Annotated in this window: 104 protein-coding genes, 1 pseudogene and 3 riboswitches; of the genes and pseudogenes, 20 read left to right on the top strand and 85 right to left on the bottom strand. The window is 38.5% G+C overall.

The window, feature by feature from the left end; translation table 11 throughout:
- Positions 1 to 247: 247 nt before the first annotated feature.
- The 43 genes from BN6559_RS12815 to BN6559_RS12595 all read right to left on the bottom strand — a co-directional run bounded on the left by BN6559_RS12815 (position 248) and on the right by BN6559_RS12595 (position 55,040).
- Complete coding sequence (locus BN6559_RS12815) at positions 248 to 2,638, bottom strand: glycoside hydrolase family 3 protein (protein WP_110955083.1); 2,391 nt, start codon at positions 2,636 to 2,638, stop codon at positions 248 to 250.
- Between the two features lie 138 nt (positions 2,639 to 2,776).
- Positions 2,777 to 4,132 (bottom strand): prolyl oligopeptidase family serine peptidase, encoded by a 1,356-nt coding sequence (locus tag BN6559_RS12810; protein ID WP_199883986.1) that lies wholly within the window; start codon positions 4,130 to 4,132, stop codon positions 2,777 to 2,779.
- A gap of 69 nt (positions 4,133 to 4,201) precedes the next feature.
- On the bottom strand, positions 4,202 to 6,103 hold the full coding sequence (locus tag BN6559_RS12805) for a beta-glucoside-specific PTS transporter subunit IIABC (protein WP_110956401.1): 1,902 nt from the start codon (positions 6,101 to 6,103) through the stop codon (positions 4,202 to 4,204).
- Between the two features lie 73 nt (positions 6,104 to 6,176).
- Positions 6,177 to 7,703, bottom strand: coding sequence for a DUF1593 domain-containing protein (locus BN6559_RS12800; protein WP_110955082.1), 1,527 nt, complete (start codon positions 7,701 to 7,703; stop codon positions 6,177 to 6,179).
- A gap of 39 nt (positions 7,704 to 7,742) precedes the next feature.
- Entirely contained in the window at positions 7,743 to 9,116 is a 1,374-nt protein-coding gene (locus BN6559_RS12795) for a hypothetical protein (protein ID WP_110955081.1), read from the bottom strand.
- 330 nt (positions 9,117 to 9,446) lie between these two features.
- Positions 9,447 to 10,283 carry a BglG family transcription antiterminator LicT gene (licT, locus tag BN6559_RS12790; protein ID WP_110955080.1) on the bottom strand — a complete coding sequence of 279 codons (837 nt, stop codon included), beginning with the start codon at positions 10,281 to 10,283 and terminating at the stop codon, positions 9,447 to 9,449.
- A 76-nt stretch (positions 10,284 to 10,359) separates the two neighbouring features.
- On the bottom strand, positions 10,360 to 11,781 hold the full coding sequence (locus tag BN6559_RS12785; protein WP_110955079.1) for a 6-phospho-beta-glucosidase: 1,422 nt from the start codon (positions 11,779 to 11,781) through the stop codon (positions 10,360 to 10,362).
- 301 nt (positions 11,782 to 12,082) lie between these two features.
- Positions 12,083 to 13,033 (bottom strand): MBL fold metallo-hydrolase, encoded by a 951-nt coding sequence (locus tag BN6559_RS12780; RefSeq protein WP_199883985.1) that lies wholly within the window; start codon positions 13,031 to 13,033, stop codon positions 12,083 to 12,085.
- Between the two features lie 595 nt (positions 13,034 to 13,628).
- On the bottom strand, positions 13,629 to 15,050 hold the full coding sequence (locus tag BN6559_RS12775) for an amino acid permease (protein ID WP_110955077.1): 1,422 nt from the start codon (positions 15,048 to 15,050) through the stop codon (positions 13,629 to 13,631).
- Between the two features lie 419 nt (positions 15,051 to 15,469).
- Complete coding sequence (locus BN6559_RS12770) at positions 15,470 to 16,237, bottom strand: energy transducer TonB (RefSeq protein WP_110955076.1); 768 nt, start codon at positions 16,235 to 16,237, stop codon at positions 15,470 to 15,472.
- Between the two features lie 62 nt (positions 16,238 to 16,299).
- The gene (locus tag BN6559_RS12765; protein ID WP_110955075.1) at positions 16,300 to 17,196 is read right to left on the bottom strand and encodes a C1 family peptidase; all 897 of its coding nucleotides are present in this window, start codon (positions 17,194 to 17,196) and stop codon (positions 16,300 to 16,302) included.
- Between the two features lie 123 nt (positions 17,197 to 17,319).
- Entirely contained in the window at positions 17,320 to 21,564 is a 4,245-nt protein-coding gene (locus BN6559_RS12760) for a TonB-dependent receptor domain-containing protein (RefSeq protein ID WP_110955074.1), read from the bottom strand.
- A gap of 95 nt (positions 21,565 to 21,659) precedes the next feature.
- Positions 21,660 to 23,069, bottom strand: a complete 1,410-nt coding sequence (locus BN6559_RS12755; protein ID WP_110955073.1) for a hypothetical protein — start codon at positions 23,067 to 23,069, stop codon at positions 21,660 to 21,662.
- Positions 23,070 to 23,340: 271 nt separating this feature from the next.
- A riboswitch (cobalamin riboswitch) is annotated at positions 23,341 to 23,522 on the bottom strand.
- A gap of 120 nt (positions 23,523 to 23,642) precedes the next feature.
- A riboswitch (cobalamin riboswitch) is annotated at positions 23,643 to 23,823 on the bottom strand.
- Positions 23,824 to 24,082: 259 nt separating this feature from the next.
- Entirely contained in the window at positions 24,083 to 25,570 is a 1,488-nt protein-coding gene (argH, locus tag BN6559_RS12750; protein ID WP_110955072.1) for an argininosuccinate lyase, read from the bottom strand.
- A gap of 80 nt (positions 25,571 to 25,650) precedes the next feature.
- Positions 25,651 to 27,078 carry an aspartate ammonia-lyase gene (locus BN6559_RS12745; protein ID WP_110955071.1) on the bottom strand — a complete coding sequence of 476 codons (1,428 nt, stop codon included), beginning with the start codon at positions 27,076 to 27,078 and terminating at the stop codon, positions 25,651 to 25,653.
- Positions 27,079 to 27,093: 15 nt separating this feature from the next.
- Positions 27,094 to 28,419 carry an anaerobic C4-dicarboxylate transporter family protein gene (locus tag BN6559_RS12740; RefSeq protein ID WP_110955070.1) on the bottom strand — a complete coding sequence of 442 codons (1,326 nt, stop codon included), beginning with the start codon at positions 28,417 to 28,419 and terminating at the stop codon, positions 27,094 to 27,096.
- A 485-nt stretch (positions 28,420 to 28,904) separates the two neighbouring features.
- On the bottom strand, positions 28,905 to 29,795 hold the full coding sequence (locus tag BN6559_RS12735; RefSeq protein WP_110955069.1) for a MurR/RpiR family transcriptional regulator: 891 nt from the start codon (positions 29,793 to 29,795) through the stop codon (positions 28,905 to 28,907).
- Between the two features lie 120 nt (positions 29,796 to 29,915).
- Positions 29,916 to 30,821 (bottom strand): phosphatase domain-containing putative toxin, encoded by a 906-nt coding sequence (locus BN6559_RS12725; RefSeq protein ID WP_199883984.1) that lies wholly within the window; start codon positions 30,819 to 30,821, stop codon positions 29,916 to 29,918.
- 98 nt (positions 30,822 to 30,919) lie between these two features.
- The gene (locus BN6559_RS12720) at positions 30,920 to 31,555 is read right to left on the bottom strand and encodes a pentapeptide repeat-containing protein (RefSeq protein ID WP_199883983.1); all 636 of its coding nucleotides are present in this window, start codon (positions 31,553 to 31,555) and stop codon (positions 30,920 to 30,922) included.
- 98 nt (positions 31,556 to 31,653) lie between these two features.
- Positions 31,654 to 32,499 carry an aldo/keto reductase gene (locus BN6559_RS12715; RefSeq protein WP_199883982.1) on the bottom strand — a complete coding sequence of 282 codons (846 nt, stop codon included), beginning with the start codon at positions 32,497 to 32,499 and terminating at the stop codon, positions 31,654 to 31,656.
- A 397-nt stretch (positions 32,500 to 32,896) separates the two neighbouring features.
- Positions 32,897 to 33,244 carry a hypothetical protein gene (locus BN6559_RS12710; protein WP_110955067.1) on the bottom strand — a complete coding sequence of 116 codons (348 nt, stop codon included), beginning with the start codon at positions 33,242 to 33,244 and terminating at the stop codon, positions 32,897 to 32,899.
- 141 nt (positions 33,245 to 33,385) lie between these two features.
- Positions 33,386 to 34,423 carry a sensor histidine kinase gene (locus tag BN6559_RS12705; protein ID WP_110955066.1) on the bottom strand — a complete coding sequence of 346 codons (1,038 nt, stop codon included), beginning with the start codon at positions 34,421 to 34,423 and terminating at the stop codon, positions 33,386 to 33,388.
- A complete protein-coding gene (locus tag BN6559_RS12700) occupies positions 34,420 to 35,094 on the bottom strand; it encodes a response regulator transcription factor (protein WP_110955065.1) in 675 nt (224 codons plus the stop codon). Before BN6559_RS12700 ends, BN6559_RS12705 begins: the two co-directional genes overlap by 4 nt.
- Positions 35,095 to 35,606: 512 nt before the next feature.
- Complete coding sequence (locus BN6559_RS12690; protein ID WP_110955064.1) at positions 35,607 to 36,362, bottom strand: NADPH-dependent oxidoreductase; 756 nt, start codon at positions 36,360 to 36,362, stop codon at positions 35,607 to 35,609.
- Between the two features lie 341 nt (positions 36,363 to 36,703).
- On the bottom strand, positions 36,704 to 38,119 hold the full coding sequence (gene lpdA, locus BN6559_RS12685) for a dihydrolipoyl dehydrogenase (protein WP_110955063.1): 1,416 nt from the start codon (positions 38,117 to 38,119) through the stop codon (positions 36,704 to 36,706).
- Between the two features lie 26 nt (positions 38,120 to 38,145).
- Positions 38,146 to 38,970 (bottom strand): lipoate--protein ligase family protein, encoded by an 825-nt coding sequence (locus tag BN6559_RS12680; RefSeq protein WP_110955062.1) that lies wholly within the window; start codon positions 38,968 to 38,970, stop codon positions 38,146 to 38,148.
- Positions 38,948 to 39,934, bottom strand: a complete 987-nt coding sequence (locus BN6559_RS12675) for a radical SAM protein (protein WP_110955061.1) — start codon at positions 39,932 to 39,934, stop codon at positions 38,948 to 38,950. The genes BN6559_RS12680 and BN6559_RS12675 overlap by 23 nt, the downstream gene beginning before the upstream one ends.
- A complete protein-coding gene (locus BN6559_RS12670) occupies positions 39,931 to 40,731 on the bottom strand; it encodes a radical SAM protein (protein WP_110955060.1) in 801 nt (266 codons plus the stop codon). The genes BN6559_RS12675 and BN6559_RS12670 overlap by 4 nt, the downstream gene beginning before the upstream one ends.
- On the bottom strand, positions 40,719 to 42,170 hold the full coding sequence (gcvPB, locus tag BN6559_RS12665; protein ID WP_110955059.1) for an aminomethyl-transferring glycine dehydrogenase subunit GcvPB: 1,452 nt from the start codon (positions 42,168 to 42,170) through the stop codon (positions 40,719 to 40,721). Before gcvPB ends, BN6559_RS12670 begins: the two co-directional genes overlap by 13 nt.
- Positions 42,167 to 43,513 (bottom strand): aminomethyl-transferring glycine dehydrogenase subunit GcvPA, encoded by a 1,347-nt coding sequence (gcvPA, locus tag BN6559_RS12660; protein ID WP_110955058.1) that lies wholly within the window; start codon positions 43,511 to 43,513, stop codon positions 42,167 to 42,169. The genes gcvPB and gcvPA overlap by 4 nt, the downstream gene beginning before the upstream one ends.
- Position 43,514: 1 nt before the next feature.
- Positions 43,515 to 43,901 carry a glycine cleavage system protein GcvH gene (gene gcvH, locus BN6559_RS12655; RefSeq protein WP_110955057.1) on the bottom strand — a complete coding sequence of 129 codons (387 nt, stop codon included), beginning with the start codon at positions 43,899 to 43,901 and terminating at the stop codon, positions 43,515 to 43,517.
- 2 nt (positions 43,902 to 43,903) lie between these two features.
- Positions 43,904 to 45,007 (bottom strand): glycine cleavage system aminomethyltransferase GcvT, encoded by a 1,104-nt coding sequence (gene gcvT / locus BN6559_RS12650; protein ID WP_110955056.1) that lies wholly within the window; start codon positions 45,005 to 45,007, stop codon positions 43,904 to 43,906.
- Between the two features lie 162 nt (positions 45,008 to 45,169).
- A riboswitch (glycine riboswitch) is annotated at positions 45,170 to 45,257 on the bottom strand.
- Between the two features lie 145 nt (positions 45,258 to 45,402).
- Complete coding sequence (locus BN6559_RS12645; RefSeq protein WP_110955055.1) at positions 45,403 to 46,344, bottom strand: DMT family transporter; 942 nt, start codon at positions 46,342 to 46,344, stop codon at positions 45,403 to 45,405.
- Between the two features lie 448 nt (positions 46,345 to 46,792).
- The gene (locus tag BN6559_RS12640; RefSeq protein WP_110955054.1) at positions 46,793 to 47,773 is read right to left on the bottom strand and encodes a ketoacyl-ACP synthase III; all 981 of its coding nucleotides are present in this window, start codon (positions 47,771 to 47,773) and stop codon (positions 46,793 to 46,795) included.
- A gap of 283 nt (positions 47,774 to 48,056) precedes the next feature.
- On the bottom strand, positions 48,057 to 49,178 hold the full coding sequence (locus BN6559_RS12635) for a DUF362 domain-containing protein (RefSeq protein WP_110955053.1): 1,122 nt from the start codon (positions 49,176 to 49,178) through the stop codon (positions 48,057 to 48,059).
- 207 nt (positions 49,179 to 49,385) lie between these two features.
- Positions 49,386 to 49,733: a DUF2019 domain-containing protein gene (locus tag BN6559_RS12630; protein ID WP_110955052.1), complete on the bottom strand. Its 348-nt coding sequence runs from the start codon at positions 49,731 to 49,733 to the stop codon at positions 49,386 to 49,388.
- A 144-nt stretch (positions 49,734 to 49,877) separates the two neighbouring features.
- Positions 49,878 to 50,054 (bottom strand): DUF1737 domain-containing protein, encoded by a 177-nt coding sequence (locus BN6559_RS12625; RefSeq protein WP_110955051.1) that lies wholly within the window; start codon positions 50,052 to 50,054, stop codon positions 49,878 to 49,880.
- 567 nt (positions 50,055 to 50,621) lie between these two features.
- Complete coding sequence (locus tag BN6559_RS12615; RefSeq protein WP_110955050.1) at positions 50,622 to 51,920, bottom strand: hypothetical protein; 1,299 nt, start codon at positions 51,918 to 51,920, stop codon at positions 50,622 to 50,624.
- Positions 51,921 to 52,235: 315 nt separating this feature from the next.
- Complete coding sequence (locus tag BN6559_RS12610; RefSeq protein WP_267886732.1) at positions 52,236 to 52,682, bottom strand: hypothetical protein; 447 nt, start codon at positions 52,680 to 52,682, stop codon at positions 52,236 to 52,238.
- Between the two features lie 250 nt (positions 52,683 to 52,932).
- Positions 52,933 to 53,508, bottom strand: coding sequence for a hypothetical protein (locus BN6559_RS12605; RefSeq protein WP_110955048.1), 576 nt, complete (start codon positions 53,506 to 53,508; stop codon positions 52,933 to 52,935).
- Positions 53,501 to 53,635 (bottom strand): hypothetical protein, encoded by a 135-nt coding sequence (locus BN6559_RS19670; protein WP_267886708.1) that lies wholly within the window; start codon positions 53,633 to 53,635, stop codon positions 53,501 to 53,503. The genes BN6559_RS12605 and BN6559_RS19670 overlap by 8 nt, the downstream gene beginning before the upstream one ends.
- Before the next feature lie 47 nt (positions 53,636 to 53,682).
- Complete coding sequence (locus tag BN6559_RS12600; protein WP_110955047.1) at positions 53,683 to 54,420, bottom strand: class I SAM-dependent methyltransferase; 738 nt, start codon at positions 54,418 to 54,420, stop codon at positions 53,683 to 53,685.
- 233 nt (positions 54,421 to 54,653) lie between these two features.
- A complete protein-coding gene (locus tag BN6559_RS12595) occupies positions 54,654 to 55,040 on the bottom strand; it encodes a winged helix-turn-helix transcriptional regulator (protein WP_110955046.1) in 387 nt (128 codons plus the stop codon).
- Between the two features lie 159 nt (positions 55,041 to 55,199).
- On the opposite strand from BN6559_RS12595, the gene BN6559_RS12590 reads away from it, so the two are divergent.
- Together BN6559_RS12590 and BN6559_RS12585 are read left to right on the top strand one after the other, a co-directional pair.
- On the top strand, positions 55,200 to 55,724 hold the full coding sequence (locus tag BN6559_RS12590) for a nitroreductase family protein (RefSeq protein WP_110955045.1): 525 nt from the start codon (positions 55,200 to 55,202) through the stop codon (positions 55,722 to 55,724).
- Between the two features lie 207 nt (positions 55,725 to 55,931).
- Positions 55,932 to 57,119, top strand: a complete 1,188-nt coding sequence (locus tag BN6559_RS12585; RefSeq protein ID WP_110955044.1) for an MFS transporter — start codon at positions 55,932 to 55,934, stop codon at positions 57,117 to 57,119.
- Between the two features lie 179 nt (positions 57,120 to 57,298).
- Here BN6559_RS12585 and BN6559_RS12580 read toward each other — a convergent pair whose 3' ends face one another.
- Together BN6559_RS12580 and BN6559_RS12575 are read right to left on the bottom strand one after the other, a co-directional pair.
- Positions 57,299 to 58,159, bottom strand: coding sequence for a 4Fe-4S dicluster domain-containing protein (locus BN6559_RS12580; RefSeq protein WP_110955043.1), 861 nt, complete (start codon positions 58,157 to 58,159; stop codon positions 57,299 to 57,301).
- 115 nt (positions 58,160 to 58,274) lie between these two features.
- Entirely contained in the window at positions 58,275 to 58,619 is a 345-nt protein-coding gene (locus BN6559_RS12575; protein WP_110955042.1) for an antibiotic biosynthesis monooxygenase family protein, read from the bottom strand.
- Between the two features lie 109 nt (positions 58,620 to 58,728).
- Between BN6559_RS12575 and BN6559_RS12570 the strand changes: the two genes are divergently transcribed.
- The gene (locus BN6559_RS12570) at positions 58,729 to 59,424 is read left to right on the top strand and encodes an ArsR/SmtB family transcription factor (RefSeq protein ID WP_110955041.1); all 696 of its coding nucleotides are present in this window, start codon (positions 58,729 to 58,731) and stop codon (positions 59,422 to 59,424) included.
- Positions 59,425 to 59,502: 78 nt separating this feature from the next.
- On the opposite strand, the gene BN6559_RS12565 is transcribed toward BN6559_RS12570, so the two are convergent.
- From BN6559_RS12565 to BN6559_RS12540, 6 genes are all read right to left on the bottom strand, one after another.
- Positions 59,503 to 60,129: a lactate utilization protein gene (locus BN6559_RS12565; protein ID WP_110955040.1), complete on the bottom strand. Its 627-nt coding sequence runs from the start codon at positions 60,127 to 60,129 to the stop codon at positions 59,503 to 59,505.
- 248 nt (positions 60,130 to 60,377) lie between these two features.
- On the bottom strand, positions 60,378 to 61,568 hold the full coding sequence (locus BN6559_RS12560) for a serine hydrolase (RefSeq protein WP_110955039.1): 1,191 nt from the start codon (positions 61,566 to 61,568) through the stop codon (positions 60,378 to 60,380).
- A 225-nt stretch (positions 61,569 to 61,793) separates the two neighbouring features.
- Complete coding sequence (locus BN6559_RS12555; protein WP_110955038.1) at positions 61,794 to 63,593, bottom strand: BlaR1 family beta-lactam sensor/signal transducer; 1,800 nt, start codon at positions 63,591 to 63,593, stop codon at positions 61,794 to 61,796.
- A gap of 11 nt (positions 63,594 to 63,604) precedes the next feature.
- Positions 63,605 to 63,979, bottom strand: a complete 375-nt coding sequence (locus BN6559_RS12550; protein ID WP_110955037.1) for a BlaI/MecI/CopY family transcriptional regulator — start codon at positions 63,977 to 63,979, stop codon at positions 63,605 to 63,607.
- 244 nt (positions 63,980 to 64,223) lie between these two features.
- On the bottom strand, positions 64,224 to 65,027 hold the full coding sequence (zupT, locus tag BN6559_RS12545) for a zinc transporter ZupT (RefSeq protein WP_110955036.1): 804 nt from the start codon (positions 65,025 to 65,027) through the stop codon (positions 64,224 to 64,226).
- A gap of 216 nt (positions 65,028 to 65,243) precedes the next feature.
- Positions 65,244 to 66,692, bottom strand: a complete 1,449-nt coding sequence (locus tag BN6559_RS12540) for an MDR family MFS transporter (protein ID WP_110955035.1) — start codon at positions 66,690 to 66,692, stop codon at positions 65,244 to 65,246.
- A gap of 260 nt (positions 66,693 to 66,952) precedes the next feature.
- On the opposite strand from BN6559_RS12540, the gene BN6559_RS12535 reads away from it, so the two are divergent.
- Positions 66,953 to 67,303, top strand: a complete 351-nt coding sequence (locus BN6559_RS12535) for a DUF4870 domain-containing protein (RefSeq protein WP_110955034.1) — start codon at positions 66,953 to 66,955, stop codon at positions 67,301 to 67,303.
- Between the two features lie 449 nt (positions 67,304 to 67,752).
- On the top strand, positions 67,753 to 69,093 hold the full coding sequence (locus tag BN6559_RS12530) for a threonine/serine exporter family protein (RefSeq protein WP_110955033.1): 1,341 nt from the start codon (positions 67,753 to 67,755) through the stop codon (positions 69,091 to 69,093).
- Between the two features lie 4 nt (positions 69,094 to 69,097).
- Here BN6559_RS12530 and BN6559_RS12525 read toward each other — a convergent pair whose 3' ends face one another.
- The gene (locus BN6559_RS12525; protein WP_110955032.1) at positions 69,098 to 70,018 is read right to left on the bottom strand and encodes a PhzF family isomerase; all 921 of its coding nucleotides are present in this window, start codon (positions 70,016 to 70,018) and stop codon (positions 69,098 to 69,100) included.
- A 264-nt stretch (positions 70,019 to 70,282) separates the two neighbouring features.
- Between BN6559_RS12525 and BN6559_RS12520 the strand changes: the two genes are divergently transcribed.
- Entirely contained in the window at positions 70,283 to 70,624 is a 342-nt protein-coding gene (locus BN6559_RS12520) for a winged helix-turn-helix transcriptional regulator (RefSeq protein WP_110955031.1), read from the top strand.
- Between the two features lie 36 nt (positions 70,625 to 70,660).
- On the opposite strand, the gene BN6559_RS12515 is transcribed toward BN6559_RS12520, so the two are convergent.
- The 6 genes from BN6559_RS12515 to BN6559_RS12490 all read right to left on the bottom strand — a co-directional run bounded on the left by BN6559_RS12515 (position 70,661) and on the right by BN6559_RS12490 (position 76,947).
- Entirely contained in the window at positions 70,661 to 71,287 is a 627-nt protein-coding gene (locus BN6559_RS12515; RefSeq protein WP_110955030.1) for an NAD(P)-dependent oxidoreductase, read from the bottom strand.
- Between the two features lie 32 nt (positions 71,288 to 71,319).
- Complete coding sequence (locus tag BN6559_RS12510) at positions 71,320 to 71,787, bottom strand: nuclear transport factor 2 family protein (RefSeq protein ID WP_110955029.1); 468 nt, start codon at positions 71,785 to 71,787, stop codon at positions 71,320 to 71,322.
- Positions 71,788 to 72,020: 233 nt separating this feature from the next.
- Complete coding sequence (locus BN6559_RS12505) at positions 72,021 to 73,988, bottom strand: methyl-accepting chemotaxis protein (RefSeq protein WP_110955028.1); 1,968 nt, start codon at positions 73,986 to 73,988, stop codon at positions 72,021 to 72,023.
- Positions 73,989 to 74,316: 328 nt separating this feature from the next.
- The gene (locus BN6559_RS12500; protein ID WP_110955027.1) at positions 74,317 to 75,411 is read right to left on the bottom strand and encodes a threonine synthase; all 1,095 of its coding nucleotides are present in this window, start codon (positions 75,409 to 75,411) and stop codon (positions 74,317 to 74,319) included.
- Complete coding sequence (locus tag BN6559_RS12495; protein WP_110955026.1) at positions 75,408 to 75,794, bottom strand: RidA family protein; 387 nt, start codon at positions 75,792 to 75,794, stop codon at positions 75,408 to 75,410. The genes BN6559_RS12500 and BN6559_RS12495 overlap by 4 nt, the downstream gene beginning before the upstream one ends.
- Before the next feature lie 40 nt (positions 75,795 to 75,834).
- Positions 75,835 to 76,947 (bottom strand): alanine racemase, encoded by a 1,113-nt coding sequence (locus tag BN6559_RS12490; RefSeq protein ID WP_110955025.1) that lies wholly within the window; start codon positions 76,945 to 76,947, stop codon positions 75,835 to 75,837.
- A gap of 169 nt (positions 76,948 to 77,116) precedes the next feature.
- Here BN6559_RS12490 and BN6559_RS12485 point away from each other — a divergent pair, with 169 nt between their 5' ends.
- The gene (locus tag BN6559_RS12485) at positions 77,117 to 77,764 is read left to right on the top strand and encodes a helix-turn-helix transcriptional regulator (protein WP_110955024.1); all 648 of its coding nucleotides are present in this window, start codon (positions 77,117 to 77,119) and stop codon (positions 77,762 to 77,764) included.
- Between the two features lie 135 nt (positions 77,765 to 77,899).
- Here BN6559_RS12485 and BN6559_RS12480 read toward each other — a convergent pair whose 3' ends face one another.
- The 4 genes from BN6559_RS12480 to BN6559_RS12465 all read right to left on the bottom strand — a co-directional run bounded on the left by BN6559_RS12480 (position 77,900) and on the right by BN6559_RS12465 (position 82,011).
- Positions 77,900 to 78,688: a histidinol-phosphatase HisJ family protein gene (locus tag BN6559_RS12480; protein WP_110955023.1), complete on the bottom strand. Its 789-nt coding sequence runs from the start codon at positions 78,686 to 78,688 to the stop codon at positions 77,900 to 77,902.
- Positions 78,689 to 78,894: 206 nt separating this feature from the next.
- Positions 78,895 to 80,094: an MFS transporter gene (locus BN6559_RS12475; protein ID WP_110955022.1), complete on the bottom strand. Its 1,200-nt coding sequence runs from the start codon at positions 80,092 to 80,094 to the stop codon at positions 78,895 to 78,897.
- A gap of 60 nt (positions 80,095 to 80,154) precedes the next feature.
- On the bottom strand, positions 80,155 to 81,186 hold the full coding sequence (locus BN6559_RS12470) for an ROK family protein (protein WP_110955021.1): 1,032 nt from the start codon (positions 81,184 to 81,186) through the stop codon (positions 80,155 to 80,157).
- Positions 81,187 to 81,465: 279 nt separating this feature from the next.
- A complete protein-coding gene (locus BN6559_RS12465; protein WP_110955020.1) occupies positions 81,466 to 82,011 on the bottom strand; it encodes a flavodoxin family protein in 546 nt (181 codons plus the stop codon).
- A 116-nt stretch (positions 82,012 to 82,127) separates the two neighbouring features.
- Here BN6559_RS12465 and BN6559_RS12460 point away from each other — a divergent pair, with 116 nt between their 5' ends.
- Positions 82,128 to 82,475 carry a winged helix-turn-helix transcriptional regulator gene (locus BN6559_RS12460; RefSeq protein ID WP_199883981.1) on the top strand — a complete coding sequence of 116 codons (348 nt, stop codon included), beginning with the start codon at positions 82,128 to 82,130 and terminating at the stop codon, positions 82,473 to 82,475.
- Positions 82,476 to 82,792: 317 nt separating this feature from the next.
- Positions 82,793 to 83,413, top strand: a complete 621-nt coding sequence (locus BN6559_RS12455; protein WP_110955019.1) for a flavodoxin family protein — start codon at positions 82,793 to 82,795, stop codon at positions 83,411 to 83,413.
- A 174-nt stretch (positions 83,414 to 83,587) separates the two neighbouring features.
- Here the strand turns inward: BN6559_RS12455 and larE are convergent, their stop codons facing one another.
- The 4 genes from larE to BN6559_RS12435 all read right to left on the bottom strand — a co-directional run bounded on the left by larE (position 83,588) and on the right by BN6559_RS12435 (position 89,135).
- The gene (larE, locus tag BN6559_RS12450; RefSeq protein ID WP_110955018.1) at positions 83,588 to 84,406 is read right to left on the bottom strand and encodes an ATP-dependent sacrificial sulfur transferase LarE; all 819 of its coding nucleotides are present in this window, start codon (positions 84,404 to 84,406) and stop codon (positions 83,588 to 83,590) included.
- Positions 84,407 to 84,459: 53 nt separating this feature from the next.
- The gene (locus tag BN6559_RS12445; RefSeq protein WP_110956395.1) at positions 84,460 to 85,566 is read right to left on the bottom strand and encodes a DUF362 domain-containing protein; all 1,107 of its coding nucleotides are present in this window, start codon (positions 85,564 to 85,566) and stop codon (positions 84,460 to 84,462) included.
- A 318-nt stretch (positions 85,567 to 85,884) separates the two neighbouring features.
- Positions 85,885 to 87,252, bottom strand: coding sequence for an MATE family efflux transporter (locus BN6559_RS12440; protein ID WP_110955017.1), 1,368 nt, complete (start codon positions 87,250 to 87,252; stop codon positions 85,885 to 85,887).
- A gap of 188 nt (positions 87,253 to 87,440) precedes the next feature.
- Entirely contained in the window at positions 87,441 to 89,135 is a 1,695-nt protein-coding gene (locus BN6559_RS12435; protein ID WP_199883980.1) for a WG repeat-containing protein, read from the bottom strand.
- Positions 89,136 to 89,422: 287 nt separating this feature from the next.
- Between BN6559_RS12435 and BN6559_RS12430 the strand changes: the two genes are divergently transcribed.
- On the top strand, positions 89,423 to 90,004 hold the full coding sequence (locus BN6559_RS12430) for a DJ-1/PfpI family protein (RefSeq protein ID WP_110955015.1): 582 nt from the start codon (positions 89,423 to 89,425) through the stop codon (positions 90,002 to 90,004).
- A gap of 146 nt (positions 90,005 to 90,150) precedes the next feature.
- On the opposite strand, the gene BN6559_RS12425 is transcribed toward BN6559_RS12430, so the two are convergent.
- Positions 90,151 to 90,615: a PTS sugar transporter subunit IIA gene (locus tag BN6559_RS12425; RefSeq protein WP_110955014.1), complete on the bottom strand. Its 465-nt coding sequence runs from the start codon at positions 90,613 to 90,615 to the stop codon at positions 90,151 to 90,153.
- A gap of 178 nt (positions 90,616 to 90,793) precedes the next feature.
- Here BN6559_RS12425 and BN6559_RS12420 point away from each other — a divergent pair, with 178 nt between their 5' ends.
- The gene (locus tag BN6559_RS12420; RefSeq protein WP_110955013.1) at positions 90,794 to 91,090 is read left to right on the top strand and encodes a helix-turn-helix domain-containing protein; all 297 of its coding nucleotides are present in this window, start codon (positions 90,794 to 90,796) and stop codon (positions 91,088 to 91,090) included.
- A gap of 236 nt (positions 91,091 to 91,326) precedes the next feature.
- Here the strand turns inward: BN6559_RS12420 and BN6559_RS12415 are convergent.
- Positions 91,327 to 92,453 (bottom strand): IS3 family transposase gene (locus tag BN6559_RS12415; RefSeq protein WP_110952830.1). Its coding sequence is split into 2 segments (ribosomal slippage): positions 91,327 to 92,198 and positions 92,198 to 92,453, totalling 1,128 coding nucleotides; the frame shifts between segments, so codons are not numbered across the junction.
- 157 nt (positions 92,454 to 92,610) lie between these two features.
- On the opposite strand from BN6559_RS12415, the gene BN6559_RS12410 reads away from it, so the two are divergent.
- Positions 92,611 to 93,462 (top strand): YitT family protein, encoded by an 852-nt coding sequence (locus BN6559_RS12410; protein WP_110955012.1) that lies wholly within the window; start codon positions 92,611 to 92,613, stop codon positions 93,460 to 93,462.
- 112 nt (positions 93,463 to 93,574) lie between these two features.
- Here the strand turns inward: BN6559_RS12410 and BN6559_RS12405 are convergent, their stop codons facing one another.
- The 6 genes from BN6559_RS12405 to BN6559_RS12380 all read right to left on the bottom strand — a co-directional run bounded on the left by BN6559_RS12405 (position 93,575) and on the right by BN6559_RS12380 (position 97,361).
- Positions 93,575 to 94,105: a D-lyxose/D-mannose family sugar isomerase gene (locus BN6559_RS12405; protein WP_110955011.1), complete on the bottom strand. Its 531-nt coding sequence runs from the start codon at positions 94,103 to 94,105 to the stop codon at positions 93,575 to 93,577.
- 13 nt (positions 94,106 to 94,118) lie between these two features.
- On the bottom strand, positions 94,119 to 94,979 hold the full coding sequence (locus BN6559_RS12400) for a ketose-bisphosphate aldolase (RefSeq protein ID WP_110955010.1): 861 nt from the start codon (positions 94,977 to 94,979) through the stop codon (positions 94,119 to 94,121).
- A gap of 44 nt (positions 94,980 to 95,023) precedes the next feature.
- Complete coding sequence (locus tag BN6559_RS12395; protein WP_234407841.1) at positions 95,024 to 96,121, bottom strand: PTS fructose transporter subunit IIC; 1,098 nt, start codon at positions 96,119 to 96,121, stop codon at positions 95,024 to 95,026.
- Positions 96,122 to 96,141: 20 nt separating this feature from the next.
- Positions 96,142 to 96,462 (bottom strand): PTS fructose transporter subunit IIB, encoded by a 321-nt coding sequence (locus BN6559_RS12390; RefSeq protein ID WP_110955009.1) that lies wholly within the window; start codon positions 96,460 to 96,462, stop codon positions 96,142 to 96,144.
- An 18-nt stretch (positions 96,463 to 96,480) separates the two neighbouring features.
- On the bottom strand, positions 96,481 to 96,936 hold the full coding sequence (locus BN6559_RS12385; protein ID WP_110955008.1) for a PTS sugar transporter subunit IIA: 456 nt from the start codon (positions 96,934 to 96,936) through the stop codon (positions 96,481 to 96,483).
- A 170-nt stretch (positions 96,937 to 97,106) separates the two neighbouring features.
- Positions 97,107 to 97,361 carry a helix-turn-helix transcriptional regulator gene (locus BN6559_RS12380; protein ID WP_110955007.1) on the bottom strand — a complete coding sequence of 85 codons (255 nt, stop codon included), beginning with the start codon at positions 97,359 to 97,361 and terminating at the stop codon, positions 97,107 to 97,109.
- A 148-nt stretch (positions 97,362 to 97,509) separates the two neighbouring features.
- On the opposite strand from BN6559_RS12380, the gene BN6559_RS12375 reads away from it, so the two are divergent.
- Together BN6559_RS12375 and BN6559_RS12370 are read left to right on the top strand one after the other, a co-directional pair.
- A complete protein-coding gene (locus BN6559_RS12375) occupies positions 97,510 to 97,872 on the top strand; it encodes a helix-turn-helix domain-containing protein (RefSeq protein WP_110955006.1) in 363 nt (120 codons plus the stop codon).
- A 95-nt stretch (positions 97,873 to 97,967) separates the two neighbouring features.
- Positions 97,968 to 98,300 carry a helix-turn-helix domain-containing protein gene (locus tag BN6559_RS12370; protein ID WP_110955005.1) on the top strand — a complete coding sequence of 111 codons (333 nt, stop codon included), beginning with the start codon at positions 97,968 to 97,970 and terminating at the stop codon, positions 98,298 to 98,300.
- Between the two features lie 390 nt (positions 98,301 to 98,690).
- Here the strand turns inward: BN6559_RS12370 and BN6559_RS12365 are convergent, their stop codons facing one another.
- Positions 98,691 to 99,677: an ATP-dependent nuclease gene (locus BN6559_RS12365; RefSeq protein ID WP_234407925.1), complete on the bottom strand. Its 987-nt coding sequence runs from the start codon at positions 99,675 to 99,677 to the stop codon at positions 98,691 to 98,693.
- Between the two features lie 106 nt (positions 99,678 to 99,783).
- Between BN6559_RS12365 and BN6559_RS12360 the strand changes: the two genes are divergently transcribed.
- Positions 99,784 to 101,022 carry an IS256 family transposase gene (locus BN6559_RS12360; protein WP_110952991.1) on the top strand — a complete coding sequence of 413 codons (1,239 nt, stop codon included), beginning with the start codon at positions 99,784 to 99,786 and terminating at the stop codon, positions 101,020 to 101,022.
- Here the strand turns inward: BN6559_RS12360 and BN6559_RS12355 are convergent.
- From BN6559_RS12355 to BN6559_RS12335, 5 genes are all read right to left on the bottom strand, one after another.
- Positions 100,969 to 101,979 carry an AAA family ATPase gene (locus BN6559_RS12355; RefSeq protein WP_199883979.1) on the bottom strand — a complete coding sequence of 337 codons (1,011 nt, stop codon included), beginning with the start codon at positions 101,977 to 101,979 and terminating at the stop codon, positions 100,969 to 100,971. The genes BN6559_RS12360 and BN6559_RS12355 overlap by 54 nt on opposite strands.
- A gap of 311 nt (positions 101,980 to 102,290) precedes the next feature.
- Positions 102,291 to 102,977 (bottom strand): hypothetical protein, encoded by a 687-nt coding sequence (locus BN6559_RS12350; RefSeq protein WP_110955002.1) that lies wholly within the window; start codon positions 102,975 to 102,977, stop codon positions 102,291 to 102,293.
- Between the two features lie 12 nt (positions 102,978 to 102,989).
- Positions 102,990 to 104,387: a dGTP triphosphohydrolase gene (gene dgt / locus BN6559_RS12345; RefSeq protein WP_199883978.1), complete on the bottom strand. Its 1,398-nt coding sequence runs from the start codon at positions 104,385 to 104,387 to the stop codon at positions 102,990 to 102,992.
- A gap of 23 nt (positions 104,388 to 104,410) precedes the next feature.
- Entirely contained in the window at positions 104,411 to 105,121 is a 711-nt protein-coding gene (locus tag BN6559_RS12340; protein ID WP_110955000.1) for a hypothetical protein, read from the bottom strand.
- Positions 105,122 to 105,443: 322 nt separating this feature from the next.
- Positions 105,444 to 106,013 carry a hypothetical protein gene (locus BN6559_RS12335; RefSeq protein WP_199883977.1) on the bottom strand — a complete coding sequence of 190 codons (570 nt, stop codon included), beginning with the start codon at positions 106,011 to 106,013 and terminating at the stop codon, positions 105,444 to 105,446.
- A 146-nt stretch (positions 106,014 to 106,159) separates the two neighbouring features.
- On the opposite strand from BN6559_RS12335, the gene BN6559_RS12330 reads away from it, so the two are divergent.
- From BN6559_RS12330 to BN6559_RS12320, 3 genes are all read left to right on the top strand, one after another.
- A complete protein-coding gene (locus tag BN6559_RS12330) occupies positions 106,160 to 106,573 on the top strand; it encodes a hypothetical protein (protein ID WP_199883976.1) in 414 nt (137 codons plus the stop codon).
- A gap of 222 nt (positions 106,574 to 106,795) precedes the next feature.
- On the top strand, positions 106,796 to 107,392 hold the full coding sequence (locus BN6559_RS12325; RefSeq protein WP_110954997.1) for an amidase domain-containing protein: 597 nt from the start codon (positions 106,796 to 106,798) through the stop codon (positions 107,390 to 107,392).
- 106 nt (positions 107,393 to 107,498) lie between these two features.
- Positions 107,499 to 107,924, top strand: coding sequence for a hypothetical protein (locus BN6559_RS12320; RefSeq protein WP_199883975.1), 426 nt, complete (start codon positions 107,499 to 107,501; stop codon positions 107,922 to 107,924).
- 265 nt (positions 107,925 to 108,189) lie between these two features.
- On the opposite strand, the gene BN6559_RS12315 is transcribed toward BN6559_RS12320, so the two are convergent.
- The 5 genes from BN6559_RS12315 to BN6559_RS12290 form a co-directional block, all read right to left on the bottom strand.
- Positions 108,190 to 109,662 carry a hypothetical protein gene (locus tag BN6559_RS12315; protein WP_110954995.1) on the bottom strand — a complete coding sequence of 491 codons (1,473 nt, stop codon included), beginning with the start codon at positions 109,660 to 109,662 and terminating at the stop codon, positions 108,190 to 108,192.
- A 245-nt stretch (positions 109,663 to 109,907) separates the two neighbouring features.
- Positions 109,908 to 111,107, bottom strand: a complete 1,200-nt coding sequence (locus BN6559_RS12310) for a tetratricopeptide repeat protein (RefSeq protein ID WP_110954994.1) — start codon at positions 111,105 to 111,107, stop codon at positions 109,908 to 109,910.
- Between the two features lie 163 nt (positions 111,108 to 111,270).
- The gene (locus BN6559_RS12305; RefSeq protein ID WP_110954993.1) at positions 111,271 to 112,053 is read right to left on the bottom strand and encodes a YdcF family protein; all 783 of its coding nucleotides are present in this window, start codon (positions 112,051 to 112,053) and stop codon (positions 111,271 to 111,273) included.
- 622 nt (positions 112,054 to 112,675) lie between these two features.
- Complete coding sequence (locus BN6559_RS12295) at positions 112,676 to 113,413, bottom strand: DUF169 domain-containing protein (RefSeq protein ID WP_110954991.1); 738 nt, start codon at positions 113,411 to 113,413, stop codon at positions 112,676 to 112,678.
- A 215-nt stretch (positions 113,414 to 113,628) separates the two neighbouring features.
- A complete protein-coding gene (locus tag BN6559_RS12290) occupies positions 113,629 to 114,054 on the bottom strand; it encodes a MarR family winged helix-turn-helix transcriptional regulator (RefSeq protein WP_110954990.1) in 426 nt (141 codons plus the stop codon).
- 162 nt (positions 114,055 to 114,216) lie between these two features.
- Here BN6559_RS12290 and BN6559_RS12285 point away from each other — a divergent pair, with 162 nt between their 5' ends.
- Complete coding sequence (locus BN6559_RS12285; protein WP_199883974.1) at positions 114,217 to 114,660, top strand: GNAT family N-acetyltransferase; 444 nt, start codon at positions 114,217 to 114,219, stop codon at positions 114,658 to 114,660.
- Positions 114,661 to 114,829: 169 nt separating this feature from the next.
- A pseudogene (locus tag BN6559_RS12280) lies at positions 114,830 to 115,168 on the top strand (transposase); the annotation flags it as partial.
- Between the last annotated feature and the right edge of the window lie 175 nt (positions 115,169 to 115,343).

Genomic DNA, 115,343 nt, shown 5'->3' with positions numbered 1-115,343 from the left:
ATCATTAAGACTTAACTTGCTTGGATATAATACTACGACCATCTCTAAACAATTCCCTGCTTTTTTCCTTGCTCAAATGATAAATATAAAATAAATTTAACTTTTACACCCAAACAACGCATCATATAGTTCATCGGCTTCTTTCAACCAGAACACTTTGAACATAGACTAATTCTGCTCCCGTATCCAATGAGTCTTCACGATGTCACGTACATGAGCGAGGAAACTACCTACCAGAAATCAAATTTTATTTTGCTTTAAGCACCGGCACGTCATATTTTGCAGTTCTTTCATCATGTATGACTCCCTTCCAATCCATACCGTAAGCAAAGTCATAGCTGTGACCTTCACTGTCTTTATAGCACACCATATCCCGCGGTACATCTTCCTGTTGTGTTTCTACGGTAATCATATCCTTCGGCTGCTGCATTGGCAAAAGACCCTGCGGCTCGGCTTTTCCGGTAAGGATATCAAAATACGCTTGATCACTAACACTGAATCCCATAAGAATGGCATCCGAAAGAGGCTCAATCTCACTGAAGATCATCGGCTTCATCGCTTTGACCAACGTAATGACCGGCATATTTTTGCCAGCTTCTGCAACACAAGCACGACCATAAACTACACCATCAAGATCATGTGCATTAATAGTACGTGCCATTTTTCCATAATAAGACCTATTTTCACCCGTATCTCCAGCAATCGAAGTCTTGCGCACAGCAGCGGAGTCTGCCGTGTATTTAGCATATTGCAAAGAAATTGGAATATAGCCCTCATCATCAGCATAACCAAGACCATCAAAATTGTTGCCCTCCGGCGTCGGCGTATCAACTATAGCCAGTACGGCATCACATTTTGCAACTTCCGCCGGATTGAGACGCACAATATCCTGCACAGCCGCCATCGGGTTGCCATCCTTATCCTTGGCACTAAGTGAAGGAATATCGTCCGTCACAACATTGAAATACTGCTGCGCAACGGCAAGATTCACTGGCAGACTCCAATTCGCCGCGCTATAAGTTCCAAAACGTTTATTAACAATCACCGGGCGATACACCATCGGAATGTACACTGTTGCTTTCTTTACTTCTTGATCAGCTGTTGCGTGAATCACCCCCTCCTTATTCTTGAGCATGACAATGGATTTGAGCTGCGCATCATAGCCTGCCGCCGAATCTGCTGCATTGCCGACAGTCTCTACACTCTGCTGTATATCAAGATACGGATTTTCAAACAAACCAATTTGGAAAATATTGCGCAAGAGCCGCGTAGCGGATGTGCGGAAACGCTTCTGCATAAAGGCTTCACCATATTCTTTTACCCCCATCGCATAGGCATCGAGCACTGGCTGCTTTGCATTGTTACCACCGAATTGATCGACGCCAGCTATAAGAGCTTTATAGTGACGCTGCGCTTCCGTATCCCCATCTTCAACGCCCCATGCCGTAGAAAGACCAGTTAACCCCTCACCCGGTGAATGCGTGACAGCCCAATCCGTACAGATAACACCATCATACTTATATGTATTGCGCAAAAGATCCAATTTATATTTGCTATACGCACTGCCGACTTTTTCCCCCAATGAACCATCATCGGACCAGGCAATCGAGTACGATGACATTACGGCACTTGGCACTTTTGTCTTGCCATCGAGTTTTAGTCCCCCTTCAACAAACGGGATCAGCTGTGTCTGAAAATCATTGCCTGGATAAACCGCATATTTTCCATACTTCGAATGTGCTTCGCGGCCGCCTTCACCGACACCATCACCTGGCCAATGCTTCATCATAACATTGATGCTATTCTTGCCCCAGCCAAGGTCTTTCCCTACTGTGTTCAGTGTAGACTGTGCACCATCAATCGAGGCCCGGGCCATATCTCTGGAAAGTGCCGGATCTTCACCGAATGTACCATAAAACCGTGGCCAACGCGGATCGGTTGCCAGGTCAATCTGCGGAGAAAGACCTGTACCTATGCCCATAGCGCGGTATTCCTTCGCATAAACCTGAGCAAAATGTTTTGCAATTGATGGATCAAAGGTTGCCGCGAGCCCCAGGTTACTTGGCCATCGGGATACACCACCGGTCGTTCCCTTGAGATACACACCATCGCCGCGTGCATCATTGCGCGGGTCGGAGCTTGTGTTGACCGGAATTGCAAATGGCTGCGCTTCTGCATAGGCCTGCATTGCATTGTTCCATTTTGCCGTAGTTTCAACGCTTGCCCCGGTATCCGCATTCAGTACGGTGCGCACGTTATCCTGACTCAACATTTTTTTCTGCTCATCATTGAGTTCCGGCTGTAAATTACGCTGATGCATACTATAGAGCATAAGACCGGCAATCTGATCGATACTAATTTGCCGAGAAAGATCTTCGGCACGCTGCTGCGGCGTAAGACGCCAATCCTCAAATTCATCGAGCTTGCCATTACGGTTCATATCTTTAAATACGTTTCCATCCACTGTCAAAAGCTTCACCCCGGAATTTTTCGAATATCCAATTTCCGGTCCATTCACATTTTTGACAAATTCATAACCGTCTGCATGTACTTTCACAACCGGTGTCTTAGTAGCCTCTCCCTGCACGCCGCCAAGGGCTAAAGCAATTGTAAGCGCCAATGCCGCTGTTTTTTTCATGAAATCCACTCCTTTTTTCAGAATTATTTGTCTTTTTATGCTATCAGGAGTATAGCGTCAACGCCATACTCCTGCATTTTATTTATTTTTTATTACATTTCCATTTGAGGCAATCCATGCTCATCTTTGTAAAAGCTGCTATTTTTTCTGTGCTGCAAGCCAATCCATAAGTTTCACCGTCTTCCCACCGATGGTAGTCTCACATTGATCATTGTACACATAAATCCATGACCAATGTCCAGGATATTCATATGCTGAGCCATCTGCTTTTTTATACAATCCTGTCTGATCAATCACATTGTCAAAAAAACTGAACTGAACATTCGTCGCACCGGCTGCCTGCAAACGTTGGAAGGTCGGCACGACATAGTCTTTTGGTGGAAGCGTTGTATCTGTCTTCGCTGCAGTAAACCAGATTGGAGTCTTCTTGAATGCCTCGATATCTGCGTCGCTGATTAATTTATCCGCCAGACCTTCACAAGTTGGGAAAGCAGCTGCAAAATACTCCGGATAATCACGAATCATGAGCATCGTCATATAACCACCATTGGAATCCCCACCAATATAAATACGACTTTTATCAACATTTGGATGTTCAGCGACATAAGCCTCAATGAGCTGCATAAGGCTTTCTTCATAGATGGATGTCCCATCGCCAAAATCCTTATAACCATGCATCCAGTAGGTACGTGCCTGCGGTACAAGTACATAAGCACCGCCAAAATGCGACTGCAGAGAATCATCCGCGAACATATTCGCCTTATTTGCCGAAATTGGAATTGAAGGACTATCGGTTCCGCCCTCGCCCATACCATGAAGCCAGATAATAAGCGGATGTTTTTCGTTGTCTTTCGGCTCATAGCTTGCATAGCCATAGGACAACCGGCCAAACATCTTATGTGCATAATTGAATTTATCGACGCTCGGACGTATATTCCCCTTATTATGATCAATCACCAGCTCCTTTACCGAACCGGCATCTTTCATCTGTGTAATCGTATATTCCGGTTTTACCCAGTTATTAAAAAAACTATTTACGTCGAAATTAAGTGCCGATCCAATGGCAATATCCGGGCCAACCTTCATCTCAATCGTCACATAGCGTCCTCTGTTAGCAGCTTTGCCTTCAGCATCGGATACATAAGTCTTCGTGACCTCACGATATCCTTCAAGATCACTGTCTTTCTGCGCTTCTGATCCTAAAGAAATCTTGTTTTTTGCCTGCATAGCCTGCTTTGGTGTCGTTGCGCCTTCCGCTAAAACACGCTTCGCGTAGACTTTGAAGGTTCCATTATCCACTGCATTTGCAGAGACACCCTCCCCTAGATCAACGATAACCTTGGAAACTGCTGCCCCCCAGTCATAGACCTCCGTAACTGTACGATACGAAGGTGTTGCTTTGGCGGCCGCTTCAACGGATACACCCGAAACACATAACATCCCAGCTATAAGCACACTGGCTATACCTGCATGAAAAATTTTTTTACAATTCACTTTGCATTTCTCCCTCTGAAAAAAGCCAAAGAGGACAACGCTCGTGCCCTGCCCCAGCATTTCTTTATTTTATACAACGACTGTAATCAACTTTTCCTCTTCTTTAATTATCTTTTCCTCTGTTGGAACGATATCAAGATATTGTGCATGATTCGTCACTAAAATCGGCGTAACGACCGAATATCCTGCATCCTTAATTTTTTCCACATCAAATTCGATCAGTGTCTGGCCTTTTTTTACATGTTCACCTTGCTTCGTTTTAACCGTAAAATATTTACCTTCAAGCTTCACCGTATCAATGCCGATATGTACGAGAAGTTCTGTGCCCTTTTCCGTAATCAACCCAAGTGCATGCCCAGTCGGGAAAAGAGTAACAATCGTACAATCCGCCGGAGCAACTATACGCCCCTCGGACGGATCAATCGCAACGCCCTTGCCAAGTACCCCCGAAGAAAATGTTTCGTCCGGTACTTTCTCCAGCGGTACAATGTGTCCTGCAACCGGTGCCTTAATGCTTTCCCAATTTACAACCTGACCTTTTCCCTCTGCAGGAACCGTTGATTGTTCCGTTTTCTCATCACGATAAATGGGAAAGGTCATCACAAATCCGGCAATAAAGGAAATAGCCGACGCAAGAATACCATAATACATCCCACTGACATCATTCGTTGTCGTATCAATAAAGCAAGGATAGCCGAAAATACCAAGACCACCAAAAACAAAAAGCTTTACACCGAAAAACGCGATGACGGCACCGCCAATCGCTGCACCGATGCAGCTGATAATAAAGTATTTCTTGCGCGGCAGCGTTACACCATAAATGGCGGGTTCCGTTACACCAAAAATACCAGAAATAAATGCCGGCGCTGCCAAAGCTTTGAGTTTTTTATCTTTCGTGCGCAGCATAATTGCAAGTACGACACCAATCTGTGCGAAAGTAGCACCAAAATACGTAACAATCACCGGATCAAACCCCATAACTGATACGTTGTTCAGCATAATTGGCACAAGCCCCCAATGCAGGCCAAACATAACAAAGACCTGCCACAAACCACCAATAAAAATTCCGGCAAGAACCGGACTGAGATTGAAGATGCCTGTTGCAGCTGCACCAACAAGCTGTCCTGCCCAAGTTGACACTGGACCAATTACGATGAAAGTCAGTGGAATAACGACGAGCAGCGTGCAGAACGGAACCATGAATCCTTTCACCACTGTCGGCATAACTTTAGCGATCGCACGTTCAATCTTTGCCCCAAAATAAACCGCGATGATGATAGGAATTACACTCGATGCATAATTCATAAGAATGACCGGGATACCAAGAAATTCAATCTTGATCTGGGAAGCAAGCAATGTTCCGCCCAGCACTTCATACAGGGTCTGCCCTTTCATAATAGCTGAAAGGGTTGGATAAACGAGTGCTGCACCTACAGCCATGGCGGTGAACTCACTCATCTTAAACTTGCGTGCGGCCGTAAGGCCAAGAAAAACCGGTAAAAAATAGAAGAATCCGTCACCGACTGTCGTCAATACTTGGTATGTGCCGCCTTTGGCATCAACAACCGACAAAGCCACAAGCAAAGCGGTAAATCCCTTGACCATACCACTGGCCGCCAATACACCAAGAACCGGCGTAAAGATACCGGATATCGTGTCTATGAATCTGTCGAGCAGACTTAAATCCTTCCCCTGTGCTTCGCCGGCTCCCGCACTGCCCGAAATTCCGGAAATCTCCAGAACTGTATCATAGACATCACCAACTGCATTGCCAATGACAACCTGATACTGCCCGCCGCTTTGCACTACTGTGACAACACCATCTATATTCTTTAGGACTTCAGTATTCGCCTTGCTTTCATCATGCAATTTGAAACGCAACCGCGTAATGCAGTGTGCAAGCGATATAACGTTTTTTTCTCCACCAACGTTCTTTACGATGGCCTTTGCTAACTCCTCGTACTTTTTCATAAATATTCCTCCAAAAATGATTTTTGAAGGTTTGGCCAACTTAATGTCACCATCCAAAGAACTGATTTTTCTCCTACTCAACCGTCATGATTACCCTAGCATAACGAGTAATCGGCGGCTTCCCGCTATCTGTTATTTCTAGAATAATGTGAATGGTCTCACCCTTTATGGCATTTTCAGGTATCATAAGGCTTGCCTCTTCTCCCTTTCCTTTGATCGCAACAGGTGCACGATATGATCCGGCTTCCTCATATGGATACCACTTATAGTTCAACGTGTCTCCATCCGGATCGCTGGCTGAGGCATGCAGCGTGACTTTTTCCCCGGGCTTCACCTTGATGTCAAGACCTTCCTGAATCTTAATTTCCTGCGGTGCATGATTCGCGTTTTGGTAATCATGCATCGTCCATTTTACACGTGCAGCAAAATCATTCTGAATGGCATCAATCCATCGCGTCTGCGAATAGTATTTATCCAACTTTTTCGTATGCGGATTGTAGTCAAAAGAACCTTCATTATCCTCCCAAAGATTCTTGGTAGAAACCGACGGCGAAAGTCTACCGCTCCAGCCGCCATAGGTTGGACTTTCAATAGAACGCAGACCATTATTGATAAGATATAGGAAGGACGGAGAATCTCCTTCAGATATCAGGTCATATTTTCCGTAACCGTTTTTCGTGGCTTCTTCCATCGAACCAAATTTGTCCTCCGGATCGCCTGCAAGCTTATGCCCATCGCCATAGGTCATATAGCCGCCAATAAGCGGTCCTTTCAGTATATTCTCTTTCATCCATTCACCGCGGAAGTATTTTTGCTGTACCTCCGGTACGGTTTTCGGCCATATATAGGCCAGACTGCCAAACTGCCAGCTGTTGTAATAAACCTTGATATCCGGCCATTTAACAGCAATATAGGTTTTATATGTATCATCTTGATCCATGATATTATACAGGACAGCTTTTTTACTGATCTTCTGATACATCCCGTCCCACTCCGCCGTCCCCTTATAATCATCTTCGATAGATTTCAAAGCTCTGGCAAACGTATTAGCACCGCCCCAGGTTTGAAAATAAATTGGCGTTTCATCCTCAGAAAGAAGCGCCTCTTTTATGAAATTCGAGCCCTCGGTATCGTAATTCATCTCACCCTCAAAATCAATATTGCCCACACGAACCAGACTTTGCAGCTTATCCGGCGACGGATAATTTTTATCGTGCTGTAAAAGCGTCGGATAAACCGTGCGATATTGATCAATATATTCTTTAATCCAATCTGTTCCACACCAACGAAGATCAGTGTGCCAACCCGGATGATATGATTTGACAATATCCATATGGGTAGTAAACTGCGTTCCCCTGCCGTCCCCCTTGTAATGCCACATAGAACTGGTATAAATGATACCTCTTACATCCAGATCATTCGTATAGAGCAAAAATCTTAAGAACGAATCCATATCATCAACCTCGCCATCCGTCATGACGATCGTTCTTGGCTTTACATCATTCGGCGCTTGACTTGCAAGACTGACAACTGAGCTAAACATCATCGTTCCTAAAGCCATCATGCCAAATACAACTTTTGTAAGTTTTTTCAGCTTCATACAAAGCATCTCCCTTTATGGTTTTCTTCTACTCCTTCATCAGAAGAAGAACTGTGTCTGGAAGCGGAACATGTCATCTCTCTCACCGGTATCAATTTCTCTTGCCCAAGTATAGAAGGTATCAAAGAGTACATTTTTTGCCGGTACCCAGCTTACGCCAAGGCGGATGAAACGTTCATTGAGTCCGCACCAGTCTGTAACCGTTGGCCAGCTGAGCGCCGGTTCATAGCGATAAGTAGTGGTAATGCCATAAGAACCGGGAGCTTGCAGGTTGGCACCCTTATACTGCAGTTGCAGCCAGCGGCCCGGCTGTTTCGTCTTGGTGCCTGCAACCACGTTATTGTCATCTCGTTTTGCGTTGCTGTCAATGAGACCCACACGAACATTCCAGTTGTCGTCAAATTTGTGGCGTGCATGGGCATAGTAATAGAATACACGCCCTTGATCAGGATCTTGGTAACGGCTGGCCATAGCGGAGGTCCAAGCAACACCGAAATTAATGTCATTTTTTTCGTCAAACGGATAGAAGGAGCGCAAACTGGTAACTTGTTGATACTTCCGGTCCCCACCCATGGCATCATCCCAAAGATCCATCTTACCCGTGGTGAAATAGGTCTTGAAATCTTTTTTACCATAATCCAGCTGCACACCGGAGAAATCGCAGTCGATATCCATGCCCCAACCGTAAACGTTCCATTCATTCCACTTGCCGACTTTAAGTCCGAGAGCATTGTCTGCCATGCGACCAGTCACATAGGTATCCATAGTGGTACCGGTCATATTTTCATTTGGCGAAAGAGATTTCAATTCATCAAAGCCGCTGAAAGAATTACGATAGCCAAGATCGGTATGTACTTGCCAATTATCATCGACCTTATACGTCGTCTGAACCTGCACATGAACCATATTTGCCCGGGTCGTCCTTTTCGTCTCCTTTAGGAAGTGATCGTTGCGCAAGCGGGCATAGCCATTGATAGAAAGTTTATCCGCCAAAGCTGCTGCTCTCTTGAGACTCTCTTTTTCTTCTTCCGTAAAGGTCGTGCCATTCACCTCATTTTCAGCCTTTTCCAACTCCGCATTGTCGAGCTTCGATAACATCTGTACCTTTTTGATGTCATAATAATATTCTTTATTTAATTTCTGAATCGTATCCTGCTCACCAGCTGTGAATGCCTTGAGATTCTGCATGGCATCATCTACAACCAAGGCCATTTCCATGCGGCTCATAATACGGCCTTGTGGTATCGGTTCGGTGTAGCCATTTACATGTCCTGTAGCAATTAGCCCATTGACGGCTTCATAAGACCAGTCGCCAGTGGGTACTTCTTGGAAAAACCCCGGTGCGGCCTCGGCTTGTAAGCTGCCACAAAAAATCACGGTACAAAGGCCCAATGCTGCTAACTCTTTTTTCATTGTTTTCCCTCCAAAATTGTAAATTTGATGATTCAAATCTTGAAGGTTTGGCCAACTTAATGTCACCATCCAAACGATAGAACTAAAATGCCTTAAAAGTGGACAAACAAAAATTGACTACACCGAGAACAGGTTTTTAAAACCCATTCTCACGGTGTAGCCAACCTAATGTCACCATCCCACTTATTGATTTGAATTATACAAGACCAAGCAAAATATGTCAAGACTATTTTGAATTTTCTATTAACTATTTTCAAACCGTCCTCAAAATTATATTTTGAGAACAATCGATAAAACAATAGACTTTTTATTCTTTTCATCTTGGTAAACTCAATTTGTTCTTATTACCTTAGCGATATGAATCATCAGATAAAATTTTTCATCTGCACTCACCTGATATTTGTACTTCATCTGAATGAACGTATCGATTTTTTGCACACACCGATACGCTGCCACGTATTTTTTCTGAAAGAGTTTTTCTATTTCTTCATCAACTTCAGCAACAATTTCTTTTTCTGTAAACATACGTTTTGCAAAAAATTTCAAATGCGTAATAAAACGATAATATTGTAGAGACTCTACATCAAATTCCACTGCGCAGGTATGCCGCACAATATTCGTAATTTCCTGTATCAATTTCGTTATATGATCAGCCATTGGTATATCGCTATCAATTTGCGCATCCACAATATGTAATGCAATAAAGCCAATCTCATCAACGGGCAATTCCAAACCAAATTTTTGATTCAGCATCCCTAACGCCTTTTCCCCGATTGCATATTCATCTCGATAAAAGCGTTTGATTTCCCAATCCATCATATTTTTGACAACAGCACCTTCTCTAAAACGTGTAACTGCCATATGCAAGTGATCGGTAAGTGATATGTAGACACAATCATTAAGTTTTTTTTGTAATTTTTTCTCCGCCATCTCAATAATCTCACTTGATATCTCCATGTATTCCAATGAAAGATTCTGAACAAGCTGCTCAAACCGCCGAAAAATTTCTTGATTAGAAAGCGTATATATTTTATCAATTGCCGTGCTTGGCACATCGTCGCCACAGCGCTTTTTAAATGCAATGCCTCGCCCCATCGCTACAATTTCCTGTGCCTTTTCATTTTCAGTGATAATGACATTATTGTTGAGTATCTTTTTTATTATCATGGCAGCCACCTCTCGCTTACATGCAACTCTCTCTTTTTAGACACAAAAATACCGAAAAACGTGACAACTATCTTATTTACAATGCTTCACCGTTGCTTGCAATCACTTTTTTATACCAATAGAACGAGTCTTTCCTGCTTCTACTCATATCGCCCTTGCCTTCGTTGTCTTTGTTCACATAGATAAATCCATAGCGTTTTTTCATTTCACCTGTTGATGCACTAATTAAATCAATACACCCCCAAGGTGTATACCCCATCAAGTCGACACCATCCAGATTGACGGCTTTCGCCATTTCTTCGATATGGGAGCGTAGATAATCTATACGATACGAATCATGAATACTGCCGTCCGACTCTACCTGATCCACAGCACCTAAACCATTCTCAACGATGAAAAGTGGTTTTTGATAACGGTCATACAACGTATTTAAAGACATACGCAAGCCAATCGGATCAATCTGCCATCCCCATTCACTTGCTGTAAGATATGGATTGGCAATACCGTGAATCATATTGCCTTTTGCAGCTTCTTTTTTGGCCGGTTCAGCACTCGCAACCGATGACATGTAATAAGAAAAACCTATATAATCGACAGTTCCTTCACGCAATACGGCTTCATCTTCTGGTTCTGCCACAATATGTATGCCTTTTGCCTCAAAATATTTTTTTGCCTTTCTTGAATAACAACCTCTGACTTGCACATCAGAAAAAATATAATGTATATCCATAATTTCCATGGCCTCAATTGAATCTACCGGATTACATGTTTCTGGATATGTATATGGATATAACATCATCATGCCAATTTTAAACTCCGGATTAATTTCATGTCCTAATTTTACAGCTTTTGCACTTGCAATAAATTGATGATGTGCTGCTTGCATACAAACTTTTGGATCTACGTTACCAACTTCCATATGAATACCAGCGGCAATAGAGGGCATAAATGCAATGGCATTAATCTCATTAAAGGTCATCCAATATTTCACTTTATCTTTATATCTTTTAAAAATTGCTTTGCAATAATTTTCAAAGCAACCGACCATTTTTCTATTTTCCCAAGTGCCGTATTTTTCAACTAAACCATATGGCGTTTCGTAGTGAGAAATCGTCACCACTGGCTCAATGCCATATTTCAGGCATTCATCAAATAAGTCATCATAAAATTTTAATCCTGCTTCATTCGGCTCTGCCTCATCGCCTACCGGAAAAATCCGCGTCCAGTTAATACTGGTTCTAAAACATTTAAATCCCATCTCAGCAAACAGTTTCACATCTTCTTTATAATGGTGATAAAAATCAATCGCTTCATGACTCGGATAATACTTTCCTGCTTCCACTCCATGGGTATATTCTCTTTTCACATGAAGCGTTCCACCCGTCATACAATCAGCACTACTTGGTCCTTTACCATTAACATTCCATGCACCTTCACACTGATTGGCCGCCACTGCGCCACCCCATAAAAATCCCTCTGGCATTTTGTAATTCATCATCTTTTACCTCCCAAATAAATAAAATTCATATATGAAATAAAAAAACCTAAATCAAGTGCAAATAGAATTTCTATCCGCATTTGATTTAGGTTTTGCCTGTCACCAGTAACAATCCTAAGTAAAATTTTTTTGTAAATTTAACTAGCACCATTATAGCAACACTCTTTGATTTTGGCAATAGAGAAGCTTACAATATCCTACTTCGCCAAAGTCATCATGCATATTTTAAATGGTTTAATCCTTGACTTTACCAGCCAAAAGGAGATTTTAACCTTTTGCGTACACGGCAAAAACGTGTTCTTTATTTCCACCAAATAGAATTCACATATCGTTTATCTCCAATCACAACACTTTCACCAATTTTCGGGGTAAGTATTTCTATGTGATTCTTTTGTGCAGCCTTCGTTACTCGCTCAATCGGATCCGTCCAGTCATGAAAGGCAAGTGAAAAAGCCGACCAATGTATAGGAATCATAACTTTTCCCTTCAAATCCTGATGGGCCTGCACTGTTTGCTCAGGAGCCATATGAATCGCTGACCATCGTTTATCGTATTGCCCACATTCCATTAAAGTCAAATCAAAAGGACCATACTTTTCGCCGATTTCTTCAAAATGCGGCCCATATCCGCCATCGCCACTAAAATAGACGTTTGCTTGTTCACCAATCATGATCCACGAGCACCACAAGGTTGTATTGCGATCAAACAATCCTCTGCCTGAAAAATGCCTCGTTGGTGCAGCAACCAATTTCAGACTGCCAAATTGCGCTTCATTCCACCAATCATATTCTTTAATACACGCTTTGGGTACACCCCAAAGCTCCAAATGTTTACCCACGCCGAGAGGAACACAAAATTGGCTAACCCTATCTTTTAGTTTGATGATTGTATCGTAATCTAAATGATCATAATGATCGTGCGATATAAGAACCATATCGATCGGCGGCAAATTTTCTATTTCACTCGGCAAAGTTCTGCTATAACGCTTAGTACCGAACAAAGGAACCGGAGAAGGTGCTTGACTAAACATGGGATCTAATAATATTCTTTTCCCTTCTAACTCCAGCAGCACAGTAGAATGTCCAAACCAAGTAGCGATGATCTGCTGTTTACCTTCCAAACTCTCATTGTGCAAAGACTCTACAGGAATAGGGCTGGCAGGTTTTCGATTCGGATTTCCTTTTATAAAATCTTTCAATGCACTAAATAAAGTTTTTGCACTCATCTCCATAGGTGTAGGAATTTGATTCACGAATTTATTCTCCGAGAAATTTGGAGATTGTCTAAATATCTCTATTTGCTCTTTGGACGATTTCTTTCCAAAAGGCGGATAGAATTTCAAAAGCAAAAAAATAAGCACGATACTTCCAATAAGAATATAAACAATGATTTGCATATATAGTTAACCTCAACTTTACGATTTACATAATTAAAAAAACAATTTTCATCACGAACGAAGGAATGTTTATCATCACTTTATCTTCTCCTAGAAGTTTAGTAATACCTCCCAACCAACTATTTTATTCGTCCAAAACGCTGAAAGACTCAGCCCGAAGGCTGAGTCTTAAACTGTAAGCAAATAATATATTTATGTCGATAACTTAGAAAATAACGAAATTCGTTTCACTTATAAACTAGTACGAAGATAGGTTGCCAGTTGGTGAGAAGTGCTCAGATGCTAGGCGCAGTAGGGGGTTGTGAAGGGGTTGTGAAGGAGTCGTACTTCTGTACGTCGACGAACAGCACCTTGCTGTAACGACGCAGATGAGTGCTTATCACCACCGACCCGCTACCTATCTGTCCATAGTTTGTCTATACGCCAAACTCAGCCCAAAGGCTGAGTCTTTTTAATCATGATTAATTTGTGGGCTAAGAGATTTAGTCTCTTCCTCATTCGTTTTATGATATCCTGCCTTATAGTAAATTCCGGTCAGAATTAACATCCACAAAGGTCCAACCACCAGAGAAATCCGATGCCCTTGATCTATCGCCATCGCAAAGATAACAAATCCTAAAAAGAGAAGTGTCATCCAACTAGTGTACGGATAACCCGGCATAGGAAATTTAAGTTCAGCAACTTCTGCCGCACTAAGTTTTTGACGATAGTTATGCTGTGACCAAATAATAATAAACCATACATAAATTCCGATAAACGTAATAACACTCATCAGATAGCTGAATATCTCTTCCGGAATAAAGTAATTAAGAACAACGCTCAATACCATCATGGCAACAGAAGCCAAAATACCACGATGCGGCACAGCCGATTCGCTGAGCTTGACAAAGTATTTTGGTGCCTTTCCTTGCAGTGCCAGACTATGAAGCGTACGTCCAGTCACATAAATACCACTATTACCAGTCGACAAAGATGCTGTAATAACAACAAAATTGATAATCCCAGCCGCTGCCGGAATTCCTAAACGATCAAAAATCAAGACAAACGGACTTCCCATTGTGCCGATCTGTTCCCATGGATAGACAGAAAGGATAACGAGCAACGAACCAACATAAAAAATTAAAACACGATAAAATACCTTATCTATTGCTGCCGGAATTGTTTTCTCAGGATTTTCAGCTTCACCGGCAGTCACACCGATCAATTCCATACCTAAAAAAGCAAACGCTACCATGACTAGAGATGTAATAAAGCCCGATAACCCATTCGGGAAAATCCCTCCATGCAACCAAAGATTAGAAAATCCAATCGCAATACCATCATTGCCGATACCAAATAAAATCATCGCGAAGCCAAAAAATATCATAGCAATAATTGCGAGAACTTTGATCAATGCAAACCAAAACTCAAATTCACCAAACACTTTTACCGAGGCAAGATTTGCTACCGTTAAGAAGACCGTACAGGCCAATGCCGCAATCCACTGCGGCATATCCGGCCACCAAAACTGCACATAAATGCCGGTGGCAGTTGTCTCCAACATACAAACCAAAGCCCAAAAAAGCCAATAGGACCAACCGGTAAGATAGCCCGCCAGAGGGCCAATAAACTGATAAGCATAAGCAGTAAAAGAACCGGAAATCGGCTGCTCTACTGTAAGTTCACCGAGCGCACGAAGAATGAAATAGATAAAGATTCCACCCAGTCCGTAGGCTAAAACAATCGATGGCCCAGCCGCTTTTATGGCTGAAGCTGAACCGAGAAAAAGTCCGACGCCGATAGCGCCGCCAATTCCGATGAGTTGTACATGCCGCTCTTTTAAGCCGCGATGCAATCCCTCATGCAGAATATCAGAGTCTTGCTGTTCTTTCATGAAATAACCTCTTTTTCTAAATTCTTTTAAACAAACGACCTTGCGACAAAGAGGTTATGCGGGGCAATTGAAAAAACTATGGATATACTATGATAACAAGTTTATGATAACTCAAAAATCGTATCATCCATTTGTACTTTCAGGGGAATCATAAATCCTTTATCGCAACATGACTTCTATTTTACGACATTTTTCTTGATTCGTAAATGTTAAGGACTTATCCAGGTTAAAAAAGTACAAACGTTTTTACAAAGAACAAAAGAATTGTTATCCAAGACTAAAATCAGATAAAAAAAAGACTATTTTGTTACGTGTGAAAACTACAAGATTTCGTTTCATCTTTACTTATAAAAATATAACTTCTGCCAAGTTCTCGAACAATTTGGCAGAAGTTATATTTTTAAAGAATTTTATCGCTTTCATGTCTTTAGTCGAAATATCATTGGCACTGTAATGTAAGATACTATCGCCTGACCAGATTCACGTTCCTTTGCTGGATTGAAACTCCATTGCTCTACCGCCTCTATGGCTGCATCATCTAATAAACGCCAGCCACTGGACTGATAAATGACAACATTTCCAGTACTGCCATTTTCCAATACTTGAACTTGGAGTACTACCGTTCCTTCTTGACCTGCTTGTTTTGCTTGATCCGGATAGGTAGGTTCAACATGCGATTGAATGCTTGGCAAATTAATACCGCCGCCACCATTACCCGATCTGCCACTTCCAGTTCCACTACTTCCTTTCCCTGCTCCTAGACCAGAACCGGCACCGTTTCCTGTACCATTACCGGATCCCGTATCCGCTGTGCCTCCGCCTTTGGAAGCAAAAGCGGCGCTTACACCTATTGATTGTGCACTAGGTTCAGTTGCCAGTACTGACAAACTATGCGTGTCAGTCACGACCGACGGCGTCTGCACTTTCTCTGTTATCAAAGTGCTAGCATGAGATACAGTAGCAGACATATCCGAAACTTTATTGCTACCAGCATCACCAACAACAGAATTCCCCATCACTGTACCGTCTCTACTTATCTCACCAATCAATTCCACCTCAATATACCGTTCCGGAACTTCATCCATTGTGATCGTCTTGGCAATCAGTAACCCAATGACTGACAAAAAGCATGCATGCATTAGCAGTGAAATGATAGCTGCTTTACGCCAACGCGTTGCTTCCTCCATTTGATTGTTTCACTTTCCTTTCTATGTAATAGCAACTAAAGTTTTGCCTGCCCTCGTATCCTTCAAATTCCAAACTGCCCAGTTTCTACCCATTCCATATTCAAAAGCGACCAAAAGTCTGTCGCCAGTTTATCGAGTACATATTCATAGGGCAGCCAACCATATCCAGCGTCGCCCCAGTTACTACCCCAACAATTGCGGATTAGAAGTGCACCGATTGTTTGCTTGTTATATTGGGTATTTTTGATTTTGATTGCATCATCATAGCCAACAGCGGTCACGGCATGCCCCCACTGTGCCTGTTCATCTACCCCAGGATAGGGAATTCCGCCAGCAACATCCGACTGCATAAACGAAGAAAATCCATAGAAACCAAACATGGCAGGAATACCAGCAGTAAGATACTTTTTCACACTGAAAAGTACATCAGTAGGCGATTTATTCGCACTTGCTGCATTGTGGCAAAAATATTGTAGAGCCTCATAGTTATCGGCTACCGCATAAACAAAAGAAGTCGGCTCTTTATCAAAGTCCGGAACCTTCTCAGTATAGGGCCAATATTTTTCTGGTGGCACCCCACACAATGCCAAGGCGCCCATTGTATCTCGGATATAAGCGCCTTTGTCACCAGTCACGCCTTGTAAATTACGTGCATTTTTATAAATAAACAACCGGGAAGCGGCAATATTCCGGGAAAAGGACCGATTTTCAAAATACTCAATGATTCCTGCCGCCGCATGTGCAGTACAAGCCCCCAGTTTTCCTTGCGTTTGAACTGGCGTACACCATTGCCGTAAATCTATCTTATTCGGTAACGAAACGTCATTGGCTATGCCCAATTTCTGTACAGTTTCTTCCAGATTAGGATGATACTCATTATAGTCGCGTAAATCAGGCAATGGCGGGCACCAGCCGGTACCCACCTTTCGCTTGTCTTGCAATATTACGTACTGCTTCATCAAAACACCCCCTCAATTCAAAAATTTACAATATTTTATGTTATTAATATCTACAACTAGGCCTAGATAAAATAATTTCAAGGCCTAGTTGTGGTCATAGCTGCAGCGTTGTGAAGTTTCTGTTTAAAAGAAATACTGTACCGTCATATAGTACGTCCGACCTTGCTGCGGATAAGCAACATTACCGATACCGTCCATAGATCCGTATCCGGTTCTACGCCACAACTGGTTCGGACCTTTGTTGAACAGGTCGTTGACGCCAGCAGTCAATTTAACTGTAGTATTGAAATCATATTTCAGACCAATATTGGTCAACCCAAGCGAGTCATAAAGTGCAGATGACTCACCCAAGAAGACACCGGTTTTACCTAGATAATGATATTCACCAAAGACGGTAAGCTTATCACCTGGAAAACGGTAGCTTAAACGGGTATTGGTTTCCCACTCCGGTACCCAAGGAAACGGATTTCCCGCTTGGGATTCGGCTTTCGTAACCATATTGAACATACCGCTTTTAGTTATTAACGAATCATTCCAAGTGATGGATTGTAACAGGCTCCACCGCCGCCAGTTCAATTTGCCCTCCAGTTCCACTCCCTGAATTTTACCGGCAGCTAGGTTAGAATAATACCCATAACCATACGGATTGATCGCGTAAGTACTTAGATTTTTAACCTCTCGGTTAAAATAGGTCAGTGTCACATCGGTGTCTGCCTTGAAAGCTTTCCCCTGCCAATTGGCGCTGACATCCCAGCTATTGCCATGCTCTACATAAGAATTCAGGAGAAAATCAGAGTAACTGCTGCGATACATCTCCCAGCGGGACAACACATTGACTCCGTCACCAAAAAGCTCATAAAAATTCGGGAATTTGAAGTAGGTCCCATAGGTACCACGAAAAGTCCAGTGGTCATTCTGTACTTTTTTAAGACCCAATCCATAAGAATAGAGCCATTGCCCGATATCGGGATCACCCAAATCAACATTCATCGTCATCTTTTGAGCACGCAACACCGGAGTAAAAGAAAAATTACCACTGCGATTCATCCTCATAGTATCCTGCACCTGGAAGAAGTAATTATCGGTACTATAATCGGTTTTGAAAAATTGCTTATAAGAATCAATCACACCAGTAACGCTCTTGACATTTTGCGGCCAGGCATCAAAATTGTTGGTATCGACATTCATAGTCTCTCTAGAATAGTCAAATAAGAATTCCACCAGATGATTTTTCCCTATTTTCCAGCTACCATCAATCGCACCCTCATAACGCCGATTATGAAACTCGTTATCGGCAATCGCAGTAATTCCTGAACTAGACGCCTTAAACTGAGCAGCCGTTGATTCTTTATTCTGGTAAGAGGTATCTAGCTTCCATCCCCATTCCAGATTACCAGTTGTCTGCCGTCGCCCTAGCAGCAACTCTGTTTTGGTTGTCTCCAAATATCTATTATTTAGCTTCATAACGGACTCTGCTACTCTATCCCCATAATGCTGACGTATAGTGTCAAGGGACGCATCGGCCCAGTCCTGAGAGGCAGAGTCTGGCAGCCCCGTCCCATTGTTTTTGTAGGTCAGTTTAGCAAACCAGTGATCATCCTGCCATTTTAACAAAGCGTCCGTGTTATGATAGTCATTATTTCGTCGCCAGCGAGGTTCGGCACTATCATGCACATTTCCCCACGGATGATACTTATCATAATGGAAATCTCCTTTAGACTGGTCACGGTTCAAGGCAAACAACAAACTTCCCTCACCAAGCGGTGCAGTCAATTCTAAATTTCCAGCATAACCGTTAAAGGAACGCATCCCTGTGGAAATACTTCCTTTAGTTTCCTGCGGTTTTTTGGTCACAATATTGATCGCACCACCCAAAGGCGAGCCAGCAAACCGTGCTGGTACATACCCACGATAGACTTCAATATGATCAACATTTTCAATCGGGATGGTGGAAAGATCTACTGCTGCATCAGCGGTAGAGTTGACCAGTACACCGTCAATGTAGATATTGACCTGGCCACCGCTTGATCCACGAACTCTGGCGACCGTGTGGTGTCCAGTACCGCTTAGTCTTTGCACATAAACACCCGATACCGTCTGCAAAAGGTCTGGCAGGTTCTTCATTTCACCTTTGTACTCTGGCACGTGGATAACTGAAACAGTTCCCGGAGAAAGATTTTTCTCCCAATCGGGACGTTTCCCTTCAACAACCAACGGTGTTAGGGTAAAGATACCGGATTCACTGTCAAAGGTAACAATCGGTGCCGTCTCTGGAGCAAATGCATTCGTAATGACCGTTGTAGTATCTGTCTGACTGGCAGCTTCTACCTGAGTAGCTTGATCAGTCTTAGACTGATCTTCTTGGTTAACCTGTATTTTATTATCTGGCTGTTCAAAAGTTTGAGCAGTTGGCGTTATCAGCTTCTCATCGTCAACTGTTTTGCTCACTCCACTAACCGATTGATCATCTTGGATCGTCTTATCGGCTTGTGGCGGCTTTGCTGTCTGCGGTGAGACACCCCCGCCAAAACGCCAGGACATGCCGGCGTTGACTTGCCAATCGGTATTGACTTTGCCGCCAACGGTTTTCGTCAATTCGACAAAAGTATTCCTATCTTTGCCGGTCTGCAGATTGGTTCCTACGGCAAATTCATACCAGGTATCATGGCCTGCCAGATTGTCCATTGCCATGCTGGATGCCACCACATTCTTTTGATAGTATGAACTATAATTCATAGCATCAGCACTCGCACTGCCGCCATCTTTAAAATCGTGATTGACTGCGGCACGAGCGTACACAGTGCCTTGCCTATCGCCGCTGCCAAAATTTCGTCCAGCACTGATCCCTAGGCGCCCGATGAGCATTTCCATTTTATCTTGGTTATACCGCATATTATTAGCCTGGATAAAACTATACGCTTTCATCGTGCCATAGGAAATACCGACCTGTGGTTGTATATACCACCCACGAGGCAAGTCCTTTTGATACCCATAGCGAAAGCCAGCACCATACGCCCATGTGCTATAATCATTGTCATACAAAACATCATCTGCATCATAATATTTGTATTTATTATTCAGTTTTGAACCACGGACGGTCAAATCAAGGTAATGTCCCTTATCGCCAAGCCAACTCGTATACAGACCAATGCCCTTACTCTTTAAATCGCCTATAGAACTGCTATAAAGTGCTTCATCTAGCCCACTTTTCATGGTATGTTGACGAAAATCGACATCTGAGTTTAATAAACTCAGAAAGAGTCCCGTATACAGTTTACCGCCAAACAACTTTCCTTCCCGCGCTTTATCATAACCGACCTGAATACCGTTGTAGCTTTGCCCAAAGTCAGAGCCATATGCACCGTCAAAACTATACTTTCCACGCCAAACCTGCGCCCAAGGACCATCTGCCCCTTCATTTTGCCCCTGTGAATTCGCGAAACGCAGCTCTTCACCCCGTTTCCAGAACAAGCCGTCCTCCATTCGCCATAGATTGCGCATTGACAACTGGGCATTGGCCGCGCTGAGTACCCCCTGAGAAATAAGATCGGTGCGTGTTGCCGTCCAGTCTACTTTATAAGATTTGGAGATTGCACCAGTATAAGGATCTGTAGAAGTCTCTGATGTTAATTCCGGCACAAATAGATACTTGTGTAGCGAATCATCAATATAATAGCTTTGTCCTACAAAATTAAGCTTATTAGCTACATTCGAATCTAAATTCAACAGAGAAATAATATTACTAGTGCTTCCCGACAAATAATTCGCCTTACTGGCTTCCCAGTCGGTTCCGCCGAAGTTTTTACAATACCGAATCTGTACCTTAACCATAGCGGAATCTTCGCCAGCGGTAAGTTGAGGATTATCAAAAGCAAAATCATCCGAATAATCATCGTTTACATTCATACGCAAAATTGCCCCGTTATGTAGAATAGCATTATAAGCTATAAAACCTCGATCACTTCTAGTGATATTACTGTTCCAACTGTTAGCCGGATAGTTTTCCCCATATTTATAAGACATATCCACTAAGGCGTCTTTATATAATTCAAAAGTCCCGTTTTGCAATCTAAGTGACGTTGCATCCATAGGGCGCCAAATCCCGCCGCCTAGAACAACGATATTGCCATTGTACCGAACATTAATTATCCCAGACTGTTCCTTGTTGCCAGACCAAGTCGTCACTGTCTCCCCTGCCCCAATTGCAAAGGACGTATTTTTCATATTCTTTTTCAAAGCTGGTGTTGCATCGTTTAGAATTTCTGACGCATATGCTGGCGTTATATGAATCAAGGCCAACGCTACCAATGCCACCAGCAGTACACGCCTTTTTTTTACCTCACTAATCAGATTCTTTCGTTTTCGCAAAATTCTATCTCCTTACTTCGTTCAATTCAAAAAAGTGGAAGGAAAATACTTTCCCTTCCACAGAGAATTATCATTACGAAATATTCTGTCGTGTCCTATTTTTGATTCTTGCGCATCAATTCAAACAGTCTTTTCCGTTCGATCAGTGCCTGTTCGGAATTGGAAACAAAAGCTGGAGCCGCATAGCCTTTTAAAACCTGCGTTGGCGGTGCAACTTCACCACCATAAAGAGTTATCGAATTGAGAGAAGGAGAATTACTTGCTCCCAGGCTACTGAGCATCGTAATCGTGGCAGCGCTACCAACGATTCCATTACTATCATAAATTGCCAAATCGTTGCCACGTGTAAACCAAGTTGACTCCGTGCTTTCCGAATACATCAACGTCCATAGATAGCCCGCTAAAATATTTTTGTGATCTACAACCTTTGCAATTTTAGTTGTCACTAGGCTGCTTACTAGGGAGATGTTGCTAGTAGAAGCAAGCGTATCCATATCAGTTGCATACAAGCGCCAGCTCATGGTGTAAGTAGCGTCATACGCACCAGTTAAAATGAATGCCTGACTACCATCATTGTTAAAGGTGAGCGCGCGAAAATCAAAGCAATCATTTGGTTTGGTTGAAGCTTCAGCAGTTGTAGCTGCTCTAAGTACATCAGTTACGGTCAAATCACTGATCGCAATTTTTTGGAGGCGAGATGTCGGATTCCAGGTAATCGGTGTAGTATAATGCTGCATACCACCGACAGCAATCAGATACAAATAATCCCCATAAGCTTGAATACTAAAAGCATTTTCAGCCGGCCAGACTTCTGACCCCGGTGCCGTTGCAGAGCCATGCGGTCCCTTGTAGATTGGCGAGTCCAGAGATGTACTTAAGCGAACCAAAGTACTCTTCACATAGGAAGCATTGCTTCCCGTTAGATTGGTACCACTAATAAACAGAGCAAATACAGAATCTCCGATGACTTGCAAGTCGACGCCATAGGATTCTTGCCCTGTTGGCGGAGTAAAGGTGAAACTATGCGCAGTATCAAGGGTATAGGTGTCCTCACTGCTACTAATGCGGAAAACAGTCTTATTATCATAGTCGATGCCATAGATATAGCATACGCCGCCTATCGTTTTGGTTACAAATTTATAGGGATTGGTGATCGCGGTACTGCCAATCGACCAGGTCTGCGGTCCATATACGGGACTGCCCCAGGTATAGGGTGAAGTATTGTCGGCATTCGCCTGATAAATGAGAAAATGGGTGTTCGCCACACCACCTGACCATGCAAGAGAAGCCACGAGCACCCGATCGGCACCGGCGCTGTTTTTGAAATAGAACGGTTTAGGATCGCCAGCAATCTTTTTAGTTATTCCAGAATCCACATAAGTTTTGACTACACCGGCATGTGCCGCAATACTTGAACCATTATAGGTAGCCGTTCCGATATCACCTACACCTACATAATCTGGTGCCGGATAAGCATACGTACCATAAGCAACCTTAGTAGACATAAACATTCACACTCCCATTTTTTATTTTTAAAACTCGGCACTCAACAGCCTTTGGGCCACTGAGGTCTTTTTAGTGCCTGACACGAAAATACCTCACCTCCTTAAAAAGTTTTTATTGCACACTGCTCCCACCTAATTTTTTATTTGTCTTATTTAAATAAAATAAGACAAATAAAAAAACTCCCTTATCGGGAGTAAGCATTACTTCAACCTGACAAATAAATGTTATCTGCCAGTTGTCGTAATCTCCTCCCTGTCACTCGCAGGTCAAGTGGTGATTGTCAGATAGGCAGTTCTCCTGGCTCTGGATCTTCACTCTGCCAAACCTTCCCAGGATTTACACCCCAGTGGTATTTCTTGGCATTGCTCCCCATTACAGTGGCGGGACCGCGCCGGCTTTCAACCGGTCTTCCCTATTAAGCTCTCACGAGCACCTATCCCAATATACAATTATCATATGTTTCGTGCTTTTATCCTTTGCTTTACTTTACTATAGTAAAAAAAATCCCTCTGCGATTAAATATCCAGAGAGAGACTGATACTCCATAATCCCCTCCCCATCTCTCGCAGGTCACCGGTGATGTTATACAGGCAGTTCTCCTGACTCTGGTTCATCGCGCCGCCAAACCTTCCCAGGCATATATCCCAGTGGTATCTCTTAGCATTGCTCCCCATTACAGTGGCGGGACCGTGTCGGCTTTTAACCGATCTTCCCTATTAAGCCCCGAAAGGCACCTGTACCGAAATAGCTTTATTTAAATTTTCTTTGTTTTCCTTTTATCCCTTTATTTGCCTACATACTATCACAGAAAAATTTCCTTGTCCAGTAATTTCGTTTTACATATTCCGACGTTTTTCAACCTATCAATCTATAATTTGCAATTGGTTTTATGTTGTTATTTTCGTAATATATTAAAGTAATTCATTATATAGGTTTACTTATTCACATATGAAAAAAACAGATACGATTTCAAGTATATACTCCTAATCGTATCTGTTTATATTTAAAAGAATTATTCTACACTGAGAATTTTATTTTCTTCTATTTCTATTTTTTGATAAGCCTTTTCTACTTGTTTAATCTGAGCATCTAACCATTTCTTATCCTCTGCTAAACACGACTGCGCTTCATCCAGCATTTTTTCAACAGAAGTTTTGCTCGGACTGCCCAAACTCGTTTTAGATTGAATATTTTTAGAAGGTTCTAAAACACTTTCAATCTCTTCTGAACTTAACACAAGTGCATTTCCTAAAATTTCTTTTGAGTATTTTTCAAGAAGCATGCTATCCATTCCACTTACAGAGGCTCCCTGCTCTATTACTTCTGCAACCATGCCTCCCACAATATCGTGCGCTTCAACAAAAGATATATCAAACTTTCCAACCAGATAATCAGCAAGCGCCGTAACTGTTGAAAAATTTTCTTGTGTCTTTTTATAAGCAATTTCTTTCTTCAATTGTGAATGTTGTATCGTTTCCTTTAACAACCCTAAACTATGCATAACTTCTTTGTGCGCATTCCAATAGTCACCGTGCGTTTCAAATAAATCCATACATAATGAAAATGGCGTATTTTTCAAAACACAGAAACTCGATACTAGGGATCCTACCATATGAGAAGCTTTTGCCCGTACGTATTCCAGCGAAACAGGATTTTTCTTTTGCGGCATGATACTGCTGCAAACTGTAAGTGAGCCATCAATATCCAATAAATCAAATTCATTTGTAGCCCACAAGTAATGATCCTGTGCGATTCTACTAACATTCGTCATCATAATCGCCAATGCTGATTCTATTTCCAATAAATAATCTCTTGATCCAACGCAGTCTAATGCATTTGTTAAGACCTGATCAAAACCAAGTAAATCACTTAATCTTTGACGATCAATCGGAAAGCCTGTCCCCGCAAGAGCTGCAGCCCCATAAGGAGATAAATTCGTTCTTTCATAACCATTTTTCACTCTCATAAAATCACGATTTAGCACCTGAAAAACTGCCATATAATAAAAGGCAAGTGTAATCGGTTGTGCCGGCTGCGTATGTGTATATCCCGTTAATATAGTTTCTATATTTTCCGAGGCTTTTTTTAAAATCACGGTTTTCAACGCAATGATCTGCTTTAAAATATCCCAAACCGATTTTCTTATTTCCATTCGCCAAAGCGTTGCATAAATATCGTTTCGACTTCTCCCTGCATGAAGTTTCCCTGCAACTTTAATCCCTATTTCCTTCACAAGCGCCTGCTCAACATTGAAATAAAGTTCTTCATATTTTCCATCCAGATCCTCTGGCTTTAAGTTTTTGTGAACTTTTGTTAAACCTTGAAGAATTAACTTGCCTTGCTTTGCATCCAATATTTTTTCTTTTACTAGCATAATGGCATATGCCTTGTTCAATAAAATCATTTCATGAAAACCAATTTTATACTCTTGGACAATTCCAGGATAGATTACTTCATCTTTGAAATAATCCAATAATTCCGTTTTGATTCTATCTCGCATAATGAAAATCTCCTTATCCTAAAGTTAAGTTGCTTTATGTCAAATTTACGACTTCTCCAACCTTTGCATACTACTTTTTATCATTTAGTAACTTTTATTTTTTCTTTATACTTTTCTACTATTTCACTGCACTTTACCTGATCTGTTAAAAGCATTGGATCTAGTACAATCTCTGCTTCTTCTGGAGAGAGGATCTGATTTCTAATTGCAGTTTCTTTGATAGATTCATTGTTCTGGTAGGCTTCTTTCACTATAGCAGTCCCTTTTTCATATCCATAAATAGCTGCAAGAATCGTTGCATTTGCTAAAGACCGCTCCGCATAAGAGCGGCAATTTTTTTCATTTGCAGTGATTCCCTTTACACATTTATTCGTAAATAAATGTAAACCATTTGTTAGAAGAATAAATGATTCTTGTATACATTTACGAAGCGGAGCATCCCAAACGTTAAGATCCAATTCTCCAGCTTCAACTGACATCGTAACTGCCAAGTCATTTCCGCAGACTTGATAACAAATATGAATCATCATTTCAGGAATCACAGGATTAATTTTCCCCGGCATAATGGATGATCCCGGCTGTAAAGAAGGAAGGTTAATCTCACTCAATCCTGCCCGTGGGCCAGATGACATTAATCTGAAATCACGCGACATTTTGCTGATACTGGTCGCCACACTTTTTAATGTAGCTGAAACCATAAGAAATCCATCGTCATTCTGATAGCCATCAATAATATTCTCACGACATTTCACAGGAATTCCAGTTACTTTTTCCAGATGCCGATATACTGCTTCTAAATATCCTGGAAACGTACCAATACAAGTCCCCACTGCGCTGCCGCCAAACGAAAGATGCGTACAGGTATTTTGTGCTTTCTTACAAAGATCAATTTGCCGATGAATTAAACTATAGTATCCAGAAAACTCTTGTCCTAATGTGATTGGAACAGCATCTTGAAGACAAGTCCGCGCAATTTTGACAACATCGGCAAATGCTTTTTTCTTTTCATCTAAAACTGTTAATAATTGTTCTAATTCTTTGATAAGATCTTCAAAATAATAATAGCAGCTAATCTCAATGGCAGCTGGAATCACATCATTTGTTGATTGTCCCATATTCACGTGTGTATTTGGATGAACTTTTTCATATCCTTTATGGCCTGTAAGAATTTCATTGGCTCGATTCGCAATAACTTCATTGACATTCATATTCACCGAAGTTCCCCCGCTAAAAACATCCACTGGGAACATCCCCTGGAGTTTCCCTTGAATTACTTCTTCTGCAGCCTGGCAAATTGCATCCGCAAGCTCTGCCGGCAATGCACCAATTTCTTTATTTGCTCTTGCTGCCGCAATTTTTAAATATGCAATCGACCTCAAATAAACTGGATATGATTCATAGGTCGTATTTGATACAGCAAAGTTGTTTCTGGCACGTTCCGTTTGAATCCCATAATACAGTTCATCTTCAATTTCCATTTCCCCAATACAATCATGTTCTAATCTCATTAAAATCACCCTTCTCTAAAAAATTGATTTTGCTATTAATAAACCAATACTAATGCTAAGCACCGTGGTAATTAAACCAGGTATCATGTAACTATGATTAAAAATGTACTTTCCAATACTTGTCGTTTTTGTTCTGTCAAAGGCTATTCCAGCAATCAATGTTGCATAACTAGGGATGAAGAAATATCCATTCACTGCCGGAAACATCCCTATGAGAAGTGGTGCTGGTATTCCTAAAGCAAGACCAAGTGGCATCAAAGCTCTTACTGTTGCAGCCTGGCTCAAAATTAAAACTGAAACTGCAAACAGTGCAACTGCGAAAACCCACGGCGCTGTTTGTACAACTCCCTGCACACCACTTTTTATAAAATCAAGGTTATTTGCTACCAGTGTATCTCCAGCCCATGCTAAACCAAAGATACAAAATACGCCCATCATTCCTGACTTAAATACAGACATTTCAATAATTCTATCTGTTTTGATCCGACAAACTACAACCATAAGTGCTGCCATCACCATCATGACGATTTCAATCGTATTCGTCATTGAGAATGGCACCATTTTCCCGCCTTCTTCAAAAGCGGGACGTAATGCTGGAAACATGCCAAAAAGAACGACCAATATCGCCGAAATTAAAAAAATGCCAACAGATAATTTCGCTCCGGTATCAAATTGTTTCACCTCAACTTCGCCTGCTTTTTCTTCAATAGGAGTTGCTTCACCTTTTTTCACCCGTGCCAAATATTCTTCATCCTGATCTAAATCTTTTCCCATACGACTCGCATAGAGCGCACCACCTAAAACCCCTAATAAAGTAGATGGAATACAGATCATGAGGATGTCTACAAGCGTAATATCATAAGGAGATAGAAGACCTACCATAGCAACTGTAGCTGCAGAAATTGGACACGCTGTAATCGCCTGCTGCGATGCAATTACGGATATTGATAAAGGCCTTTCTGGACGAACACCAGCTTGCCTTGAAACTTCTGCAATAACGGGAATAATGCTAAACACCACATTTCCTGTTCCAGCCATCAGCGTAAATAGATAACTAACCATCGGTGCAATAAAACTTATGTTTTTAGGATTTTTTCTTAACAATTTTTCCGCAAGTGAAATCAAATAATCCATCCCACCTGCTGCCTGCAGGGAAGCCGTCATTACAACAACGGCAATGATAATTAGCATTACATCAATCGGAGGGAGAGCGGGTTTCAATTGAAAAACAAATACTAGAATAGCCAAGCTTGCGCCTCCAGCCATTCCTAAAAATATTCCACCATACCGTACAGCAAAAAACAGCATTCCGATAACAACAGCCAACTCAATCCAAAACATATGAATCCTCCCTTTCTAAAATCCTAAGCAATCGCAAAAGAATATTTTACTTCAGCAACTATAATATGAATGAAACACTTCTTCTAAACGAAAAAAATAATTTACTATTTGAAGATAGTAAATTTTTCATTTAATTTTTGATGAATAAAATCCTTCATTTTACATAGACACTTCTCCTTTTCAATCAAATAATACTCCAACATGGAACTGATTTGATCTCCTCTTTTTTAATTTTCAGTTTATTCTAAATATACCTTCACTTTTTAATTTTGTCAATAAAATTTATAATATAATTATTTTTATTTATCCGATGACATAACCCGCTCTAATATTTTCATCTGAATGAAGTCTCGTTTATATATTTTCTGAATCAAAAAAGGTCATTTTGATGCCAACAATCCACGCATCAAAATGACCAAGACAAAATCAATCTATTAATTATGTAAAGTTATTTTTTATTATAAAAACTTATTCTCAAGCTTCATTTACTTCGTCTCTATCGTTGGAAAAATGTGTTTAGACAATGGGGCCCAATGTAAAAATATATTATTTTCCTTCGCATACTGCTCAAATTGCTCTAAATAAGCATACGTTTTTTCTTGTTCTTTATATGCCGTCCCCATACAAATTGCATTGATTAAACACATAGCAGCAGCATAACAATCGATAAAGGAATTTTTTTGTGGTATCGTGACTAAATGATCTGCAAAACTAATTGCCGGTGAAACAACACTATCTGTAATCACAATCATCGGGATACCTCTTTTTTTAAAAATTTCCATTGCAGAAATCGTTTTTTTCGGATATCTCGTAAAACAAAAAATTAAAGCTACCGTATTATTGTCAACTGAGTTAAAAAAGCTGTCTGCATATTCATCAACATCACAAAATTTAAATACATTTGGCCGAATTTTATTAAAACTATAACTCGCATACTCCGCCAAACAACTCGTTCCCTGTAAACCAAGGACAATCATTTTTTCTTTTTGGTTCAATAAACGAATCAACAGATCAAATTTTTTCTTGTCCAAATCTTTCAAGACCTTATTGATTATGTTCACTTCTTTTACAAATACTTTTTGATATATTGTACCTTCATCAGAAACTTCCGGTACTGCAAATCTGTCCAATGTAGAAATTTCTTTTTGAATAAATTCCTGTAATGAATCTTGGAAAGTAGAATATCCAGAATACCCCAAAGACATCGCCAATCTGATCACTGTAGACTCACTTACGCCTGCGGCTCTCGCCACTTCTGCAGAACTCATAAAAGATACTTCTTTATAATTATTTAGGATATAATTTGCCAAATGCATTTGTTTTGGTGATAAAACAATCGCACCCTCTTTGATTCTTTTTAAGACATTATTTTTCATCTGAAACTCCTAAGACTTTATTCATATCTTTCATAATAAATAGATACAATATATACCTAATATTCTGATTTTATTACAATATAGTCCAGCAGTCAAATGCTATTGCTGTCAGACTTTTTTTCATGTATTCATCTTTTTCACCCAGTTTGACCATGAAGTCGCATATGCATCATGATTTTGCAGGCAATACTGATAAAAATTTTCAATAAATTTCTCACGTTCTTCATCATACTGAATTCGCCAATCTTTTTTATGCAGTGAAAACAAATTGATTCCGCCAGCCTCATACTGACGCGCAACAATCGATTCTAAGGATTCTTCCTTAGCATGCAGCATCATATCATACATCGTCAAAAAGGTCGTCGTCCGACCATGGCCTGCTTCACAATGAAAATGCAACCAAGTGCTTGGAGGAAGAGTCCGAATGAACTCTATAAACGCATCAACATCCATATCGGAAGGACGTCGGTGATCTGTAATTGCCAACCGAACATAACCAAAACCCATCTGTTCTGCCAATGTTTCTTCTGTATAGACATCGTTAACACTGACCACTTCCGCTTTTTTCGATGCCGTCTCTATTTTTTTCTCTTTTTTTACATCAGCAGACATCTGGATCTCACCACGTTTTTTTGTATCCGCTAACCGTAGCTGCTCGTCCTTTTGTACTTCCTCAACAGGTTTTCCGAGATTCGCCCAATTGCGATCTTTATACCAACTAACCGGTATCCCATTTACAAAACCATGTGATTCTTGCCGAAGATCTACCAAAATCACATGTTCCCGCGGCAAAAAGCCTTTCATGTAAGCTAAACTTTCTGCCGAATATTGTGCACTTCCAGAAGCTTTTAGATTTTCTAACATTCGAAAACTTTTAGGCAGATGAGATTTATTTTCAGCATCTTTTCGAATGACCATATCGCCCTGCGCTAGTGTATTTTCTCGCTGTCCAACTACATAGCCAATACAAAGAATCGTTACGAACAAAATTAAACCCATAACCCAATACTTTCTATAGTGAACCATACGAATCGCCTCCATCTACACTAAAGTATAGTCACACTTAAATATTTGAAATACAGCCATGCATTAGAATTAAAGTTCAGTACGTAGCTTCACCTACTTTATTCGTTAACAATGAGTCCAAACAGCCTTGCAAAGCCAATTGCTTGCTCAGATGAAATAATGCATCCTTTCGCATCTTCCTTGGTAACACCAATCTGGCTAAATTCACAACTACTTAAATCAATGCCAGCAAGTTTAGTCCCTGATAATTGCATCTTCTCTAAGTTTGAATCAGAAAATTCAACATTAAATAAGGTTGACATAGAAAAATCAGCATTTGCTAATGAACACTGTTGAAACTTTACCTGTTTACAATCCGCACTACGAAAGTTAGCATAGTCCCCATAACAGTGATCAAATAGTACGCTCCGCATTGTTGCTGACGTTAGATTGATCCCCATAATTTTGCAGTCAATCATTTCAACTCGATGCAAAATTGCTTCATCGAAATCTATATTCGATAAATCACATTTTTTAAAAATAACATTGAGCAATTCTAGTTTATTAAAATCAATTTGTTGAAACGTTACGTTTTCAAAGATTATTTTATTAAAAACAACCCGCTCTGCTGCTTGTTCTTCAATTATACAATCACCAATACTTCCAATTTCAAAATAATCCTCATTGCAGATCTTCCTATCTTTCAGAACAAGCTGCTCCAATTCTTTCGGGATATCCGGTGATAAAAGCTTCAATTTGCTTTTTAGTTTCTTAATTTTATTAACCTCCTTAATATAGTAACAAGAAAAAGGCAGAAATCTCAAAAAGCTTCTGCCTTTTTCCTATCAATATTTTAAAATTCTTCGTATGTTCTCGGGTCTTGATTATGTGTACGACCTGTTTCACTGGTGAGCCCAGAAATGACGTTCATTTCTGCTTCTGTCAATTTAAAATCAAAAATATCTAAATTCTCACGCTGATGTTTTTGCGAAGATGCTTTTGGAATCGGAATCGCCCCAAGCTGTATATGCCAACGCAAAATTACTTGAGAGATAGATTTTTGATGCGCTTTGGCAATGTCAGCAATTTTTTTATTTTCCAATATGCTGTTTCCCCGTCCTAAAGGGCTCCAAGATTCTGTTACAATGCCCTGCTCCCTATGCCAACGGTGCTGTTCTTCCTGATTAAAATAAGGATAAAGCTCAATTTGATTCATGCTCGGCTTTACACCAGTTTCTTTTATTAGCCGATCAATATGTTCCGGTAGAAAATTACAAACGCCGATAGACCGAATTAACCCCTGTTTCTGTGCCTCTATTAAAGCTTGCCAAGCCTCAACATACAAATTCACTCTGGGATTTGGCCAGTGAATCAAATATAGATCGTAATATTCCAGGCCTCCTCTATAAAGTGACTCCTGAATCGTCTGTATCGCTTCCTTATAAGCATGATGACGCCCCGGCAGTTTAGAGCAAATTAACAATTCTTCTCTTGGTATTGAACTTTGGCGAACAGCTTCTCCTACCGCTCCCTCATTTTCATAGTTAAATGCAGTATCAAGCAATCGATAGCCTATATCAATTGCATTTTTAATTGCATTTACTCCATCCCTACCATTTAGCTTATAGGTTCCAAAGCCAATGGCAGGGATCTCAAGACCATCGTTTAGCAATACTTTTGAAATTGTTTCATCCATCATCACACACTCTCCTTTTTCTGGTAAATATACTGAGCAGGAACGCTATTCACCAAGCTCTTTCCTTGCAAATCCACGCTATTATTTAATATATCCATTACTTTTAGTTAAAAAATGCCAATACTTTATTTATATTATACCTTTCTGAAAATAATTTGACCAGTATTATATAATTATTGCTTTCAACGAAAAAATAATGTATTTCACACAACTCTTATATAAGACAAAGCCGCTTGTAAATTCGATTAGAAAATTTACAAGCGGCTTCGTCTTTTTTATTCTTTCAATACCTAAAACGGCTTTCTCGAAAGTATTTTTTCATAAATATAGATAAGAAGTTCTTCTACTGCCTCATCGTTAAGCTTTTCAGGCAAAACCATATATTCTGTGTCATTTGCTACTAAGAAATCACACTAAAATCATCATAGTTAATCATTGTACCAACACCAAAATGAATATAAATTTCCGGATATCCTTCTACCGGAATCCAATAACCAATAATTGTTCTGCCTTGCGTTTCGCTTTTACAATATGTTGCTTTTTGAGATGCCAGCGCTTGATTTGCACGACACCCTTTGTGCTGTTCTGGTGTTCCAATCGAAGTACATTTAATTCCTGCAACACCGCCTACCTTACTGCAAGTCTCATTAACTGCTAATATATCTCTTTTTTTATGAACTAGCATAACTGGCTCAGGGAATTTCCCCCACATAAGATGAAAAGCTTCAATAACATTTGCGTCAATCATCGAATATGCCTCCTTATAATATTTTCATTACACAAGTAAGTATCTAAACTTTGACTATCGCTTCTAAACAACTAGCCAAGTTTCCTTACCTAAATCAATATATACTACCAATATGATCTCAATGTGTCCTAATCGCATCGTTTACTTCGGAAGTGTGACTGTAAAACAAGTTCCCTTTCCTTCGGTACTTTGAAAGATAATAGATCCATTACAAATTTCAACGATCTTTCTTACAATCGCTAAACCTAACCCATTCCCTGCTTCTGAGCGTGAAGAATCTCCTTTATAAAATTTTTCAAAAATACGAGGTTGAATACTCATAGGAATCCCTATCCCTTCGTCTTTTATCTCAACAATAACCGTATTGATTGAATCCTTAAGCGATACATAGATCGTTCCATAATTTTTTGAAAACTTGATTGCATTTCCTATTAAATTTATCCATATTTGCTGAAGCAGTTCTTCGTCACCCTCGTACCGTATCTTTGCTAAACAAATTTCCAATTCAATATTTTTATCAGACCAACATTCTTCAAGAAGAAGCAAGGTCTTTCTTATCTGTTCATCCAACGAAAAATATATTTTTTTATTTTGTATCAGTTGATGATCTAACCTTGATAACCTTAGCATATTACCAGATAAATGGATCAGTCTTTTCGATTCTTGAATGATGATATCCGTATATTCATCGAATATCTCTTTAGGCAGATCATTCTTTTTTATTAATTCTGCAAATCCTTGAATAGACGAAATCGGTGTTTTAAATTCATGTGATACATTGCTCATAAAATCTTTTCGCAAATATTCCATATTATTTAATTCTCTGACCATTAAATTAAAATTTTGTGCTAATATCCCTATCTCATCCTGGCTTTCATACGCAATCTGCACCGCAAAATTTCCTTTAGCAATCTCTTTCGTATGATTGCTGATTATTTTTATCGGCTCAGAAATATATTTTGATGCAAATACCATAAGAATTGAGCCTACACCAGCACACAACAATATCGTAAGACATAAAATCACAATTACCCCACGACTGCTGTCCATTGACATCATTTCAGATAGAGTCGGCGTTACAGCAATAATCACGCCTAAAGAAACCAAACAGGAAAAAAGCAAAATGCCAATAAATATCATCGTAAGCTTTGCCCTTATAGATTTAAATATCGTTTTCATACATTTTTCTCCACTTTATAGCCCAACCCTCTGATTGTAATAATCTTAAACGCTTGGACATCCTCAAATTTTTTGCGAAGTTTTTTTATATGGCTATCAACTGTACGCTCATCCACCTCTGTATCCATTCCCCATATCTCGTCCAATAATTGTTGCCGGGTGAAAATTTGCTTTGGGTAACTCAATAGTTTAAAAAGTAAATAAAATTCTTTTTTGGGTAATACAAAGACATTATCTTTTGTCGTTACGGAAAGCGCATCATAGTTTAGCACGACATCCCCCAGCCTAATAATATGTTCAGTGGAAATTTTTGCTCTCCTTAACAAGGCTGCTACACGTAAGAGCATCTCGTCCATATGAATCGGTTTTACCATATAATCATCTGCACCGACAAGAAAGCCTTTCTCTTTGTCCTCAAAACTTTCCTTTGCCGTTACAATGAGTATCGGAATATTAAAATTTGCTTCTCTCAGACTTTTCGTTAATTCATATCCATTTAAATGTGGCATCATAATATCACATATAATCAAATCAATATGGTGTAATTCTAGAGCCTCTAATGCCTTCATTCCATTCTCCGCTTGATACACACTATATCCTGCCCGTTCTAAATAGGCAGTCATAAGTTTTCTTATATTAATACCATCTTCAACAACAAGTATATGAAACATATCATGGCTCCCTTCACGCTTTTTTCACTCAAATATACTTGCACATAATTTATTATACCTTCTTTATATGATCTCAATATGACTATTTTAACCTTAGCAAATGTAATTACACAGAGAAGAGACCGCTTCCACCAGAGGCCTATTAAATACAGCCAAACTTATAGAAGAAAATCAAACGCTTTTTCGTCTCAAGGAATTAGAGTTTTTCGAAAAATTTTTTGATAAAATGGGCAACGTTTTCTTACTCGGGGCGGCAGTCTGCTTGAACAATTGAATTTATTACTTTCAATGAAAAATAATGTACTTCATGCAACTCCTAAAAAAGAAGAAGCCGCTTGTAAATTCGATTAGGAAATTTACAAGCGGCTTCTTCTTTTTTATTCTTTCATTATCTAAAACGGTTCTCACGAAAGTATTTTTTTACAACTATAGACTATCCCATCTATAAGATATGAGACTTCATCAGTGTCATATTTTTTTGTGTATCAATCTATTCCAGGTCATCAGTATCCTTATTTATCATTTGTAAAACCTTGCTTAATCAATGCGGGATATACTGCCGGAAAATACACTTGTTTATAAGCATCTGCAACTTGGCTGCTCCAATTTGTATCTTTCGCTGCACTTATACCGCTATCTTCGCGATCTCTATAATACGCCGTCATGCGCACATCATAGTCGTCAATTGCCTGTTTCATCTTTTCTCTCTGATAAGTTTCATGATGCGCAAAGACCTGCAATGGCATCCGTGGTTTTTTCTCTGACGAACCGGCAGGATACCCTACGACAAGTCCAACTACCGGAAATGTATGCGCCGGTAAATTCAACAGACGAATCATTCCTTCCGGATCTTTTCGAATTGCACCAATCGGTACAATGCCAAGTCCCATCGACTCTGCCGCCACAATCGCACCGCCCATAGCAAGCCCACAGTCAAACGTCCCGACCATTGTTCCTTCGATGCTTTCATGAATAATTTGCGGTTTTCCATTTTTCTCGCCTGCAATACCTGTTTTATAAAAATCAGCAACGAAAACCAAAAACACAGGTGCTTCAGCAATCCATTTTTGGTTTCCCGTCATTTCTGCTATTTTAGCTTTCTTCTCTTTATCCTTCACCACAATAATTGATAACTGCTGCCCATTAATAGATGTAGGCATAGCCTGCGCTGATACTAAAATTGCTTCAAGCATCTCAGATGGTATATCTTTGTCCAAATACTTTCGAATAGATCTATGATTTTGCATTGATTTTATTGTACTGTTCATCGCTAAACCTCCAAAATAATCTCTATCTATGAAAAATTTACTTGCACAGTCTCTTACCTTATATCATATTCCATCAAAGAAAAAAATACATCTTTTTTGTTAAATTTATAGGTACGATGTCAAATAAAAATATAAAACGATTCTTTATCATTCCATTTTATATTTTCTGGATTACTTTCTCAATTTATCTTAAAATTTTTTATTCTAGCATCATGGGGATAGTTTTAACGAGCCATTTAATATTTATGATGCATCTTAATAAATAAGATTTCTCTCAAAGCAATAGAACTCCTGCTAAATCAACAAAATTTTACAGGAGTTCTATTTATACTTTTATCAATCTACCTAGTTCCTAACTTCCGCCCCTTAAGCACCACTTGATGAATCATCATGCCATCTATTCCATGGGCGCTTTCCATCACTGCCTCAGATAAACTCGGATGTGGATGAATCGTCTTTGCAATATCCTCTGCCTTTAAGCCATTACGGATGGCGATTGTACCTTCCATGATGAGATCACTGGCGTGGGCGCCGAGGATGTGCAGGCCGATGACCTTATCATCGTCAGCATTGACAATGATTTTGACCAGACCATCCGGTTCTCCCATGGAAACGGCCTTGCCATTGCCGGCGAAGTTAAACTTGCTGACTTTGACCGAAATATTTCGCTCTGCTGCTGCCTGCTCCGTAAGACCGACCATCGCAATTTCCGGGGTTGTAAAGACACAGGCCGGCACAGCATCATAGTCCATTTTGCTGTCGATTCCCATTGCATTCTCAGCTGCAACCAGACCTTCGGCTGATGCAACATGCGCAAGCATATATTGCCCTGTCACATCACCAATCGCATAAATACCGGAAACATTGGTCTCCATCTTTTCATTGACACCGATACCTTTACGGGTATAGATAACGTCTGTATGTTCAAGACCAAAACCCGTGGTCACAGCTTGGCGTCCAGTCGCCGCTAACACTTTTTCAACAACAATTTGCTGCATGCCCTTGTCAGTATCTAAACTGACATTCATACCAGCTTCGCTTTCTTCAATCTGCAGCACTTTGCTTTTTGTCATCATCCTGATACCCTGCTTACGCAGCAACAATCCTGCGCGTTTGATGATATCCTGATCTGCACTCGGTAAAATCGTTGGCAATAATTCGACCACGGTAACTTCACAACCAAACGCCTGCAATATTGCCGCAAATTCAATCCCTACTGCGCCAGCCCCCATCACGAGCATACTTTTAGGGAGCTGCGTCATTGCGAGCAATTGATTGCTGTCGATGACGCCGGGCAAATCCATTCCCGCAATCGGCAAACGCATTGGCTGCGATCCCGTCGCAATGATCATCTTGTTCGCCTCATAGTTTATCTCGCCTTCTGCCTGCTCTACGCATAACCGATTTGCACTTTGAAATTTTGCCGTACCCGTGATGCAGTCAATCTGATTGCTTTTGATCAGCTGAGCAATTCCGCTTTGCATCTGATGAATCACTTGATTTTTCCGCTCCATGACTGCTGCAAAATTAAAACTGATCTGCTCTGCCTTCAGCCCAAATTCCGCACAAATTTTAAGCTCCTGCCATTTTTGCGCACTGTTTAATAAAGTTTTGGTTGGGATGCAACCGTGCTGCAAACAAACGCCGCCCAATTGATCTTTTTCAACCAGCAGAACCTTGCCGCCCAGCTGTGCCGCTCGTATGGCTGCAACATAGCCTCCCGGCCCGCCACCAACGACAGCTACGTCATATCGCATATTCCTTCCTCCCCGCTGTTTTCTTATCAACGCTGTCTATTCCAGGCATCCTGACTGTATTTTTCTGCTGCAAGCTGATTGCAAATATCCGTTTCTTCTGCTGTAAGCTGGTCTTCCACCAAATCTATATCTAAAGCGGTTGCAAAAGCTTCCGGCATAGGTCTGCATACCTCTTGCCAAGTAATGGGTCGTTTCAGAATTTCTTCAATGGAAGTAGCTCTGCAATTTAATAGCTCTATCATCTGCACCTTTTTCTCCGGCGTCATATTCTTTAATACATCTACAAATTTCTCAGCAGAAAATCGCAATAGTAACGAACCATGTTGTAAAATAACGCCGTTTTTCCGAACCTGCGCGCTACCTACAAGCTTCCGTCCTGCTACGGTAAGTTCGTAATAGGAGGGTGCATCAAAACAAGCCGCTGATACAGCCTGCTTTTTTTTCTGCCCATATGCCGCCGTTGGCACGGTCATTTCTGCTGTAATGCCAAGTTTTTCGAGACCAACGAGCAAGCCTTTACTTAAATAGCAATAAGAAGCTGTAATTGTTTTTGGAATATGCGGTGCATCTTCATGAACCACAATACTATAGGTCAATTCCGCATCATGCAGTACGGCTCTGCCGCCGGTCAATCTGCGCACTACATCAATGTTTGCCTCTTTGCATTTTGTTAAATCAATTTCTGACATTGCACGTTGAAAGTAACCTAAACTCACAGCGGCAGGTTGCCAACCATAAAACCTAAGGGTTGGCGGTACTTTACCGGCAATGTGGGCGGATAAAATCGCTTCGTCTACCGCCATATTGGTTGCAGCATCTGCAATGCCGCTATGTATGACGCGCCACTTCATACGCCTCTCCCCTCACAATCTCACTCTCTGCAATCGCCTGCTCTACTTCGGTCTGGGTGAGCGGTCGCGGATAGTTATAAAGTACTCCGCCAGGCCGTTCATTATAGTAGGGACGGTTACAATCCGCGCAACCACTGGTTTGAAAGGCCTGCCCATTCTTTAGCACCTGCAATAATTTTGCAATTGGCAACTGGAATGCAGTGATTCGGCCATTTTGATATACAATTCGATCTTGCTTATCACCATGTTTTAGTATTGCATGTGCAATTTGTATCCGCCGATATTGCCCAATCGTTGGCGGCAACGCATCGGCTAAAGCTGTGCCACGAATTGGAGTGAAAGCAAATAAACCAACGCAAATGCCCCGCTCGATACAGCGCAAAATTCTCTCAGTCATCTCTTGCTCGGTTTCACCCAAGCCTACGATAAGATGTGTCGTAACACGCCCCGGCAATGCTTTTGCACATGCACATAGCAAGTTCCATTTCGCAGACCAATCCCCTGTTTTCACTTTCTCATATACTTCCGGTGTAGCCGCATCGAGCGCAATACAAATTCTTTGCGCACCGTTTTCCACAAGTTCTTTTGCCTGTTCTACGGTATCCAAATGACTCGAAACACAAATCGGAATTTTACTGTGATGATGCAGTGCATCTAAAGCTTGCATCGTTTCACCCCAGCTATGCTCACTGTCAACAATCTGCAAACAAGCACGTTTGATCCTGCCTGCCTGATGTTCACTTGCAATCCCCTGCACCGCCTCTTCACAAGCAACAGACGGCCAGGTGATCCGGGAAAGCAGATTGGTTCGTGCAGTGCTTTCCTGCGACTGCGCACAAAATCGACAATGATTTTTACACTTTTCTCCGAGCATAATATACGCAGTGGTCGGCAAATCTTTTGCCTTCATTTTTTTCTTACCGATCACACACGCCGTCCCCGCCGATAACTTCCAAACATTCATAATACACAGCACTCCTCACTGCGATGAATTGTCAGCCCCAATGTTTTCGCCAATTCTACTGCTTTGGGCGTAGGATTCACAATCGTATCCAAACCGATTTTTACTGCCCATTGGTCAATCTCATTCCGATAACGTCCACCTGGACGCATACAGCCCAAGTGGATAGGAATTTCCGGACAAGTTCGCCGTGCCCACTTTAGTAACTTGACGACCTCTTCCATTTTAGGCGGCAAACGATCTGCATATTGCGTACCGCGCGTAGGAGTGAAAATGATGAACGTCAAGCCATCCATTCCGAGCTTTTGCAAAAGTTCGAGTGCCTTATATTCTCCTTTAATCTCGCCACCATGCAGTCCAATGCAAATATGCGGCATGACGTTGACCTTCTGCCTAAGGGCCTGATAGCAGTGCATATAATCTTCCACATTTTTTTGCAAGCCGAATACCTCACGAATCGTCTCCTGATCACCTACAAAATCAAAAGAAACAAAATCTGCGATCTCCGCGATTTGATCAATTTCTTTTTGATTGATTAAGCCTACATGAAGGTTGTAACGTCTGCCTTTCTTAGCTGCTTTCAATTCTTTCATATGCGCACCAATTGGAACACGACCGCCCGCTTCGCAGCCTCCACTAATTAAAAAACTTTTGGCATCGCTTGCCTCAATTGCCGAAATCGGCAGCATTTGTTTTAGATAATGCCCCCCGCAATGCGCACAATCCTGCGCGCATTCCTGCGCAGTGACACTGACCGACTTTGTCTGATTTGGATAGCTGAAACAGATTATCCCCGCCATCTTACCACCGGTTTTCGCGCGGCCAGCGTTTCATCCAATCGTCCAACGACCGTTGTATGCGGTGCACTTTGGATCTCGGCTGCATTCGTTTCAGCCTCTTGGGCAATCTTCAGCATCACGTCGATAAACGCATCCAGAGTTTCCTTGCTTTCCGTATCCGTCGGCTCGATCATCATCGCTTCCTCAACAATCAACGGAAAATAAATCGTTGGCGGATGATAGCCATAATCGAGTAAACGTTTGGCAAGGTCTAATGTATGTAAACCATATTGCTGCTGTTTTTTCGATGTCAAAATACATTCATGCATACAGAAACGCTCAAACGGTGCATCATACGCGCCTTTTAACTTTTGCTGACAATAGTTCGCATTCATGACAGCATCCAGACTGGCTTGCCGCAAACCCTCTGCGCCCAAAGCAAGGATATACGCATACGCGCGTACAATCACACCAAAATTTCCATAAAAAGAATGTACCTTTCCAATTGAAAGCGGTCGTTTTTCCTCTAATAGATACTGGCTGCCATCCCATGTAATCATCGGCACCGGTAAAAACGGAGTCAAGCTCTTTTTGACACCAACAGCGCCCGCCCCCGGTCCGCCACCGCCATGTGGTGTGCCAAAAGTCTTATGTAAATTAAAATGCACTACATCAAACCCCATATCTCCCGGTCTGACGATTCCCATAATCGCATTGGCATTCGCACCATCATAATATAAAAGTCCGCCTGCCTCATGTACGATATCAGCGATTTCACTGATTTTCGTTTCAAATAGACCTAACGTACTCGGATTCGTCAGCATAAGTGCCGCCGTATCCGAACCAACGGCTGCTCGAAGTGCATCTACATCAATGGATCCATCTGCACATGATTTGATTTCCACAATTTCAAGTCCGCATACCGCAGCCGAAGCTGGATTGGTACCATGCGCCGAATCCGGTACGATCACCTTCGTCCGATCCTGTCCTCGATATCGATGATAGGCGCAAATCAGTTTAAGCCCTGTCAATTCACCATGCGCACCGGCAACTGGTTGCATCGTTACCGCATCCATTCCCGCAATCTCGGCAAGATATTGCTGCATATCATACAGGATTTTAAGTGCACCTTGCACACTTTCAGGCTGTTGCAAAGGATGTAAAGAAGCAAAACCGGCATACCGACAAACATCTTCATTGACTTTCGGATTATATTTCATCGTACACGAACCCAACGGATAAAATCCAGAATCCACACCAAAATTACGCCCTGATAACGCCGTATAATGGCGCATTAAATCCAGCTGACTAAGTTCAGGCAGAGGTGCAGGCTCCGCGCGAAGAAATTCTTTGGGAATCAGTGTATCGATCGCTTCTTCCGGCACATCGCAGCTTGGCAAATCGATCGCACAGCGACCTGTTTTACTCGTTTCAAAAATTAAGGCTTGTGCTTTTCTCATAAGATCGCCCCCAATTTTTCTACCAATCGATGGATATCTTCGTGTGTTCTATTTTCTGTTACGCAAAGCAGCATACAATTTTCAAGTTCCGGATAATACCGCCCCAAATCCAACCCGCCAATGATGTTTTCTTGCAGCAATGCAGCATTGATCTCCTGAATCGGGTGTGCACACTGTATCACAAACTCCTTAAAATAACTTGCCCCAAAGGCAGTACACACACCTTTTAATTTCGTTAATTCTCGTTGCGCATAGTGCGCTTTTTGCAAGGATAGTGCGGCTACCTGCTGTAAGCCCTCTTTCCCCACTGCACTCAAATACACGGCTGCGGTCAAAGCACATAAGGCCTCATTCGAGCAGATATTGGACGTCGCCTTCTCTCTGCGAATATGTTGCTCACGTGCCTGCAAAGTCAGCACAAACCCACGATTTCCTTCATGATCTACCGTTTGCCCGACAATTCGCCCCGGCATCTTGCGCATCAACTTTTCGCTCGTTGCAAAAAAGCCTAAATAAGGACCGCCAAAAGAAACTGGCAAGCCTAAAGGCTGACCTTCGCCAACAACAATATCTGCACCAAGCACGCCCGGTGCTTCTAACAGTCCTAAGGAAATCGGATCTACTGCTACGATAAGCAGTGCCCCCTGTGCATGTGCAAGTGCCGCTATCTCTCTTATATCTTCAATACAGCCAAAGAAATTTGGCGATTGTATCACCACTGCCGCTACATTTTTATTGAGCAGCTGCCCGCATTTTTCTTTATCAATCGTGCCATCTATGTAATCAAATTCCGTTATTTTATCATCCCGATCCATGCCATAAGTATGGAGCACATCGCGATAATTTGGATGTACGGTGCGGGCGACCAAAATTTCACGCCGTCGCGTAACCCCACAAGCCATCATCGCGGCTTCCGCTAAAGCAGTACCACCGTCATACATAGAAGCATTCGAAACTGCCATGCCGGTTAACTGACAAATCATCGTTTGATATTCCCATAATGCCTGTAAATATCCCTGCGAGATTTCCGGCTGATATTGTGTATAAGCGGTATAGAACTCTGAACGCCTGATGACATGATCAACGACACTCGGAATGTAGTGATCATATGCACCTGCGCCCAAAAAGCAAGTATACGATTGCAGATTTGCGTTTTGCTTTGCTAAGCTCTGCAAAGTTCTTACCAGCTCTGGTTCCGATCGTGCAGCCGGCAAATCTAAGGAACGCTTACATCGTAAAGTTTCCGGAATATCACGAAATAATGTTTCGGTATCTTCCACACCGATTTCTGCAAGCATAGCATGGCGATCTTCATCAGTATGAGGCAAATAGCTCCAAGCCATGTTAATCTTCCTCCGTCAGCAATTTTTCATAAGCTGCGCTGCTCAGTAAATTGTCTAACTCGCTTTGATCGGCAAGTTCAATTACAGCCAGCCAGCCCTTACCATACGGATCCTCGTTCATGAGCTCCGGTGCATCAGCAAGCGCATCATTTACCTCGACGATCGTACCGCTCAACGGTGCATAGATATCAGATACTGCTTTCACGGATTCTACGACGGAAAACCCCGCTCCAACAGCAATCTCCACATAAACTTCCGGAACTTCAACAAAGACGACATCGCCAAGCTGTGACTGCGCATAATCGGTAATGCCCACAATTGCGCGATTCCCCTCAATTTTTACCCATTCATGATCACAGGAATACTTTAGCTCTGCTGGAATATGCATCCTTATTTCCCCTCTCTTTTATAAAATGGTTTAGGAATCACCTGCGCAGCTACATGCTTGCCGCGAATTTCTATATCAAATTGCTGACCAACCTTAGCAAATCCAACATCTACTAAAGCAAGACCAAGATTCTTATCTATAGTTGGTGCATAGCTTCCTGTCGTAACTGTGCCAATACACCTGCCCTCAGCAATTACCGGATATCCAGCCCGCGCAATGCCTCGACCATTCATCACAACCCCAACAATCCAGCGTTTCACGCCATCTTTCTTTTGCTCCGCCAAAGCATCTCTACCGTTAAACGCACCTTTATCTAATTTCACAAACATGCCAATGCCTGCTTCCAGCGGTGAAATATCCTTGGATAATTCATGTCCATATAACGGCAGGCAAGCCTCGAAACGCAAAGTATCTCTCGCGCCTAATCCAGCCGGCAATATTCCATAAGGCTTTCCTGCGTCCATAATCGCGTCCCACAGCGCAGTGGCATCTTCACTCTGGCAGTAAATCTCGAAACCATCCTCACCTGTATACCCGGTTCTTGATACAAGCGTTTCTTTCCCCGCAATTATGACTTTTGGTAAAAACCAATAATATTCAATTCTTCCCAATGGCGTATCTGTTAATTCACTCAAAATCTTTTGCGCCATAGGCCCTTGCAATGCTAATTGTGCAGTACATGCGGATAAATTTGTTAACTCAACAGCAAAATTCGCTTTGTTTGCCAGCAGCCATTGCCAATCCTTCTCGATATTAGCGGCGTTGATAACCAATAAATATTCATCATCCGCCTGTTTGTAGATCAGTAAATCATCCACAATACCACCATCTTGATAACACATCGGTGTATAGAGTATTTTATGCAAAACAAGCCGTGCTACATCATTGGTTACTACGTTTTGCAAAAATACTAAAGCGTCCTTACCTTTTACAAGAACCTCTCCCATATGGGAAACATCAAATAGTCCCGCCTTTTCTCTAACAGCGCGATGTTCTTCTACGATCCCGCTATATTGTACGGGAAGCAGCCAACCTCCAAATTCAACGATTTTACCGCCATGTTCCAGATGAGTCTCGTATAAGGGTGTCTTTTGTAATGCTGTCATAATCCCTCTCCTCCATCTTTTATTGTTGGGTAAAAAATAAAGACAGAGACAAAGGCGGACGAATCCACCTTTGTCTCTGTCTGTTGTACCTGAGAGTTTTGCCTAAACTAGAAAGGCTCCCCATCGGTGACGCTCATCACGTGAGCGTTCTCTCCAGAGTGCAGTCCGGTTACGGTCTTTTTGCCTGAGAGTTTGACAAAGCGCTTGCTCCTTCGGCGTCGCATTTCACGATCTCTCCTGTAACCATCATTCCATCGTCTATTTAATTTTCATACTTATGCTCATATTAACAAGTTGTTCCATATATGTCAATTGAATTTTCCTATGTTTAAAGTATACAATTTTTATTTACAAATATAACGTATTTATAAAATAAATATTTTTTATTTTGACCTCTATGATTTCGAAACAGCGATATCTTTCATATTAGATTCCACGGGTCGCACTTTATTCCGCGTAGTAATTAATACCCCCGTAATCGTTATCACCATACCAATCAAATGGTAACTTGAAAATTGTTCTCCATAAAATAAGACAGCAATCCACGCCGCATTGAGCGGGGTAAAGTTAATATAAGCCGCTGCCTTCGTCGCACCAATACGCTGCACACCCCAATTAAATAATAAGAACGCAAAAACTGTACTGCATACAGCTAAATATACAATCTCTACCATCGTTTGATTTGATACATGCATGACATTGCCCCACTGATCTTCTTTTACAATAGAAATCAACAGCAACATTACAGCCCCCATCATGGTTGATACGGAAGTCATTGCACCATTTCCCATCGTACGTGAAGTTTTCTTTACAAGCAAAGTATAGATTACCCAACTTGCCACCGAACCAAATAAATATACTTCACCAGTACCAATCGACATATCCACCAAAATACTCAAGTCACCTTTGCTAATGACGAAGGAAACACCAATAAACGATATTGCCGCTCCAACTAACGTACGCCAATTCCATGCCTCTCCCATAAAAAAACTGGCAATGCATGTGGTAAACACAGGATTCACGACAATAATCAATGCCGCAGTAATCGCTGATGTATATTGCAGACCCGTAGCAAAAAAATAGTTATAGGAAAAAACACCTGTTGCCCCCAAGGCAAATAGACTGAAAAAGTTTTCTTTTATGCTAGTCCAATCAAGCTCCTTGCGCCAAGCACTCCATGCAAGCATAAGAAAACCCGCAAGCATAAATCTGAGCGCGGATGTCGTCATCGGGGCGATCTCCGATAAAACATGCTTTGTGGTACCAAATGCCCCGCCCCAAAATAAGGGCACTAGTAATAAAATGATATAGATTTTAGTAAGACTTTGTTTTTCCACGCTTATACTCCTCTTAGATAAAAATTAGATACTTTATTTTTATCACTCGTCTAATCAGTTTTTCAATTCTTACGGAAAATAAATATTATTAAACATTTAATCATACTTATTCTTTCCCTGTCAATCATTCATAAAAAAACAGCTCGGTGCCCGAGCTGTAAAAATTAACAATATTATATTATAATAATTAAGGACGCAGCGCTAACTACGTCCTTAAAACTGAATACAAGGAGGTGAACCTTATGAAGTTCCATTTGGATCTTGAGATAGATGGCATGGTACTTATTAAGGTAGTAGCACTACTTGCTTTTACCTTAAAAGTGCTAACCTAACCTCGTATTCAACCGAAACGTCCTGTTCACGCAGGGCGTTTTTGGTTTATTTAGTATATACTTATTATATTCTATTTTATTCATGATGTAAACGTAAACATACACCTATTATACTCCTACCACTCAATTACAACTCCACCATGTGTCAGACCGGCACCGAATCCGTATAGTATCATTTTATCGCCTGCTTTGATTTTTCCTTCTTCTAGTGCCATCCACATTGCAAGCGGAATAGATGCCGAGGATGTATTCCCATAAAACTCATTACTGATCAAAGTTTTTTCCAGCGGAAAATCCAGTCTATCACAAAGCGCTTTTATCATACGTAAATTGGCACTATGCGGAACAAACCACGCGATATCATCAAAGCTCAGCCCACTTTTCCCTAATACATTTTTCACACCATCAGGAATATTTTTCATCACATATTCATATAAGAGCTTTCCTTCTTGCTCAAATAACCGCGTTTTTTTAATCTCGTGGTTATTTATTTTCTCTGCTAAATTACTGCAAGTAACATTCTGTGCCTGCTTGCCATCTGAGGTAAAATAAGAAGCAAGAAAATTGCCTTTTCCATTTGTTCTTTCAAGTAATACAGCAACTGCAGCATCACCAAAAAGCACACAGGTATTGCGATCAGAATAATCCACTACTTTAGATACTACCTCAGAAGCAATCACTAGAACTTTATTACTATGACCAGCTGTAATTAATGAATCCGCTACACATAGACCATAGACAAACCCTGTGCAAGCAGCATTTAAATCCATCGTCCCGGCTTTCTTTATCCCAAAATGCCCCTGTACCAAAGAAGAAACCGTCGGCGTAAAATGATCTGGTGTAAACGTCGTTACGATCACCATATCCACATCACCGATTTCAACATTGTATTTCTCTATCAATTGCGCAACGGCTTTTATCGCTAAATCACTGGCAAATTCGTCTTTTGCTGCCAGACGTCTTTCTCTTACACCTGTCCGACGCACGATCCAATCATCACTTGTATCCACCATTTTTTCAAGATCATAATTTGTTAATCTTCGCTTTGGCAAATATGCACCTAGTCCAACTATTTTTGATTTTGACTCGTTATTCATAACTACCTCCTAAACGACAATATCACCAGTTACTAGTACCAGGTTCTAATTTTCTAACAATATTATTATAACGCAAACTACTTTTTAATTCAAATGTACTTTCAAAAATAAAATAATTTTTAATCCTATTGCTATATTTTAATATGTACAAAAAAAATCCCAACTAACCTAATAAAGTTGGGATTTTCTTTTCATAAATTCAGTTTATTTAAGAGATATAAAACAAGCTTTTTATATTACGATTCAAAATCATGCGTTTCGTACATACCATGAGTGCCTGCGTTCACCCCAAACGATGAAGCAGACGCAAAAGTATGCCTTCCTTTAATACCACTGCATTTTCTGGACATAATTCCTGACAGCAATAACAACGAATACAATTTCGATAATCAATCACAGCTTTACGATTTCGTATTTCAATGGTCTTAGGCGGGCAATGCTCCGCACAGCGTCCGCAGCCAATACATCGTTCGTTGATATGCGGCCTGGCAGTCAACTGGTTCTGTCCAAGTCTGACAACCCACCCCGGAATTCTATTCTCCAGATTTTCTACAGTACGTGGTTTTTTAAATTGGAATTGCACCTGACTCGCACTGCCTACCACATCAATCATCGACAATGAAGGAACCAAACCTTGCTGTAATGCAATGATTGAAACTGGTAATTGCTCTGCCGCAAATCCCATTTTATCTGCCATCACTAAATCAACGGCAAAACTATTATCACTCGCCAATAATATACCGCAATGGATCTTGTCTCCATTACGTGGTCCAGCACCTTCCATGCCGCTAATGCCATCGATAATAGCCAAACACGGCTTCATATATTGCTGCAAATCCACCAACAGATGCGCAAAGTCACTCATCTTTTTCATTCTAAGGTGAAACTGTGCTTTATTATGCCCAACAAACAAACCGAATAAATTTTTAACAGCACCCGTTACCACCATAAACGAATGCGTCTTCATCTTTGCTACCGATATCACCTTGTCCACATTCAAACAAGCCTTTGCCAATGCAAAATTCTTTACAATCTCCCCCTGTGGGTATTTCACTTCCACACTCTCATTAAAATCCAGCAACTCCACATTTTCTTGCTGACAAACTTCCAGTATTCCACACTTCTCCGCTACCCTTAAAGTACTCCCCAATCCCGGCGAATCTCCAACAACCGAAATTCCTCCCGCCTTTTTCACTTCCCGTATGACAGCCCGCACAACCTCCGGATGAGTAGTTATCCCGGACGCTTTATCCGCAGCTTCTAACATGTTTGGCTTTATTAAAACTCTATCGCCGGGGTCTATATATTTTTCTATACCACCCAAATGGGAGAGTAATTCTTGCATGGCTTGGTCTACGACTTTGGTGTCGTAGGCATCGGCTTTTATTACTGCTACTTTTGTCATGTGAGTAATATATCCCTCTTTTCTAAGTAATATCAATTATTAAAACAAACTGTACAATCATTCTTATTGAATAGATCATCCAAAAATAAGCAATACTCTCAAATCTAATACTTTCTCCTGCCCCCAAACAAACACCTCTTATAGATTAAACCTATATTGATCTTAATCAGGCAATTACATAATACATTTTTCAGGAATGTAAGCTATTTAATCAAACTTCAAATTTCCCTTATCCCATTCCGATAAAATCATTTCTGCATTAAAAGCAACAGTTCCTCTACCAGCGGACAGTTCTACTAAAACAGCTCTCACTTGCTCAGGCATTATCGGTATTAAGAAAAACGCTGTAGTTAATCTAACATTTGCATTTGGATGATCTAAAAATGGAATTAAACGTTCAATTCCGTATTGAGGATTGGCTTTTAAATCAAGACTAATATTGTTGATAATTCGATATTGTTTATTACCAGTCTTTGAGTCTCCTCTACGCAAAGATTCTTCCTCTTTTATACATGCTTCTATATATTCTTTTAAAATTTGATCTAGCGGTCTCATATCTGGTGACCTCCATTCAATATGCTACGAATAGATTGAAAAATTTTATCGAACTTTAAGGCAACTCTTTTTATTTTATAATTTTCCACACAGTAAACATTTCAGTTTTATTGTTAATTACAAAAGACTATACTTTTGAAGTGATTATTCTTTAATATTTTTTAATATGACTGCTTGGGCTACAATAACATTTTTTCCGTCAAAGGTACTTGCCGGTGACCCATACAATTCATAGCCATCATCCAATAGTGATGAAATTCTTTGACAAAAAGATGAATCATCTTTTCCTGTAATTAATCTATATCTAAGTTTCTTTTCCATTTCAATCGGCTCCTCTTTTAATATTACATTTAAATATTCTTATAAACGCTCAAAACTCCTGCCAAATTCATACAAAATTCAGCAGGAGTTGTCTTTTGGTCGTAAAAAGTGGGATTTTCAGTATATTATGCATTGTTAATAATTTGAACCTTTGGCTCATCAGTAGAAATAATATCAATAATCTCCCATCCACAACAAATTTCAAAGTGTCTTAAATTTCCCGGCCACTCATCTGAAGCTATGGTATCACCTTTCACATATTCTAGATAACGTGATTTAAAATACTCTCTAACTGTCTGTCCCGTAAATTCATCATAATCACTTCCAATAATGTATGTTTCCCAGCGAACATGATAGGCGATATAGGTAGGAAAAATCACTCTTATAAGAATAGAATTATCCTCTAATATGGGTCTAGAGTATCATTAATAGTAACACCATTTAAAACAAGGGGCTCTATTTCTTCACTTACTATTCCGGCCTTCAAACAAATAGTCAGTTCATTTCCATTTGTACAAGGAATATTCTTCAGAAAAAGATACTTATATTGGTTAAGCTCTTTAAATATCAACAATTCCCGCTCCTTTTCATTAAATAGTTATCCGCTATTTTCGTAAGTTTCGGTCGCAGTTTTTCATCATTAACTAGAAAGTCAATAAAGAAATCCTCTATTTGTTCACTTTGGACAGTAGCCAAATATTCAAAAACCTCCTGCCATAAATTTTTCAGTCCTTCATCCTTGGCAATTTTCATTGCCAGTTCTGTAGCCCGAATATCTTTTAAGCCAACAAGCGACTTAAAAATAAACTCTAGTTTGTCCTCCGAATCAACTTCTTCATTCAGAAGAAGTCTATAAATACGTTCGTCTGATAAATCTCCTGAAAAATCTATACAAGCCAATGTAAATGCATCGGGGTATTGTTTCCCAATATCTAATAATTCTTGTGGCCATTTAAACTGCTCCCAGCATTCCGCTTCCATAGTTAGATATTTTTCAACTTCGTTAGTTTTCAATTTATTATCTTGACCATATAATTTCTTGAAGTCTTTGTTAAATTTCGTCGGCAAATTTTTTGAATCAATCCATTGACTACCAATTGACATTTTAAAATTCTTTTCATCTTTTAAACACGAAACACCATGTACTGGCAAAATTGTTAAACAACGAAACTCTTGACCTTCCAAGGCTGCCGCCACTGCCTTATGATGCCCATCCAGCAGAGTACAAAGATAATCCCCCATATAATAAGCTAATCCTCTTAACGATTCCCCAGCTCGATACATTTCCTGATACCGATTCATTGTCGCTGCATCATAACTTTCAGGCAGTTGGCTTGGCAGAATAAATGCAGGCCTCCCTTGCGAATACATTTGTTTATAATAAATTGAGCAAGTTCCTTTATTAAAGGCTGGTTGATTGCTTTGATTCCAAAAAAATTGTCCATTTCCATCTGCCGGATACAGAGGTAAATCAACTACTACATAATATCCACTGGATAGAAGTTTTAGTATAGGTACTAAATTATCTACTGCTAGATCAATCGTTTTATAAGATTGATTCATACAACTTCTAATTTCACTAATAACCTCTTCATTTATGCTATTCAACCCATAACCAGCAGATATCAGTTTTTCACATGTGGGGCAGTTATATTCATCAATACAATGCCACTTCACTAACGGAATATCTTTTAATAACATAAAGATTTTTTGTTTGTTACTCTTTGTCATTCCATAAACCATACGTAAATGTCCAAGTCCATTAGTTACATGCAAGAGAACTGCATTATTCTTCCATGGTGAGTTCACACTATATGATTCTAACTTTGTTATCTTGGTAGTCCCTTTCCATAATCTATCAAACATAATTACTCCGTCCTTATAGACAGTCGGGAACGTTTATTTTCCGTCACCTTTCCATCAACTTTCTTGTATTAAATCTACATATTCTCATAAACGTTCAAAACTCCTGCCAAATTCATACAAAATCCAGCAGGAGTTTTACTTTATCACTTATATTCTATTTTCATTTACTCTATCAATTATATTGAATCCCCAAATACACATTATTATCTTCCCGGTTATACGTAATCTTCCCCACAATCCGCTTCAAAAGCCTATTCCGTTCCTGTACACTCTCAAAATGTCTCCAATTTTCTTTAAATATCCTAATCTTTTGTTTCAACTTTTCCAACGATGGCATAACTGTTCCTGAATAATCATCTCTAAATCTTCAACCTCCCGTTTTAAAATCTGAATCTGTTTTTCCCGTAAGTTTTTCCGTTCCAAGAACGTATTTTTATCGATACTGTCTTCTTCACGCATTTCATACAATCGTTCAATCGCCTGTTGATTCTTTTTGAATTCTTTTTCTTTAATCACTAATATTTCACAGTATTTTGTTAATTCCTTATCATGTTCCTGTAACTGCCATTGCAAATTGTCATCAATCCGTACTACTCGCTGATATAGTCCATCGAAGAAATCATCACTTAATACACAGCTCTTTTGATTGCAGTTTCCAGTCTCATGACGGTTTGTACACAATACCAACCAGCCTTTATGTCCATCTTTATAAACAACAGTTTTAATTGTCATTCTAGCTCCACATTTATCGCAATACATCATCCCGGATAATGGCAATACAGAGTAACGGCAGGGACGTTCCTTTTTTGTCACGTTGCCATCAACTTTTTGATATTAAATTTACATATTCTCATAAAGCCTTAAAACTTCTGCCAAATTCATACAGAATTCAGCAAGAGTTTACTTTTTACTGTTTATATTCTATTTAGTATCATTAATCCAAGCTATTTTTACCAATAATTCATAAAGATCAAATCAGAAGTAACATGATAAAAAAGAAGCGTCACTTTCATCACTTTCGATATAACCAAAACTTTTGGATTGTACTGTCAAGCATTTGAACTCCGATACGCAGTACTTGTTCTTGATTTAAAATGTCAAATAACTGTCTTTCCTCTAATTCTTCCAAAATATTAACGTAATACTCATATACAACTTTATTAATTGCTTCGTCACCTTCAGTGTATTGATTTATCTCAATGATATTTCCTAAACTATTTTTAAATGCAACCCTTTCTTGAGATTCACATTGTTGTTGCCAAATTGGAAAATTCATAGCAGAGTAATCAGCATATTCAAAATCAGGACAATTATTACAGAAAGTATCATAAAATTCCTGTTCATCCCAAGAAATATATTTTACTTTTAGATTTTCTATGTATTTTTCGGAATGCTTTTGAGCATCAAAATTAATTGTTAACCATCCAGCCCAAGGACATGAATATAAGCCAAACGTATAAACTTTTACGTGAGGATTATTCTGAGTAAATTTTTTAATCGAACTAGTTATTAAACCAATAATTTTTGCCTTACTTTCCTCTAAAACAATAATAAATGACCACTTCCTGTCAAAATATTTCTTACACAATCAAGACTTGGTCGCCTGGATTGATATATTTTCCTATTTTTCTTAAAGGGGCGAGTAATTCTTGCATGGCTTGGTCTACGACTTTGGTATCGTAGGTGTCAGCTTTTACGACTGCTACTTTGGTCATATAGCAATAACCACCTTTCTCAAACCTAACGCTATTCTTAGTGTCCCCTAAGTCGAAGCAATAATAATGGCTTCAAAACTCATATTCATACCGCCACTTCTCTTACTATACACAATTGAAAATCCTAGTTCCCTTAATTCAGAAAGATATTCTTCTAAAAATAGCAATTTCCCAGTCGAACATAGTGGAAGCATCACTTCTCGTTCACCTTCAGTTGTTATTATCTTTCTTGGCATAAGCTTCTCGCTGTTATAATTCTGCATAAATTCTTTTATTTTTTGAAGTTCATTCGCTTGATCTGCATCTTGAGGTTGAACATCCTCCAAGCTCAAGCCATTTTGCAAATATAAAAAAGCTCCCGGTTTGAGTACTCTTTTTACTTCTTTTAAATATGAATTACGATCTACTGGTTCACTCAACATGTGCAGACAACCTATATCCAAGGCAAAATCAAAGGATCCATCTTCAATGCCAATCGTACGTAAATCCGTTATATCGCCAACGATATACTCCACACACAGATCGGCTGGCGTAATAGTTTTATTCCTTTGTATTACTGTAGGAGAAATATCTATTCCGGTAACTTTGAAGCCGAGTTTGGCTAACGCTCTGACTTCATGTCCTTCTCCACAGCCGAATTCAATGCATTTCGCGCCTATCGGTAACTCTTTTACAAACTCTAAGAGTTCTTGAGGTGATGCATGATCATGCCAAAATATGCCGCCAGCTTCATATACTTTTTTATATCGTTCTTCATATGCTAATAGACTTTTTTGAACAGACATGTAATCCTCACTTTCATAATTTTCCTTCTCTATGCTATCGAATCAAAAAATAACGGACGACAATGTGATGACTTTTTTATCTTAGACTATCGATACTAAGTAAATACTTTTTATAGCATACTTACTTCACAACAGCTCTTTTAAGACAACACTTCCGTCAATTCAGCCAATCGAAATAGACATTAGCCAATAATTTGGCTAATGTCTTTCCATTGTCCCAAGATGAATTATTTCTACTTTGTTTCGCTCTCTTCATTATTTAAATTACTTTGATTTTGCTTCTTCTTTTGTTTCCAGCCCCATTTTGATAGTTCTAAAAGAATAGGAAATATGTCCTTTCCTGTATCTGTTAAAAAATATTCAACTCGCAACGGCATCTCATTATATTGAACACGTTGCACAAGATTATCCTTTTGCATCTCTTGCAAAGAATTTGACAACATCGTATTAGTAATCCCATATATATCCCTTTTCAGTTCGTTGAATCGCATTACCTTATTACGATTCAGCTCCCACAGAATAGGAATTTTCCATCTGCCGCCAATAAGATTCAAGGTATAACGTAAAGGACACTCTTCCAAATAATGATGCTGCAAAACCTCTTCATAGTTAATATCCATCACAAAGCTCCTTTTGGTACGAAAAGTAATACCTGATACATAAAAACTGCGTACTTGTTTAACATTGAAACACTTGATATATTAATTATACTTAGTTTTAATATTGGAGTAAAGAACTTCAATATTAAATATTACGATAAGACGAAGGAGCATTTGACAATGGAAACTTTAAAAACAATAGCAATGCGTAAATCGACACGAAGTTATAAATCAGAGCAAATTTCAGAACAGGAATTAGATACCATACTCTGTGCAGGCTGTGCCGCTCCGGTAGGAAATGGCGCATATGGAGACGTTCACTTAACAGTTATTCAAAAAATCGAATTACTGAACAACATGACAAAAATAGCGGCCAACGGTTTTGGAGATCCAGCACTGAAGCCTTTTTATGGCGCCCCGACAGTCGTTATGGTCTCCGTTAAAAAGAATAAACTCGCAAATGTTGCTTGTATTATAGAAACTATGCACCTTGCCGCCACAGACCTCGGTTTAGGCAGCGTATATTTATCGGGGTTTTTAAAACCATTTCTCGCTAATGATAAATTATTAAAGGAATTAATAGGAGAATTACAGTTACCAGAAGGTTTTTCACCTGTATCTGCTATTGCCTTAGGCTATCCGACGGAACCATTGACTGAAATAAAAGAATCAAAAAAGAAAATTACGGTCAATACAATTAGATAATCCGTTGTTATAGTAATTTCTCTGTAACAATATCGATTTGATGAAAACCATTTTAATGAAATAAAAGTTTTGAACTTAGTGAAAATCCCATCGTATCTATAAAATAAGCAATGCGCTCTTCTCTTGTAATAGCTTTTATGATTTAACCTGTTTATTTTAAAGAGAATATCAACCTTCATCATTTTAAAACAAGGAAAAGAATGCCCTATGAACAAATTACGATCAAAAACTAAGAAAATTTCAAACTGGATTACATTACTATTAGCAATTGCATGTGGAGTTATTGTCGCAAACCTCTATTATGCACAACCTTTAGTCGGTCCTATCAGTGCAGATATCCATCTACCTCTGGCGGCAGCAGGATTAATCGTAACATTGACCCAAGTTGGCTGTGTTTTGGGGCTAATATTTATTGTTCCACTTAGCGATCTCATTGAAAATCGTCGATTAGTCCTATCAGCATTAGCAGTCATTATTTGTGCATTAATTGCAGCACCCCTGGCTCACAACACGGTGTTCTTTCTTGTGGCAGTAATGTTTATTGGACTAGGTTCTGTGGCAGCTCAAATACTGGTACCCTATGCCGCTCATTTATCAACAATAGAACGGCGAGGTCAAGTCGTAGGTAACGTGATGAGTGGACTATTACTTGGAATAATGCTTGCTCGACCTATAGCCAGCTTTATTACTGATCTCTTGGGATGGCGGGCGGTTTTTACCCTCTCTGCTGCCATTACCGCAATCTTGACTGTGCTATTAGCCTTAGTTCTTCCAAAGCGAAAACCTTTACCTACTATAAAGTATGGTGAACTGATTCGTTCTTTATGGGCATTTTTTAAAACAAATGCTGTTTTACGACGACGCTCTTTATATCAAGCTTGCCTATTTGGTGCATTTAGTCTGTTTTGGACAGTGATCCCTTTATGGCTAACCAGTCATTTTCACTTGTCACAGCAAGAAATTGCCTTATTCGCCCTTGCTGGCGTGGCTGGGGCTATAGCAGCTCCGATCGCGGGAAGATTAGCCGATAAGGGCTGGACAAAAACATTGACAGGTTTGGCAATGGTAATTGCCGCTCTATCTTTTTTACTTACTCATCTATTTGATAATCATTCAACATTATCGTTAGCTATGATAGTCATTTCTGCTATTACGTTAGATATGTCGGTATCTGGCAATCTTGTTCTCGGTCAACGTGCAATTTATTCCTTAGGAAGTGAAATACGTGGGCGCGTAAATGGAGTATTCATGGCTGTTTTCTTTATTGGTGGATCAATCGGCTCGGCATTAGGCGGCTGGGCATATGCTTATGGCGGCTGGATGTTTGCATCAATTTTGGGGCTAAGTATGCCCGTTGCAGCATTATTATACTATTTCACAGAAAAAAACGATTGATATATATTTGAAGCACTTTTTTTAATTAAAATTTTATACAAAAGGCCACATCTCCTCATGAGTTGTGGCCTTTTCGCTGTTATCGGCAATATGATTCTCTCTAAATTACTACTAGGAAAAAGGTTAATTGAATGTACATGAATTGCACACCAAATCAAATCTCTATTTCATCATTGGCATTAGCATTCTGGAACATGGTGCAATATTTCTTGTAGGAACCGACTCAAACCGATTCGATTTATTACATCCCCAATTCGTTCATTTTTATAAGCTAATTGATTATAAACTTGAAGTACTGATTCAATGTAGGAAATAGCTTCCTGCTCTGGTATAACAGTAAAAATCTTATTACCCAAGATTGGTTTTCTACCGATCTTTCCGCCCACGTACAGGCTATAGCCTTGTTTATGGATACGTAAAACGTGATTAGGACAAATTTTCACACACAATCCGCAGCCAATACACTTTTCAACCGCAATACAGGGCTTGCCGTCCTGTATTAAAACTGCCTTGAGTTTACACACATTTTCACATGCTTTACAACCAATACAACCACTGTCAGCAGTTGGGATAACAACTCCATGCAACCCAATGTCATTAATTTGAGGCTTAGCACAAGAATTAGGACAACCGCTTAAAGCAATTTTAGTTTTTGACGGCTGATTCCGCCCTACCATTAAAGCATCCAATTGAGCAGCTAGATTTACAGTGTTGCAAATCCCTTTTTTACAGAGCTTTATCCCAGGACAAGCAATAACGGTTAATATTCGCGGTCCACGGACTGCAAGCAATAAACCCAACTCATTTATCTCTTGAAAAATGCTGTCTAGATTTTTTTCCGGTATCCAATGAAGTTCTACTGATTGTCGAGTGGTAATATGCACTTGACCATTACCGTATCTATCGGATAAATCTGCTAGGTTGTGTAATTGAGCACTAGTTAAGCTACCTGCAATGGTTCGAACCCGTATTGCAAATCGTCCATCTTCTTGCTGTTTGATATAGCCATGCTGCTCTATTAAGTCTTGCTTATCATTCATATCTACGATACCTCCATCATATCCCACTTTTTCATTTAAGCGTATTGTATCATGGTAATACTTCGATTAAGATCGAAATATTAATGCAACTGAAATATGATGATAAATCCTAATCTCATAGAAATTGCCTATTGGAATCTTCCGGCGCGTCTGACCGTTCGATATTGCTATAGCTGCGAAGTTGCGATGCAACAGTAATGGTGTAGCTTTTAAATATTGCATCATGTCCCTGTCGCTGACTCATACGATGTTCTATTTGATTGCGCCATTTACTTACCGCTTCCTCACTTTCCCAAACAGATAAGCTAAGAAGTTTTCCTTCATTTACAAGGCTGGAGAAACGCTCTGCTCGTATAAAGCCTTCACTTTTTACGAGCTCATTTTTAAGATTAGCGGCTAAGGCGAGATAATCATCCATATGATTCTTTTTTATTGTAACTTCAAATAAAACTAATATCATAACGTACACCTGCTTATATATATTTAAATAATATTTTATCTATCATCATTGTAACATAGCAATAATTCGGCTAGAATCGAAGTATGAATGTTACAAGGAGCTATTAAATATGATGATAAATCCTAATCTCGTGGAAATTGCCTCTCTCATCGGTGACCCTTCACGTCTTACAATGCTTCTAAATTTGCTCGGCGGAAAAGCCTTACCTGCAGGCGAACTAGCCCGTTCCGCTCGGATATCTCCTCAAACGGCTAGCACGCATCTCGCTAAAATGATAAAAGGCGGACTCCTCGTTCAAGAGTCTTTCGGCCGCCATAAATATTTTCGTCTTGCAACTACCGAAGTGGCAACTGCACTTGAATCTCTTCTTGCAATTTCTCCTTCCAAGCCCATTCGCTCTCTGCGAGAATCGAATCAAGTACAAGCTTTACAGCTCGCAAGAACCTGCTATGATCATCTGGCAGGTAAGCTAGGGGTAAACTTAACAGATAAACTACTTAAAGACGGATTTCTGGAGCAAGCAGATAAAGATTTCCTATTAACTGAAGCAGGTAAAACCAAATTTAAAACCTTCGGAATAGATGTTGAAAAAGAACGAAAAAATCGTCGTTGCTTTGCTCGCCAATGTTTAGATTGGAGTGAACGCCGATATCATTTAGCTGGTAGCTTAGGTGCATCACTGACGCAACGTATGTTTGAGCTTAAATGGATAGAATATTTATCTGATGGACGCGCTATCCGTGTAACCATGGTTGGGGAAAAAGGCCTATTCGATGAATTTGGTTTAATTTTAAATGTAGAATAGAAGGCATATTCCCTAATTACTCTACTTTTTTAAATATTTATATACCTACCACAAACCGTCACTTCTTCTTTTAATCAATCACAAACCCAGTTCCTCATTGATAAGAATTATATTTATTCTCCCCTTGGGATAGGATTTCTCTGTTATTGACCAATTGTTACATATCCTTGTCATGGAGGAACAATTCATGCAACTGCCTGTTTTTATACATGGAGTCTTTAACTCTGGATGACGCGCCGCATTTTTCGGTGCTGCACACTCCCGAATCCTTTTAAATGCAGCTTGGATATCAGGAACGATTTTATTTATCCCTATAGTTAAAATAACTTTTCTGGGTCCGAAAATAATCCCGCCAATGCGGTTACCGATCATATCCAAATTTACAAGAACGCCATCGAGGGTTACCGCATTCGTTCCTGTCAAAAACAAGTCCGAAGAAAGAGCTTCCTTTCTTCGCCCAATCTGTTCCTTGAATGATTCTTCATGGTTAAACGTATCAATAAATTTAAAGTCACTGCATGCTTTACAATATGCAATAATTCCTGTACTTCTAAGGGTCTCTGAATCTCCATAAGAAACAGTTTCAGGCTGAAATTTCTCTATGAGGTTTTTTATGATATTACCAGCTTCTACAACGTTACCTGCGATTTCACAGTTAAAATTGTTTTTAGAAAGTGATTTCTGACAATCTTCTAAAAGTGACATGATGACACCCTCCTTGAATCCTGACTTCACGATCTTCTTTCAAAAAGATATTTTTTTATTGTTTCTTGATGTATAGCCAAAAACCTTCTAAACTTATAGGAAAATAACCTTGGTCAATAAGTTTGACCAAGGTTATTTTCCTATTGCTTCCGACCTATGCTCACTAAGATCTAATATCTTTAGCTTACTTATCGTATTTCGAAAAGACCTTATTGAACATGCCAATTTTCAGAGAAATTTTATACGAACTATTCTCTGATCCCAATGATATTTCTACCGGCAGTCACGACAGCGCCATTGGAAATATATTTATTCAATAAAATAACTACGCCAAGCTCTTTTTCAGGTACAACGGCAATATAGCTTCTAAATCCTCCGGTACCGCCGGTTTTATCCAACAAAACATTGGCTTTATAGATCTGCTGCGCTTTAGGCAGCCAATGAACAGTCCGTGGCCCTAAGTCGAGATTTTCCGGTTCATGTTTTATGTTCTCGTCTTGCAGAGAGTGCACCTGCCAAGCTAAACCTTGCTGCATATTGCCGTTATCGACACGCGGTGTTTGCGCATTGTGCATCGCTTTTTTGATATTGTCCGGCGTATTCGGTAAACCGATGGCCGCTGCCAAAAATTTAGACATATCGTTGATGGTTGCTTTAAGACTATAGGCACTAAAAAAAGGATCACGGTCATAACGAACGTGCGGAACTGCTTTTCCTTCAGTCGAATAACCCTGCGCATAATTCTCCTGATATGTTTCTACACCTTCTATCCCCAATGGCGTCATATCTAGCGGTCGCAGTATATTTTCTTTCATTAATTCATTTATAGACTTATGGGTTTGATTTTCTAAGGCCATCGCTGCTAAGCCAATACCTACATTAGAGTATTGCCATTGACTGCCAATATTTTTTTCAGGCTGCCATGTGGACAAATGGGCAGCTATTTGGGGCTTATCGGTAATTGTTTCGGACAAATTCAAGGGAAAACCAGCCGTATGCGTAAGTAAATGCGTTAAGGTAATTTGTGCTGTTGCCGAATTGTGCTTCTTAAATTTCGGACAATAGTCAGTTAGTGGATCAGATAACTTTATACTCTTGTTATCCTCAGCCTCTGCACAAAGCAAAGCAGTAAATAACTTCGTAATGGAACCGACCTCAAAAATGGTATTCTCAGTAACAGGCCTGCCATTCGCTTGATCCATGCTGCCAAACAGATATGTATAAGTTTGATCACCATCAATGACCGCAATAGCGGCTCCGGGGATATTGTATTGTTGCATTAATTGTATGGCTACTGCCTTTACTGTTGCCTGATAAGATTCTTGTTTGGAAATTTGCTCAAAGTCTGTCCTTGTCTCCAATCCAGCTGCATCCAAACTGGTCATACATCCAAAATTAGTGAAAATAACGGTCATTAGTACCAGGAATATTTTTTTCATCTTAAAATTCCTTTCTATTATTGATTAAACTTTATTCAGTATAGCCGAAACAAATTCTTGTATCACCTCTTCTTTCACTCAATCGATTACACATGTAGTCTATAGTTAAATATTACATTTGTAATCTAAATGTGTCAATATAAATAATCTTTTTATAAGTACCTTATATTGACGATAAAAAAGCGCCGGGATAAGTATCCCGTACGCTACCTTTACATTTATATTTCAAATAATTTTTTTCTCTTTAAGAACATCTAATGTTATTGTTTTAGCATTTGCTCCGTCAGCCCGTTCTTGACCTTGAATATTTGTCGCGAAAATATAAACCCTGCCATTACGCTCCACGTACCCGACAAACCAGCCATTACGAGTATCTCCATTTACATTCCCAGTACCTGTTTTACCGTATAGAATTACATCGTCCTGCGCTGATATTTTAATGAGCTTTTTGACAATATCTATGTTCCTCCTAGAAAATGGCAAGTCATACGCATATAATTTTTTGAGTAAATCAACCTGCTCTAAAGGAGAAATCTTTAGCGAAGATTCAATCCAAAAATCGCGCATACCACCAGAAATATCATAGTTACCATAGTCTGCTTGTTGTAAATAGTTTTCAACTCTGTCTTCTCCTACCATGGCGTCAACTTTTTGAAAATACCAATTAACTGAATAAGCCATGGCAGAGGCAAGATTATGATCCTTATTCCAAGGTTCAATCGGGTAAACAGTTTTATCCCAGCTTAGTTCAGCATTCTCATCTGCCAGTACGCCTGTCTCCAAACCTATTAAAGCGCTCATAATCTTATAGGTTGAATCCGGTGATACGCGCTTTTGACTGTTGGTTTCATTGTATATCTGATAATGATTTTTTTCCACATCAAATAATACGAAAGATCCTTCGAAGCCTTTAAAATGAGCACTCAGATCTTCATAAATAATATCATGATTTGGTTTTGATGATTTTTCTACCTGTATAACTCCGGATGCCCCCGTTGCATTTGTCAATAAGAAACATCCCATCAGCAAAAGAAGGATGCTTTCCCCTATCCGCTTGCCTACGGTCCTCTTTTCATACATGGCAATCCTTTTTATTCTTTCCTTTAAATGGACTTTTCCACTTGCAAATCCAGTGATCGATCCATAAGAAGACCTTACATTCATCTCAAAAAAAGAAATAATGGCAGCACCATAACTTTTATATTCTTTCGGGTTCAGAACAGAAAGTACATACGCATCACAGGCTAATTCGCGATCTTGCCTCATTTTGTAAAAAGCATACCAGATGATTGGATTAAACCAATGCATAATTTGAAACAAAGCTATCATCCAATTCATGTACAAGTCTCTGCGCCGAAGATGCGCTAACTCATGCAACAAAATGAACCTTACTTCTGCCTGGCTTAACCTGCCTATACTTCCTGTCGGGAATATGATATACGATCTAGCTGCACCCGCAACGATCGGACTCCGGATCAACGGTGATTCAACTAACACGGGAACAGCCTTAGTATTTATCGTCTGTTTGCACTCCTCAAGTAAATGAAGGACTTCACGATCTGCTACTTTCAAACTGTTTTTTATGATCCATTTCTGCTTTCTGGTCAAATGGAACGTGTAAGCAGTTAGGCTCACTACGCCCATTAACCAGGCTAAAAATAGAACCTTGTCCCCAGATAGGAAAGGCCTGTTTACCGAAATAAAATAATCATCAACTTCTCCCATTTGGGATATGTGCGACCGCTTATTTAACTTCTGGATCGCCTTTTCATTCGTTTGGCCTTCAAAATAATTGCCAGTAAAATTTTGAAAGGTCACCTGATTAAAAATATTAAATACACTGATAGGACTCTCGGGTGCAAAAGGAAGAAACAATTTTACGATCAATAAAAACCATAGTAAGTAATGCCCGTTAGCATCCATTTTATGTTTAAAAATTGCACGGACGAGAAGAATGATTCCCGTCAATAAACTCCCCATAAGCGAAGAGTAGAGCAGCCAGAAAATAAAGGAATGCAAGATCATAAGAGCCCTCCTTATTTTTGTTTTTGATCAAGGATACGCTTTAGTTCCTCTATTTCTGTAGCCGACAGTTCTTTTTCTTCGAGGAAGTTGGCAAACATCACATTTAGCGAACCAGAGAATACCCTTTCTAAAAAAGACTGGCTTTCCGCTTTTACACAATCACTTTCCGTAACAAGCGGATAATAAATGTAGGTCCGGCCATCCTTATCAAATGCAATAGCTTCTTTCTTCACTAGTCGTCCAAGTAAAGTTTTAATCGTCTTGGGCTTCCAGGATGTAGCCCCATCAAATTTATCAATCACTTCATTGGCAGTAAGTTTCCCATGTTTCCAAAATACTTTCATAACTTGCCATTCTGAATCCGATATCTGTGGTAACTTATTCATAACATTCACCTTCTATGATTACAATTGTAATATTATAATTACTATACCCCGCCAGCTCCCTGATTGTCAAAGCTATTTGAACATAAAAAAATATGCGCCCTTCTAATCAACAAGTTTTTATTCTTTCACTTGTTTACCTAGAAGGGAGCATATCACGAAGCCCAACCCAACACTTTTATTAGTTTTATATCCTAATCGTCCTTATTCGTCTATTAAATACATACAATAAAATTTATTTCATCTACTAAACGCTTAACTGCAAACTTACCGCCATAACCAGCATACCAAAAATCAAACCATAAATAGCAAGGTGATGCTCACCAAATTTTTCGGCAGCCGGCAATAATTCATCAAAAGAAATAAATACCATAATACCGGCGACAACGGCAAACGTAATACCCATTACAAACTCGGTCAAAAATGGCTGTAAGAATAAGTAGCCAATCAGAGCGCCTACGGGTTCGGCTACACCGGACAAAAACGAATATACAAAAGCCTTCTTTTTACTGCCAGTAGCATAATAAATCGGCAAGGAAACAGCGATTCCTTCCGGTATATTATGAATCGCGATCGCCACCGTAATCATCGATCCGGTTCCAGAATCATGCAATGTGGATAAAAAAGACGCAATACCCTCAGGAAAATTATGAATACCTACCGCAAGGCCTGTCAGAACTCCCATGCGTAGCAGCTTTTGATTTTGATGAGAACGGCTTTCCTCACTTTCAATGTGACTGACTTCATGGGGATTAATGTGATGCGGAATAAATAGGTCAATCAAGCCAATCAACAGCATTCCGCCAAAAAAGCCAGCAATCACATACCAACCGCTTTCAGCCATACTTGTATGATTGAGCAGTGCAAGTTTTGCTTCAGGCATCAGTTCGATCATAGAGACATAAACCATGACTCCCGCTGAAAATCCAAGCGCAGTACATAGCAAACGTCGGTCGGTCTGTTTAGCAAATAGAGCGATCAGACTACCAAATCCAGTACTAAGCCCCGCCAGTGCAGTTAAAAGAAATGCATACCAAAAATTTTCTTCCATATGTACATCTCCTTTATTTTATTAGTTATTTTGAAGTATGAAATATCCCGAAGTTTTCTTCGCTTCATAAAGTTTACCACTTCGTTTGCGTCGATTAGAGAATGTGCATATCTTATTTATATCGTTCAAAATTCCATACCATATTTCTCTTTATTCTCATTTTACTTTATTTTATTTTCAGAATCAATAGAACTGTCCCTTTGATTCTAAGCCTTGCTATTTAGCAGGTTGCCGCCTTTTCACGCTCTTTTGATTTGGTAGTAAGATCGTCGCGAGAAGTGCTGCGATCACGATAATCGCAGTAAAAAGATAAGCATCATTTATTCCATGTATAGAAGCTTGTCTAAGAATCTCTGACTGAACTAAAATATCACCAGCTTGCATCAATTCATCGCTATGCCGTTGCGTTCCAATTGTCATAATGGTTACAGGCAGTGCAGTTCCAATCGACCCTGCCACTTGCCGAACCGTATTGCTAACTGCTGTGCCGTCAGCAGTTAACTGTTTAGGAAGTGCATTCAGTCCGCCCGTATTTACAGGCATCATAATGAGCGACATCCCAAGGCGTAATATAATAACCCTTAACATTAAATAATCATAGCTTGTCGTTTCACTGAAATTGGACATGCCACATATTGCGATAACCGTAAAGAACAACCCCGCCAAAGCTAATGGTTTTGTTCCGACTCTATCGAATAGCCGCCCAGATACAGGTGACATCAAAGCACTTATCAATGCCCCCGGTAATAGCAGCAAACCAGTCTGAAGTACCGTATATCCCATATTCCCCTGTAAGTAAATAGGCAATAAAATTATATCTGCATACATAACGATTGTAATCAAAATAAGAATGATTGTCGTCATTGTAAATGTTCGACTTTTAAAAACTTGTAGATTCATCAACGGATTTGTTGAAGTAAGCTGACGCCAGCTAAAAAGTATCAGACAAATGGTACCAATAATTAAACAGCCTAGTACGATTATACTGCTCCATCCTTTGTCACCAGCACTGCTAAAGCCATAAAGAATCCCGCCAAATCCGATTGTTGACAAAGTCATGCTGGTAATATCTAATTTGGGCTTAGATACTTCTGATACATTTACCAAATATTTAGATGATAAAATAATAACGATTGCAACCAGTGGAAGCATCCCAATAAATAACCATCGCCATGAAAAATGTTCGATGATGAAGCCAGCTAAGGTTGGCGCAATGGCCGGCGCAACTATCATGACAATCCCAATCATCCCCATTGCAGTTCCACGCCCATCCACAGGAAATATTACAAGAATGACCACCATCAATAGGGGCATAATGATACCAGCACCTGCAGCCTGAATTAGTCGCCCTACTAATAGGATCGCAAAGTTTGGTGCAATTGCGTTAATCAAAGTACCTACGAGCAATAAAAGCATGGAACTGATAAAAAGCTGTCGAGTTGTAAACCGTTTCATAAAATAAGCCGTTGCAGGAACTATAATGCCGTTTACCAGCATAAAACCAGTTGACAGCCATTGGACGGTCGTTGTAGTAACATCAAAATGTTTCATTAAATCAGGTAAAGCGACATTTAAGATTGTCTGATTTAAAAGCGATAAAAATGCGCCTAAAATCAGAATGAAAAGAAGTACGCCTTTCTGCACCTGTTGATTAGATTGCGTCATAGTCAGTTTTCACGATCCCTCCGTAATTTAATTAAACAATACTATCATAAGATGTCATTTTATCTTTTCCAAAACTGATGCGCATTAACCTATAAGCTTGCTGATTATAATGTTTTGCTGTTCTCATTTTACATGATTTTCCGATCAGAATCAGCAAATCATCCCTTTGATTTCATTACATGAAATTTCCTTACAAAATTTTCGGAATAAAATATACAAATGCGACAGTCTACTATAAAATAGAATTAGGAGGTGGTAGCATGAACGAAATAACTGGCGAACAAAAACTCTTAGCCATTTTAGCCCATATAGCGTATTTTTTAGGTGGATTAGGGTTTATCATCGCTCCATTGATTATTTTTCTATTCAAAAAAGATGATGATTTTGTCTATGAGCACGCTAAGCAAGCGCTTGTTGCTCATCTGACGATATTGACCATATCCTTTATTGTTAGCTTTTTATGTATGTTGGTCATCGGTGTTTTCCTGCTTCCTATTGTGGCGATCTTCTGGATCATTCTTTTGGTTACATCGATAATCGCAGCAAGCAAAGCTTTAAATGGGGAATCTTATCAATATCCTCTTATCCAAAAACTTGTTGATAAACTTTAGGGTTCAATCCTTCGACCTTGCTTCATATTCAGGGAACACGCACATGGTTTTCTTGGTAATATGATTAGATCTAAAAATAAAAGAAAGGACTGTCGTAGCAAAAACGCGACCGTCCTTTTTTTAATTTCAAAGTCTTTCATTCAACAAAATTATGATGCAACAGTTACATTTTTGTAAGTACTAAATTGAAACACTATGCTTGCAAATAAATATTTTATATTATACAATAACCGATTTTCATGCATAAATGTTATCATTTTATTGTTTAAAATAGATTTCCATTGTCTCATCTATTTTTATTTACTCTCTATCGCCTTGAATTATCTGCATTGTTCCATATTATCGCTATTTGGCAATTACTAAAAGTAATGATAATGAAAAGCAATTGTAATTGGACTCTTTATGCATTGCACTTTACAATACTATAAAAACAAAGGAAATAGCATTGTATGAATCAAGAACAATTATATCGACAAGATCCCTATTTTGAGATAGGAAAAAAACTACTGCTAATTTTGAAAACAGGTCAAATTCTTATGGAAAGTGCCGCCGATACCAATCGTATCACCAGAACGATGAAACGTGTCGCTGCTTTTATGGGAATATATGCTGAAACACTTCATATACACATCACATATACAACGATCATGGTCAATATCAGTGATGGAAATCATTCGATCACCAAGTTTCAGAAATGTATCAAACATGGCGTTGACATGACGAAAATTTCTGCAATAAGCAAATTATCTTGGCGCGCAATAGAAAAAGATTATACGCTGGACGCTTATGAAGAAGAATTAAATAAAATAATGATCGAAAAAAAGCAATATACCTCAACATTTATTGCCATTGGCGCCGGATTAGCCTGCGGTGGATTCTGCAAACTCTTTGGTGGGGATTGGTTAGCGTTTTTCTATACCGCTTGTTGTGCTTCACTCGGTTTTAATCTGCGGCTTTATTGTAATAAACTTGCGATCAATCCGTATGCCTCTATCGCCATTGCATCATTTATTGCCACGCTGCTGGCCTACCTCACGCATTTTATTCCAGGATCGACGACACCGTGGCATCCTCTTCTGGCCTGCGCCTTATTCATCGTTCCCGGCATCCCTTTAATCAATTCGGTTGACGATATGTTGGATAATTATATCGTCTCCGGCATGACTCGAGCGATCAATACCATATTGATGGTTGGCAGCATGAGTTTTGGTATTGTCCTCGCGATCAAGTTATGTCAGGTAGAAGACTTTACGATGATAAATACCAGACCTGATAGTTCTTATCTAGTTTACGCCATCTCAGCCGCTATCGCTTCCATCGGCTTTTCAACGATTTTCAATGTACCTCGACGTCTTCTATGGGTAGTAGCTATAGGCGGAATGATATCCGTATGTACAAGGAATTTTATAACCTACGATTTAGATATGGGCTTACCGATAGGATCTTTTGCCGGCGCGATGCTGGTCAGTCTTATTGCGATAAAGGGTGTACATTATATTCATACTCCAATGCATGTCATAACGCTTCCTTCGGTCATCCCTATGATTCCCGGCGTCTTTATGTATCGTCTAATGTTTGGCATAATCAATGTGAACGTAATGGACATCTCGTCCTTTATCCAGGTCTTTGAAAGCGGTATTATCGCAAATCTCACGATACTTGCAATAGCCATAGGTGTTGCAATTCCGCATATCTTTGCGAGAAAATATATCGCGCGGAGAAAATTAAAACATTTTAAAAAACTTTTACAACAAAATACAGAACTAAACAATGACCAACTGTCTGTATAATCAATCACGAAACAACATCATCCAATAACAATTCAGATTTAAATAGGATCACAGCATGTCCTGCAATTTTAACTTCAATAGGTTCTTTATTTTCTATCTTGACTTCCACTTCAATCCGTCCCGCCCGCTTTATGGCTTCGCCTTGCTTCGCGGTGAATCTAAATAATGAATGATTATGTTCGACAAAACCATGATGAACAAGGTAGGCACCCAATGGTCCATTTGCATTCCCCGTAACAGGATCTTCATGAATCCCAATTGCAGGAGCAAACATTCTCCCATGGACGAGAACATCAGGATCTTGCGCGTCAATCGTAAAAACATAATATCCATTGCACTGGATCACGTTACTCAACTTAGACAACGCATCATAGTCCGGTCTTAAATCATGTAACATCTCAACGCTTTTTATCCCAATCATAACCTTTGAATGACCTGTCGAGACAATCTGAACGTCATACCCTTCGAGCAGATCTGTATCGCTTAAATGTAGCGCACTCAAAATTTCTTGTTTATTTTCGCCTTCAAGGATCGCCCCAAATTCAATCTTCCCCTGCGTCATGACGATTTTATAATCGTCATTTTCTTTTATAATATCAACTGGCAAGATTCCAGCCGCTGTTTTATGATAGACTCTGGATGTTTCCAGCCCCTTTTCAAGAGCGCGAGCATAATGTGCAGCAACTGTAGCATGACCGCAAATCGGCACTTCACTTGTCGGGGTAAAAAAACGGACATGTGCATCATATTCACTACTATTAGAGGGAAAGATAAACGCCGTTTCAGAGTTATTTAGTTCTCTTGCTATTTTCTGCATTTCACCATCAGTTAACCCATCGGCATTCGTTATAACTCCCGCTGGATTTCCCGCAAACTTTTCTTTTGTAAATGCGTCAATTTGATATAGATTATATTTTCTTGTCATAATGACCTCCAAATTTCAAAATTTTATATAAAGAGCCTCAACTCAACTATTTTATTTGCTAACATAATTTTATCATAGAAGTCTATATATCTTGCTTTATTTTTCTCTTCCTTAATGAGAATATTAGAATGCTTCATTCCAACCCCTCTATGTTCAAAACCCATTTAATTTTATCAGTATTTGACAAATGTTAATACAGATTGTTAAAATGTGAAAACAAGGATTTATAATGAATGCTTAAGCGATTAAAGAGGTGGTGTTATTTTGTTTTTATTTAATACAAAACAATATCAATGCCCATTTGACTGTTTCATTGACATACTTAAAGGAAAATGGAGAACCAATATTCTTTTGTCTTTGTCAGAGGGGCCTAAACATTTTGCTATGCTGCAAAAACAGCTTGATGGGATTAGTGCGAAAGTGCTGTCGGAAAATTTGCAGCTACTAGAAGAAAACAAAATTTTATCACGGAAAGTTTATCCAACTGTACCACCAACTGTAGAATACAGCTTAACAGAAGAGGGCATGGCGTTAATTGGTATTATGGACAAAATCAATATCTGGACAAACCTGTATTTAAAAAACGAAGATATCATAAAAATATAAAAGACTCCTTTCGTAAGAAAGGAGTCTTTTATATTTTTAATAACCAACCGTGAATCGTTCTTTATTGTGCTTCGGCTTTTCTATCTCATCGAGAAGTGCGATTGCATAATCTTCCATGCTGATTGAGCTATTGCCCTCTTTATCGACAAGTAAATGATCTTTTCCTAATCGATAGTGTCCAGTACGTTCACCAGGCGCAAATTCAGCGGAAGGACTAAGAAATACCCAATTGACATCAATGACATTATATAAGAAATTTAATTCCTCATGCATCGCTGTGGCAGTGATATTATATTCAGGTGGAAAATCTGGCGTTTTACAAAGTTCTGTTCCTTTGTCATCTACGAGTAAACTTCCAGCACCACCAACGATGATTAAACGAGGTTTTTCTTGATTTTTCAAAATAGAGGTCAAATGTTTTGCCGATTCCAGATGTAAATGATGCGATTCCCTTGGTGTACCAAAAGCGCTGACAACAACATCGAACGCCTGCAAGTCACTTGTAGAAAGTGAAAAAATGTCTTTTTCCAAAGTTTTAACAACATCATTTTTTATTTTTGCGGCATCTCTAACGATCGCAGTCACATCATGTTTACGATTCAATGCCTCCGAAAGAATACGAGAACCTGCTCGGCCTGTCGCACCAATTATAGCAATTTTCATAAATCTAACACCTCTTTCTAATTTATTTTTAATTAAAACATTGTATTATTATTTGCACTTTGCTCAGGAACATCCTGAATTATATCCCAATGTTCTACGATTTTTCCATTTTCAACGCGGAAAATATCGACTGCTGCTTGTCCACGATCTTGTGGATTTAGTTTGATGTGATTATGAATGAAGACATAATCACCTTCAGAAACTATGCGTTTTATTTCAGCAGTGCTTTCAGGGAATCCTTTTAAATAATCCGTCATTGCATTTTTGAACGCTACTTTCCCGTCTGCAACGGATGGACTATGTTGGATATAGATATCGTCAACCTTGCTGTCAATAACGTTTACATTGTGCTGATTGAAAAGTTGATTCCAAAATGTTTCAACGAATTGTTTATTCTCTGAACCAAAATCTCTGCTCGCTGCCTGAACACGACCTCCGGGGAAGACAATACTTCCAAACGACAAGGCCAGCAACAATACAATTAAGATTTTTTTCACCATAAGACCTCCTTTTGCTTGATATTGATTTTTAATTTCATTATAACTATAATGTCATAAAAAAAGAAGAACGCACTTTATGATTAGGAGGTTACCTTAAGGTAACCTCGGAGTTTAGACAAAGGCGCGGGGCGGCGATAAGATCTCGACTACGTCATTGTAAAATAAAAAGCTGAACCCTAAATTATCAGGGTCCAGCTTTTTATCTCTTTTATTATGAGAAAGTTATTTTAATATTACGTCCGAAATTTAGTAATTTCAGCTTGCAGCTCTACTGCCATTTTGGTAAGTGCATTACTAGAATCAGAAATTTCATGCATCGAAGCCGCTTGTTCCTGTGTGGCTGCCGAAACATTTTGCGCTTCATCGGTCACGGAATGGGTTAAAGAATCAATTTCCTTGACAGATGAAACAATCTCTTGACTTCCGCCATCCAGCTGCCCTACCGCAACTGTAATTTCTTGAATCTGCTTAGACAAATCAGCCACTCTCTCAACGATTTCTTGAAAGGCTTTACCAGCCTGATTCACAACACCAGTAGCCTCTTTAGTTTTGACTGTACCAACATCCATTGCTTGCACAGCTTTTTCTGTTTCTCCTTGAATTTCCCGAATTAAATCTTCAATCTGTTTCGCTGCGATTTGTGACTGCTCAGCTAGTTTTCTAACCTCTTCAGCAACAACAGCGAACCCTCTGCCTTGTTCGCCGGCTCTAGCAGCTTCAATGGCTGCATTCAAAGCCAAAAGATTTGTTTGCCCAGCTATCCCTGAAATTGTATTTACAATTTGTCCAATTTCTTTAGATCGTTCTCCCAAGTGTGTTACAACTTTCGCAGATTCATTCACCGTGTTTTCTAATTCAATCATCTGCTCAACTGCTTCCTGCACAGCCTTTCCGCCCTCACGAGCTGTAGAAGCACTTTGTGCGGATTGTTCTGAAACAGCACGAACGCTTACTGTTGCATGTCCAATATTATCAGACATATTTGCAACAACTTTAGAAGTATTCTCTACTGCCATTCTTTGTTTTTCCGCGCCATTTGCCACTTCCGTTATAGATACTGCCACTTGATTGGAGGCTTGCGCAGACTGATCAGCACTCGCATTAAGCTGCTGTGAAGCCGCCGCAACTGTTTCAGCATTGCTTTGTACTTGTCGAATGAGTTTTCTAAGATTTTCTACCATAGCATTAAAGGATTTTGCTAATGTCCCAAGTTCATCTTTAGATTTTATCTGAATTTCTTCCACGGCCAAATTCCCATTTGCAATATGATCCGCGGCCTGAACAATTGCATAAATCGGTTTGGTTGCTATTCCAGCTAACCAAAACGCCAAAGCACCAGTAAATAATAGTATAATTAATCCGGTGACCGATGTGTAAATTGCTTCTTTTACACTTTCAGCAATCGCTGCCTTATATGGAATCTCAGAACAAATAATCCATCCGGATTTTTGATTTTTTGTATAACTTACCATCATTTTTGTTCCATCAATTTCAACCATATCTGAACCGCTTTTTCCTGATAAGGCTTGTTTGACAAAATCAAATTTCGTCAAATCCACACGATCTTCTGCTTTTTGCAGGTCTTTTGTTGGATGCGCTAATAATTTACCATCACGATCCAATACATACACATTGACATTCTCTTTTGAAAGACTTTTCACGATATCCGTAAGTATGGAAAGTTCAATACTGCCTTGAATTACCCCTGTTACTTTTCCACTTGCAGCATCTTTAACCGGTGCAGCCAAAACAGAAATAAGATGCCCATTGTCCTTACTTACCAAGACCTCAGATACCACTTCTTCCTTCCCGGAAATTGCATCTTTAAAGAAATTACGATCCGCTACATTTGCCAAAGGAGCACTGTCGCTTTTCACCACTTGCATCGCATTTGCACCGGTAACAACAATAGGCGCCAAATCTTTATATACTTTGGCAGCATCTATAAGAACAGGTTTTGTCGCTTGTGCATCATAAGAACGAACAATTGGATTCGTCGCTAATAATTTTACCCCATTTAAGTTTTTATCAACAAATTTATCAATTTTTTCTTGTGCAAGTTCTGAACGCTGCAGATTATCCGTCATCGCACTTTGTGTAGCACTTTTTATTGAGTTATTCAAACTAATGATAGTAAAAATAATCAACGGTACCGCACTTGCAACCACTAAAGCAATCGTTAGTTTTTTCTTAATATTCAAAATTTTCTACCTCCCGTTGCTGCGATATTTACTTTACAATATATGGATTTTATATGTATGCGAATATACACTCCTTTCTTAAATCAATTCATTTAAAATTTTGATATTTACACCCTCCACTTTTTTAGTCTTTTCATAGGACTTTTATGCTAAAATTACCCCTATTTAAAGCATATTGGATATTAGAATAAAATACAAGCCCTAATTCAAAACTTGCACTATCGGAATTTAATTTTAATCAAAATAAAGACAGACATATTATTCTCGAATATAAAGCGAAAACAATGTGCCTGTCTCTTTATTATCAGGATTTAAATTTCCTAAAATTTCAATGATCTGATTTAAGCCCTGCACCACACATAGGAATTAAACTATCGGGTGTCCGTCCTTTTATTTCACAATATTTTAGATATGCCGCATATGTAGCTGCGGTTGTATGCTCACAATAAATGCCTTTGGCAGCGAGATCCATTCTAGCTTTTAAGATTTGATTCTCTGGAGCTGTAATCACTTTGATTCCATATTTATAAATATACTCTAAAATTTCTTCTCCGCGCATAGGCACGCCAATCGCAATACCTTCTGCCATTGTTGGAGAGGGTATGATCGCCGCCGGCTGACGTTCTTCATTCATCACAGCTTTGACAAAGGGAGCACAATGTTCACTTTGAACCGCTATAATATTGGGCATTTTTTCAATGACTGTACTATCCAGCAACTCTTCCAATGCTTTCACAATTCCGATAAACAGCGTACCATTTCCCAACGGCACAAAGATATTCTTCGGAATTCTGTGCAACTGCTCATAGATTTCGTAAATATACGTTTTTGTTCCTTGATAGAACAGCGGCTGATATACATGATTTGCATAGTATATTCCCTCGTGTTCTACCTTTGCGCGGCAAACATCTGCACAGGTATCTCTCGTTCCGGGGATAATATTAACACGTGCATTATGAGATTGAATCATATTTATCTTTTGCGGAGACGTTCCTTCTGGTACAAAAATCTCACAATCAATACCAGCCTTGGCACAATAAGCTGCGACACTATTCCCCGCATTTCCGCTACTATCTTGTGCGACGGAATTTATACCAATTGCTTTACAATGCGCAATCAAGATCGCAGCACCTCTATCTTTAAAAGATAAAGTCGGCATAAAATACTCCATCTTAAGCAAAACATCCTCGTTAAGCTGTATTACCGGCGTCATCCCTTCCCCCAAAGTAATTTCCCGCCATGTTTCACCTTCTAAGGGCATAAAAGCTCGATAACGAAAAATCCCCCAAGTGTCACGATCAATTAAAGACATATCAAATTTCGGCGGTTTATATTCTAATTTCCATAGCCCACCGCAATCGCACCTTGCCTTTCTCGTTGTTACAGCTGTTATTTTTCCGCATTTTAAGCAGATATAGTTCATTTTTCACCCCTCAATTCAGCAATTGCTTCAATCTCTATAAGGCACCCGAAATGAAGTTTACCTACAGGCACGACAATCCTAGCCGGTTTATGTTCGCCAAAGAACTCCGCATACACTTGATTGACAGCATCCCATTGATCAATATCTGCGATACAGACTCTACACTGCACAATATCAGATCTAGAACATCCAGCTTCTTTCAGAACACGGTCAACATTTTTCAATGCAAGTCTAGCATGTTCTTCAATGCCGCCACTTGCTACTTTTCGCGTATCGGGGTCGATAGACAACTGTCCAGAAATATACAGCATTCCATTTGAAATCATCCCCGGCGTATAATGACCTTTATTCTCACAAGCATAGTTTGGTGTAATTTTTTTCATATAGATCATCCTTTTTTCATTTATCTTCATCAAGTTTATACTATTGAGATTTTCCTCTACATAAAATAGGAATTTCTCTTATACATTGTCCCTTAGAAACCAGATACGCTTTCTCATATAAATTACAAGTAGGACAAATATGATTCGGAATAATTTCTATTTTATCGCCGATTTCAATATATTCTCTAAACGTTTTATCATAGATTAATCCATGTTCATCGAACAATCCCGCAACACGAACGTTTTTAGAATTTTTGACTAATCCTTGTCCTTCTGTCGCACATATTCCGCCCGGACGATTTTGTGTAGTTAAAGTTTTAGCTCCCGCATCAAAGACGACGCGTTCTTCCGTTGGCTTACTGATAACTGTCACCAAAACCGTGGCCGCACAATGGCTATAATCTTTCATCGCATTTCCTTGCCCGGCGTCCATAAAAATATATGTGCCAGGTCTGATTTCTGTAATTCCTGCAATTATTTCTGCTTGCATCAGTGAAGGAGTAGATCCAATACTTACAATATCAACACCAATCCCCTCTTCTCTGATTAAATTAACTGCCCGAATCGTCCTCTGCTGACTCTCCACTGCTAACCTACGGCATTCATCTTTATCTTTGGCTTTATACGTGTGACCTTCGTGAGAAAAAATACCCTTTAAAACAACCTTGTCTTGTTTTTCAATATATTTTGCTAAATGAATGAGTTGTGCATCTGTAATCACACCAGAACGATCTTCACCGACTTCAAGTTCAATTAAAACCTCAATCGGCATATTCGCAGTTTTAAAAACTTGTTCCAATTGATCCACTTGCTTTTGATTGTCCACACCTAAACGTATTGTTATCTTTTCTGCCAGTGCTTTTATTCTTTCAAGTTTAGAAATTCCTACAATTTCATTTGCTATAAAGATATCATTTATCCCATGCTCTGCCATGATTTCTGCTTCGCCCACCTTAGCCACTGTAATACCAACTGCACCTCCTTGCAGCTGAAGTTTCGCCAGCTCGGGCATTCTATGCGTTTTTATATGGGGACGTAAATTCACTCTAAATTTATTTGCCTTTTTTTGCATAAAACGGAGGTTTTCAATCATAAGATCTTCATCAATTAAAAGTGCCGGTGTATCAATCTGTTCATATTTTGACTTGATCATACTATACACTTCCTAATTCATATTATTTTCAGATGATAGAATTGACTATTATATAAAAAATTATATAATAATACATATAAATCATCTTTTTTCTGTATTATATATAATAAATTATAGATTTTCAAGATATTTATAGATTTTTTTCTATATTTTGGAGGTAAAAGTTCAATTGCATTCTATCAATAAAAAATTAGAAAAATATATCCCTATAGCCAACTTGATCGCAAAAACCTTTGGTAAAAACTGCGAAGTGGTTATTCATGATTTATCCATTCCTCAAAATTCAGTAGTTTACACAATTCATAATCACGTAACCGGACGACAAATCGGACAGCCCTTTGACCATTTAATCAAAGATGTACTTTTGTCTAAAAATTTTGATCATGATTTTACGGCAAATTATTTAACCGTCACCGAAGACGGCAGAAAAATAAAATCTTCTACCGCACTGATTAGAGACTATGATGATAAAGTAATTGGCGCTTTCTGTGTAAATTATGATTTAAATAGTTTTGATAATCTTAAAACACTATTAGATGACTTTTTGATTACAGAGCAAGAAAATATCGAAACAACGGTAGAACCTTTTACGAATGTTATGGAAATTGTAGATGATTTAATCAACAAAATGATCGGCAATAGCAATATTGAAACTTTAAAACGAAAAGATAAAATTGCGTTAATTCAATTTATGGAGCAAAAGGGGATTTTTTTAATTAAAGGCTCCATAGAAAAAGTTGCCGAAAAATTAAATATATCTAAAGTGACTGTTTATAGTTATCTTGATGCGATCAAGAAAGAAGATCTAACTGAATAAAACACGCATTGGCTGAAAAGCATTTTATCACGACTGCAAAAACTGCAGTATTCCTATAAAATTCTATATGCGCACCAAAAAGACGGTTCATGCTTCCCTTTTAGGATGCTCGAACCGTCTTTTTAATATAACCTTTTATAGATCATGAAAAACAGGATCCATTTTATCAAAGGTGCAGAACTGTTTAAATCCGATCTTCTTTAATTCGTCTCTTGCATATAAGAGACGATGCCCCAGATGACCTTCTTCATGACTGTCGGAACCGATTGTCAGTATGGTCCCGCCTAGTTCATAATACCATGTCAAAATCGTGCGCGAAGGAGTAAGGTCAGGCATTTTATAACGAAAACAGGAAGTATTGACTTCAATTCCTTTACCGTCAGAAATGGCAAGTTTTAAAATATCCTTGATCAACATCTCATTTACCCGATCGTCTAACACACCTTTCTTATCATAACGCTTAATCATATCTAAATGCCCTAGAACACTATAATTTTTGAAGTTGGAAATGACATCTAAAATTGCTTGATAATATGCCGAGTTATACTCCAACTGTGTTTTTCCCTGCTGATACTCTCCCGTCCAAAATTCCTTATCATCAATTTGATGATTTGACAAGATGATAAAATCAAACGGATACATCTTAAAATCACGCGTAAACTCTTGGATCGTATGCATTTGCACCCCGAATTCCACACCAAACTTTATACAAATTTTATCTCGATACTTTGCTTCCAGACAACGATATTCCGATAGATATGCATCGTAATTTACCATGTGTGTAAAATCATTTCTAAAATAGTCCATATGCTCCGTAATACAGATTTCCTCTAATCCCAGTCGGATTGCCTGTTGAATCATATCTTCCATTGGGTATGACGAATCGTCAGAATGCTCTGTATGAATATGATAATCAGCTAACATTTCTTCTTCCCCCTTATATGATCAAAATTATGAATCGCCTACCCCGCTATATTTTCATCAAGCATCAACGTATGTCGCACGAAAATATATCTTAGTAGACGCTAACACGCTTTACCCTATTCTCGAATTGTATTATCAAATATTAAGCTTTGCTTCTTTACAGATTCTGATATCGTCCAGTTTCCATTCGCAATTTATTTCTGCAATTATAACTGCGCTGTAACACGCGAACTAGCAGCTACAAACAACAACATGACAGCGACAATTAAAAATGCAACAACAAGACTCGTTGCGTGCGCTATAAAACCAATAAGTGCCGGGCCTGCCAAAACGCCTGAATACCCGAAAGTAGAGACAGCTGAAATTGCCAAATTTACCGGCATGACTTTCTGTCGGCCTAAAACGGAATATAAAACCGGTACAATATTGGCTGCTCCCAGCCCAAGTAGAGCAAAACCAAAGAGTGATGCTATCCAATTCGGAATAAACACAACAATAGCAAGCCCCGCCGCCGCACTGATTCCACCAAAAAGAACAACCTTTCTGCCCCCAAATTTAGCAACAATACGATCACCCGTTAATCTGCCGATCATCATCGTAATTGAAAATATAGAATAGCCCAATCCCGCATAAGAAAATGCAACACCACGCGATGAAGTCAAAAAGACAGCACTCCAATCCAGTATAGATCCTTCTGCTAAAAAAACGATGAAACATAAAAAACCTATGAAAAGCACAATCCCTTTAGGAATAATAAATGATACCCCATTCTGATCTTCACTCCCGTAAGGCAGCAAATACTTTCCGAAAATCAATAAAAGTCCGACAATCATAACAGCGACACAGAGAACTGCCATCATTGGTGACACGTTCGCCCATAGAAGAGCGCTAACACCCGCAGCTCCAGCAAAGCCGCCGACACTCCATGCTCCATGAAATCCGGACATCATCGCTCTGCCACTATGCTTCTCAACAATCGCAGCCTGAATATTGATCACGACATCCACCATGCCAATGGAAGCACCAAAGATAAGTAATGTCATCACCATAGCAGGAATACTCGCCGCAATCGTCAGAAAAGGCAGCGCAAGACATATAAACAGACTAGCAACACAAACAACTTTTCGGCAGCCAAAACGCGCCGCCAGCACACCCGCTAAAGGCATGGTCATAATCGATCCGGCACCCAGACATAATAATAGCAATCCCAGCGTTCCTTCATCCACGCCCAACCGTGCTTTCGCATAAGGAACCAACGGCGCCCATGCTGAAACTGCGACCCCTCCGATAAAAAAAGCTGCTTTGGTTGAAATTTGTTCCTTTAAGCCCAGCGCTGGACGTCTTTCAGTCAAACTCCCCTCTGCCGGAAATTCAGACCTGCTTTTATCTTCAATCACTTTATTCATGTAATCCCCCTACTACTCCATTTATACCAAAAGTACCTATTCTTATTTACGTCAGACTTTCTATAAACGCTTTTCTATCAATTGCACATTACAAGCCAGACTTTCTAAAGTAATCGAAATTAAGCCCTTCATATAATCGCCCCGCATATTTTCTTTAATACGTAACTGCGGCAAGTGTTCACACGGAATAAACGCCTTGCACGCATGATAGAACTGCCCCAACATATCCAGCCGAACTAAATTACCCGTTATAACAATCGTTGCGGGATTTATAACGGCAATGATAGAGACCAGCGTTTTCACCATAATCGGTGAAACGCCTTCTGTCAAATTAAGCTGTCGTATTTGCTCTGCACGTGAAATATCAAACGGCAAATACGATATTTCACCGGCAAAATTCGTATTTCCTCTAACAATATGACCATCCACCATAAGGCCCGCCCCAGAACAATTATCACGAGGAAAAATAACAACTGCAATGCTTTTATCTTCATCATACTTTTGTTCTTGGTAAAAACCATATGCAATTAAATTGACGTCATTTTCAACCGTAACCGCTACGTTATATTTCTCTTTTAACCGATCCGCCAAAGCAACATCTGATAATTCTTCTATATCACAGGAACCAATGAAACCTTTATTTACGAGACCCGGTACACCAATGCCAAGAGCGGTAATATTTTCATAACGATCAATCAGTTTTTCAACAAGCTGGTCTACCGCTTCATAATCAAGGACTGAGACCTCATCCGTCTGCTGCTCAACGATCTCTCCCAGCATATTGACAATTGCATAATTGATATAATAACGCCCTTCATCATTACTTACAAAAAGACAAGCAGCATAGGCGTAATTTGCATTATACATAAATCTTTGTGCTGGACGACCACCGCTAGATTGTTCTAAATCAGCCTTAATAACTTCGCCGCGCTCTAATAATTCATTTAAAATATTACTGCAAGTTGCCACACTCAACCCCGTTGCATTCGCCAAAGTTATTTTTGTACCGCTTTCTAACGCCTTTAATGCAGTCTTAACCAATTCAACATTGACTTGTTTCACCCGGATGGTGTTATTAACGATCGGTATCATACACTTCTCCTTTTATATCAGTATCTCATTTGCCATCTGTAGTTGGCTTCTTCACATCATCCACCCTCTAAAAGCAGATGACATTCCTTGCTTTTCTTGTATTTCAATAACTTATCGTAACTCTTATCAAAAGTATTATAACTTAATATAGCATTGAACTTTAATTCTTGTCAACAGCAGATACCTAACAATAAATAAAACATCTGAAGCCTGCTCAATCAGCTTCAGATGTTTTCATAGGCTTGCATATTTTCTTTTCGATCATATACTTTCTAAAGGTTAAATATTTCGTCCCATCTCTTCGGCAATAGGAAGATATTTTGTCGATACTATATCGCCTTTATTAAGCACACCCGGAACGATCAATTGCCCGCGATCTGTCCACTTTTGATAGTCAGCAATTTGTTCATAGGTGCCAATGATACCGCCAAATGCAGCTTCTTTATCATCTTCGCCACAAACCAAAAGCATGCTTTCTTTTATCTTCAATTCTTTTTCTCCCATAATCAGCGCGTATAGTTTATCTATAACTGCCTTAAGCTGTGCAGGAAACGTAAACCAGTAAAGCGGCGTTACAAAAACAATCATTTCCGCTTTTTCTATCAAAGGGACAACGCGATTAAAATCATCATCAAATGAACAAGGTTTCCCTTTACTGTAGCAGGTATCACAGGCTTTGCATCCCATTATATTCTTTTTACCAGCTTCATATTTCATAACTTCATGCCCTGCCTCGCTTGCACCTTTGATAAAAGCATCTGCTAATAAATCGCTATTACCTCTTACCCTTGGACTACCAGTTAGCACCAAAATATTCTTTTTCATAGTAACTCTCCCTTTCTTAAATAAATGATTGACAGCAATTAAAGTATAATTTAAAATATGACGTTAAGGAAGTACGCACATCAAGGTAATGTACTAACTCAAAAGGAAGTGTAAAAATGTCTATTGAAGATTGCATCCCAACTGGTATAAACATAAAAGATACTGATTTCGGGTACACGCTATCGCTGATTAACGGTAAGTATAAAATGATTATTATGTATTGGCTCTCTGAATGTAAATCTGCAATTCGATTCAACGAACTTCACCGTGCGATCGGCACAATTTCCTTCAAAACCTTAAGTAAAACGCTGAAAGAAATGGAAGCGGATCAATTAATTATACGCAAAGAATATCCGCAGATTCCGCCAAAAGTAGAATATAGCTTATCAGAACGCGGAACATCACTAATTCCGATTTTAGACATGATGTGTACCTGGGGCGGTAAAAATCGATTAAATTCCTAATTTACATTTTAGAGCTGCAACCCACCATTTTCTAATAAAAAGTCTTTGAATCATCAATCATTGCATTCAAAGACTTTTTTATTAGCTTTATACTTTCCTATTGGTTAGTATCGCACATAAATGTGCGTACTTGATATCATATCGTCATACAGTAAAATTAAATTTGTAAGCGATGCGTTATCCCGTAGATCCATACACATTCTCATCGCCTAAAAATAATTATCCAAACTAAGCTTTGTAGTTTTGCACATACAAATCTTAGCTTTTGTATAATATAAAACCAAATATAGTCTTTTAAAATTATTGGAGGGTAAACTATGAAAGCATTATTAATTAACGGTAGTCCAAATGAGCATGGATGTACCTATACGGCTTTAATGGAGGTTGCAGGTGTCCTAAATAAGCACGAAATTGAAACAGAATTACTGTACCTTGGTAAAAAACCGATTGCGGGCTGTATCGCTTGTATGAAATGTTCGCAAACAGGCAAATGTGTTTGGAATGATAAAGTAAATGAACTCGCAGATACTTTGGATACGTTTGACGCTATCATCCTCGGTTCACCCGTATACTATGCAGGCCCCAGCGGTCAACTAACGGCATTTCTCGATCGATTGTTCTTTGCCCATGGCGGAAAAATGGCTGGTAAATTAGGTGCATCCATCGTATCATGCAGACGCGGCGGCGCAACTGCTGCTTTTGATCGTCTCAATAAATACTTTACGATCTCCAATATGCCGATTATATCTTCGCAATACTGGAATCAAGTACATGGATTTACACCCGAAGACGTGAGAAAAGATGAGGAAGGCTTACAAACCATGCGAACTCTAGCGCAAAATATGGCATGGCTGTTAAAATCCATAGAAGCCGGGAAAAATTCCGGTATCTCTAAGCCTGTATACGAGCCAAGAATAAATACGCATTTTATACAATAACTAGCTCCATCAGCTCTTTATTCATTTACATAGTTTACAAAAATAAGGCATCTAAAATCAAACCTCAGCATGCAATAACTTGCATTGCTTCTACAGTTTGATTTTGGATGCCTTAATTTATTTTATTTATAATCCTTTATTACCAGCTTTAATGGATCAAATATAAGAGTTTCTTTACTTCTCTAACACCGCATTCATACTGCCGCTGCGATATCCTGCCAGATCCAGTGTAATGAAGGTGAAGCCTAATTGCTTTAATTCATTATGGACATACTGTGCAGTTTCAGGTGCAGCTAATGTAACGATATCATTCGGATCAACCTCGATACGGGCTAGATCACCATGATGGCGCACTCGAACTTGCCCCTTACAAAATCTTTTTATGATCTTTTCGGCCTGTTCGATTTGCCCCAGACGTTCTTTGGTAATTTCTAAACCGTAAGCCACCCGAGATGATAAGCAGGCGGCACTTGGCTTATTCCAAGTAGGCAGGTTCCACTCCTGAGAAATTTCTCGTATTTCTGCTTTCGTTAATCCAACTTCTAATAGTGGGCTGCGTACCCCTTCCAATTCTGCTACGGCTTTCATCCCAGGGCGATAATCCTTGCAATCATCAGCGTTCGCACCGTCAAGTACCCAAGCATAGCCATTTGACTTAGCCCAATCACGCAAAGTGCCAAAGCGAGTTTTTTTACAATAATAACAACGTTGGTTCGTATTGGCGACAAAATCCGTACTCTCCAACTCATCAATATGCAGCAAAATATGGCGTACATCTAACTGCCCAGCAATCGCTACCGCTTCCTGTTTCTCCGTTTCCGGTAATGTAGATGAGTAAGCCGTTACAGCGACTGCTCTATCCCCCAGACTACGCCCAGCTGCAGCCGTCAAAAGCGTACTGTCAACGCCCGCTGAAAATCCTACAGCCACGCTGTCAAGGTCAGTCAATAAGTCCATTAATTGCGCGAGTTTAAACTGCGTTTTAGAGTTCATATTGATACGACTCCTTTCTTCTACATATCTACTATGTAGTTTCATAATCTAAATTACATTTTAGTTAATTCATATTCCATATTACCAATACCGATCTTCTGCCCGTGCTCCAACGCAGAAATCCAATTTGTTTCAGGAGAAACATCCTTAAAATGATCCCCATGACGATGTCCATGCTTTTCCAAAACACTACCGGCGATAGCAGGCTGATGATTCACAGCATCCGCACAAGCCATATCCACAGCAACCGGATCATAAGATGCAAACATGCCTACATCAGGTACAATCGCGATATCGTTTTCTGCATGGCAGTCACAATAAGGAGATACGTCAATTACCATATTGATATGAAAATTAGGACGCCCCTGCACCACAGCTTTTGTATATTCTGCAATCTTGTAATTCAGCACATCATTTGCCTCGTCAAAGGCAGGAAGAACAGCATCTTTCGGACATACACCAATACAACGTCCACATCCCACACATTTATCTTGATCAATCGTCGCTTTGCCATTTGTAATGACAGGCGCATCATGGGCACAAATTTTTTGACATTTTCTACATCCGATACAATCTTCTATATTGATGTGGGGTTTACCGGCGCTATGCATTTCCATTTTCCCTGCGCGAGAGCCACACCCCATGCCCAAGTTTTTTAACGCTCCACCAAAGCCTGTCAATTCATGGCCTTTAAAATGGTTCAAGGAAACAATAATATCTGCATCCATAATAGCACTGCCAATTTTGGCTTCTTTCACGTATTCTCCGCCCTCTACAGGTACAAGCCGTTCTTCAGTTCCTTTGATACCATCTGCAATAATAGTGTGGACCCCTGTTGCGAAAGGATTATAACCATTCTTATAAGCACTGTCTAAATGATCCAATCCATTCTTTCTACCACCAACATACAGCGTATTACAGTCCGTTACAAACGGTTTTCCGCCTAGGCGCTTGATATAATCACAGACAACACTTGCATAGTTTGCTCTAAGATATGCTAGGTTGCCCGGTTCACCAAAGTGTAATTTAACTGCTACAAATTTCCCTTTGAAATCAATGCGCTCAAAACCGGCTTTTTTCATTAGCCGTTCTAACTTTTGTAAAAGATTGGCTTCACTGCCTGCGTGCATATCCGTATAAAACACTTTTGACTTTTCCATTTTATAGCCCTCCATTGTCATTGATTCTCTCCAAAATCAGTTTTGTGAATTTCCGTTTTTCCAAGTCAAACTTCTCTATAAATATGTACAATCCTTTCATCGCTCATTTACTGGATCACGCGTAATATTTTCATACTACGGATAACTTGTAAATTACACATAGAAAAACGAAACTTTAAAATAGCATTTACTCTTTCTAGTTATTCTACAACATAGAGTTAACTCAAAGTCAAGTTCCTTTTCAGATTTGTCGCAAATTCAAAATATCGTATACCATATAAACCGCTAAATCAATCCTTATTTTGTATAAAAGCTAAGTTACATTCTATTGCAGAAATTTATATCTTGCAACGTTTCATTATGCATCTGCTTTCTAAAGCGATACAGTAAAAAAATCGAACGTAAAATATAGTCAATCGCATTCACTAACCATACACCCGCAATTCCCATCGTAAAATGCAAACAAAGAACATAAATTCCTACTACACGAATTCCCCATATACCAATAATCGTACTATACATAGGACTTTTTGTATCCCCTGCACCTTGTAATGCGCCTGTTATCACCAAACTGATCGCAATAAAAGGCTGCGCAAAAGCATCAATCTGTAATCCCAACGTTACCATCTCAATGACTTGCACCTCTTTCGTAAACCAAGCTCCGGCAAATTCGGCAAAGCAGAAATAGCCAACGCCAATGACGCCCATAAAAATAACAGCAATCCACATCGTAATCATTCCATATTGATACGCCGCTTTGAAACGGGCACTGCCAATTTGATTGCCTACAAGCGTAGTCGCCGCGATTGCCAACCCATAGCCTGGCATAAATGAAAAATAAGAAATGTTACCTGCAATAAGGAAAGCTGAATAGACCTCGGTTCCAATCCTAACAATCAGCCCCGCATAAAACAGCTGTCCTAAACGCATCACCAATCGTTCCACTACTGCCGGCCCGGCAAGTTTTAAGATCGGCATAATCAAATGCTTTGACACACCTGCACGTAATGAAAAAGCTACACTTGATTTGCGGATATATAAATATAAAATCACTGCACCTATTATCCGAGAAAGTGTAGTTGCCCAAGCAGCCCCGGCAATTCCCCAGCCCTGCCAAGGGCCCAACCCAAAAATTAAAATATAATCCAACACCAGATGCAGTATATTAATCCCCAAACCGACTTTCATCGGTGTTTTGCTATCACCACTACTGCGTAAAATCGTCCCGAATATCGCCATGAGCGCAATAAAAATTGCCGGAATACAGGTAATTTCGAAATATACAATCCCTGCTGATAGAACTTCTGCCTCCACTCCCATATGGCTGAGTAAAGGTTCGGCAAAAAACAAAGTAAAGATGCCTGCTATCCCCCCTGCCCCCATTGCCAACCAAGTGGATTGTCCCGCAATGACTTTAGCCTGTTTGATATTGCCAGCTCCAATATTCTGTGCAATTAAAGCCGCTGTACCAATTCCTACGGCTAAGAAAACAGCAATATAAATTGCAGATATCGCATTGATTACGCCGACTGCAGCAACTTCTGCCAAACCAATTTTAGCAACAAAAAAGGTATCCACAAAGCCGACCACCGTCAACAGAAAATTCTCAATTACAGTTGGTATCGCAAGCTTTAAAATTGTTTTTGATTTCTGCTTGGTACCTACGTCAAGTATCGTTTGATCCATAAACTTTCGCTCCACGCAATGTTATAAAAACATGCTTTTCACAATTTCTTTTTATTATATCCCCCTATGGGGGATAAATCAATTAAGAAAGTACGTAAAAAATGAAGCTGGTGTAAATAAGTTTAAATGATTTACACCAGCTTCATTTGGAAACAAAACAATATAGGATCGTATAAATTTAATTGAACTTATTCCTTTTCAGAAACAAGAGCACTGATCGTATCGTATTGAGGATCTACGATCATGTGTCCATCCTTATTCATAATACCCCATTTCCCCTTTACTTTGACACCAATATGATCGGAATTGAGTACTGCCATTTCTTCATAATCTGGTTTCGCTGGAATTATATAATTACCCTCTAAATCAATGATGCCCCAAGCATCACTATATTTTATCGCAGCAATATCATTCATAAACGGCTGAACTTCATCAAACTTAGCTCTGATGACTAAATTGCCCGCAGTATCGATAAAACCCCATTTTTCACCCAGTTTAACCGCACCTCTATCGCAGCTAAAAGTTTTTACACCATCAAACTTTCTCGTAGTTAAAGTCTGATTCTTTTTATCAATGTAGCCCCATTTATCGTCTTTTTCAAACATTGCCAAACCATTTTCAAAATCAGATAAACTTTGATATTCTGCTGGAATCACAAATTCACCTTTACGATTTACAAAGCCTGTTTTATCATGATCAATAACCTTCGATAAATCATCTTTGAATACATTCACTAAATCATACTTTGTTGTAATAATTAGTGCTCCAGTTTTATCAATAAAACCGCGTTTAAGATTATACTCTACCAAGTTATTGTTTGAAGGATCCGAATATCCCCCAAATTTTGCTGAGATCGCTGTACTAATAAGCCCGCCCCAAGAAAAACTGCTCTTTTCTACGCGAACTTCCGCAAGACCATCTTCAAATTGGAACACAAAATCATACGGTGCACTAAAAACAATATTTCCATTCACGTCGATATAATCATGTTTACTTTTTTCATTTACAATTGCCAGTCCCTCTTTGAAACCAGCTTCATAGCCTCTAAACTTTTCTTCAATCACGATTTTTCCTGTTTTGTCGATAAATCCCCACTTATCCTTCGTTCTTACCGCAGCCAAACCTTCAGAAAAACCAGCCATCTCTTTATACTGATAAGGAATTACAACGTTTCCCTCTGTATCAATCGCACCCCATTTACGATCACGTTTTACAAGTGCAATGCCTGCGGAAAATTCGCTAGCTTCCTCAAACGCCCCTTCAAACGCAATTTTTCCTGACCAATCATAATAATTCCATAACTTATCCTTTTTCGCGGCAATTAAACCTGAAGAAATACCTTTTATTTCATCAAATTCTATAGGTAAAATTATATTTCCACGTATATCATAAAGTCCCCATTTATTTTTTTGCTTCACAACAATCGTATCATTTTTATCAGGTACAGCATCATCAAATGCTATTGGCAAAATCAATTCACCATCTGGATTATAAAGCCCATGATTTTTGTCTTTCAGAACTTCAATCATACCACCTTTACGAATTGTAATATTCTGAAATTCCACAGGCAAAATGGTTTTTCCATTCTTATCAAAAAGACCATATTGTCGTTTCTGTTTGACTAAAATAGGTCCCTTTTCTTGAAATAAACTCAATCTATGCAATTCAGCAAACGGAATAACTAACTTACCGCGCTTACTGTAAGTATCTTCTGTAGATTTTTCCACTTCACTTGTCGTCTGCTTTAATGGGACGTCCGCACTAACAGCAGGTTTTTCACTTAGTTGTTTTTCATTTGCTCCATTGGCATAGGCTGCACCGCATGCTGCTATGATTACTGTAATAACGCCTACAACAACACTTGTTTTTAATTGTAATTTCAATTCTTCCACTCCTTATATCAATGATTACAAATGATTGATATTCAAGGTAAATTTTTTAAATCCTGTAAAACAAATAACAAACAGGAATATAGTCCTAATTCATCTAGATTCATCCTATTTCTAAACTTATATTTCTATAACAGGATTTACAGTTTCTGCTGATCTACTGATTCCCATGATGACGCAATGAAACAATTACTTTTTAACGCCAACTGTATCGGCAAAGGAATCTATCAAGTTTTCTCGAAATAACATTAAAAATATACATATCATAAAGGAGAATCGTCATGTTCAAAATAGGCATTCTTATTTTTCCGCAAGTTGAAGAAATGGATTTTGTAGGTCCTTTTGAAGTATTAAGTTATAGCAATAAAATTCAGCCAGACAGTACACAAGTTTTCCTTATCGCCGAAAATTTAGATATCGTTCAAGCCTTTAATGGGATGAAAATTATTCCTGAGTATTCTTTTGACACTTGCCCTGATTTAGATATCTTAGTACTTCCGGGAGGCAAAGGCCGCTTCGAAGCAATGCACAACCCCCAGATTAAAGAATTCGTATTAAAGCAAGCTGCCCATGCCAAGTACATGACTTCCGTATGTACCGGTGCGTTTATCCTAGCTGCGGCAGGTTTACTCAACGGAAAACAAGCAACGACCTATCACACCGCTTTAGAAGAACTGGCAGCCTATTCGGTAACGATAGTCCCTGATAAAAAGGTAGTCCAAGATCATAACATCATTACCGCCGCCGGTGTTACTTCTGGTTTAGAATTAGGTTTTTACCTCCTCAAAATTCTATTTAGCAATGATTTGGCAAAAGAAGTAGCAAAAAAAATTGAATACCATATAGATATTGACCAATTATAACGATAGCGCCGAGAAATAAAAGGTTCAGATAAAACTGGCAATAAAAAAACTCCCGTTCGGGTTTGCATTCCTTATTTTACCCGTCTGGAAGTTTTGTTGTTTTCATATGAATTCTATATAAATTTAATGCTTTGAAATCTTCTATTCTATGCTCGAACATAGAGGTCTTGTAACACAGTAACCATCTCTTTTTCATCCTCGATTGTCAGCAATTTCTCCTGTATTTCTTTGCCCATCACACTGCAGGCGATCTGTCTTAACGAACGCAAATGCACATCCATTTTATCTTCTTTTTTTACTGCAACCAAAAGTACGATACGGACTGGCATATCCTCGAAGGAATCCCATATCATGTCTTGTTCTGTTCTTCCAATTGCGACCGAGCTAACGGCTACTGTCTCAGATTGCCCATACGGTATCGCTATACAATTCCCCAGTATCGTTCCCTCTTTTGCAGCCTGTTCATAAATCTCTTGTAAAAATAATGCAGGATTATGTATGATACCTTCTTGATAGAGTAACTCTATTAATTCTCTTATCGCCGACACTTTTGTCTTTGCTTTTAAATTTAATTCAATCAGATTCTCACTCAAAATTTCTTCAATCTTCATATCTCACTCACCTCTCACCTTTTTTACTTTTGAATTTCGACATGACTTCTTCTATTTCTCACCCTCTTTTCGATTTTATTATAATGCTTTCGCGTTAATTCTTCAATGCTAAAACGTTATTTTTCCTCGGTTTTTTAATGTTATAATTGCTTTAGCGTTAAATTGGAGGATATAATTTATGATTATTGCTAAACGAATCGTCCAGTTGAGAACAGAAAAAGGTTATAGTACAAACAAGCTTTCTCAACTTGCAGAAATAGGACAGGCAACTTTACGAGAGATCGAAATTGGCCAAAAAAGTCCTAATATTGTTACCTTAGAAAAAATTTGTAATGCTTTAGGAATAACTTTAGCAGAATTTTTTTCAGAAGATGAAGACCCAAATACCAATAAGATTGAAGCTCTTCCTATTGATGCAAAAAAAGAATTGGCTTTATTTAAAGAGTTTCTTTTCTATAAATATGGGATAAAATAAGATCGTATATATAACAAAACCCTGTTACCTATAAGTAACAGGGTTTTGTTATATTGATTCATTTTATGATTGAACGATTTAAAATAATGTCCTCAACCTCATCTTAGATAGTGTCTTTTTATCATGAACCCACTTTACATTACCTGATAAAATCAAATTAGCTTTCTGGATATACAAATAACCAGGCCTACTATAGAATATACTTAGGAGGTTTTTTATGGACTGTCAACAGTTTTTTAGACAACTTTTTTAAGGGTATTTATTCTATACTTCACCGGTGTTAGATATCCTAGTGAAGAATGAATCCTATGATTGTTGAACCAATTTACATAATCAGCTAACTCAATCTGCAGATGGTTTAAGCTGTGAAAAGTCTGGTTCCTGATAAATTCTGTTTTGATTATTTTAAATGTTGCTTCTGCCACTGCATTATCATAAGGACACCCTTTATGACTGAGAGAACGCTGAATTTCAAATGCTTCCAAGATTTCTTCAATGGTCCGATTTTTAAATTCGTTGCCACGGTCCGTGTGAAATATCTGGATATCTTTCAGATTTCCCCTTACAGTCTGAAATGCCTGTTTTACAAGGTCTGCTGTTTTATTACGTCCGGCACTGTAACCAATTATTTCTCTATTAAAGAGGTCAATAAGCACACAAATGTAGTTCCAGCTCATGCCGACTCTGACATATGTTAAATCGCTTACAATAGCATTTCTATATGGTTGTTCACTGAACTGGCGGTCAACAACATTTTTGGTTTTTGATTCATTACAAGTATCCTTTTGAGGACGGAACTGGGCAGTCGTATAACTTGAAATCAGTCCTTCCTGCCTCATGATTCTGCCGATGCGGCGGCGTGAAGCAATGATATTTCTATCTTTTAAATCTGATTTTATTTTTCGGGTTCCATAATTATTTCGGCTTGCTTTAAATATATCAACAATATTTGCCACCAGCTTAGATTCATCTGGATTTGCTTTTGCCTCATAATAATAGGTGCTTCTTGGAATTTGTAGGACTTTACACATTGCTGATACAGAGTATTTGTGGATATTGGCTTTAATCACATTTACTTTCGTCCTAAGATCAGCGCTGCTTGCTTTAAAATATCATTCTCCATTTCAAGATATTTGTTCCGTTTGCGAAGCTCAATCAGTTCTATCTGTTCAGTTGTAAGATTATCTTTCTCCTTGAAAGAGCCACTATTGTTAGCTTGCTGAATCCATTTGTCAAGCAAGGACGATGCGATATCATATTCACGAATAATGTCACACTTACGTTTTCCGTTATTATATAATTGTACAACTTGTTTTTTGAATTCGTCCGTATAGCTACGACGAGGGCGTTTTTCAACAGTCATGGGCCTAGCTCCTTTTGTTTTATTATTTTATTTTACATGCCCTTATAATAACTGTCCAATTAATTGTAGCCTATCCATTATGAATGGTGTACCTGGAAGTCGATAAACTTTAAAGCTAAATCTATACTTCTCATTTCATACTAGGAGGAAAAACTATATGCGGAATAAAATTTATCAATATCTTTCTGTCGGTATTGGTTGTTTGTTAAGTGCGATCGCGATCAATAGCTTTCTCGTTCCTCATCACCTACTAAGCGGCGGGGTGAGCGGGATAGCGATTATCCTTTTTTATCTGTCCGGCTGGCCCATTGGTTTACAAATGCTAGCAATGAATATCCCCCTTTTTTACGCGGCTTATCGACTCATCGGCAAAGAGTATCTTTTTAAAACCATCTATGGCGCGGTACTCTTATCCCTCTTCATAGATCTTACGGGTTATTTATCAAACTTTATGATCTTAGATGACCCAATTCTCGCTGCTATTACAGGCGGAGTTGTAACCGGCATTGGCTCAGGGCTTATATTTAGAGCCAATGGCAGCGGCGGCGGGCTTGATGTTGTCTGCAGTATCTTGAAAAAATACTACTCTATCAATGTAGGGATTGCCTCCTTCTCACTTAACTGTATGATTATGGTGGTCGCTGCGCTTCTGTTTGGCATAAAACTCGCCATACTTACTCTGATCTCCATGTTTATTGCCGCCAACATTACCGACAATGTCGTAGAAGGATTTAATCGCAAGAAAACTTTGCATATCGTTTCCTATAAAACAGAAGAGATCATCAATGTCATCCTAAAAGAAGTAGGGCGAGGTGCTACAATTCTCACTGGACAAGGTGCCTTTACGCGCCAAGAAAAACAAGTCATCTTTGTCGTTGTAAGCCTAACCCAAATTGGTCAAATTAAACTTCTTATCCAGGATGTAGATCCCCACGCATTTATGATCGTTCAAGATGCCGTAGAAGTTTTAGGCCGAGGCTTCACACTACCTGGACCAAAACAAATATAACAAGAACAAAAACTTCCCACAGAGATGAATTCGCTTTCAAACAATTCATCTCTAAAGGGAAGTTTTTTTATGTTAAATATGACAATAAAATAGATTTAACTTCAAGCGTTCCTTAGCGCTGTATGTTGGGGTTTGTGAAAATATCCGATGCATCATCACTCGGCGAAGAAAATTCGCTTATGACGGCTCCTTTATTGCCTGCCTGAAACCAGTGGCGTGTATTGGGTGGAATCGTATACTGCTGTCCTGCATGTAAAACAATCTCGTGCCTTACTGTATACCATTTTTTATGTTTCACAGGAATTTCTGCCGACAAATGTTTTGTGGCATCCCCTGCTACATAAAGATACACTTTTCCATAACGACAACGAAATGTTTCCATCTTGCCCTCCGCATCGTTTTTCTTTGGCGGATGCCGATGCTCTGGACATGTTTGATATGGCAAAAGCACCATTTCCTTAGCACAATAACGTTCATTATTACAGTACACGATGAGCTGCAGCCCTTCCTTATCAACATTACCTGCACCAAAGCCAAAATCAACAAACTCTAAGTGTTCTCTTTCTTCCGCTGTTAAAGCAATATGCGCTTTCTTAAATAATCCTTCGACTTTTTCACTCAATATCAAATTTATATCAGCCATTCATTATTCCTCCTCAATAACGGTTCGCCATACCGATGGAACCAAATAAATTCATCTTAAAACGAATCACTTCTCTAGCCGCGTCAATACACTGCGGATATATCATATTTGGTTCCCAGCATTCCTGCGCCGATAAGATTTCCCGTGCTTTCTTGTAAAAGGCAAATTTCATATCACTCGAAATATTGACTTTCTGCACACCAATTTTAACTGCCTCGGCAATCTCTTTATCTGGATTTGCTGAACCACCATGTAATACGATTGGCGTAGCAATCTTTTCAGTAATTGCCTGTAAAATATGCATTTGTAATTTTGGCGTAACATCTTTCGGATAAATGCCATGTGCCGTACCAATCGCTACCGCTAAAGAATCCACACCCGTTACTTTCACAAAATCCTCTGCCTGGTCAGGATCTGTATAAGTGATCTCGCTAACACCGCCCTCAATCGAGGTTCCTGTATTGCCGATCGTTCCGAGTTCCCCCTCAACACAAACGCCTGCCGCATGCGCTGCTTCTACAACCTTTTTCGTCAACAGAACATTCTCATGATAAGGAAGTCGTGAACCATCAATCATCACTGAGCTAAAACCAACGTGTATTGCCCGCATAACATCAGCAAAAGAACCACCATGATCCAAGTGAATCACAAAAGGAATCGTACTGCTTTTTGTTCTCTCGATGACATACGCCATAAACGCATCCGTAATAAATTTTAGTTCATCAGGATGAATCGCAATGATCGCCGGAGAATTCGAAGCCTCAGCTTCCTCCGTCACTGCTCTCAGTAATGAACTATCCGATACATTAAATGCACCAACTGCAAACTTTTCTGTTTTTGCAACGCTTAACAATTCTGACATTTTCACTAACATAAACAAAACACTCCTTCTCTACACTATTTTTTATTTGCACAATATTATTCCAAGCTAAAGTTGATCTCCTCATCTTTTACCTGAACCGCATCATCATCAAAAGCTTCATCCGATTCTGTCACTTTTTTCTTCAAAAATGACAGCATCACACCACAAATCACCGAACCAAGCAAAAGCGCCGCACAGAACAACAATGGTTCTTTAAATAACGGCACAACAAACATTCCGCCGTGCGGTACGGGTGACTCCACACCCCAAACCATCAGCAATCCGCCCGCGATCGCTGAACCTGTAACACAAGAAGCCACCACCCGAAATAAATCCCTAGCCGCAATCGGAATCACACCTTCTGTAATCATGCAGATTCCCATTGGAAACGCCGCTTTCAGCGCTTCCTTCTCAGCCCTTGTATATTTATTCTTCGTCAAAAAATATGAGATCGCGATCCCAAACGGCGGAATCATTGATCCCACAAATTTCACCGACTCCGGCCCATAAACACCATCAACTAAAAGCCCATCCACAAACAGCGACATCGTTTTATTCACCGGCCCGCCAAAATCAAACGTCGCCATCACCCCAAGTATTGCCCCCAAAGCAAACTTGGAACCATTTTGCATACTCTCAAGCAGGTGAATTAAACTACTCTGTAACCATATAATCGGCTGACCGATGATATAGTACATGCCAAGTCCGGCAATGACCGTCGATAATACCGGAATAATCATAATTGGCATCAAGCCTTGTGCCGCAACAGGCACCTTCACATATCTCTTAATTCCATTGACTACATACCCAACAACAAATCCGCCTACCATCCCACCAATAAACCCAGCATGAATTTGCGTACAAATAAATCCGACAATAAGTCCCGGTGCAATCCCTGGTCTATCTGAAATAGAAAAAGCAATATAGGCACAAATTACAGGTACAATTAAATATGCCAAGCCATAAATCCCAATCTGATTGAGCACATAAGGGAGCGACCCCTCTACCTCAATCAAATTGCCACCCATTAACCTGCCTGCCACTTGTCCCAATGCCATACAAATCCCTGCGGCAACAATCAACGGAAGCATATAAGAAACACCTGTCAGTACATGCTTTTTGATCGTTCCAATCACATTACTTTGTCCTGCCACTTTTCTTCACCTCATCCTCTTTAGCTCTTATTCTTTGCAAGCTCTGTTTCCACTTTCTCCATAAACTGCACCGGTGACTTGATCACAGTCGCCGTTTTCACACGAACAATACGTTTTCCTGCAAACCGTTCTTCACCGTTTATCTTGATATCGACTGCCAAAATCACCAAATCCGCCGCATCAATTTGCGCTTGCGAAAGCTCATTTTCAACGCCAATCGTGCCTTGCGTTTCAACATGCACCTCATGCCCCCTCGCCAGCGCACCCTTTCTCAATTTTTCTGCGGCAATATAGGTATGCGCAATTCCCGCTGTACAAGCCGCAACTCCTACAATTTTCATCTACACTTCCCCTTTTCGCTATTCGTCCCCTGTCAACAAAGCAATGACTTCCTGTTTATCCTCAGTTATCAGTAATCGCTTTAGTACTTCTTCATCTGCCAAAGCACACGCAACCTGCGCCAACAATCTCAAATGTAGTTTCGTCTTATCTTCCTTCCGCACCGCAAACAAAATCACGATATGAACAGGCTTGTCATCAAGAGATTCCCATACTAAATCATGCATTGTCCGACCAATTACAATTGAAGTATTCGCCACCGCATCCGACTTGCCATGTGGTATAGCAACATGCTTACCAATCCCCGTCCGCCCCTCTGCTTCACGGTCATAAACATCCCTCAAAAACAGATCGCAATCACTAACTTTTCCCTCTTGATATAACAGCTCTATCAGTTCCTCGATTGCCTCCACTTTCGTCCCTGCTTGCAGTTTTAAATTTATTAAATTCTCATTTAAAACCTCTGCAATATCCACGCCTCATTCCTCCTTGTCTCTCATCTAATATCCATAGCCAAAAATTTTACCGTCTCCCATAGCTCATCCCCTTTCAAGTAGGTACTTCTGTTGTCATTTCTGACAACAGATTGCAAATTTGTTTTAAATTACGGAATTTTGCGAATATTATTGGTATACTCTAGGTAGAATTACTTTCTTGAAAGAAAATTCGGATGCACATTTTCTTTAGTCTTTTGCTTCATTTCGAAGCCATCGAGATCAAAAAAAATAGCATCTGGAGATACTTTTAAAATTTTGGCTATTCGTTTAGCTAATCCATAGTCTGGATTCCTACTGCCATTTTCAATTAACCCATAAAAACTTCGTGATATTCCTAGCATTCTAGCCATCTCACTTTGTGTCTTTCCCGTACACCTCCGAACGGAAACTAACTCTTCTCTCATCCAACCACCCCCTCGATCACAATATAAATTATCTATACCCCTATTATATTGCTTCATTTTGTAGCTGTCAATATTTTTAGCAACATTTAGAAGCAAATATTTAAATGCTTCTAAATGTAACATATAATTATGTATAGGAGTTGATTATATGTCTTTTGGCGAACGATTGTCTGAATTACGGGAGCGTAATTCATTAACACAAAAAGAATTAGCACAATTAACTAATATTTCTAGATCTCGATTATCCTTATATGAAATAAATAAACGTGAACCAGACTTAGCAACGATACGACAACTTGCTAACTTCTTCAACGTAACCATAGACTACTTAGCAGGAGACATTAACATAACATCATCGTCACTTTCTTCAAAAGAAAAACCTCCTGTAAACCTCAACAAAATTCTTAATGAACCAAACCTTCTTTGGCACGGCATTCCGTTAAGTAACGAAGATAAAGCAAAACTTAAGGCAACTCTAGATATTATATTTTGGAATGCCAAACAAAAATAAGAGCAAGAAAATCGCAGCGATTTCTCTTGCTCTTATTTTTATAATTTCAATATTACTTTTAGTCATATTATAATAGAGTTAAGAAGGTGATCGTAATGAAACAATTTGGAGAAAATCTCCGTAGGTTAAGAGAACATCGTGCTATCACACAAGATGTATTAGGAAAATTATTAAATGTTTCACAAAGTACAATTGCCTATTACGAATCGGGCAAAAAGCAACCGTCCTTAGAAACTTTAATCGTTATCGCTGATTATTTCGAAGTTAGCATTGATTCCCTATTCAATAGAATCCATACTGCAAAATCTACGTATGAAATATCTAAAAACGATTTAAACTTACTACACAAAATCAATACCCTGTCTAATACAGATCGTAAAGAAATCGAATCTTATATACATTACAAAGAAAACAATAAAAATGTCTAAAGACTAAACTGATAGTAGCATAAGAAGATAATACTTGTCACAAGTTCCTAGGCTTTATAAAATTTGTGAAGGGTTCATAATATCATCATCTGAATTCTTTTCCGGAGATAGGGACCAAATGCTAGTGAAATAGATTTACTTCCCTATTATGCATAAAAAGAATTGGATTTATTTTAAAATTCTTTGCTATAAATATGAAATTAAATAAGACGGTAGGCACGACAAAAAAGGTGAGCAGAATAATTTTTATTCTGCTCACCTTTTTGTCCGATGCATATATATATTTAGTTGTCTTTAAATTTATTTGTTATAATAATGGATTCTTTTACAACACAGCAAAAACCATTTAATTTTAGATTTCACTTATAAAACTATCTAAAAATCAATCAATTAAAATAACTTATTGAGTTCACTAAACATCAATGAGAATTTATTAAAAGTATCTTCAGAAAGACAACTCTTCTTATCAATTATTTTTAAAAATTCATTTGCAGGTAGATAATGATTAAATCGATCTTTTTTAATAATTTTATTGATTTGCATAAGTATAGGTTTATCTTGTAGAACAATATTAGAATTATCGATTGCTGAATAAGTTTTAGCAAAGGCCTTATTAAATAAATTTATATACTCAGTTTTCATAAACATATCTTCTAAATCTGCATAACCGGTAGACAATTGAGCAAATTCGCCAAAATATCTTATATTCTTTTCTTTTATTATTTTATCTCGAATTAAATCATCAATTTTTTGCTTTCCTTTAGCATCCGTAAAATTATCTAATAAACATCCTATACACAACTTTTGTCCTCTAAGCAAAGAAATAAAAGTAGCTACTTTATCCATTCCGCCAACCGGAACTATTGTTATATCTTCATCTAATCCAACTTTACCTTGCAATTTCAATTCCTCTGAAATTGCAGTTAAATACATCAAATCTGACACACCTTCAACAATTAAACTTTTTGATGATATAAAAAGATTCTGTGCTATATCATAGCCTAAAGCCGCTTGTAACGGAAAAATTGTAGCTGGATCTTTTTCTTGAATTGCATCCGATATAACACTACCTATTTTCACATTCTGCGAATCAAATACGGTCCTAATTTCATTTAATTTTCTAGGGTCAATCATAAATGGAGAATGAGTTGTATAAATTACTTGATAATCTGGTGCTAATTTTTCTTGAATAAATCTCAATAAATCCGATTGAGCAGCAGCATGAAGACTTAATCCCGGCTCATCAAGTAAAAGAATGTACCTACAGCTCTTTTTACCTTGTATTCGGCTGAACCAAACCAAAAAAGAAAAGAACCATATAAATCCCTTACTACGATTCTTAAGGGGTAATGATACCCTATGCTTTTTATTATAAATGCGTATATTTAAAGGGAGTGTAAAATAATCTGTGTAAGTATAAAACTTGCACAGATTATTTTAATATTGGATAATAAAAAATATTAAACACGAAAAGGACGAAAAAATGGCTAGAAAAAACTCTGAACAAGAACAGCTTGCCCAAGAAATTATTGCAAAATATCAACCAAAATCTGTCGAAGATATGCAAAATGCCTTAAAAGATATTTTCGGACCGATGTTCCAAGCAATGCTAAAAGGTGAATTAGATCACCATCTTGGTTATTCAAGTAATGATCGTGGTGAAAAAGAATCCTCAAATCGTCGTAATGGGTATTCACAAAAAACTCTTAAAAGTTCTTTGGGTTCTATTCCAATTGATGTTCCGCGTGATCGTCAAGCGACTTTTAAGCCACAAATTATACCCAAACATAAAACCAATGTATCTGACATTGAGCAAAAAGTTTTAGCGATGTATGCGCGTGGACTCAGTCAACGAGATATAGCCGCAACGATTGAAGATATCTATGGTTTTGAAATATCTCATGAACAAATTTCAATCATCACAGATAAAATATTAGAAGAGCTCGATCAATGGCAAAAACGTCCCTTAAATCCATTCTATCCATTTGTTTTTGTCGACTGCATGTACGTGACAATTCGAAAAGATTATGAAGTTAAGAGTTGCGCAGTTTATACGATTCTTGGGTACAACATGGATGGTCATAAAGATATCTTAGGATTATGGATCAATGAAAATGAAAGTAAGCATACCTGGATGCAAATCTTCGATGAGCTCAAGGCTAGAGGAATACAAGATATCGGATTCATCTGTATGGATGGATTGAGCGGATTAGAAGATGGAGCTAAAGCAATATTTAAAGACGTAAATGTACAGAGATGTATCGTGCATTTAATAAGAAATTCTATAAAATATGTTCCAAGTAAGGACTATAAGGGATTTACAGCCCAGTTAAAGAAAGTATATGGAGCTTCAAGTTTAAAAGCGGCAATTGCGGAATTTGAGCGATTTAAAGTGGCGTGGGCAAACTATCCTGGAGCCGTTAGCGTATGGGAACGGAATTTCTCACATATAGAGCAGCTTTTTAATTACGGTAGTGCAGTGCGAAAGATTATGTACACAACAAATGCCATAGAAAGCGTGAATTCAAGTTTCCGAAAAGTGACAAAAAAAGGAGCGTTTCCAAATGAAAACGCCATACTGAAAGTATTGTATTTACGAGTTACAGAACTTTATAAAAAATGGCATGATCGCCCAGTTCTCAATTGGTCTATGGTTCGAAACCAACTTTCAATTGATACTAGGATTCAGCCGATTTTTCAAAAATATGAACAACACTTTTAATCTTGTTACACAAAATTCTTGACACTCCCTATTTAAATACTTCTTCCCTGTTGACTCATGCTCTACTTCAAATCTTATTTCAAGATTATCATTTGTTGACCAGTATTCAAACATTTCGTCTGTAATACCATTTGAAGTAGCCTCCAGTTCCGCTTTAAAAGATTCAAAATTGTTTTCATTTGACAATTCATTAATATTTAGATTAGCTAGATCTAATAGCGCCGTTATTGTACTATATTCTTCTTTACTTAAAATCTTATTTGCATTTTTCTCTATTATCGAATTTATATCAATTCTTGATGGCATAGAATAATATTCATCAAAATACCAAAATTTAGGTATTTCATTGCAGATGTATTTATAATATACATAACAGTCCAGCTTATTACTCCACGATTTTTCCTGAACAATACTACTAATCTCGCCTAGTTTATCATTAAGTGTTTTTAGTTCCTCTGGATGTTGTGAACAATATTCGATTAATGAATCAAAGTCAGTACATTGCTCAATTTCTGCTGCTAAATCTCCATTTGGCTTATATGTTATAACAATATGTTTCGTAAAATTAGAAAAATCCGTATTAATACCTACAATAGTTCCCCTGCCATCATATTTCATATCTTTTGTAAAACTCATATTTTTTAAGATATTCTGACCCAAGTCTTCTTGTATAATATCAATTAAGTCTTTATCTATTTGAAATTCACAACTTACGACAACAGCAGAGGCACCTTCTCTTTGATATGCCTTTAATTCATTTCTTGGATAGTCCAAGGTTTCATTATATTTAAAGTCTTCATCAGCTTCAAAATAATTAAATTTCGCTAACGCTTCAAGAATTGCTGTTTTACCAGACTCATTTTTGCCGACTATACGCGTTATTCCATTTTCAACTTCAAAACTTTGAGAAGTCAAATAACTTTTATATTTATTAATACTTACTTTTTTTAGTAGCACACTATCCCCTCCTAAATTAGCTATTCATAAAAATTTTTCTACCAGATCAAACAAAACAATCCTACCACCCACATAAACCACTTTTTATCTATTAGACTTACATATTCTCATAAAAGCTCAAAACTCCTGCCAAATTCATACAAAATCCAGCAGGAGTTTCCTTTATAGTGTTTATATTCTATTTAGCGGTATCACCGCCAGTCTTTATTAAAGCTTTGTCAACTATTCATAGAAATAAAATTCAGAATTGGTTTTGACAATAAAGAACACGAAATACGTTTAGTTATATACATATATAATTCACTATATAATTAAGCATATACTATATTACTTATTTCTTTATTAATTTCATTAATTGATATTTTTTCTTCTTTATAATGATCAATTTGTACATCATACAAAAGTTTACTAAAGTCATCATATTTATTAGCAAAGGCAACAAATTGATTTTTAAGTTTATTAGATAATGACATCTCATATTCTCTTTTATAAATAATGGTACGCAAAAGATTTAATGTTATATAAGGGTTGTCAGCCAATACAATATCAAGACATTTGCTATGCATAGCATCTTTAAATACTTTCTGATAATACTTTTTTTTATTCAAATCATATACTATTGCGTCTATATTAAGATATACTGTTTCACATAAATTTTTTTCACTTAGTTGAACTTTTTTCTCTTTAAACGCCCAGGTATTCTCTATTTCCCAAATATCAAAATCTAAATTATCGACTTTTATTTTAAAACCACCAAATCGATTTTTCGTATATTGGTAATCTTTGAATATATTTTCAATATCATTTACTTTATTCTTTTTTAAAACAATATCAAAATCTCTAGGCATCTTATTGAAGTTGTTTTTTAAATAAGACCTAACACATCCTCCAAATAAAAACAACTCATTATCTTTATTTAATTTATGTAGTAGTCTATCAGCATTTGGAAATTGACGCATCAACTTATAAAAATCCTCAAACAAGTCACTATATTTCATATTAATCTCCTTTTAGGGTAAATTAACCCCAATCAGTCTTTTATATAAATTTACCGCATAAGAATCTGTCATACCTGTAACAAAATCTGTAATTAATAAAAGTTTTTCATATAAACCAAGATCCTTAAATGTTTTATTCTTTTTCCCATTTTTATCTAACCAACATATATATTTAAAATTCTCAGAAATAAGACTATACAATTTACCTTCTTTACTATTAAAGTTAGGTTCCTCTTTTTTTAACGCAATAGCCGGTACAAATAAATCTAACAATCCACAAATTACAGTTTCACCAACTAATTCTAATGTTAATACTTCTTTACATTTAAAGCAATAATCATAAGTAATATCCTTTAATTTTTTTACTAACAAATTGAATTTTCCATTTTTTAATAAGTCATCTTGCATTGTTCCATTCATAATTAAATCGTATTTTTTTATAAAAGTATCCACACAATCAATAATTAGAATTCCTTGTATGTTCACTTTAAAATTCTGCATATCAATTAACTGATGATCTGGAACATTATTATCTTTGTTTCGTTTTCTTTTTTCGTCTAAATCATCAAAACACCTCTTGATATCATCACTATAAGAACTATACTCTTTTTTTATTTCTTCATATATGCTATCCCATTTAATAAGACCTTTTTTCACACCATCCTCAATATCAGCTAAAATATACGATATATCATCTGCAGCTTCCAATATATATGTTATAGGATTTTTATTATTTTCCATCCCTGTACCAGTCTCTTTATAAATATCTTTTACAAGATCGTTTTCACACACAAAATACCCAAATTTGTTTTTATCTGTTGCTTTTTTAGAATTGGAATCCCATGGATATTTTATAATAGATGCTAGAGTTCCATATGTAAAATTCACTCCATATTGATCATTCATAAACTGTAATTTTGATACAATTCTTAAAGTTTGAGCATTTCCTTCAAATAGTATTAAATCCGATTTTTCTTTATTAATATCATTTTTTATATTATCCTCATTTTCATTAAACCATTTTTTAAACCACTGTCTAATAATAGTTTCTCCATAATGACCAAACGGAGGATTTCCTAAATCATGAATTAAGCCTGCTACTGCCAACAATGAAGATAATTCATATTTACTCTCAATACTAAGTTTATTTCTTTTATACAATTTATCACCTATAGCTAAACCTAAAGATCTAGCAATAGCTGACGCTTCTAGTGAGTGCGTTAATCTTGTTCTCGTGAAATCATTTTCTTGCAAAGGAAAAACTTGCGCCTTATCTTGTAAACGCCTCACAGATGAAGAAGAAATTATTCTATCATAATCTTTATCAAATTCATTTCGATGTGTTGCTTTTGTAGATCTCGATGGACGTTGTCTTTTTGTTGAAAGTAATTTATGCCAATCATATTTCATTATGTCTTCCTCCACAACTTTACTTAATTATCTGCATACAAAAAATATTTATTAAATTTTATTTTATTCATTGCTTTATAATTGTTCTTGCAAAAACAATTACTATTACATCTATGTTCAAAAATATTAACTTTTAAGCCTGCTGTAGTAACAGCATCTTCCAAGCTCTTATATGCATATTGATATGCACTAATATTCGATTCATTAAAGCATCTTTGGGGATTATCTAACTCAATATGATCTAAATATTCGTTAAAAGGAATTGGATTATTAATATTACGAATTGTGATCATTTTTTGTTGTCTATTGTCATTCATGACATTAATATATCTTTCGATCGTATCAAAATATATCTTTGTATCTCCATTTTTATACCAATTGGTTGGGTTATCGGTAGTTATCCAACTATTATTAAATTGACAATCTCTTAACAGTTCAGATTTTAATATAAATAATACTGGTCCATATATGTTTTGTCTCGAATATTGGGAATATATATATCCATGTAAGTCAACTGTATCTAAAAAAATATCATCCCACACATTATACTTTCTATCTACATAATCACTATCTTGCTCTGTTTGATTTATATTTCTACGTTCCATTTCCCCTCTTGAAAACAAGCCTCCATTTTTAATAAAACCAAGTGAAGTTGTTAAACTATTTGCGTGATATAAATAAGAAACATTCTTTTCTTTAAGTTTATTATATAACTCAATATTGTCTAATTTCATATGCTCTCACTCATTTCAACATCCTCTATTTTAAACACCGCAAAAACATGAACTCAAATTGTTAAACTAAAATTTTAAATCGGTGCCTTTAGTATTTTCGCACAGCCTGACGTTCTCTTCCCATCAATTTTTGTTATTAAATTTACATATTCTCATAAAAGCTCAAAACTCCTGCCAAATTCATACAAAATTCAGCAGGAGTCTCCTTTTTACTTTTTATATTCTATTTAGCATAACACTGACCTAATTCGTTATTTATTAATGATTTATAAAGTTCAAGTCAGAAGTCTCCTAACAGACAGAGCCCCCCTTCATCTGCATGTCATAGCTTTGGAATCTGAACTCCCAATAATTTTAAAGCCCGTCCACCCTCATAGACCACTTTCATCGGATATACTTCGGCTACTTTCGCTTTACCACTTTTAATTGCGACTGCTAAGACTAGATTTACGCTATCTTCAAAAGTAACATGCCGTATTTCCTGCGATTTCACGGGATCTTTCTTAATAGACGCATTAATACGATCAACATAAATAACCTGATTCGTCTGTTTATCCCGATAAACTACAGCAACGTCAATTGCACGCAATCCTTCATTCGTGTTATTTCCTACTGCTGCCGTAATCTTTACAGGAAGATAGAAAGATGTTGACTTTGCTTTTCCATCCCGTACAACCCAATTAGAATTTTCTACCGACCCATCTTCTGGAACATTTGCTAAAAAGTCTATCACTTCTATTGTTAATATCGATTGAATGCCATCCTGATTTGCGAGATCAGGAAAGGCATCAAGCGCTTTGCGGTACTTTTGAATTTTATCTATTACTGCATTAAACTCTGTTCCACAAACAATTCTATATTTTCCGTTCTCTTCGTGAAGTTCAAAAGGCACTTGCAGCACGTGACCATTGGCATCAGAATAAAATACGAGTTAACTATATACGTTTCTTTCTGATGCGCAAAAAGAATTGATTTTTTTAGTATATGTTGTATAATAATGAATAAATTGTAATAAATGATTGAAGGATGTGTTTTTTAGTGGAAGCAGAATCATCTATATTGTTAGTTAAAGGCAAAGATTCAGAAATCAGTATAAAAATTACTTCTGTAAACGTTGATATAGCTACGCCTAATAACTCCATGGCTAAGTCAAGTAGTGTGGCGTCTACATTGTGTATAACTGGGAAACTTACTCATAATAACATGGCTCTAGAAGACAAAGAAACCCTGAAATTATTCAGATGGTCGTTAGTTACAGCCCAAAACGCAGATGCATATCGTGATGTAACTGTCAAAATAGTTTCTGCTGACTATACTTTTCGGACAATACATTTCCCTAATGCCTTTGTTATTGATTATAGCGAGAGGCATTCTACCGGTGCTGGCATGGGTGATTTTTCTCTTACTCTACGACAGAGAGCTGATAAGTTTACCGATATAACAGTTGACTAGAAACAAATCATATATTTTACTTCTAAACGAAATTATACATATGAACAGCCAGAAATGATCCGCAATACTTTGAACCTAATGATATAGCATTGAAATCTATTCTATCAAATCAAACTGAAACGGCTTTTGAGTACAATTCCATTTGCTACAGCTGATCAGATACAAGGGAACATTCAGGCATATATTGATATTTCAGAAATTTTTCACGTTCTCAACTAAAGTTTGAAGGAGGCGATTGACATCGCTTACGAAAATATTAAAGAAGGATTAAAAGAAGGCTATGGCATTTGGGCACATGGCTTTAGATCTCCATTTATAGCAGTTAATATTAACCGTACTTTGGCAGTAAATTATGCACTTACTCATTGCGGGGATACAGAATCACGTCCTAATAATCCTGCTTTTCCTTTTTTTGATGCTGATTGTACTAATTTTGTAGCGCAATGCTGGAATGCCGCTGGACTATCTACAGCATATGATTATTATTGTGATGGCAGGTATGCTAACTCATATAATTGGATTAATGTAGATGACTTTCTTAATTACGTGACAACTCACGAGATCGCTAAAGTGGAATGGAGCAGTACGAGTATTAAACCAGGAGATATCGCTCAATTTTGTTATAAACAGGATGACGGCTCTGAAGCATGGTTGCATTCTGTAATCATAACCGGTTATGATTCTGATGGTGGTTTATGCTATACTGGTCACTCAGACGCACGCTATAACAAACCACTAAGTGATATCTATCCAGATAAAACGGCTATTACGGAAATTAGATTTATTGTTCCTTTATACCCCACATATTATTGTGGCTAATTTTATGAAAAGCATCCTAGACGACATATCGCTTTTCATCACATACAAAGTGATATAAGGGAGGAAGAGCGAAATTTTTAAAAAAGCAATTTTTGTAGTTTTGTTTATGATACTCTTTGCAGTATTAAGTTTACTCGCAATATTCTTTTTAAAAACGCAAGTATATCAAAGTGTTGACGATCACTTTGAATCCAAAATTTCCTTAAGCAAAGTTAACAATTTATCTAATACTGAAATAGTAGAGAAATTATTCACTATGTATTTGGAACATTATAAAGGCAAATCTATATTTGATAATCAAAGAATAAAGGATTATAAAAATATAAAAGTTACCGAAGAAAAATACGTAACAGATGGTACAGCGTTTAGCGTATCATATTTAGTTCAACAACATTTTTGGAATGAATATTGGGAGGTAGGTGGAAAAGCGAAAGATGGGATGATAAGACAATTCGTCTTTGTTAGTCTTATTAAAGAAAAAGACCAGTTTAGACTGAAGTTAAATGGTACGGCTCCTCCTATCCCAAAATAAAAGAGGACAGTCGAATCGGGAACTAACGTCACCTTCCACCAACTTTTGTATTGAAACTCCAAAACTCCTGCCAAATCCATGCAGAATTTAGCAGGAGTTTACTTTTTACTTTTTATATTCTATTCAGTATCATTGACCTAGCTCGTTTTTATCAATGAGTTATAACGATCAAGTCAGAAGTACCACAAAAAAAACATCCCTTTTATCACGATTCCTCCGAATAGAAAACAACCACAACAGACAATGACCTTGCTTCCTGTATATATTATAGTTTTGGAATCTGAACTTTTAATAATTCTAAAGCCCGTCCACCATCATAGAATACTTTTATCGGATATACTTCGGCTACTTTCGCTTTACCACTTTTGATTGCGACTGCTAAGACTGGATTTACGCTATCTTCAAAAGTAACATGCCGTATTTCCTGCGATTTCACGGGATCTTTCTTAATAGACGCACTAATACTATCAACATAAATAACCTGATTCGTCTGTTTATCCCGATAAACTACAGCAACGTCAATTGCACGCAATTCTTCATTCGTGTTATTTCCTACTGCCGCCGTAATCTTTACAGGAAGATAGAAAGATGTTGACTTTGCCTTTCCATCCCGTACAACCCAATTAGAATTTTCTACCGCCCCATCTTCTGGAACAATTGCTAAAAAGTTTGTCACTTTTATTGTTAATATTGATTGAATGCCCTCCTGATTTGCGAGATCAGGGAAGGCATCAAGCGCTTTGCGATATTTTTGAATTTTATCTATTACTGCATTAAAATCTGCTCCGCAAACAATTCTATATTTTCCGTTCTTTTCGTGAAGCTCAAAAGGCACTTGCAGCACGTGACCATTGGCATCAGAATAAAACTCCGCTGTCGCCTTCAGTAAATTACCTTCATTTGAAAAGATGAATGAATCAACAATGGGTAGTTGCGGAAACGAACCAACACCTCTTTTAGCCTCCAATTTAGCCATGACCCATTCACCTACTCTTATTCTCTCCTCACCATGATCAAAGAAGCGTCCTTCCGCAACAGCATTTAAAAGCTCTGCCTTTAATATTTCGGCGTCTTCTGATTGATAAAATGAATCCAGATCAACATACTGAGCGAAAGCGTCTGGCTCTCTATTTTTTAAAGACTTCATTGCCTGCGATATCGCGTATTGCGGTATGTCGGGCCGCCAAGTCATATAGTTGACTAAGTGGGTATTGAAGCCGAAGCGATAAATTGAGAATAGAGAAAATATAAGGGCAACCACTAAAGCGAAAACTATTCCTTTCATACCACCTTCGCGTTCTTCTCCGCTCGCAATACTTTTGGTTATTTTTATGTAATAAATGCGTAAGGAAAACGGTCCGCTTAATATCGTTAGTAATAAAAAGATTGGTATGCATATGAGTCCCATAATGTTCCCCTCTATGGTTGAAAAAATAATGGGCTCAAGCAAAATCATCACGATAAAAGGATATTGAGCGACAAAGAACGCCTCAAGGACCTTGCTAGGCGTCACCCGTGAAGATAAAATTCTGCTTATCGCATACGCAAATATAATCTGTACCAAGAGAGCAATCATACCAATAAAGACATACACTGAGAAGAATTCTCTAGAAAAACTAACAGAATTCGTTTCGACTGAACGAAACATTCCGAGGTAATTGGTCATAGCGAAAGAACAAAAAATGCAAATTGGATTAAATAACGACCATGACGTGAACTTTAAACATTGCTGGATCATATCCTTTATCTCCTTAATCAAGGAACTTAATCCTATTACTGTTACTTCGTAAAATAGAAAAGCAGAAATTCACTGAAATAAGAAAAGATGCTGAAGGCAAGTTATTTTGTCCGACATTCCTCACTCATATATGCGCCTATTCATCATTATTTTAAAACAAGTAATGAATAGGCAGTTTTTATTTCACTTAACATATTTAACCCTCAAACTTAAATAACTGCTCAAAATTCGTTCCTTTTCTCAATTTATTTTACAATTTTTTGAAGTTGTCTCGCCTTAATTAAATCTGCCTTAGCCAATTTTTTCTGACCTATGGCATTGTAACAATTTGCCCTCGCTATATAAAGTTCTGCTTTATCACTTGCTAAGTCAATAGCTTTTGTATAATCCTCTATCGCCATTGCATTATTGTTTATCTGTTCGTAAAGTTTTGCTCTTTCCATATAAACTAGCATAAAATCCGGTTTCAGATTTATACATTTTTGATAACTTTCCATCGCCTGGTCGATTTTATTCAACACAGCACACGCCGTTCCCCTGAGCTGGTACAATTCGGGTGACTGTGCTCCCAAAGCCAAAGCCTCATCATAATCGGCTAGTGCCTTATCATAATTCTTTAATCCAGCATAGGCCACACCACGATTTATGTATAAAGTTATCTGATCCGCCTTGTTTTTCACCAAATTAAGCGCTAGAGCTTCATCATAGTCTGCAACAGCCTTTTCATACTCTTGTGTTAAAAGATATGCCTTCGCTCGGTAAAAAAATCCTGGCGAACATGCTGGAGCAATTTTTATCGCCTGTGAAAAATCTTGTATTGCTACTACGTAATCCTTCTTTACTAAACTAACGGTTCCACGCGCGCAGTACGCTGCGCCTCTTCCTCTAACATTGAAACTAAACCTCTGATCCGATGGATCTTCCGCTTCATAAGCATTGATTTCTTCTGTATAATCGGCAAATGCCTCATCATATCGTTCTAAACGATAATATAAGGCTGCGCGATCACGATAAACGTCTTTAGGTACATACTTATATTGCGCCACTTCATTTTGCTTTGCCACTACAGCCAGCTCTGTTGTATAGTCTAACAATGCCTCATCATATTGTTCCATTTTTTCATAAAGCTTTGCGCGTGAAAAGTAATTAATCAAAACACTAGGATCAAGTTCCAGTGCCCTTGTATAATCGGCAATCGCCGCCGGATAATTTTTTATCTGTGCATAAAACGATGCTCGATAGTTATAAAAGATTCGATCTTCAGGGCGTTTTTCGATAGCTTGGTTAAAACAATAGAGGGCTTTATCATAATCCTTGTTTCTTTCATATCCTAGTCCTTCACGAACCCAATACCAATAATCGCTTCCATCTGCTTCCGCAAATCCAATGCTGCTCAAACAAAATAGAATACAACATGCACCTAAAAAAACTCGTTTAAAATTCATTTGTTCTCCTCTTATTATAATAAATTTCGACAGACGGAAAAATTTCTTCTCTGTCACCTTGGTAATTATTTTTTACATTAAATTTACATATTCGTATGAAGTTTGAAAACTCCTGTAAAACTTATACAGAATGCATCAGCAGCTTCCTCTTGTTATTTAAATTTTATTTACCAATCTCCAACATCAGCATTTTCAAAACAGCTAGGTATTCTCTGATTGCATAATTCATCATAACTGTGCTCGGTGTTGCCGAAGATATTCCATATACTTTAGTATAATATTTCTCAGCTATACGTTTGGCTCTGAACATATGATAATCGCTCGTTATAATAAGCATCTCTGGGACATCTTCATCATATAAACCAGTTAGCAGCTCTTTGGTATACTTTAAGTTTTCATCACTAGTCGTAGATTTTTCTTCCTTCAATATCCTTGATTCATCTATGCCATGTGCAATAAAATACCTTTTCATAACTTCTGCTTCCGTGAGTGTTGCTTCTTTTCCCAATCCACCAGAAGCGATTATCTTGGTATCGGGATTTTTATTGAGATAGTCAATACTTGTATCCAATCTTCTTCTGAGTGTAGCTGAAGGCTCTTCTCCCTTTACCCCTGCGCCTAAGATAACTGCATATTGCACTTCTGTTTTATCATTAGATTTTAACGATTGAAAGATAAGGCTTTCAATCGTTATAAAACTAGCTACCGCGATTAGCAATAACCCTGACAAAAGCCTTCGTAACAATAATAATTTAATATTTAGCCTGGGATTTTTAGTTGTTCTAAATGTTATACCATAAATAATGAAGAATACACCACTAACCATTAAACATCCTGTACCAAAAGTTATACCAAAAACAATAAGTGATAGAATTAGCCCAATAACAGCAAATCCACCACCTATAGTTATTAAATATGCACCTATTTTCGAATTACAAATTTTCATTACAAGTATCTACCTCATACGCTCAAATTCCAGCACCCTCAAATAAAAAATCACTAGACTTATTTTGGGGAGCGATCAACAGGTTTCATTTTCATAGCGAATAAATTTTTAATTTTCCCACCACAATTATGACAATAAGTATGTGACCTCTTACATGTTATAGTTAGACAATGAGGGCAAGTCTTATATAGTAAACGTGTCCCTGCGATTGCTATGACACTCATAAAAATAACGATAAAGTAGCATGCTTTACCCCAAAAAATTTTCATAAAAAGTAAAGCGAATATAGACCACAGCAAATATATTATTTCTATTGACCATTTATAAAGGAAACTATGCTTTTCTATTTTTAAATTGGGGTTGCTATCACTCCCACATTTGGGGCAATATTTATATGTGATTCGAATTCGACCATAATTGCTTTCAAGACTTTTGTGACAATTATAGCATTTTTCTTTTATGTAATTCATAGTTTCATCCTTAAAAACTGGAGAACAAAATGATACTCAGGAGCATCCCTTCTCCATCACTGTGCCATCGAACTTTCGATATTAAAATTACATATTCTCACAAAAAACCAAAACTCCTGCCAAATTCATACAGAATTCAGCAGGAGTCTTTCTTACTTTTTCTTCATTCTCGCCACGACTCTATCCCACAAATGCTTTTCCAAGAAACTCCCCTTCACACTTTCTTCCATGTCTAAGAACATTTTATATGGCACAGAAAATGACAACATATCAGGCTCGATCATTGGGCGTACTGTAATATCGGTAAGACCCACTACTGCTCTTGGATTTTCCTTTTGCGCTTCGTTGTAGGGAATAAGAAATATAGATTGACAGCCTGAACTAAATGGCATTAAAACATTCTCTATTCCGGGTCTGTAATAGTTGGCTAGTACTGTAAGTGCCGATAACTGATCATTATTTACATAAAATATAATTAACTCAGGTATTTCCTTCGTAGTATCAACTTCTGCCATAGGCTTAAAAATTACGTACTGATAAGGGATATCTGTGATTGGCAGACATTCAACATATTCTTTTCCTAGCTCTGGATCTTTTTTATAGCCTTCTCCTTCAAATACACCACTTTTCCCAGTTGACAAAAAGTACTCGATCCCCCCTGGATAGTTAGGGAATTGTCCAAATCCCATTCCTGCTTTACCGCCATGACATTCCGTGGTATTACGTTCAAAAACCGCCGTTTTACCTTTTGCTGCCGCCAGAAATAATGGGATTGTACAACTCCAATGACCGGCTTTACTTTGGAGTGCCCCTTCAGGTTTTTCATTACTAAGAAAAACCGCCACAGGTTGATATCGTAAATTCAATTCTTTGACCAAACAGCTTTCCATATACGCTACCTCACTTTTCTTATTTCATAATGACTTCGAAAATATAACTTATTTGAATTATTTCTATACAGTCTCAGATTTTATAACATTCCCCCTTTTACATAATTCATGAAAGTCCTTAAACCTTAAAGAAAGTATCGTAAGAAATTACAAAGATACCAAATTTAATACTAGCCATTTGTTTTAGTTGTCACGACAACTAAAACAATAAAAAATCATCTAATATTTTCGTATATCTGATTTAACATTTTTTTCAATTCTAACACTTTTTGCTTTTCCAGTCCTATGGTCGCTTTATCTAATAAATTCGTGACCTTTGGAATTAATTGTTCCCGCAATGTTCGTCCACTATCGGTTAAGTATATTTGAAATGCGCGCTTATCTACTGGATGCGTTTTTCGAACAACTAAACCTTTTATTGCTAACTTTTCAAGAATACGATTCGTATTGGGTTTATCCTTAAAGGTCATATCCGCCAGATCTTTAGGGGTGACTCCCTCTCGTTCCCATAAGCAGCTGAGTATAGCCCATTGCTCTGGGGTAATATCATGGTCTTTCAATCGTTGCAATAATTCATTTTTAAGCTTCGTATTGACCTTATTTAAAATAAATCCTAATGAATCATCTAATTTAAAATTCATTTATTCCACCTGCATTTTAGTTGTTACGACAACTACATTATATAATATGCGTCAACTGTAAGTCAATGATCAAAACAATGCGCTGGTTATTTTAGGATTATTTTATTATAATAAGTACGTTACTTTTTATTCTATAATGATACGATGTGGAGGTACAGTAACTTGATCTATGAAGTTATGAATGAACAACATATTCCACAACTTGCAAAACTGTATGTTGACGCATTCAATGCTCCCCCATGGAACGATAGATGGACAGTAGAAACGGTGACCAAGCGATTATTACAAATGGTGCATTGTGATGGTTTTTATGGTTTAGTGTCTTATGAAAACAATAAAGTTTGTGGTATGATTTTAGGAAATCATGAAGTGTTTTATGACTGCATGCAATTCAATATTAAAGAATTCTGTGTTTGCTCTAAAATGCGTGGAACCGGTATTGGATCTACTCTTTTAAAGGAATTTGAAAAACGTTTATTGGAAAGAGGCATTGACGAAATCTATCTAATCACTTCAAGAACCCAGCAAACAGAGACTTTCTATCAAAGAAAAGGGTATAGAAGTTGTAACGACATGGTTAGAATGGATAAGGAAATCTGTAAGTAAACTAAATATAATAGGAAATTAGAAGCAAATGAGCTCCCTTATAAAACGATAAAAGTGTGAATAACTAAATTAAAGAGGGAGTGTAAAATAATCTGTGTAAGTATAAAACTTGCACAGATTATTTTAATATTGGATAATAAAAAATATTAAACACGAAAAGGACGAAAAAATGGCTAGAAAAAACTCTGAACAAGAACAGCTTGCCCAAGAAATTATTGCAAAATATCAACCAAAATCTGTCGAAGATATGCAAAATGCCTTAAAAGATATTTTCGGACCGATGTTCCAAGCAATGCTAAAAGGTGAATTAGATCACCATCTTGGTTATTCAAGTAATGATCGTGGTGAAAAAGAATCCTCAAATCGTCGTAATGGGTATTCACAAAAAACTCTTAAAAGTTCTTTGGGTTCTATTCCAATTGATGTTCCGCGTGATCGTCAAGCGACTTTTAAGCCACAAATTATACCCAAACATAAAACCAATGTATCTGACATTGAGCAAAAAGTTTTNTGAAAGTATTGTATTTACGAGTTACAGAACTTTATAAAAAATGGCATGATCGCCCAGTTCTCAATTGGTCTATGGTTCGAAACCAACTTTCAATTGATACTAGGATTCAGCCGATTTTTCAAAAATATGAACAACACTTTTAATCTTGTTACACAAAATTCTTGACACTCCC

This window comes from Massilibacillus massiliensis (genome assembly GCF_900086705.1).
Taxonomy (GTDB): Bacteria; Bacillota; Negativicutes; order FLKF01; family FLKF01; genus Massilibacillus; species Massilibacillus massiliensis.
Note: the sequence above shows the minus strand (reverse complement) of the source record. Positions and strands in the feature narration are given on the sequence as shown.

Bases quoted from the DNA above. Each gene is read 5' to 3' on its own strand.
- BN6559_RS12815 (WP_110955083.1), bottom strand. From the start codon at position 2,638: ATGAAAAAAACAGCGGCATTGGCGCTTACAATTGCTTTAGCCCTTGGC.
- BN6559_RS12805 (WP_110956401.1), bottom strand. From the start codon at position 6,103: ATGAAAAAGTACGAGGAGTTAGCAAAGGCCATCGTAAAGAACGTTGGT.
- BN6559_RS12800 (WP_110955082.1), bottom strand. From the start codon at position 7,703: ATGAAGCTGAAAAAACTTACAAAAGTTGTATTTGGCATGATGGCTTTA.
- BN6559_RS12795 (WP_110955081.1), bottom strand. From the start codon at position 9,116: ATGAAAAAAGAGTTAGCAGCATTGGGCCTTTGTACCGTGATTTTTTGT.
- licT (WP_110955080.1), bottom strand. From the start codon at position 10,283: ATGATAATAAAAAAGATACTCAACAATAATGTCATTATCACTGAAAAT.
- BN6559_RS12785 (WP_110955079.1), bottom strand. From the start codon at position 11,781: ATGATGAATTACAAAATGCCAGAGGGATTTTTATGGGGTGGCGCAGTG.
- BN6559_RS12775 (WP_110955077.1), bottom strand. From the start codon at position 15,050: ATGAAAGAACAGCAAGACTCTGATATTCTGCATGAGGGATTGCATCGC.
- BN6559_RS12770 (WP_110955076.1), bottom strand. From the start codon at position 16,237: ATGGAGGAAGCAACGCGTTGGCGTAAAGCAGCTATCATTTCACTGCTA.
- BN6559_RS12765 (WP_110955075.1), bottom strand. From the start codon at position 17,196: ATGAAGCAGTACGTAATATTGCAAGACAAGCGAAAGGTGGGTACCGGC.
- BN6559_RS12755 (WP_110955073.1), bottom strand. From the start codon at position 23,069: ATGTCTACTAAGGTTGCTTATGGTACGTATGCTTATCCGGCACCAGAT.
- argH (WP_110955072.1), bottom strand. From the start codon at position 25,570: ATGCGAGATAGAATCAAAACGGAATTATTGGATTATTTCAAAGATGAA.
- BN6559_RS12745 (WP_110955071.1), bottom strand. From the start codon at position 27,078: ATGAGATTAGAACATGATTGTATTGGGGAAATGGAAATTGAAGATGAA.
- BN6559_RS12740 (WP_110955070.1), bottom strand. From the start codon at position 28,419: ATGTTTTGGATTGAGTTGGCTGTTGTTATCGGAATGCTGTTTTTTGCT.
- BN6559_RS12735 (WP_110955069.1), bottom strand. From the start codon at position 29,795: ATGAAAAATAATGTCTTAAAAAGAATCAAAGAGGGTGCGATTGTTTTA.
- BN6559_RS12725 (WP_199883984.1), bottom strand. From the start codon at position 30,821: ATGGTTCACTATAGAAAGTATTGGGTTATGGGTTTAATTTTGTTCGTA.
- BN6559_RS12715 (WP_199883982.1), bottom strand. From the start codon at position 32,499: ATGATGGATGAAACAATTTCAAAAGTATTGCTAAACGATGGTCTTGAG.
- BN6559_RS12710 (WP_110955067.1), bottom strand. From the start codon at position 33,244: ATGATTGACGCAAATGTTATTGAAGCTTTTCATCTTATGTGGGGGAAA.
- BN6559_RS12705 (WP_110955066.1), bottom strand. From the start codon at position 34,423: ATGAAAACGATATTTAAATCTATAAGGGCAAAGCTTACGATGATATTT.
- BN6559_RS12700 (WP_110955065.1), bottom strand. From the start codon at position 35,094: ATGTTTCATATACTTGTTGTTGAAGATGGTATTAATATAAGAAAACTT.
- BN6559_RS12690 (WP_110955064.1), bottom strand. From the start codon at position 36,362: ATGAACAGTACAATAAAATCAATGCAAAATCATAGATCTATTCGAAAG.
- lpdA (WP_110955063.1), bottom strand. From the start codon at position 38,119: ATGCGATATGACGTAGCTGTCGTTGGTGGCGGGCCGGGAGGCTATGTT.
- BN6559_RS12680 (WP_110955062.1), bottom strand. From the start codon at position 38,970: ATGAAGTGGCGCGTCATACATAGCGGCATTGCAGATGCTGCAACCAAT.
- BN6559_RS12675 (WP_110955061.1), bottom strand. From the start codon at position 39,934: ATGAATGTTTGGAAGTTATCGGCGGGGACGGCGTGTGTGATCGGTAAG.
- BN6559_RS12670 (WP_110955060.1), bottom strand. From the start codon at position 40,731: ATGGCGGGGATAATCTGTTTCAGCTATCCAAATCAGACAAAGTCGGTC.
- gcvPB (WP_110955059.1), bottom strand. From the start codon at position 42,170: ATGAGAAAAGCACAAGCCTTAATTTTTGAAACGAGTAAAACAGGTCGC.
- gcvPA (WP_110955058.1), bottom strand. From the start codon at position 43,513: ATGGCTTGGAGCTATTTGCCTCATACTGATGAAGATCGCCATGCTATG.
- gcvH (WP_110955057.1), bottom strand. From the start codon at position 43,901: ATGCATATTCCAGCAGAGCTAAAGTATTCCTGTGATCATGAATGGGTA.
- gcvT (WP_110955056.1), bottom strand. From the start codon at position 45,007: ATGACAGCATTACAAAAGACACCCTTATACGAGACTCATCTGGAACAT.
- BN6559_RS12640 (WP_110955054.1), bottom strand. From the start codon at position 47,773: ATGAATAACGAGTCAAAATCAAAAATAGTTGGACTAGGTGCATATTTG.
- BN6559_RS12635 (WP_110955053.1), bottom strand. From the start codon at position 49,178: ATGACAAAAGTAGCAGTAATAAAAGCCGATGCCTACGACACCAAAGTC.
- BN6559_RS12630 (WP_110955052.1), bottom strand. From the start codon at position 49,733: ATGAGACCGCTAGATCAAATTTTAAAAGAATATATAGAAGCATGTATA.
- BN6559_RS12625 (WP_110955051.1), bottom strand. From the start codon at position 50,054: ATGGAAAAGAAACTTAGATATAGATTAATTACAGGAAAAGATGATTCA.
- BN6559_RS12615 (WP_110955050.1), bottom strand. From the start codon at position 51,920: ATGTTTGATAGATTATGGAAAGGGACTACCAAGATAACAAAGTTAGAA.
- BN6559_RS12610 (WP_267886732.1), bottom strand. From the start codon at position 52,682: ATGATGTATTGCGATAAATGTGGAGCTAGAATGACAATTAAAACTGTT.
- BN6559_RS19670 (WP_267886708.1), bottom strand. From the start codon at position 53,635: ATGACCAAAGTAGCAGTCGTAAAAGCTGACACCTACGATACCAAAGTC.
- BN6559_RS12600 (WP_110955047.1), bottom strand. From the start codon at position 54,420: ATGTCTGTTCAAAAAAGTCTATTAGCATATGAAGAACGATATAAAAAA.
- BN6559_RS12595 (WP_110955046.1), bottom strand. From the start codon at position 55,040: ATGGATATTAACTATGAAGAGGTTTTGCAGCATCATTATTTGGAAGAG.
- BN6559_RS12590 (WP_110955045.1), top strand. From the start codon at position 55,200: ATGGAAACTTTAAAAACAATAGCAATGCGTAAATCGACACGAAGTTAT.
- BN6559_RS12585 (WP_110955044.1), top strand. From the start codon at position 55,932: ATGAACAAATTACGATCAAAAACTAAGAAAATTTCAAACTGGATTACA.
- BN6559_RS12580 (WP_110955043.1), bottom strand. From the start codon at position 58,159: ATGAATGATAAGCAAGACTTAATAGAGCAGCATGGCTATATCAAACAG.
- BN6559_RS12575 (WP_110955042.1), bottom strand. From the start codon at position 58,619: ATGATATTAGTTTTATTTGAAGTTACAATAAAAAAGAATCATATGGAT.
- BN6559_RS12570 (WP_110955041.1), top strand. From the start codon at position 58,729: ATGATGATAAATCCTAATCTCGTGGAAATTGCCTCTCTCATCGGTGAC.
- BN6559_RS12565 (WP_110955040.1), bottom strand. From the start codon at position 60,129: ATGTCACTTTTAGAAGATTGTCAGAAATCACTTTCTAAAAACAATTTT.
- BN6559_RS12560 (WP_110955039.1), bottom strand. From the start codon at position 61,568: ATGAAAAAAATATTCCTGGTACTAATGACCGTTATTTTCACTAATTTT.
- BN6559_RS12555 (WP_110955038.1), bottom strand. From the start codon at position 63,593: ATGATCTTGCATTCCTTTATTTTCTGGCTGCTCTACTCTTCGCTTATG.
- BN6559_RS12550 (WP_110955037.1), bottom strand. From the start codon at position 63,979: ATGAATAAGTTACCACAGATATCGGATTCAGAATGGCAAGTTATGAAA.
- zupT (WP_110955036.1), bottom strand. From the start codon at position 65,027: ATGGAAGAAAATTTTTGGTATGCATTTCTTTTAACTGCACTGGCGGGG.
- BN6559_RS12540 (WP_110955035.1), bottom strand. From the start codon at position 66,692: ATGACGCAATCTAATCAACAGGTGCAGAAAGGCGTACTTCTTTTCATT.
- BN6559_RS12535 (WP_110955034.1), top strand. From the start codon at position 66,953: ATGAACGAAATAACTGGCGAACAAAAACTCTTAGCCATTTTAGCCCAT.
- BN6559_RS12530 (WP_110955033.1), top strand. From the start codon at position 67,753: ATGAATCAAGAACAATTATATCGACAAGATCCCTATTTTGAGATAGGA.
- BN6559_RS12525 (WP_110955032.1), bottom strand. From the start codon at position 70,018: ATGACAAGAAAATATAATCTATATCAAATTGACGCATTTACAAAAGAA.
- BN6559_RS12515 (WP_110955030.1), bottom strand. From the start codon at position 71,287: ATGAAAATTGCTATAATTGGTGCGACAGGCCGAGCAGGTTCTCGTATT.
- BN6559_RS12510 (WP_110955029.1), bottom strand. From the start codon at position 71,787: ATGGTGAAAAAAATCTTAATTGTATTGTTGCTGGCCTTGTCGTTTGGA.
- BN6559_RS12500 (WP_110955027.1), bottom strand. From the start codon at position 75,411: ATGAACTATATCTGCTTAAAATGCGGAAAAATAACAGCTGTAACAACG.
- BN6559_RS12495 (WP_110955026.1), bottom strand. From the start codon at position 75,794: ATGAAAAAAATTACACCAAACTATGCTTGTGAGAATAAAGGTCATTAT.
- BN6559_RS12490 (WP_110955025.1), bottom strand. From the start codon at position 76,947: ATGATCAAGTCAAAATATGAACAGATTGATACACCGGCACTTTTAATT.
- BN6559_RS12480 (WP_110955023.1), bottom strand. From the start codon at position 78,688: ATGTTAGCTGATTATCATATTCATACAGAGCATTCTGACGATTCGTCA.
- BN6559_RS12475 (WP_110955022.1), bottom strand. From the start codon at position 80,094: ATGAATAAAGTGATTGAAGATAAAAGCAGGTCTGAATTTCCGGCAGAG.
- BN6559_RS12470 (WP_110955021.1), bottom strand. From the start codon at position 81,186: ATGATACCGATCGTTAATAACACCATCCGGGTGAAACAAGTCAATGTT.
- BN6559_RS12465 (WP_110955020.1), bottom strand. From the start codon at position 82,011: ATGAAAAAGAATATTTTGGTGCTAACTGGTAGTCCAAGGGTAAGAGGT.
- BN6559_RS12460 (WP_199883981.1), top strand. From the start codon at position 82,128: ATGTCTATTGAAGATTGCATCCCAACTGGTATAAACATAAAAGATACT.
- BN6559_RS12455 (WP_110955019.1), top strand. From the start codon at position 82,793: ATGAAAGCATTATTAATTAACGGTAGTCCAAATGAGCATGGATGTACC.
- larE (WP_110955018.1), bottom strand. From the start codon at position 84,406: ATGAACTCTAAAACGCAGTTTAAACTCGCGCAATTAATGGACTTATTG.
- BN6559_RS12445 (WP_110956395.1), bottom strand. From the start codon at position 85,566: ATGGAAAAGTCAAAAGTGTTTTATACGGATATGCACGCAGGCAGTGAA.
- BN6559_RS12440 (WP_110955017.1), bottom strand. From the start codon at position 87,252: ATGGATCAAACGATACTTGACGTAGGTACCAAGCAGAAATCAAAAACA.
- BN6559_RS12430 (WP_110955015.1), top strand. From the start codon at position 89,423: ATGTTCAAAATAGGCATTCTTATTTTTCCGCAAGTTGAAGAAATGGAT.
- BN6559_RS12425 (WP_110955014.1), bottom strand. From the start codon at position 90,615: ATGAAGATTGAAGAAATTTTGAGTGAGAATCTGATTGAATTAAATTTA.
- BN6559_RS12420 (WP_110955013.1), top strand. From the start codon at position 90,794: ATGATTATTGCTAAACGAATCGTCCAGTTGAGAACAGAAAAAGGTTAT.
- BN6559_RS12410 (WP_110955012.1), top strand. From the start codon at position 92,611: ATGCGGAATAAAATTTATCAATATCTTTCTGTCGGTATTGGTTGTTTG.
- BN6559_RS12405 (WP_110955011.1), bottom strand. From the start codon at position 94,105: ATGGCTGATATAAATTTGATATTGAGTGAAAAAGTCGAAGGATTATTT.
- BN6559_RS12400 (WP_110955010.1), bottom strand. From the start codon at position 94,979: ATGTTAGTGAAAATGTCAGAATTGTTAAGCGTTGCAAAAACAGAAAAG.
- BN6559_RS12390 (WP_110955009.1), bottom strand. From the start codon at position 96,462: ATGAAAATTGTAGGAGTTGCGGCTTGTACAGCGGGAATTGCGCATACC.
- BN6559_RS12380 (WP_110955007.1), bottom strand. From the start codon at position 97,361: ATGAGAGAAGAGTTAGTTTCCGTTCGGAGGTGTACGGGAAAGACACAA.
- BN6559_RS12375 (WP_110955006.1), top strand. From the start codon at position 97,510: ATGTCTTTTGGCGAACGATTGTCTGAATTACGGGAGCGTAATTCATTA.
- BN6559_RS12370 (WP_110955005.1), top strand. From the start codon at position 97,968: ATGAAACAATTTGGAGAAAATCTCCGTAGGTTAAGAGAACATCGTGCT.
- BN6559_RS12360 (WP_110952991.1), top strand. From the start codon at position 99,784: ATGGCTAGAAAAAACTCTGAACAAGAACAGCTTGCCCAAGAAATTATT.
- BN6559_RS12350 (WP_110955002.1), bottom strand. From the start codon at position 102,977: ATGAAATATAGTGACTTGTTTGAGGATTTTTATAAGTTGATGCGTCAA.
- dgt (WP_199883978.1), bottom strand. From the start codon at position 104,387: ATGAAATATGATTGGCATAAATTACTTTCAACAAAAAGACAACGTCCA.
- BN6559_RS12340 (WP_110955000.1), bottom strand. From the start codon at position 105,121: ATGAAATTAGACAATATTGAGTTATATAATAAACTTAAAGAAAAGAAT.
- BN6559_RS12320 (WP_199883975.1), top strand. From the start codon at position 107,499: ATGATACTCTTTGCAGTATTAAGTTTACTCGCAATATTCTTTTTAAAA.
- BN6559_RS12315 (WP_110954995.1), bottom strand. From the start codon at position 109,662: ATGATCCAGCAATGTTTAAAGTTCACGTCATGGTCGTTATTTAATCCA.
- BN6559_RS12310 (WP_110954994.1), bottom strand. From the start codon at position 111,107: ATGAATTTTAAACGAGTTTTTTTAGGTGCATGTTGTATTCTATTTTGT.
- BN6559_RS12305 (WP_110954993.1), bottom strand. From the start codon at position 112,053: ATGAAAATTTGTAATTCGAAAATAGGTGCATATTTAATAACTATAGGT.
- BN6559_RS12295 (WP_110954991.1), bottom strand. From the start codon at position 113,413: ATGGAAAGCTGTTTGGTCAAAGAATTGAATTTACGATATCAACCTGTG.
- BN6559_RS12290 (WP_110954990.1), bottom strand. From the start codon at position 114,054: ATGAATTTTAAATTAGATGATTCATTAGGATTTATTTTAAATAAGGTC.